Genomic DNA, 115,343 nt, shown 5'->3' with positions numbered 1-115,343 from the left:
CCGCAATATTGGGCGTGGCGTCTCTGCGGCGTCGCGGTCTCTGAAGTCACTACACTCGGCGCCCATACCGATCTCTGGACTCCGCGACAGGGACGGGTCTCCAGCCTCGCCAAAGCTCTCGGCGTTGACCACTTGCTGCCACCGCTGCGCCGCGCCTTCGATCCGCTCGGTCCGATCAAACCCGACATCGCCGCCGCCACCGGGCTAGCGCCTGAAACGCCTGTCTTTTGCGGTATTCACGACTCCAATGCTTCGCTTCTGCCCTACCTTGTCACGCGCCAGGCGCCGTTCACCGTGCTGTCGACCGGCACCTGGGTGATCCTGATGTCCGTGGGCCTTTCGCTTGATCAACTCGATCCGCGCGACGACACGCTTGCCAACGTCGACGCGCTGGGTCGACCCATCGCCTGCGGACGCTTCATGGGTGGCCGCGAATACGCCGTCGTCGCGGGCGGCGGAGGAAGTCCTGATCCTGGCGCCATCGAGCGCGTCATCGCCTCAGGCGCGATGGCCCTACCCTGCTTCACCGGCCATGGCGGACCTTATGCGACGGCCAAAGGCGTGATCCGCGGCGAAGTCGCGTCGCGCGATCGGACTGCGCTTGCGACGCTCTATTGTGCTCTGGTCAGCGATCTGATGCTAACGCGCATGGGAGCGGCCAGCGGTGATCTCATCGTGGAAGGAACCTTCGCCGGCAACCTTCCCTTCTGTCAGACACTCGGCGCATTGCGGCCGACGCAGCGCGTCTTTGCGGCGGAAGACGCCGCGGGCACGGCACGCGGCGCCGCGATGCTCGCAGAATGGCCTCCTTCTTATCATGTCGCGGAGCCAACCCCCGTCGATCCGATTTCGGTTGCCGGCCTGGACTCCTATCGGAAGGCGTGGACGGCGGCAGTCGAGATGATTGCTCGGTGAGTCAGACGTCGAACGGGAATTCAGCGCTCGCGTCGTGTACCTGCCTCTGCTCGCGAGCTACCTGTCAAATGCTCGGCGGGACTCATTTGGGTCATCCAGTCTCGCCGCACCGCGTGCGCTGCCGAATTGAAATCACCGCCCGAGCGCTTTTTTTATGCCCGCCAAACCGATGCGCAAGAACGGATCTGAATGGATGTAGAAATATTTCACGCCCCGCTCGAGCCAGAACGGCAGCTCGTCCGACGTCACAAGCGTCCCGGCGATCCTGCCCGCGGCGCGGATCTTCCTGACTGCGAATTCGACCCGTTCCATGACCGCTCGCGGCCGGGGTTGCCCGAATGCCGGCGCCGGTGGATAGCCCATGTTCTGGGAGAGGTCGCCGGGGCCGATGAAGAATACATCGATGCCTTCGACCGCAAGCAGTTCGTCGATGTTGTCGATCGCCCTTGGTGTCTCGATCATGGCGATGACGAGCCGCTTCTCATGATCAGCCGGGCAAGCATAGCGGACCGCATCGACGATCGCGCGAGCCTCGTCCGCCGTATCGACCATTGGGACCATCAGTCCATCGGCACCGGCATTCAGATAACGGATCAGGATCGGTCGCTCGTGGGAATGCGGACGGACGATCGCCGCACCACCCGCGCCGCGGATCGCTTGAGCGGTCACGCGTACGTCTTCAAAGCTCCAACTGCCATGCTCGCAGTCGACGAAGATCGCGTCCGCGCCAAGTTCGACCAGACGGACCGCCAGCCCCGATGAGGCGTGGTGCGGCGTGAGCATGGTGATCGCATCGCCCTTTGCGAGACGCTCGCGCAGTTTGGCTCCGTTCATGAAAAATTCCCTCTCAACTCTTCGGTTTGTCGGCGAGGCCTTCTGGCGCGCCGACCCAGCGGGCCGTCTCAATGTCGGCGGAGGTGTCACGCATGAAAGTCGGGCAGATGTGCAGCTCGGGAATCATGGCCCCCTTCTGCAGGCTGGCGCAGAGCAGAACGGCACGCGCGACATCATGCGGATTGAGCATCACAGCGCGCTCGCCATCAAGCGGCGGCCTCGCACGATTGTTCATGATCGGGGTATCAGTCTCACCCGGCAGGATGGCCGTCGCACGGATGCCCTGGTTGCGATAGGTGTTGTGCAGGAATGTCATGAAGTTCTTCACGCCGGCCTTGGCCGCACCGTAAGCGGCGCCGCCAAGCAGATTGGGATTGACGACCGCCAGCGACGATACGGTAATTACCGTCCCTTCCTTCTTGGCAATCATGTCTTCCAGCACGGCCTGGGTCAGGTTGAACACCGCGGTGAGATTGACGTTCACCGTGGCATTCCACTCCGCCTCGCTGAGGAAGCGGGCGTTCAGCACCTTGCTGGCGCTGCCGGCATTGTTCACAAGAATGTCGATCGCGCCGACATTGCGCTTGGCCCAGGCAACCGTCTCGAGAATCGCCTCGCGCGACGACACATCCAGCACATGGGCGACGGCCCTGCCGCCTGCCTTCTCGATTGCAGCGACAACCTCGCGTAGCGGATCGATCCGACGGCCCGTCAGAACGACCGTTGCGCCCTCCTGCGCCAACAGGATCGCGGTCTCACGCCCGATCCCCGTACCTGCGCCGGTGACGAGTGCGACCTTTCCAGCAAGCAGAGACATGGTTTTCCACCTATTCGGCGGCGGTCGCCGCCACGCTTGAGCGCTGATAGTCGTAAATTTGCCTCGCGGCCTCGGGCGTAATCAAGCCTTCGGCGAGATCGATTTCGATCGCAGCGGCCGCACGATCGGCTGTGCGTCCCCAGCCTCCACCGCCCGGCGTCTCAACTTCCAGGCGGTCACCGGTCTTCAGCACCACCTTGCCCTTGGGAAATTGCGGCTCGCCGTTTCTGTACACTTTTCCGGCGCGACCGGACTTACCGCTCACAACACCAAAACAGGGATGCCGCACGCGCTCCGACGCCAGGTAGATATTCATCGGATTGCAACCGAGGTTGCGCAGCACGACGCGCTGGCCGAGACCACCGCGGCTCTTGCCGGCTCCGCCGGAGTCCGGAATCAGTTCCTTGCATTCGGTGAGCGCAGGCACGGCGATCTCGAACATCTCGATCGCGGTGACCTTGCAATTCGACGGAAAGCTCAGCGTATCGAGGCCATCGAACTCGGCGCGCGCGCCCTGCCCACCGTGAAAATTCTGGACCGAGCCATATTGCGAACCGTCGTCGCGGCGGCCCACGCAATTGGCGGCCCAGATCGGTGCGCCTCCGCTGTCACCCATCACCTTTTCAGGCACCACGCCTTCCAACGCCTTGAAGATCAACGAGGGAATGACGTGCCCAATCAAGTTACGCGAATTGCCAGCCGTCCACTCCTCGGGATTGAGAATCGAGCCCAGCGGCGCCTCATCCGTGATCGGGGTGATGCAGCCCTCGTTGTTCGGCGTATCCGGGTCAAGCAGGCATTTCAGCGCATAGACCGAATGAGCGTAGCGATAGTTCGTCCGGCAGTTGATCGAGTGAAGAATTTGCTCTGACGTCCCGGTGTAGTCGACGTGGATGGACTCGTCGCGGACAATCACGGCCGCCTTCAGCGTCACGTCGGTGTCGTAGCCGTCGAGCAGCACCTCGGCGCTGTAGGTGCCGTTCGGCCACTGCCGGATCGCACGCCGAGTCTGCGCCTCGGAGCGAGTGTGGATCGCGTCGGCCAGTTGATCGACGCCATCTAGCCCATACTCGTCCAGGAATTTGACTAGTTCCCGGCCCATGACGTTGTTGGCTGCAACCATGGATTCGAGATCGCCCATCACCTCGGTCGGGAGGCGAACGGAAGCGGCAATGATGTCGAGCACGTCCTGGTTGGGAACGCCGGCCTTGTGCAGCTTCACGATCGGGAAACGAATACCCTCTTCGAAGATGTCGCTGGCTTCAGAGTGCAAGGGAGCGCCACCGATGTCGGGCAGATGCGCGATCGAACCGGCATAGGCCACGACCTTGCCGTTCTTGAAGATCGGTGTGATCATCGTCACGTCGGGCAGATGGCCGGTGCCGATCTCGGGGTCGTTGGTTGCGAGTACGTCGCCCTCTTGCAACGTTTCAGCCGGAAACTTCGGCAGGAAGTATTTCTGCGCAGCGACCGGCAGCGAGGTGATGAACACCGGAATCGACCAGGTGCATTGGGCCAGCGCACGGCCGCGACTGTCGAGCAGCACGGTCACATAATCATGGTTCTCACGCACGATCGGCGAGAACGCGGTGCGGCCGAGCACGATGTCGGCCTGATCGGCGATGAAGATCAACCGGTTCCACATCACCTGCAAATTGATGGGATCGTTGAAGTCGGCAGCATTCACGGACATGAGAGCGACGTCCTTAGGCGATGTTGATCACGAGGTTGCCATTGATGTCGACGTGGGCGGTGCCGCTCGGTCCGACGACTGCTGTCGACTCCCGCTGCTCAACGATGGCAGGTCCCTGGATCGCCTCGCCAACGGGCAGTTTATAGTGATCGTAGACTGGCGTTTCGACGAAGCCGCCGTGCTCGCTGAAATAGACTGAGCGTGTGCCCTTCCTAGCTTCCGCAGCGTGACGCGTGTGCGGACGGGTCACTTCATCTTTCTGGCCGCTGGAACGCAGGCGCCAGGTGATCACCTCGACCGACGAGCCTGCGACCGTGCGGCCAAACAGTTCGCGATAGAGCTTGTAGAAATTTCCGAGCAGTTGCTCAAAGAATTTCTCCCGCGGCAGGCGGCGATCGGGCAATGCCACGGTGATCTCGTGGCCCTGACCGACGTGGCGCATATCGACCGTGTAGGTGTTGGTGATCGTCTCCGGCGCAACGCCGGCGGCACGGACGACTTCGGCGCCTTGCGCAGAGAGATCGCTGAGCAGACGGTTCATCGCGTCGAAATCCCAATTTTCGACCTGCATCGGAAAACTCGCGGACAGATCAACCGCCACTGGCGCGATCAACAAGCCGATCGCCGAAGTCACGCCGGCCCCGGTCGGGCAGATAATGCGCTTGATGCCGAGCTTGCGCGCGATCCCATAGGCATGCACGGGGCCGGCCCCGCCGAACGCGACCATCGGCAGGCTGCGCGGATCGACGCCGAGGTCGGTTGCGTGCACCGCGGCCGCCTTGCTCATGGACTCATTGACGAGGTCGTGGATACCGAATGCGCAACGCGGCACGCTCACATCGAGGGAGCTTGCGAGCTTTGTCATGGCCGCAAGCGCGGCATCTTTCGACACCTTGAACGAGCCACCGACAAAGGATTCCGTCCCCATGTAACCGAGCAGAATGTCGGCGTCTGTCACGGTCGGCTCGGTGCCACCCCGCTGATACGCAGCCGGTCCCGGTTGCGCGCCCGCCGAACGCGGTCCGACATCGAGCAAGCCCAGCGGATTCTTCGCGGCGATCGAGCCGCCGCCGGCCCCGATCTCGATCATGCGGATCGACTGGATTTTTAAGGGAAAGCCAGAACCTTTGCGGAAGCGATGATAGTGTGCGACTTCAAGATCCGTACCGACCGTCGGTTCGCCGTTCGGGATCAGACAAAGCTTTGCGGTGGTGCCGCCCATGTCGAATGACAGTACGCTGCCCTCGCCGGCGATGCGGCCGAACTCGGCGGCGGCGACGGCGCCGGCGGCCGGCCCCGATTCAATCAGACGAACCGGCAACTCCGCAGCGCGGCTGCTCGGAACCAGGCCGCCCGACGAGGTCATCCAGAGCACCTGGCGATTGATACCCTTGGCAGCGAATTCGCGTTCGAGATGGGCGACATGGCCGGACATCTGCGGCCGCGTATAGGCATTGACCACAGTCGTCGAGGCGCGGTCGAACTCGCGAACCTCCGGACAGACCTCCGATGACAGCGACACGAAGATATCGGGATCCTCTTCCCGCAGCAGCGCGGCGATGCGCTGCTCATGATCCGGATATTTGTAGGCATGCAGCAGGCAGACGGCGACGGACTTGATGCCTTCCTCGCGCAACCGCTCGGCAATTTCGTGGACCGTCTCCTCCTCGAGCGCCGTAATGACCTCGCCGTCGGCCGACATGCGCTCGACGGCGCCAAAGCTGTGCGCGCGCGTCACCAGCGGGTCGGGATATTTCAAGTTCAGGTCGTAGAGGTCGTAACGCCCTTCGTTACGGATGCGCAGCATATCCTGAAAACCGGCGGTCGAGATGAATCCGGTCTTGACGCCCTTGCGCTCCAACACGGCATTGGTGACGACGGTGGTTGCTCCGAGCACCTGAAGATCGTCGAGATCGACGACGTCGCCAAATTGCGCGAGCAATTCGGAAACACCGCGAACCACTGCTTCGGCTGGATTGGCAGGTGTGCTCAGCACTTTGTGAAGATGAAGTTCGCCCTTGTCGTCGAGCAGTGCGAAATCGGTAAAGGTTCCCCCGGTATCGAATGCGAGCTTGGCCATCTGTTTCCTCGGAGCGATCGTCTTCGAGGGTAGGAAATACGGTTGCGACCGACCACCATAACTCCGGTCTGCCGCCATAGGTTTTGTTTATGGCCTGATCCGGCGCACAACAGGCGCCGGGCACGTTGTTGCTCAGACCGCGCGGATGCCCTGCGGATGGCTGCGCATGAGCTTCTCCACGACAGTGAGAAGCACCGATCGGGTCGCAAGCGCAGGCTCCGAGAGCGGGAGGTGGTCCGATACGCACAGCGAAACGGTTGCTTCGATGGCCGGGCGAACGAGCCGGCGAACCTCGACGCCGTCAAAGCTCGACGCACTCGCCGCCACGGACGCCGGTAAAATGGTCGAGCCGAGCCCCTCCGTCACGGCCGCCCCGAGCGCAGAGACCGACTCGATCTCCGACACGACATTCGGTGTCACCCGCGCCCGCGCCAGGGATTCGTCGATCAGGCGGCGCAGGAAATGGCCCTGGCTCGGCAGCAACAGCTTGACCTCGGCAAGCGCCGAGAGCGGGAGCGCTTCGTCGCTTTGCTTCTTTGCCGCCAACTCCGCGCGCGAGACCAGATACAACTCCTCCCGAAACAATGGCTGCAGTTTGACGCCCTTGATCGGACCGGAGCCGTAGATCATCGCCATATCCATCTTGCCGGTCATGATGAGCTCGCTCAGCACATGACCGAAACTATCGTTGATGTGGACGATGATCTGCGGATGCAGCGCGGACATCTCTTTCAGGATCGGCAGCGATAGCGTGCTCGACGCCGAATAGGTCGCAAGCCCGATCGACACGCGACCTGCAAGCGCCTTGGTCGACTGGTCGATATCGATCTGCGCCTGCTCGATCTGCTTCAGCAGCAGTTGCGCATGACGATAGAGAATGAGGCCCGCTTCGGTCGGAACGATACCGTGATTGCTGCGCAGGAGAAGCTTGTGTTTGAAGTGACTCTCGAGCGCGGCAATCTGCTGCGAGAGTGCCGGCTGCGCCGTTCGCAGCAGGCCAGCGGCCCGCGAAACGCTGCCGGCATCGACGACTTTGACAAAGCTTTTCAGCTTCCTGAAATCGACGCTCATAGGGGCCGAATACCAGCTCTGAGAATGTGATCCTGACCAGCAATATCCTTTATCTAGCCCATTGATTTCAATGATATTCCTCTCAAGCCGTCAGCCTTTCTCGTCCGTCCCCGAACAGCGCTCAGCGAAGCACCCGGCAGGCTTGCTCGATGCGGTCGCAGGCCTCCTTGATCGCCTCCATCGAAGTCGCGATCGACAGCCGGAAATACGGCGAGAGCCCGTAGGCAGCGCCCTGCACCGCGGCGAGGCCGACGCCATCCAGAAGATAGAGCACGAAATCAAGATCGTTTTCGATGACCTTGCCATCCGGCGTGGTCTTGCCGATGACGCCGGCACAGCCGGGATAGAGATAGAAGGCACCATCCGGCACCAGGCACGACAGGCCGAGAATCGCGTTCAGCCGGGCACAGGCATAATCGCGACGCTCCTTGTAGAGCTTGACACTGTCGTGAACGAATGACTGGTCGCTGGTCAGCGCATGGGCCGCAGCCGCCTGGCTGATCGACGACGGGCATGACGACATTTGCGACTGCAGCTTGTTGATCGCCGCGACCAGCGGCGCGGGACCTGCGGCATAGCCGATGCGCCATCCGGTCATGGCATAGGTCTTGGACACGCCGTTAGTGAGCAGGATGCGATCCTTCAAGGCAGGCACCGCCGCCGCGAGCGTGGTCGCAGGCTCGTCGCGGTACCAGATCTGGTCGTAAATGTCGTCGGAGAGCACGAGGACATCAGGATGGCGCTGCAGCACCGCGCCGAGCGCCTCGAGATCACTACGGGAATAGGCCGCGCCGGTCGGGTTCGACGGCGCATTGAGGATCAGCCAGCGCGTCTTCGACGTGATCGCGGCCTCCAGCGCCTCCGCCGTCAGCTTGAAGCCCTGATTCTCGGAGCATCGGACAATGACCGGCTTGCCATCATTGGCAATGACCATGTCGGGATAGGAGACCCAATAGGGCGCGGGAATGATGACTTCAGCCCCCTCCTCCACACTGGCCATCAGCGCAAGAAACAGGATCTGCTTGGCGCCGCCGCCGACGCAAATCTCGTTGTCGGCATATTCCAAACCAAGGCGGCGGTTGTAGTCGGCGATGATCGCCTTGCGCAGCGCCACGGTGCCGTTGACGGCGGTATATTTGGTCTCGCCGCGGTCGATCGCCGCATGTGCCGCTGCCTTGACGTCGTCAGGCGTGTCGAAATCGGGCTCGCCGATCGCCATGTCGACGATGTCGCGGCCAGCGGCCTTCAGCTCGCGCACTCGTGCGGACGCCGCGGTTGTCGGAGAAATCTTGATGCGCGAGACGCGCGCGGCCGGCACGAAGATCGTCACTGTGGTCGTCCTTTGAGTTGCAAGTCGTCTTAATGCTCGACGTCGGTCTCACCGCGCATGCGGCCGGTGAGGAAGAGTTCGCCGAGCTCATCGTGGGTGATGTCAGCGGGGCGACCGTCCCAGATCACCTTGCCGAGCCGCAGAATGACCGCGCGCTGCGCAACCTGCATCGCCTTCTTGGTGTTCTGCTCGACCAACAAGATGGTCTGGCCAGCCGCGTTGATGCGCAGCAGTTCGTCGAACACGATGCCGATCGCAGTCGGCGACAGACCGACCGAGGGTTCGTCGACCAACAGGATTTTTGGCCGCTGCAGCACGGCCATCGCGACCTCGAGCAATTGCTGCTCGCCGCCGGACATGTTGCCGGCGAGCGTGTTGCGACGCGTCTTCAGGATGGGAAAGAGGTCGTAGACATAGTCGCGCTCGGCCTTCACCTTGCTGTCGCGCAGCGTGTAGGCGGCCATCTGCAGGTTTTCGTCGACTGTCATCACTGGAAAGTTGCAGCGGCCCTGCGGCACCCAGGAGATTCCCTCAGCCAGGATCGCCCGCGATTTGAAGGCCGAGATGTCCTTGCCCCGCCAATTGATGCTGCCACCCTTGACGGTGGTCATGCCGTAGAGCGTCTTAAGCAGCGTCGATTTGCCGGCCCCATTCGGGCCCATCAACGCGACGAACTGCCCCTGCGGCACGTCGAGATCGACGCCGTTGAGGATGTCGAGCGAGCCATAACCCGCGCGCAGTCCCTTGATCAGGAGCGAAGATTCAGCCACCGAGATAGGCCTCCCGCACCGCCTGGTTCTGAACGATCTCGCCCGGCGTTCCTTCAGCGAGCTTGCGGCCCTGGTCGAGCACGACCACGCGCCTGCACAGGCTCGTGACCACGTCGATGTTGTGCTCGATGATCAGGAAGCTGACGCCGAACGAGGCATTGGCAAGACGAATACTCTCCACCACACGCTCGATCAGTTTCGGATTGATCCCGGCCATGGGCTCGTCGAGCAGGATGAGTTTTGGCTCCGGCATCAGCATCGAGGCGAACTGAATCAGCTTCTGCTGTCCGCCGGACAGTTTTCCCGCGGCCTGGAAGCGCACGTCCCACAGACCAGCGATCTTGATCAGCTCGCGCGCCCGCTCCCGCAAGGCCGCGACACGATTGCGCGCGGCGGCCCCGATCCCGAAGGTCGACCAGATCCCGGGAAAGGTGAACATCTGGCCGGCGATGACGAGGTTCTCCTCGATATCGAGCGCCGAGAACACGACCGTCTTCTGGAAGGAGCGGAGCATGCGCCCCTGCCGCGCGATATCGCTCAGCGACCAGCCCGTGATGTCCTGGCCATCGAGCTTCACCGCTCCTGCGCTGGGCCTCGCAAGCCCGGTCACGCAATCGAAGAAGGTAGACTTTCCGGATCCATTGGGCCCGATCAGCCCGCAGATTTCGCCGCGATCGACATGCAGGTCGACACCATCGACCGCGCGCACGGCGCCGTAGGACTTGCAAAGCCCGGAGATGTCGAGGATCGGCAGCCCGCTCATTTGCGCCTCTCGAGGAATGACCAGAAGCGGCCGATCAGCGGCGCGAACCCGTTCGGGAACCAGAACACCAGCCCGAGCAGGAAGAAGCCGTATGCGATCATGCGCAGCTCCGGCGCGACGCGCAGGGCTTCGGTAAGGCCGACGAACAGCAGGCTGCCGAAGATGACGCCCGAGATCGTCCCCGCTCCGCCGCCAAGCACGATGATCAGCATCGTCGTCGAATAGTACATCTGAAAGGTCAGCGGGCTGACCACGGTGAGGTAATGCGCATAGAGGCTCCCACCGAGGCCGGCAAAGACGGCGCTGATCATGAACACGATGAGCTTGTAGTGCCAGGTGGGAATCCCTACGGATTCCGCCAGCGTCTCGTTTTCGCGAATGGCGATCATGTTGCGGCCGGCCGGCGAGCGAACGATCAGATAGACCGCCAGGGTCGCGAGGGCTGCAATGGCGAGCACCAGATAGTAGAACCCGACGGTCCCGGACACCGTGAACGAGGCCGGTCCTAGCGCGAAGTAAGGCTTGGGAATGGCCGCCAGGCCCATGTCGCCGCGCGTCAGACCAATCCAGTTCTTCGCGATCGCTTGTCCGATGATCACGAAACCGAGCGTGCACATCACGAACGACGTCGAGCGCAGCCGCAGCGCAGGAATGCCGAGCGGAAGCGCGATCGCACCGGCGACGAGCCCGGCGGCGAGGAAATTCAGATAGAACGGCGTGCCGAAATGCACCGCCAGCAGCGCCGAGGCATAGGCGCCGATACCGAAGAACGCGGCCTGCGCCAGCGACAGCAGACCGGTGTATCCAAGCAGCAGGTTGAGACCATGGGCCGGGAGCAGGAAGATCAACGCGATGATGATCGCATGCAGCGGGTAGTTGCCGAGGAACAGCGGCGCCATGCATGCCAGCCCCGCAAGTGCAAGGCCGAACGGGATGCGCAGATCCGCCCCCGTCTTTGCGACTGGGCTCTCGGCCGGTGTCATGGTCTGGTCTCGGACGATCTCGGTCAATGTCACATCCCAGCGATCAGAAGCGTGCTTGCGCGGAGAACAGCCCGTGCGGACGCCACATCAGCACCAGCATCAGGGTCGCAAAGCCGACGGTGTCGCGGAACTGCAGCCCGACATAGGTCGCGACCAGGCTCTCGGCGATGCCGAGGATCATCGCCGCGACGAAAGTTCCGCGCACGTTACCGAGCCCGCCCATGATGATGATCGGCAGCGTCTTGAACGTGATGAGCTCGCCCATGCCGCCGTAGACGCTGACGTTGACGGGCGCGGTCAGCACGCCCGACAGCCCCGCAAGGCCGGCGCCGAGAATGAAGGTCCATAGCGCGATATGGCGAACGTCGATGCCGACGACCGCACAGCACTCGATATTCTGCGAGACCGCGCGCATCGCCTTGCCGATCCGGCTGTAGGTGACCATCAGCTCGAGGCCGACGAACACGATGAGGCCGACGATGATGATCAGGATGCGCTGCTCGGCCAGCGTGAAGCCGAACAGCGTCACCGGCTCGATGTAGCCGCCGGAGAAGAACTTGTAGCTTCCGCCGAACACCAGGATAACGGTGTTCTGCAGGATCAGCGCGACGCCGAGCGTCGCGAGCACTCCGGCCTCAGCTGGCGCCCCCACGATGCGTTGCATCACGAAGTTGCCGACCACGACGGCGATCAGCGCCGTCGCCACCACACCGATCACGATCGCTACCGGATAGGGCAGGTCGAAATAGTCGATCGCGAACCAAGCCCCGAAGGTCCCGAGCATGTAATATTCGCCGTGGGCGAAGTTAATAGCGCGCAGCACGCCGAAGATCATCGTCATGCCGACGGCAACGATCGCATAAACCGATCCGGATACGATGCCGTTAACGACCTGTTCGATGACCGTGTACAACATGTCAGTCCCGTTGCGCTGCCTTACTTCGGATAGTCGATCTCGGCCGAATAGGCTCCCTTGATCGCGGGCTTGCCGTGCTCGATCTCGAGCAGGATCATCGGCAATCGAGCTTGATTGTGATCGTCGAACGTCACCTCGCCAACTGCGCTTTCGTAGTGGATGGCGGAGAGCGCGGCGCGAACCTTCTCGCGGTCGATGCTCTGGGCCTGCTCGATCGCCTTGGCCAGCAGATGCACCGTCTCCCAATGCACATAGGCGTGATTGTTCGGCGCCTCGCCGTACTCGGCAATGAACTTCTCCACGAAGGCCTTGCTCTTCGGAGAATCATATGCCGGAAGCCAGGCGGCCGCCTCGATGGCCCCTTCGAGCGCCTTCGGCGCCGCCTTGATCGAGCTCGCCGTATTGAATTCGGCATTACCGATCAGCGGAATTTTGCCAGCGATCCCAACCTCGATCATCTGGCGACCGACGATCGGCGTCGAATCGGCGTTGCCGTACATGATGATGGCCTGAGCGCCGGAATCGCGGATCTTGGAGAGCACGCTGCGGAAATCTACCTCGCCCTCCTTGTAATAGTCTTCCGTCAGGATCTGGCTCTTGAAACGCGGAAGATATTTCTTGGTGAACTCGATGGCCGCGCGCCCATAATCGGTGTCGACGGAGAGAACGGCGTATTTGGTGAAGCCCTTCTTCTCGGCCGCATATTGCAGCACGATCAGCGCACGGTTCTCGTCGGTCGGATAGTTGCGGTAGGTCCATTTAAAGCCGCCGACGCCGGCCTTGTAGGTGATCATCGGGTTCGACGAGGCGGCATTGAGCAGGAGCACGCCGGCGTCCTCGGCCACCGGCTGCATCGCGAGCGTGACCGAGCTCGAGACGTCGCCGATGATGTAGTCGACCTGGCTCTGGTCGATCAGGCGTCGCGTCGCCGAAACGCCCTCGACCGGCGTCCCCTGGCTATCCGCGGGCATGACGCTGATCTTGCGGCCACCGACGCCTCCGGCTGTGTTGATCTCTTTCGCGGCCATTTCGGCGCCGCGCAGCGAGAAGGCGCCGTAGCGGGCATTCGGACCACTCATCGGGGCGACCAGGCCGAGCTTGACGGTACCGTCCTCGCTCCGTGCGAAGGCACCGGAGGAGATCGTCTGAAGCCCAATCAGAGCGGTTCCGATGCAAAATCCCCGTCGGCTCAACTCGATCGTCATGTCCCCACTCCGTTGCTGCTGCAAATCTATGCGCCTGACCACTCCGCCGCTTTTGCGATCTTGCTCTTGGAATTATTGCTGCGGCCGACGGTAAAAAATAGATTTGCGGCTGCGGGCGGGGGAAGCACGACTGCGGTCTGCCGCCATAGCGAATTCTTATGGCGGGTCCCTGCGTTTCGGCGTTTTGCATGGCCGACGCCTGCGCCCAAATATTCTGCGCTCATCTCCGGCCGGTACGCCCGCAGCGATCGTCGATGCAATGGAAACGCTGCGCGCGCCGCATCTCGCCGGCCTCCGGCCGACCGGTGCAGAGACCGATACCATCCTTGCCCCAAGGCGTGCGACGCTGACGACTATGCGGCTGCCTATGGAGCCACCATTCGCCGTCCGCCCGTCTGCCCGCTACAGTAACGAGACGCGTTCGCCTGTCGTCGTGGCGCGCCAGCCTGCTGCCGCCGATCCTGCGGCGGCAGTCCGGTTGATCGGCTGAACATGTCAATGAAGCGCCTCGAAGCCGCCCCGCGAGGTAGAGGTTTAAGAAGCGCTTCTAATTGTCCGGCCGACCTTCTGCAGGGCCTCAAAGGCTTCAAAGCGCCGATCGGCCCAGTCCGCCAAAGCCGCCTGGGGCTCATGGACTTCTCCCAAGACCGACATCGCCAGCATCGCCTCGCCGAGATTTGCATGGTCCCCCGAAGCGACTGATCCGAGCATCGCGGAGCCGAGAAGAACGGCCTCCGGAGATGCCGATGCAGCGACCGTCAAACGCGTCGTATCGGCGAGCACCTGTCGCACGAGGCGACTCTTTGCGGCGCCGCCGCTGACCACGATCGTATCAACTGCGATACCCTTCTCCTGCTGGACCCGAACGATCTGCCGAGCCCCGTAGCCGAGGCCGCACAGGCCGGCGAGATAAAGCGCCAGCAGGCTCTCCAGATCCGAGCGCATATCAAGTCCGGCAATCAGTGCACGCGCGTCAGGATCCGCGAACGGCGCGCGATTGCCGAGAAATTCCGGGATGACATGGAGTTCGCCGACCAAGTCCGGAATCATCCCGGCACCGCCGCGTGCTTCGACTTCAGCGGCGAGCCAATCGGCAAGCGTCTGCTGTGCCTCACTTGCAGCACGCGTCGCCTGCGCCGAATACGGATGCATCTGCAAAAGGCGCTCGATCGCAGCGCCGGCAGCCGACTGCCCACCTTCATTGAGCCAAAGCCCAGGCACCATGGCGGAGAAATAAGGTCCCCAAACACCGGGAACGAAGGACGGTTGCGTCGTGGTCGACATGGTGCAGGCCGACGTTCCGAAGACATAGGCCATCCGCGTAAGCACCGTGCCGGCCGCGCCGCGTGCGCCCACCGTACCAACACCGCCGGCGTGTGCATCGATGAGGCCTGCAGCGACGGGCGTCCCCGCCAGAAGACCGAGATCGGCAGCAGCGTCCACAGTCAGGCCCGCCGCCAGCCTTGTTCCGCCCGGTACGATCTCGGTGCCGATCCTGCGGAATTGCTCGTCCGCCAGTACACCGAGGCCGGCCGACCGGAAAAAATTGTCATCCCATCGGGCTTCGTGGCCCAGATAGGTCCACTTGCACGTCACGGTACAAATGGAGCGGGACAAGCTCCCAGTCGCACGCCAGGTCAGGAAGTCCGTCAAGTCCATGAACTGCCACGCACGGGAAAATGTGCCGGGCATGTTTTCGGCGAGCCACAGCAGTTTTGGCGTCTCCATCTCGGGAGAGATGCTTCCGCCGACATATTCGAGAACTTTCTCGCCCGTCTGGTTGATGCGGCGGGCCTGATCGGCCGCACGGTGATCCATCCAGACGATGACGTTGCGAGCGGGGTCGCCGGACGGACCGACGGGTAGCGGCTCGCCCCCTTCGCCCAACACCACCAGCGAGCAGGTCGCGTCAAAGCCGATGCCGGCAATGCTGTCCGGCGCGATGTCGGCCTGTCCAACCGTGCTACGCACGCTGCGGCACACGGCACGCCAGATGTCCTCGCTCGACTGCTCGACGATGTCGCCGGCCTCCTGCCAAAGTGCGACAGGAGCTTTGTCACTCGCAATCAGTCTGCCGGAGCCATCGAAGATTCCGGCTCGTGCGCTGCCCGTGCCGACATCGATGCCGAGAAAATAGCGGTCAGCGGATTCTTTGGTCATGAAGCCATCCAGGTCGCCGATCTGAAGATGCTACAGATCGTTGCTTTGCGGCAGAATGACGAGGTCGCGGATGGTGACATTTCTCGGACGCGTCAACATGAACAGCACCGCCTGCGCGACTTCCACCGGCTGCATCAGGCCGCCGGCCGCCATCTCCTCCTCGATCTTCTCCTTGGGCCAGTCTTTGATGAGTGCGGTCACGACAGGGCCTGGCGCAACGGCACCGACACGCAATCCGTATTTGGCGACCTGTCGGCGCACGGTATGCACGAACGCCTGCACGGCGTGCTTGGACGCAGTATAGATCGGCTCCCAGACGACAGGGACAAGGCCGGCTATCGAACTGGTGACAATGATGTCGCCGCTCCTGCGCTCCACCATGTGCGGCAAAACCGCATGGATCGACCTGAAGAGCGCATTGACGTTCAGGTTGAGCATGCGGTCCCAGGCATCGGGGTCGCCGCCGAGCACCTCGCCGCCGACATAGGCGCCTGCATTCGCATGAAAGATGTCCAGTTGGCCCGCCTTCTCCAGCACCTGCGGCATCATGGCTTCCATACTCACGGGATCGGTGAGATCGATACGCAACGGGATCGCCCGGTCGCCCAGCTCGACGCGCGCACTGCTCAGCGCTTCCTCTGCCCGATCGATCAGCACCACCCGCGCACCCGCCCCGATCAACGTTCTGGCGCATTCGAGACCGATGCCCGACGCGGCGCCGGTGATCGCGGCGACTTTTCCTGCAAGTTCCTGGGCCACGGCTTGTCCTTCTTGTGAGAGTTATTCAAGCTCGGCCATGGGACAGACGTGAGCGCCGTGCCAGCGAGTCGACGATGACCGCAATGGCAAGTACCGCGCCCGTGATCATGTACCGTAGCGAGGAGGAGAGATCGAGCAGCGTGAGGCCGCTCGCGATGGATTGGATGACGATGATGCCAAGGAGCGCGGAATAGGCGCTGCCGCGGCCTCCAAAAAGGCTCGTTCCGCCGATGACCGCGGCTGCGATGGCATTGAGGTTCACATCTCCGGTCCCGGCCTGCTGGCTGGAAGATGCAAGTCGCGCTGCGGCAAGAATGCCGCCAGCTGCGGCCAACGTGGAGCACAGCATGAACGCGGTCGCATAGACCCGGCGAACGTTGATGCCGGCCCGACGGGCCGCTTCGCGATTACCGCCGACCGCGGACATCGAGCGGCCCCATTTGGTTCGCGTCAACGCGTAGTTCATGACCACGCACAGGCCGACGAACAGACCGAACATCCACGGAACGCCGCGCCCGAGATTGAGATAATACACGATGAACTCGAGCACGATGGTAACCAGCAGCGCCTGCAGCACCATACGGCCAAGCGAACTGGCCGATAGCCCTGCCTGCCGCCGGCGCGCCGCCGTGCGGTAGCCGGTCACGAACATGACCAAGCTCGCAACTGCCGCCAGCATATAGGACACGATGGGCGGCATGACGAGCATCTGCCCGAAATCGACCAGCGGTGATCCGTAGGGAAGATTGATCGAGCCCGAAGAACCGAGCAGATACAGCTGCAGGCCGAGCCACCCGAGCAGACCGGCCAGCGTCGAGACGAAGCTCGGCATCCCCAGACGATTGAACAGAAAGGCGTAGAGCGCGCCAATGGCAGCGCCCAGGACCAACGCCGTCGCGATCGCGACGACCACCGGCCAATCCTGACCGACCCACAGCACGCCGACGAGCGCCGAAGCAAACCCGCTCACCGAACCGACCGAGAGGTCGATCTCGCCGACCATCAGGATACAGACGATGCCAAGCGAGATGACTCCCACCGTCGAGCAATCGAACAGCAAATTGACCAGGTTGTTCGGCGCCAGAAAGACAGGGTTGAGACTCTCGAATGCCGTACAGATGACGACGAGTCCGACGACCACCGGCAGCGAACCGAGGTCGCCCGACCGCACGCGGTCGACAAAAGCGCTGAACATGTTCCCAAATGTGTCCGTATGCTTGACGCGCTCGTCACTGCGATCGAGCGGCCGCGCCGTCAAAACCCGTTGCGTGTCACCCGTCATCGCCGCTGCTCCGGTGATTGATGGGCGCGGCGCCGGCTGGCGCGGCGGGAGACCGAATTTTCGTCTGCACCGGTAATCGCCGTAACGAGATCCTGGTTGGAGGCATCGGGTTCGAATTCACCGTTGTTGCGGCCAAGGCGCAGCACCACGATCCGGTCGGCGACCGCGCGGACGTCCTCCATGTTGTGGCTGATCATGATGACGCCGAGGCCGCGGGCGCGAACGCGCTCGACGAGGTCGAGCACCTCGGCGGTCTGGGCGACGCCAAGTGCGGCGGTCGGCTCATCGAGCAGAATGAGCTTCGGCTCGGTGAGCAGTGAACGCGCGATCGCCACGGTCTGGCGCTGTCCGCCGGAGAGCGACGCAACGGGCTCACGCACGCTCGGGATCCGTGCCGACAGTTCGTTGAGCAACGTCCAGGCGCGGAGCTCCATGGAGACCTCGTCGAGCCGCATGGGATTGAGCTCACGGCCGAGGAAGATATTTGCGACCACGTCAAGATTCTCGCAGAGCGCAAGGTCCTGGAATACAGTGGCAATACCGAGAGCGAGCGCCGCGGCCGGATCGGATAGCACGACCTGCTCACCATCAAAGGCGATCGTTCCGGAGGTGGGCTGATGCACGCCGGCGAGGATCTTCACGAGCGTGGATTTTCCCGCACCGTTATCGCCCACAAGTGCCACCACCTCGCCGGCATGCACGTCCAGATCGACATTGGTGAGGGCGGACACAGCGCCGAAATGCTTGGAAATTCCGCGAAGGCTCAGAACCGGCTTGCGCACCCCGCCCTGCGGGTGATCGACGTCCGAAATCATGGTCATTTCCAAGTCCGTGCTCTCGTGGTCATCCCGGCCGCCGGAGGCGGCCGGGACAGACGCAGATACTAGTTTATGCCAAGCTTTTTGCAGCCGGCAGCATAGCGGCCCGTGCAGAGCTGATCGGCCGTCTGGATCTTCTTGTCGATGATCTCCGCCTTCAAGTTCTCCTGGGTGACGACCGCCGGCACGAACAGCTTCGATGGCGCATTGAAGAGCGTGGTCTCAGCCTTGGGCGTCTCGCCGGAGAGGAATTTCACCGCCGCCTGAGCCGCCGCAGCGGCCACGATCTCGCTCGGTTTGGAGATCGTGTTGTACTGATCGCCGGCGATGACGAGCTGAAGCGCGGCAATCGTCGCATCGTTGCCGGTCACAGGCGGTACCGGATCGACGCCTGCGGCCTTGAAGGCGGCGATTGCGCCGCCGCCCGTGCCGTCATTGGCGGCCACGACGCCGAGGATCTTCTTGCCGAAGCGGGTGACCTGGCCGCTCGCCCATTGCTGCGCCTTCGGCGGCGCCCAGTCCGGCGTGTCGTATTCGGCAAGAATTGGATAGCCGCTCTGATCGAGACCTGCGTGGATGCCCTTCTTGATGAGCCCGGCAGCGGCATCGGTCGGCGATCCATTGATTTCAAGAACGCCCTCCCCCTCCTTTGCCGTGACCTTGGCGGCCTTCAGATGCTTGATGAGCGATTCAGAAATGGCCTTGCCGATGGCTTCGTTGTCGAAGGAGACATAGAAATCGACCTTGGCGTCGGGAACCGGCCGATCATAGGCAATGACCTTGATGCCCTGCGACTGCGCCATCTTGACCAGGGAGGCCGCGGCGGTCGAGTCGACCGGGTCGAGCACGATCACCTTGGCGCCCTGCGAAATCACCGAGTTGAATTGCTGTTGCTGCCGCGCGGCATCCGCGCTGGCGTTCTGGTAGATCACCTTGCAACTGTCGCAGAGCTTCTTCATCTCTGCCGCAAAGCCCGGATAGTCGTGTTGCTCATAGCGTGTCGAGGCCTGGTCCGGCATAAGGAAGGCCACGGTCGCGTTCTTCACTTCGGCGGCTCGCGATGACATGGCCGTTGTGCCGAGTAGCGACAGGGCCAAGGCAATTGTACCCGTATATTTCGGAGAGAACATTCTCATTTCGGATTTCCTTTCCGGGACTGGGTGTTAGAGTGTCGTCGTTGATCTTTTGAAATCAGGCCCTCGCTGCTTCCATCGCCGACGGCGCGATGAGCGCCGATGCTCCGAAGCCGCGCGGAATCTTGGACAGACGATTCCTGTCGCGGACCGCCATCGGCGTATCCGCGTCATTCTTGCGTAATGGTGCTCCTCCTTTGCTCCTCTCCGGCTAGGCCGCGCGCGCCGCGTCGATGTTGTGCGCCAACAATCGTCTGAAGCGCGAAGGCGGCATGCCTTTCTCGGCCAGAAACTGCCGGTTGAAATTGGAGAGATTGTTGAAGCCGACCTCGAAGCAGATGTCGGTGATGGAAGCCTGCTCATCGCTCATCAGGATCTGGCAGGCGAGATTGATACGCAGTCGCTTGACGTATTGTACCAGAGACATGCCGGTATGCCGGCGGAACGAGCGCGAAAATGCGCTTTGCGACTGACCGGAGATCGCTGCGAGCTCCGCTTCACCGAAAGGTTGCGTCAGATTCTTTCGAATGAAGGCGAGTGCTTTGTTCATGCCCGCAGACATGTAACCTGACGGATCAGGCAGATAGTTCGGGCTGGACAGCGGACGCGCGTTTCGGGCGCGACAGAGTATCCCCAAGCTCATCACGAACAGCTCGATCCGGCGCACGCCGTTCGCCGTCACGATCTCCTCCATCAGTGGGGCGAGCGCGTCGCTCGTGCTGCGGGTGAACAGCGCGCCGCGCCGGGAGAATTCCAGCAACGAGGCAAGACCCAAAAGCTCGGGCATGACCTTCATCAGGTCGCCGATGAATTCTTCGCTGAACTGAAGGATGCGTCCCCGCAGCGGGATGGTGCACCCCGCCGGCAGATCGCTCACCCAATTGTGCGGCAGATTGGGGCCGGTGAGCACGAGATTACCCGGCTCGAATTCGCCGATGAAGTCGCCGACGAAATAACGCCCGCTGGTAGCAACAACCTGATGGAGCTCGTACTCGGGATGGAAATGCCAACGCACCGTGTGGAAGGGATAGCCGTGCGACCACGCCTTGAACGACTCGCCGCGCCGTATCTGGACAACTTCCAGGTCCGGTTCCATATCCGCTCCCTTCAGGCCGGTGCGGTTTGCAATGATCCGCCCCTGTTCCCTTATCAGCTGAATTTTTGCTCAGCGTTTCCTCTCGCAGGGAGAGTAACGACCGCTATTTGGGCACGCCACCACGATTTCAATGTGCAACTGATACTTTTTTGATACGCAACACATCGGCTGTTTGTGCGCGCTCGCCCATCATGGCTGCGCCGGCAATTTGCGATGCAAGCCATTAATTTTGCTGGTATTTTCCGACACCTAAGCCCCAACTTTGGCCAATACGTCGGCGCGCAGGAAGCGCTCGATGAAGAGCATGAACAGCACCGAGGGCACGAGCAGGATCAGTGCGGTGATCGAGGCGACCTGATAGTTGCCGCCCATAGCGGCGTTGTAGAGCAGCAGCGGCAGGGTCGTCACCTGCGGCACGCCGACGAAGAAGGTGCCGGTGAACTCGTCGAGCGATTCCAGAAATACGAAGATGCCGCTGGCGATGATACCGGGCGCGGCCAGCGGCAGCGTCACCGAGAAGAAGGTCCTGAGCGGCGAGGCACCGATGTTGCGCGCGGCAAGCTCCAAATCCTTGTCGACCGCGCTGAAGGCGGCGGCCGCGATCCAGACCGAGTAAACCAGCCCATGCGCGGCGTGGACGAGAACCACGGCGAAGACCGTGCCGTTGATGCCGAGCTGATAGAAGACGCGAGCGACGTTGATGTAGATCGCGACCGACGGAAAGGCCTGCGGCAACAGGAACAGAACCATGAAAAAGGCGCGCGCCGGCAGCTTGAGCCGCGCCAGCGCGTAGCCGGCCGGGATCGAGAGCGCGAGCGCAACGACGACCGTCAGCACCGCGATCCAGACCGATGTACCGAGTGAGGCCATGGCATCGCCAGTCGGGCGGAACACCTGCTCCCAATAGCGCGTGCCGTAGGTCACCGGCAGCTTGTAGGGCGTGTACCAGCGCTCGGCCACGGACCAGAGCGCGAGGTTGGCGAGCGGGCCGATCAGCACGAAGGCGAAAGCTGCGAGCAGGAACGCGGCGAGCGCCGTGCGCAGCGAGGATGCCAGACGCATCATGTTGCGCCCTCCTTCGCCATGCCGCGCTTGAGATAGATGATCGCAGCCCCCGCCGAGAGCAAATAGGTGACGACGCCAAGCGCATTCGCCGTGGCGTAGTCGCCATAGGAGTTGATGCGGAAGGCCATGTCGACGGTCAGCATGGTGGGCTGCGATCCCGCCACCATCATCGGCACCGACAGCACTGAGAGCATCGTCACAAAGGAGAGCACCAGTGCCACGAGGAGCTGCGGCATCACCTGCGGCAGCGCGAGTTCGACGAGCACGCGCAAGCGAGAGGCACCAAGATTGCGGCCCGCTTCGAGCGTCGCACGATCGAGAGCGGCGAGCGCGCCAGCGAGCAGCAGGGCGACGAAGGGCGTCTGCTTCCAGACGAACGTGGCGACGATGCCGCGCCAGTCGAGGAAGCTCACCGCCTGAAGCGGCTCCATGAGCCCCATGGCCACGAAGGAATTGTTCATCAGCCCGTTCTTGGCGAGGAAGGTTCGCATGCATTGTGCTGCGACGATGAACGGGATGAACAGCGGCCAGCGGTAGAGCGCCTTTAGCGTCCCGACGATCCAGCGGTTTTCACCAAGTGTCAGCGTGCCGGCGATGATGATGGCGGCAAGCCCCGTGAACAGGCAGGAGGCGAGCACGATCACGACCGTAAAGAGCATATCGCGGGAATAGAGCTCCCAGGCCTTTCGGAAGGCGTCCAGCGAGACGCCGCCCTGTGGCCCGGTAAAAGCCGAAATCAGCGAGAAGCTTAGCGGATAGAGAAACAGCGCCGCCACCAGCGCAAGGCCGGGTGCGATGAGGAGCAGAGCGAGCTGACGTTGGGAGATGGACATCAAACCTGCCGACAGCGGCGCTTAAGGCGAAAGGCCATCATTCCCGGGCGCGCCCCCCGGAAGAATGACGGCCTTTCGAAATGAAATTCAGTTCGCAACCTTCTTTTCGTAGCCCTCGAGGATGTCGTTGAAGTAAGGCGCGATCGGGAACGGCTTGCCGTTGCTGGCGAGCTCAGCAGGCGTCACGTCGGTAAAGAGCTTGTCCCATGCGGCCTTATCGAGCTTGCCCTCGAGGTTCTTGGCGTCGATGCCCGGATACCAGTTGAACTTCTTGACGATGCCGTCGGCCTGGACCTGCGGCGACGTTGCGAGCGCAATGAAGGCTTCGGCCAGCTTCTTCTGCGCCGATTTCTCCGGGATCGAATAATACATCGGCTGTCCGGGCATGCCGGGCGAGACGAGTTTCAGCTTCATGTTCGGGGGCAATTTGCCGTCGGCCTGCCAGGAGTAGAACATGTCGACCCAGACCGGTCCGATGGCGATCTCGCCGCGGTTCAGCATGTCGAGGGTGCCAGCATTACCGGGAGTGATCGTGGCGTTGGCGTTGAACGCCTTCAGCTCCGCGAAGGCCTTGTCCCAATTGGCCTTGGTGGCGGCGTCATAAGGGCCCTTCATCAGCTTGTCGGCATCGCCGCCGAAAGCATAGACCCAGCCGGCGACGAAGGCGACCCCCGACATGCCGCCTTTGATGCCGTTGTAACCGAACTGCTTCGGATTCTTTTTGGCCCAATCGGCGAGCTCGGCAAAGGTCGCCGGCGGCGTCTTGACCATGTCGGCGTTGTAGGCGAGCGCGGTCTGCGACTGGAACATCGGGATGACGTAGCCGCTCACGTCGGTGCCGAGCGCGTTCCTGGCTGCGTCGCCGGTGGCGAGCTTGGCGGTGTCGACATCGGCCGTATACTTGCTGAGCAGTCCCTCCTTGACCATCTGGCCGGCGGCCTTCTGGTGGATCACCACCACGTCGAAATCGGTCGTGGCCGAGCCCTTCTGGGCATCGAGCTTCTCGTAAATCTTCTGCGAGCCGGCGTCGCCCGGACCGGTTCCGACCGAGACGACCTTCACGCCCGGATGAGCCTTCTCGAACATCGGGCCTAGGTAGTCCTTCACGTAGTCGACCATGTTCTGATCACCGGCGGAGGCGACGTTGAGCGTTTGCGCAGCGAGCGGCGAGGCCGCGATCAGCGCGGCGAGCGAGGTGGCTATCGTGAAAAGGCGCATGAGACTGGCTCCGTGTCGGATCGTTGGACTGGGTCAGGCAGGGGTGGAGGCCTGTGCGGCCGGGAAGATATGAAGACGCGACAGCGGAATACGCAGGCCGACGGCCGCGCCGGGTTCATGGCGAGTGGCGTGGTCGACGGTGATCTGCCGGCCGGCCGCCTCGACGCGGTAACGGTAAAGCCCGCCCGGATAGCTGCGCGCCGCGATGCGGCCCGGCACCACGAGATCCTCGCCCGCTGCTGCGTCGGGCGCATCGAGGCTCGCGACATCGTCGCGGAAATAAGCGAGTGCTTCGCCTGCTGGCAGCTCAAGGCCGGCTTGACCGGCGAGCACACCGCGCGCTTCGCCGGCCGTGATCGCAGCAGAGCCCTCGCCGGGCGCGACGTGCAGCGGCAGCACGTTCTCGGCGCCCATGAAATTGGCGACGAAGGCGCTGTTCGGCCGGTCGTAGACCTCCTCCGGCGTGCCGATCTGCGCGATATGGCCCGCATTCATGATGACGAGCCTGTCGGCCATCGTCATCGCTTCCTCGCGGTCATGCGTGACATGGATCGTGGTGACGCCGAGCCGCTGCTGGATGGCGCGGATCTCGTGGCGCATCGTCATGCGGATCTTGGCGTCGAGATTGGAGAGCGGCTCGTCGAGCAGCAGGATGCCGGGATCGATCGCAAGCGCGCGTCCCAGCGCCACACGCTGGCGCTGCCCGCCCGACATGGCGGTGACCTTGCGGTCCTCGTAACCCGCGAGCCCGAGCATCTCCAGCAGTGAGGACACTCTTGCGGCGATATCGCTCTTCGAGACTCCGCGCAGCTTCAGGCCGTAGCCGATATTCTGCAGCACCGTCATGTGCGGCCAAAGCGCGTATGACTGGAAGACCATTGCCATGCCGCGCTTCTCGGGCGGCAGACCGGCGACATCCTTGCCACCGACGGCGATCGAGCCGGACTCGATCGGCACAAAACCGGAAAGAGCGCGCAGAAGCGTGGTCTTGCCGCAGCCCGAAGAGCCGAGCAACGCCGTGAAGGTCCCCGGCGCGAAATCCAGATCGACATCTTGAAGCACCTTCGTGCCGCCATAGGCGACGTGCAGGCCGCGCACCTCAATTGCCGCGCCAGCGCGCGACATAGCTTGCGAGCCCGCCCGCACGATCCGTCCCTCCACGCCGCCCTATACGCTGATGGAATTGTTCTTCCATTCCGCGATCGGCTTGGAATAAACATAACGTTCCCTAGCGCGCTCGTGCAACAGATTTATGACCCCGATGACCACCGAAATCCGATCGCTCTGGCTGATGCCTTGCCCCAAGGACCAAGCGTTTCTCGCTTCGCTCGTCAGCGAGCTTGCGTCGCGCTTCGGCACGCCGATCTTCGCGCCGCATCTAACGCTGCGCGGCGACACGGATGCGACATTCGAGCGTCTCCACGACGACGTTCGGGCAGCCGCCTCCGCGTTGGAGCCTTTCGCCGAACCGATCACGTCGATCGAGACGACAGGAGCGTTCTTCCGGGCCTTCTACGTGCGCTTCGCCGTCTCAGTGCCGCTCGACAAGCTGAAGCGACGCCTCGATCCCGAGGGAATCGAAGACTTCATGCCGCATGTCTCGCTGCTCTATGGCAATTTACCGGAAGTGGTGAAGGCGCCGGCAGCCGCCGAATTCACGCAGCGCCTCGCCGGCCGCGCCATCACCTTCGACCGAATTTGCGTCGTCCGTTCAGGACAGGACATTCCGATCGCCGATTGGACGATCCAGGCGACGGTGCCGCTCGGACGCTGAGACGGGCGTCAGCGGCCCGCCAGCATCCATTCATGCGCCGGGTCGTTGTGAAACTTCCAGATCCGCTTCGGGCCGGCCATGACGTTGAGATAATAGAGATCATAGCCATGCGGCGCACCGACGGGATGGTAGCCCTTCGGCACCAGAACGACGTCGCCATCCTCGAAAGCGAAGGTCTCGTCCAGCGAGCGGTCGTCGGTGTAGACGCGCTGAAAGCCAAAGCCCTGCGGCGGGTTCAGGCGGTGATAATAGGTCTCTTCGAGCTGAGATTCGGCTGGCAGCCTATCCTGGTCGTGCTTGTGCGGCGGATAGCTCGACCATGAGCCGGCCGGCGTGACGACCTCGACAACCAGCAGCCCGTCGGCGGGCTCCGTCTCGGGCAGGATGTTGCGGACATGGCGGGTGTTGCTCCCCTGCCCTCGCGTCAGGCAGCCGACATCCCGAGGTGCGATCAGGCGCGGCGGACGCGCGTTCGCAACGCCGGGCGCCGAGCAGATGGCGACTTCGCAGGATCCTCGAGCCGTCACCGACCAGTCGGACCCGGCCGGCACATAGAGGGACCAGGGATCGGCCTCGAAGGGCGAGTTGCGCCCGCCGATGACGCCGAAATCCTGCCCGCCCGCCTGCGCCGCGACCTTGCCGGAGAGCAGGACGAGGCAGTGCTCGCGCGCGCCGGTCTCGCGCGCCAAACTCTGGCCGTCGCGGAGCCCGTGGACGGCGAAACCGACATGGGACCATCCGGCCGTCTGCGGTGTCACGTCATGGACGCGCCCATCAGCATCGGACGCGCTCGGCTTGATGAGAAGCTTCGACATGATGCCTCCGGGCCTAGGCAAGCCCGGCCTCCTTCAGGCTCTGCTTCAGATGTGCAACACCCTTCTTGGCGTAGGTCAGCGGATGTGCCTTCTTTGGATCCTGCTCCGCCTCGACGACAACCCAACCGGAATAGTTCGGAAGCTCGCGGAAGACAGTCGGATAGTCGACCATGCCATCGCCGGGCACGGTGTAGACGCCGAGTTCGCTGCCCTGTCCCAACACGGCATCGAGGAAGCTCCAATCCTCGCGGCGCGCCTGCTCCATCACCGTCCGACGCACGTCCTTGGCGTGGACATGGCTGATGCGGGCGCGATAGCGCCGGGCCAGCGCAGCCGGATCGGCGCCGCCCCACGTGGCGTGGCCGGTGTCGAGCAACAGATGAGCGGCATCGCCGGTCGCTGCCATGAAAGCGTCGATATCCGCCGTGCTCTCCACGATGGTGCCGATGTGATGATGGTAGACCAGCCTGACGCCCTCGGCGAGCGTACGCTCGGCTACTTCTGTAATGCGCCGGCCGAACTCCGCCCAGTCGCCCGCCTTCATGACAGGCCGCTGCGATAGCGGCTTGCTGCGATCGCCATGGATCGCATTCGAGGTCTCGGCGAAGACCAGCACGGTCGATCCCATCGCCTTCAAGAGATCGAGATGCGAGCGCAGATGCCGCATCTCTTCATCAGCATCGCGCTTCAAAAGCTCCGCCGAATACCAGCCGGAAATGCAGGCCATACCGAAAGGCGCGAGCGCGGCCTTCAGGGCCTGCGGCTCGCGCGGAAATTTGTGGCCGAGCTCCATGCCCACGAAGCCCGCCTCGCGCGCTTCGGCGAGGCACGTCTCGAGCGGTGTCTCGCCGCCGATCTCCTGCAGATCGTCGTTCGACCAGCCGATGGGGTTGGCGCCGATACGGATAGGCATGTCGTCCTCGCTTGATCAGTACTTGCGGCGCACGAGCGCCTCGACATAATGGCGCCTTGCGGCCTCGACCTCGGTGCGATCCGACACCTCGGGCACCGCCACGTCCCACCAATGACCGCCGGCATCGGTCGAGCGCAGCGGGTCGGTGTCGATCACGACGACGCTCGTCCGATCGTGACGTCGCGCCTCATCGAGCGCGGCTTCCAGTTCCGTAATACCCGCAACCTTGCGCGCGATCGCCCCCATCGCAGCGGCGTGCGCTGCGAAGTCGATCGCCGGCAGGATCTCGTGACGGGCGTCGCGCAGGAGGTTGTTGAAAGGGGCGCCGCCGGTGGCGTTCTGGAGCCGATTGATGCAGCCGAAGCCGCGGTTGTCGAGCACGACGATGATGAGTTTCGCACCTGACATCACCGACGTGGCGATCTCGGAATTCATCATCAGATAGGAACCGTCGCCGACCATCACGACGACCTCGCGCGCGGGATCGGCGAGCTTGACGCCGAGCCCGCCAGCGATCTCGTAGCCCATGCAGGAATAGCCGTATTCCATGTGGTAACCGCCGGGCGCGCCCGGCTGCCAGAGCTTGTGCAGCTCGCCGGGCAAGCCACCGGCGGCGCAAAGCACGACATCGCTTGGCAGGCTGCGGCGCTGAACGGCGCCGATGACCTCTGCGTCGCTCGGCAAGGTTTCGTTGCCGGCGGCGGTGTAGCGCGCGGCCGTTTCCAGCCACGACGTGCGGCCGTTCTTTGCCTGCTCGGTCCAGCTGGCAGGTGCCGCCCAGCCCTGGAGCGCGGCGTCGAGCTCCGCGAGCCCTGCTTTGGCATCGGCGACGAGGGGCTGCGCACGATGCTTGCCAGCATCGAAGATCTGCGTATTGAGGCCGACGACCCGGCAAGCGGGATCGGCGAACAGCGAACGTGAGCCGGTGGTGAAATCCTGCAGCCGGGTGCCGATCGCGAGCACGAGATCGGCCTGCTGCGCAGCATCGTTTGCCGCGCCAGTGCCGGTGACGCCGATCGCGCCGAGATTGAGCGGATGGTCGTGAGGCAGCGCGCTCTTGCCGGCTTGCGTTTCCGCCGCCGGCATGCCGTGCGCCGTGCAGAAGGATGCGAGATCGCCTTCCGCCTCACTGTAGAGGACGCCACCGCCGGCGACGACGAGCGGACGCCTGGCCGCCTTGAGCAGTGCGACGGCCTGAGCCAACTCCGTCTCGTCGGGGCACGCCCGGCGCGGCTGCCAGATGCGCTCGGCGAAGAACCAGTCGGGATATTCGTAGGCTTCCGTCTGCACGTCCTGGCAGAGCGCGAGCGTCACGGGTCCGCATTCGGCCGGATCCGTCAGAACCTGCATCGCGCGCTCGAAGGCGGGCATGATCTGCTCGGGCCGGGTGATGCGGTCGAAATAGCGCGAGACGGGCCGGAAGCAGTCATTGGCGGAGACGGTGCCGTCGCCGAAGTCCTCGATCTGTTGCAGCACCGGATCGGGACGGCGCCCGGCGAAGACATCACCCGGCAGCAGCAACACCGGCAGGCGATTGACGTGAGCAACCGCTGCGGCCGTCACCATATTGGTCGCACCAGGGCCGATCGAGCTCGTCACCGCCATCATGCGCCGGCGGCGCGAGGCCTTGGCGAAGGCGATCGCGGCATGTGCCATCGCCTGTTCGTTGTGGGCGCGCAAGGTCGGCAGGCGGTCGCGCGCGGCATACAGCGCCTCGCCGAGGCCCGCCACATTGCCATGGCCGAAGATCGCCCAGACACCGGCGAAGAGCGGCTGCTCCTGCCCGTCGACCACGGTCTTCTGCGCCGCCAGCGCTGCGACGAGCGCCTGCGCCATGGTGAGCCTGATCGTTGCCATCACTCGCTCCCGCTCAATCGCGCCGCCAGGCCTGGACCAGCCGGCCGAAGCGCTCCGTCATCGCGGCGACCGCGCATTCGTCGTCGAGGCGGCCGGAAAACCACTCGCGGGCAGGCTCGCCGAAGATCGAACGCCCGACAGCGAAACCCTTCACGCTCGCCGCGCCACGGGCCAGTTCGAATGCCTCTTCGAGCTTGGCGAGCGGCGCATCAAGCCCCAGCACGACAACGCCGCGGCAATAGGGATCGTTCTCGGCGACGGCGCCATCGATCTGCTGCCAGGCGGCGACGCTCGGCTGTGCTTCGAGCTTCCACCAATCCGGCTTGATACCGAGCCCATAGAGCCTGCGCATGACGCGCGCCGCGGTATCGTCCGCCAGCGTGCCATGCTTCGAGGCGACGATCTCGACGAGCAGTTCGCGCCCGGCCTGACGGCAGGCAAGCGATACGCGCTTCAGCGTCGCATCCTGCGCAGCCTTGAGCGCCTCGGCATCGTCGGGATGGTAGGTGCAAAAGCATTTCGCGACATGATCGACCGGCCATTCGGCGAGCGCGAGGCCGAGCGAGCCCTCAGCATCTGTTTCCAGCGCCAGTGGTCGTGAACCGGTTCGTTCCAGGGGGCGCGCGATCCAAAGACGATGATCGGCGGCGCGGAACAGCGCCTCGCGGCCGTAGCGCCCGTCGAGCAGCATACCGAAACCGGGTTGCCCCTGCGCCACGCGTGCCGCCGCCTCGACTGCGAGCGTCTTGAAGACGGCGATACGCTCGCGCGGAGCACCAGCCTCGTCCGCGATCGCCTCCATCTGGCTGCGATGGTCGATGGCAAGCGCCATGAGCGTCGGCGGCTGCGGGCGGCGCGTCGTCGCCCAATGGATGTGGTTGATGTCTGCATCGTGCCGCAAGGCGCGGTGCGGTGAGCCGTGCTTTAGAAAGTATTGCAACTCGTCGAAGGTCGGGCTCTCCGGCGAGCAGAGCAGGCGCGAGACCGCGAAGGCGCCGCAGGCATTCGCCCATGCGCAGCAGGTTTCGATCGCTTCGTCGCGAAGCCAGCCGCGCAGGAAGCCGGACATGAATGCGTCGCCCGCGCCGAGCACGTTGTAGACCTCGACCGGAAAGCCTGGCCCTCTGACGCCGTCGTCCAGCGACGGCGGGATCGAGCCCGGGAAGACCACGCAGCCCATGGGCCCACGTTTGCAGACGATCGTCGCCGCGCTGAGCGAGCGGATGGTGCGCAGTGCGGCGAGCGTGTCCTCACTGCCGCCGGCCGCGTGAAGCTCCTCCTCGGTGCCGACGATCAGGTCGCAATCCGGCAGGATGGCCTGGAGATGGCCGGTGACGGTGCCGGAGCGGATATAACGCTCTTCGCCCGCCGCATGCCCGGCGAGACCCCAGAGATTGGGGCGATAGTCAACATCGAAGACGACCTTGCGACCATGCTTGCGCGCGAGCGCGATCGCCTTGCGCTGGGCTGCGGCCGCATTGGGAATGGCGAAATGCGTGCCGGTGACGACGACGGCGCGGGCCGAGGCGATGAACTCCTCTTCGATCTCGTTTTCGTCGAGCGCGGCGTCGGCGCAATCGGTGCGGTAGAAGATGAGCGGGAAGGTCTTTTCGTCGCGCACGCCCAGGATGACCAACGAGGTCAGGCGCTTGGGATCGACGATGACGCCTTTCGTGTCGACGCCTTCTCGGCGCAGCTGCTCGAGGATGAAGCGGCCCATCTGCTCGTCGCCGACGCGGGTGATCACGGCCGACTTCAGCCCGAGCCGGGCCGTGCCGATCGCAATATTGGTCGGGCAGCCGCCGACAGCCTTGGAGAAGCTCGCCATATCCTCGAGCCGGCCGCCGATCTGCTGGCCGTAGAGATCGACCGAGGAGCGGCCGATCGAGATCAAATCGAGCTTCGGCTCAGCCATCGGCGCGCGCTTTCTCGGCAGTGCCCACGGCCAGCGTCATGGCGAGGGCGAAGGTGGCGGCCATTGGGCGGAAGGCGCCGTAATCGGCCTCCCGAACCTCGAGCCAAAGGGTGCAGTTCTGCACGAGCGGACTGAGCGGCCCGTCGGTCAGCGAAATGACGGGGATGCCACGCTGGTGCGCCTGCGCGGCGATGTCGATGGTGGCAGGCGTATAGGGCGCGCAGCTGACCGCCAGCACCACGTCGCCCGGCCTTGCCAGCGCTGCCTGCTCGGCGCCCAGCCCCGCGACGTGATCGACCAGAATCGCCCGGATTCCGAGCTTGCCGAAGGCATAGGCGAGATAGGACACGACCGGGAACATGCGCCGGGCGCCGACGAGGACGATGCTCTGCGCCTTGGCGAGAAGATCGGTGGCGCGGTCGATGTCGGCATGAACCGAGCTCTTTTCGAGCTGGTCGAGCGAGCTGCGGCTCGCCGCCACGAAGCCATCCAGAAGCACGCGTGCCATGTCGGGTCCTGCCGCGCCTTCGTCGCGCAGGATTTCGATGCGCTCGCGATAATCGGGGAACTGCTGGCGGAGGCGGCTGCGGAAAACGTGCTGCAACTCGCTAAAGCCGGAGAAGTCGAGCGCCTGTGCAAATCGCACCAGCGTCGAGGGCTGGACGCCGGCTTGTTCGGCCACTTGCGCCGAGGTGTGCAGCGCCATGTCGTCGGGATGGGCAAGCGCGAAATCGGCCACCTGTCGCAGCCGCTTCGGCAACGAGTCCGCGCGCTCGCATAGCCGCGTCACGAACGCGTCGTAGTCCGGTTTGACTTGATCCTGTGACGCGGCGGGGGACATCGAGAAAGGCACTCTCCGACCTTGACTTAGCCTTGACTTGGCGGCGGAGAGAATGGAATGTTTATTCCATTAGTCAAGCCGAACAAAAAAAATATGCCGTTTAGGGCGTTAGGCCATGACTGGGACGGACATGATGATGACAATGCGGTTTGGACTTCTCGGCGCCGGCAGAATCGGGCGCATTCACGGACTCAATGTCGCGGCGCGCGGCGATGCACGGCTCGTCGCAGTGGCCGACGCCTCAACCGAGGCTGCCTCCTCGCTGGCGCAGGCGACAGGCGCGAAGGTGGCCGATGCCGACGCGATCATGAGCGATTCCGGGATCGACGCCATTGTGATCTGCACGCCGACCGACACGCATGCCGACCTGATCGAAGCCTCCGTCTCGGCCGGCAAAGCGGTGTTCTGCGAGAAACCGGTCGATCTCGACTCGGGCCGTATTCGCCGCTGCCTGGCCACTGTCGAGAAGACTGGCAAGCCTCTGATGATCGGCTTCAACCGCCGCTTCGATCCGAATTTCGCGGCGCTGGAGAAGCGGCTGCGCAGCGGCGAGGCCGGCGAGATCGAGATCGTCAGCGTCATCTCGCGCGATCCCGGACCGCCGCCGGTCGACTATGTGAAACGCTCGGGCGGTCTGTTCCGCGACATGATGATCCATGATTTCGACATGGCGCGCTTCCTGCTGGCGGAGGAGCCGGTCGAGGTCTTTGCACTCGGCTCAGCGCTGGTGGACAAGGCCATCGGCGAGGCCGGCGACGTCGATACCGCCGCGGTGTTGATGAAGACGGCAAGCGGACGCATCGCGCAGATCTCGAACTCGCGCCGCGCCACTTACGGCTACGACCAGCGCGTCGAGGTGCATGGCTCGAAGGGAATGCTGAGGGCCGGCAACATCCACGAGACGACCGTCGAGATCGCGACCGGCCAGGGCTTCCGTGCCGATCCGGTGCAGAACTTCTTCCTCGAACGCTATGCCGCCGCCTATCGCGCCGAACTCGCGGCCTTCATCGATGCCTGCGCTGGCAAGGCTGCGCTCTCGCCGACCGGTCTCGACGGACAGCGCGCCCAGATGCTCGCCGACGCGGCCACCGAATCGGCCCGCACTGGCCGTCCCGTCGCCATCGCGACCGCCTGACCATGACGCCAGCTGAACTCCTGCTGCGCCGCTACGCAGCCCAGGGTCTCGCCGCTGAGGCGGGGCGCATGGCGCTCGACTATTTCGGCCGCAAGGAAAGCCTCGGCGTCACGATGAAGGGAACGCAGGATTGGCTCACCGTCGCCGACGGCGCCGTGGAGGACTTTCTGCGTGCGCGGCTGGCCGAGCTTTTCCCCGGCGATACGGTCATCGGCGAGGAAAGTGGCGGCGATGCCAGCGATGCGGTCTGGATCATCGATCCGATCGATGGCACGTCGAACTTCGCCCGTGGCGATCGCAACTGGTGCATCTCCATCGGCTTCCTGCTCAACCGCGAGCCGACGATCGGGATCGTCGCCGCCCCCTCACTGGACGAACTCTATGTCGCGCAGCGCGGCCAGGGCGCGACGCTGAACGGACAGACGATCGCCGTCTCCGGTGCCGATGACATCCGCCGCGCGTATGTCGAACTTGGCTGGTCGGCCCGTGTGCCCTCGCAGCGCTATCTGGACATCATCAGCCGCGGTTATGCCGCCGGCTGCTCGATCAAGCGCTCAGGCTCAGGCACTTTGGGCCTCTGCCATGTCGCGAACGGGCGTACCGAGGGCTACGCCGAGCTGCATATCAACGCCTGGGACGTTGCGGCCGGCATCGTGATCGTTGGCGAGGCCGGCGGCTGGGTCAATGACTTCTTCGCCGGAGACGGCATCAGCAAGGGCAACCCGATCCTGTGCTGCACGCCGGCGCTGGCATCGCAGCTGCGCGAAATCACGGGGATTGCCTAGTCGACAGAATATTTATTGCTTTGGGGCGGCCTAGGCGCCACCGTCACAGCCAATTGCGAAGAACATCAAGTTCTCGTTCCGGGGAGGTGGACCATGTTTTTGAGATCCATGACTTTCAGCGTTCTGCTCGGTGCCGGCATTTTGAGCGCCGGCGCGGCCTCTGCGCCGGCATCGGCCCAGGGCTCGCTCGTCATGTATTGCGGCGTGCAGGAGGAATGGTGCCGCGCGATGTCCACCACCTTTGAAAAGGAGACGGGCATCAAGGTTGCGATGACACGGAAATCCGCTGGCGAGGTCTATGCGCAGCTCAGAGCGGAGGCCTCGAACCCGCGCGGCGACATCTGGTGGGGCGGCACCGGCGACCCGCATCTTCAGGCTGCCGAAGAGGGGCTGACGCTCGAATACGAATCTCCCGCCAACAAGGATCTGCACGACTGGGCGCTGAACCAGTGGAAAGCGGCGAAGCAGCGCTCGATCGGCATCTATGCCGGCGCGCTCGGTTTCGGCTACAACACCGAGCAGATCAAGGCCAAGGGCATACCGGAGCCGAAATGCTGGGCCGATCTGCTCAATCCCAAGCTCAGGGATGATGTGCAGGTCGCCGACCCGAACTCGTCCGGCACCGCCTATACCCTGCTCGCCACGGTCGTGCAGTTGATGGGCGAGGACAAGGGCTTCGATTATCTCAAGGCCCTGCACAAGAACGTCAGCCAGTACACCAAGTCCGGCGCCGCGCCGGCCAAGGCGGCGAGCCTCGGCGAGACCGCTGTCGGCATCGTCTTCATCCATGACGCCGTCGTTTTCGCGGTGCAGGGCGATCCAATCAAGCCCGTCGCGCCGTGCGAGGGCACAGGCTACGAGATCGGCTCGATGTCGATCGTCAAGGGCGCTCGCAATCTGGAGAACGCCAAGAAATTCTACGATTGGGCACTGAGCCCCGCCGCACAGGCCCTTGCTGCCCCCGCGAAGTCGTATCAGGTGCCATCCAACAAGAACGCGACGGTGCCGCCGCAGGCGCCGAAGATGAGCGAGATGAAGCTGATCAACTACGACTTCGTCAAATACGGCTCGTCGGCCGAGCGAACGAGGTTGCTGACGAAGTGGGACAAGGAGGTCAAGGCGCTGCCGAAATAGCCGCCGGCTGCGGAGAGACCCGATGCGCCCTTCGACGCGGCTTGCTCTGCTGTTCGGCTGGCTGGGCTATGCGCTCATGCCCTGGTACCTGCCAGAGGGTTGGGACCTTGCCGGCTATCCGTTCGGGCGGGCCGGAACCGCGCTGGCGCTTGCGACATCAGGCGCAGCACCCTGGCTCTGGCCGATCGGCATCGCGCTGCTCGCGACGACGCTCCTCGCCGTCCGTGCCGAGACCAGCTTCAGCGGCCGGGCACTGGTCACCGCCGGGCTTTGCGGTCTCGTGGCGTTCTTCGCGCAAGGCTTTGCAGTAACTCTGCCTGACCAGGGCATTCCCTGGCTCGCTGCTCTGCTCGGCGGCGCAGGCGCCGCGCAGCCAGGCATGGGCTTCGGCGCGCTGCTGACCCTGTTCGCGCTCCTCCTGCTGCTCTGCCATGGCCTGGCTTATCGCGGCTTTTGCCGGGGCGATCTTTTCACCACATCCACCATCGGTGTCGTGGTGCTGCTGATCGGCCACTTCATCTTCCTGCCCGTCGCGACGATCCTGCGCAGTGCGCTGGTCGACGCCGATGGCAACTGGGCGCTCGGCGAATTCGCGGGCCGGCTATTCTCCTCGACAATCTGGGGACTCGGCTGCGTCGGCGGCAGTATCGCCTGCGGCGTCGCCTGGAATACGCTGATCCTCGGCGTACTGACCGGCCTCATCACCACGCTGCTCGGCCTTGCCTGCGCGCTGCTCGTGTTGCGCACGGCGATGCCGGGCAAGCGTCTGATGCGCGCGATGACCGTGCTGCCGATCATCACGCCGCCCTTCGTCATCGGCCTTGCTCTCATTCTGCTGTTCGGCCGTTCCGGTGTCGTGACCGGCTTGATGTCCGAGTGGTTCGGCATCCCCCGCTCACGCTGGATCTACGGTCTACCGGGCGTGCTGCTGGCGCAAGTGCTGGCCTTCGCGCCGATCGCCTTCCTCGTGCTGATGGGGGTGGTTCAGGGCATCGCACCGAGCCTCGAAGAGGCGGCGCAGACGCTTGGCGCCAGGCATTGGCCGACGTTCCGCTCGGTGACCTGGCCGCTGCTGCGGCCGGGGCTCGCCAACGCCTTTCTGCTCGGCTTCGTCGAGAGCCTGGCCGATTTCGGCAATCCGCTCGTGCTCGGCGGCAATTTCGAAGTGCTCTCGACCAAGATCTTCTTTGCCGTGGTCGGCGCCGCGCATAATCAGGGCATGGCGGCCGTGCTGGCGATCGTGCTGCTCGTCTTCACGCTCGGCGCGTTCTGGCTGCAGCAGAGCTGGCTCGGCGGAAAGAGTTACACCACTGTCTCCGGCAAAGGCGATGCCGGCATTCCGGCGAAGCTCCCCACCTCTGTCACCGTGCTCTCGGCCGCAGTGATCATACCCTGGGTCGTGCTGACGGCGGTGATCTATGCGGTGATCCTGATCGGTGGCTTCGTCAAGACGATGGGCCGCGACCACACGCCGACGCTGGAGCATTACCGCACCGGCTTCGCCGTCGATTTCAGCCACGGCTTGTTCTTCGAGGGCGCAGCCTGGCCCTCCTTGTTCACGACGCTGAAGGTCGCTGCGATCTCGGCGCCACTGACAGCGCTGATCGGCCTGCTCACCGCCTATCTGCTCACGCGGCAACGCTTCGTCGGCCGGCAGTTGCTCGAATTTACGACCATGCTGAGCTTCGCCATTCCCGGCACCGTGCTCGGCGTCGCCTATATCCTCGCCTTCAACGTACCGCCGGTCGAGATCACCGGAACGGGTCTCATCCTCGTGCTCGCCTTCGTCTTCCGCAACATGCCCGTCGGCATACGCTCGGGCATTGCGGGATTGGCACAGATCGACAAGAGCCTTGACGAGGCCTCGACGACCCTGCGGGCGCGCAGCTTCACGACGCTGCGCCGTGTGGTGCTGCCGTTGCTCAAGCCGGCGCTCGTTGCGGCGCTGATCTACAGCTTCGTGCGCAGCATCACCTCGGTCAGCGCCGTGATCTTTCTCGTGTCGGCCGAGTACAACCTCTCCACCGCCTACATCGTCGGACGGGTGGAGGCCGGCGAGTTCGGCCTCGCCATCGCCTATTCCTCGGTACTGATCGTCGTCATGGCAGCGGGCATCGCGCTCATCCAGTTCGGTGTCGGCGAGCGTAAGCTCGGCCGCAGGCCCGTCGCGCTCGCGACCTCGGCCGCCGAGCCCGCCAGATAGGATCCTCCATGCCCAAATCCGGCCCCGCTTCCGTCGAGTTCAGACATGTCAGCATGCGCTACGGCGCGGTAATCGCCGTGGAAAATGTCAGTTTCACGATCCGCGCAGGCGAACTCGTGACACTCCTCGGCCCTTCCGGCTGCGGCAAGACGACGACCTTGCGCATGATCGCCGGCCTCGAGATCGCGAGCGAGGGGCAGATCCTGATCGGCGGCAAGGATGTGACACGGCTCTCGGCGGCGGACCGCGACGTCAGCATGGTCTTCCAGTCCTATGCGCTGTTCCCGCATATGACCGTGCTGGAGAACGCAGCCTATGGGCCGACGGTGAAAGGCCTGCGAAAGGCGCAGGCCGAGGCGATGGCGCTCGAGAAGCTCGCTTTGGTCGGACTCAAAGGCTTCGAGAAGCGCTACCCGGCCGAGTTGTCCGGCGGTCAGCAGCAGCGCGTCGCCGTAGCGCGCGCTCTCGTGCTGGAGCCGCAGGTCCTGCTCTTCGACGAACCGCTGTCCAACCTCGACGCCAAGCTCAGGCGCAAGGTGCGGCAGGAGATCCGCGAGCTCCAGCAGTCGCTGAACCTTACCGTCGCCTATGTCACGCATGACCAGGAGGAGGCGCTAGCCGTCTCCGACCGCATCATCGTGATGTCGAATGCGAAGATCGCGCAACAAGGTTCTCCGCGTGAGCTTTATGAAGCGCCCGCGAACAGCTTCGTCGCTGATTTCATCGGCGATGCCAATCTCGTCGAGGTGACGATCGACGCGGTCGAGGGCGGGCAGGCACAAGTCAGGTTGGGGCCGCTGCACCTGACGCTTCCCGCGCGCGGCCTCACTCCTGGGCCGGCAAAGGCTGCCATTCGACCACACGGCATCGTGCTCGGCGACGGCCTTGCAGGAACAGTCAGAAAATCCTCTTACCTCGGCGATCACGTCGAGATGATCGTCTCGACACCGATCGGCGAGCTTTTTGTCATCAGCCGGCAAACCAATGAGCTTCCGGCTGAAGGTGCAGCGATCAGCCTGTCACTAGCCCAACAAAATATTGCTCTCGTTCGGTGACGGACCCGCGTTCGAGCGACAATGCCATCCACGACCGCGCCCGCATCCGCAGGATGAAGGAACGACAGCAGGCGCACACACCACCTCGCGATTCTCTCGGCACAATAGTATCATCCGCGCATGAAGGAAACCGGCGCCGTGGAAGGCAGCGTGACGCGTGTTCGCAAGATCATCCATATCGACATGGATGCCTTCTACGCGTCCGTAGAACAGCGCGACAACCCGGAGCTGCGCGGCAAGCCCGTCGCTGTGGGTGGTTCGGCCGAGCGCGGCGTCGTCGCAGCAGCGAGCTATGAAGCGCGCAAATTCGGCGTTCGATCCGCGATGCCCTCGGTTACCGCGAAGCGGCAATGTCCCGACTTGGCTTTTGTCAAGCCGCGCTTCGAGGTCTACAAGGCAGTCAGCCGGCAGATCCGCGAGATTTTTGCCGAGCACACGGAGATCATCGAGCCCCTCTCCCTCGACGAGGCCTATCTCGACGTGACCGAAAACCTGCAAGGGATTCCGCTGGCCCGCGATATCGCGCTGCGGATCCGCGAGAAGATCAAGGCCGAGACCGGCCTCAACGCTTCAGCGGGCATCTCCTACAACAAGTTCCTGGCAAAGCTCGCCTCCGATCACCGCAAGCCCAACGGCCAGTTCGTGATTTCTCCGGAGATGGGACCCGCCTTCGTGGAGACGCTGCCCGTCGGCAAGTTCCACGGGATCGGGCCGGCAACAGGTGCGAAGATGAATGCGCTCGGGCTGTTTACCGGTCTCGACATCCGCAACCAGACGCTCGAGTTCATGAACGCGAACTTCGGCAAATCGGCCGCCTACTATTACTGGATCTCGCGCGGTGTCGACGAGCGGCCGGTGCGCGCCAACCGGATCCGCAAGTCTATCGGCGCGGAGACCACGTTCTCGAACGACCTCGCCGAATTCGACGCGCTGGTCGTCGAGTTGCGCCCTCTCGTCGACAAGGTCTGGCGCCATTGCGAGACGACCGGCAGCCGGGGTCGCACCGTCACTTTGAAGATCAAATTTGCTGACTTCGAGATCGTCACGCGCAGCAGGTCTGTGCCTGCGCCGGTCGCTGGCCGGGACGAGCTGGAGCGCCTCGCCTGCGGCCTGCTCGAAGTCGAGATGCCGCTGCCGAAACGGGTCAGGCTCCTCGGTGTCTCGCTGTCGTCCCTCCACGCCGGAGACGATCCGGAACCACAACTGACCTTCGGCATCTGATCCGACTGAAATACGCCGAACCGGCCCAGGGGTGGCAAATCACCGCGTGGTTCAGGATCAGGCCGCAATCTCTTTCGTCCTGCTCCCGCCCTCATCGCGTTTGGCATTGATCAGGTTGAGGAGGTGGGCCGCAGCGCGTGCGTCAGATAGAGCGCGATGATGGTTCTTCAGCTCGATGTTGTAGGCTCGGGTGAGCTTGCCCAGCCCGTACGACTTGTGACCGGGGTAGTGCCGGCGCATGCCGGCACAAGTGCAGAGCTTTGGAAAGCGGAAACGGCGTTCGAGGCGTTCATACTCTGCGGCAATGAAACCATAGTCGAAGTTGACGTTATGGGCGACGAACACGCCGTCAGCCATAAATTGCATGAGGCTGTCCGCGACTTCCGCGAACAATGGCGCGTGCCGCACCATCTCGTTGGTGATGCCGGTCAATGAGACGATCTTCGCCGGGATCGATCGCTGGGGATTGAGCAGCGAATGCCACTCCGCTACGACCTCATGATTGCGGATCTTGACGGCGCCGATCTCGGTGATGCGATCCCCGCCGGTCCAGCCGCCGGTGGTCTCGATGTCCACGACGACATAGTCCTGGTCCGGATCGAAACGGAAATCGGCCCGGCCGATTTCCGAAGGGATGCCGGCGTTGCCGAGCTGGCGAAGCCGCGTCAGCTGGTTGCGCCTGATGACGTCGCCCTCTGCCTTCACCTCCATGAACGAGACGGCGCCGTTGGCCACGAGCATGAGATCGGGAAAACCATCGCGCATCGCGCGATAGTCCTCGCACATCAGGCGAAGGATACTGGCAAGGCCAGTCGCACGCGCGCCTGCGAGCAGCGCGCGGATTGCATCCATATCGACGTGATCCCAGGCGAACACGCCGTTCGCCTTCCCCGATTTTGCGGCGACGGTCCGCAGCATCCGGGGTAGCGCGGCGTTCGACGCGACGGCATCCAGCTTCACCTCGATCTGGGGAGAGAACAACCGTGCGAAGGTTCTGTCCTTGAGGCAATGCGGCATCCAGTCGAAGCCGCTGTGCAGCTGTCCGGATTCGAACAGCTCGTCCCAGAACAGCAACCCGAACAGGCAATGCCAAAGCGTGTTTTCGGCGTGGAAGACCTCGAGGCCCTGCCGGCGCAGGACGCCGGCGATTCCTGCTTCCGGGCTGCCGCGCCAAGTATCGTCGACCCGGAGCGTTCGCCCTGCCCGAAGCAGCTCCGTGCAAAGTCCCGTCCGGCGTCCATCGAACTTCCGGGCATAGAAATCGCTCGCGAAGACGAATTCATCATCACTGGCAGGATCGTCGATCATACGACGCAACAGTTCCTCAGCCGCGCCCTTGTCGCCTTCCGCGTAGAGCAGACGGGCGAGCCGCTCGTGGCACTCGGCCGAGGAGCCAGCGCGGTAGAGCTGGATCGCCAGCGCGGCCTCGCCCTTCTTCTCGAAGTGCAGACCTGCTTTGTGCGCCGCGCGGCTCCTGAGATCTGTCGCGTAATCCGTGGGGCAGACAGGCCCCCCGAGAACCTCGGCAACGGAGTTGCGATATACCTCGTCCGATTTGGCCTCGAGCTGACGCAGCAGGCGGGCGTAATGAAAGCAGGCCCTCGCTTCATCCGCGTCGGCAAATCGGGCGCTGAAATCCACCTGGTCGTTCGTGCGCAAGATACCGAGATCGCGCAGCGCGAAATTCTTGAGGTTGTCCTCTGTCTTGCCGAAGTAGAGATAGAGCAGAAACTCCAGCGGCTCGGTGTCACCGAGCGCGATGAACGCCTCGCCCCCGCAATGCCTCAACGCAGTACCGAACGACAGATTGGCGAGACAATACTCCGTCAGCTTGGCCTTGGGCCACGAGGCCCGGACATCGCTCATGCCGGCCGCCTTGGTGCCATCGAACAGGATCGGCTTTGCAAGACATGCCAAGAACGCGGCGTAATCCTTTTCAGTCAGCTCTCGGACATGGCCGGCGAGACCAAGCTCCCCCAGCGCGCCGACGGGATCGGCAATCTCGGCATACCTGAACGTAGAGGGATTGAAGACCGTGCCGCTCCGGTTGACCATCCGGATGAACAAGCACTGGGCGTCCTTCGACAGCGACGAGAAGCGAGCGACAAACGCGCGATGCCTTTCGGTCAGCACCGGACCATAGGTGTCGCAAACGAAGCTCAGCATCTCCGTGAAGTGGTCGTGGTAGTAGTAGACCGGCAGGACAGGCAGCGTCATCCGCGCTTCGCCCTCGGCGCGGCGCCGCACGATCCCGCTCTCGTCGACGATACGTGGCCGGCGGAGATGCCGGCTGCTCCTGATTCATGGGCGCCCATGTTCGACATTTGTTCTTTTTAAAAGGCTGTGTCAAGCTCAGAACTTCAGACATCGACAGGCAAGCATCGTGAAGTTTCGCCGGTTGAACTGACATCCTTCGCCGCGCATCGAAAACGGAACCAACGCGCTGATTCGTGCCTTGAAGATCGAGGAGGATCAACATGGCACGTACAGCATGGAAACGTCCCGGCTCGCCAATCGGCAAGAAGGGACCGCGCAAGGCAAACCCCTCGTACAAGCGTCGGTCACGTCAGCCGTGGTCGGCGGCGGACGTCAGGATGTTGCGGCAGCTTGCGAAGGGCAACACTCCAACAGGCGTCATGAGCATCAAGCTTCAGCGTCCCATCGCGGCGATCCGCAGCAAGGCGCAACGCGAGGGCATCTCACTGAAGCCAGTCAATCGCTCGCCCTACGACCGGCGAGCGACCAAGTCGCGCACAGCGAAGCGGCGACGCTGATCGAGCAAGCCCGGCTTTCCTCGCGAGGCCGGGCCCCCCGCGTTGACGACGACGGCTTTGGCGCCGGGGAACTCCTCGTCAGTGAGGGAGAACAGCAGATGATCCATCATGTTTCGGTCGGCACGAACGACGTTCGCCGCGCGCAGGCATTTTACGACCCGCTGATGCGGCTGATCGGCTTTCGCCTCATCAAGGCCTCCCCGACCGCGATTCACTATGGCGCTTCCGACATCGCTTTCAGCCTGGAAACGCCGGTCGACGGTCGCCCGGCGTCCGCGGGCAATGGAGTGCACATCGCCTTCCAGGCGCCCGACCGAGACACCGTCAGGCGTTTCCACCGGATCGCGCTCGATCATGGCGGAGCCGACGAAGGCGCGCCGGGGATACGGGCGAACTACAACGCGAACTATTTCGGCGCGTTTGTCCGTGACCTCGATGGCAACAAGATCGAGGCGGTCACTTACACCGCGAGGGAGAGCTTCGACTTATTAGCTACATCGAAGGAGGCGCCCAAAAAGGATGCCGACCTCTAACAAACGATGAGGCCGCGCCTGGTCGCACGAGCTCTCGAGGATTTAGGAACCGTCGCGCAGCGCAGTCTCTTACCAGACAGTCCCATGGAGAGAGCGTCGGAAGATGGCGCGCGTTCTGGTTGGCACGTCCGGCTGGCACTACGACTCCTGGCGGGGTCCGTTCTTCCCGGGCGGGCTGCCGCTGAAGCAACAGCTGCGCTACTACGCCGGTCAGTTCGAGACCACCGAGCTGAACGGTGTATTCTATCGGACGCCAACGCCGGAAGCGGTCGAGGCATGGCGAGAACAGACCGGCGGCGACTTCATCTTCGCCTGGAAGGCCTCACGCATTGGAAGCGCCTGACTGATCGCTCCCAAAACAGCCTTGACCTGCTGGAAGACCGCATTTCCTTCCTGCGAGGCAAAGTGGGGCCCATCCTCTTCCAGCTGCCGCCGCAATTCGAGGCAAATGCCGACAGGCTCGCCTCATTCTTCAAGCTGCTGTCGAAGAAGCGCCGCTACAGTTTCGAATTTCGTCATCCGAGCTGGTATCAGCCGCGCATCCTGCGAATGCTGGCAGATGAGAACATCTCACTCTGCCTGTCGGACCATCACGATGCACCGGCGCCCTGGAAGCGGACGGCGGATTTCGTCTATGTGCGCGGCCACGGCCCGAGCGGACGCTATCACGGCCACTATACCCGGCAGACGCTGGCGCAATGGGCGCGCCGCATCAAATCCTGGAAGCGGCAAGGCTGCGATGTCTATGTCTATTTCGACAATGACCAGAAGAGCGCGGCTCCGGCCGACGCACTCAAGTTGAAGACGCTGCTTCCGGACTAGGGCCCGCCCGCGACTGAACCTGCGATCACCATGACAAGCTCGGCAAGGTCGATCTTGCCGTTGACGACCAGCTCCTCGGAAGAGCCTTCGACCTTCAGCGCTTGCGGCCGGTTGGCTGCCTGGCGCTTGAGTTCGCCGACAATGGATTCCTTGAGCTTTTCTTCGAGCATCGATCCTCTCCATCCGTCATTTGGGGTTGGGGTCCTCGAGACCGGCGGCCGGCTCCTGCATCTGGCCACTCCGCGCAAGCCAGACAGCGTTGCCGAGCGCGCGCGCCGTGTTCAGCACCTGCTGCTGGAATTCCGCGTCTTCATCGAACGCGCGGTGAGAGGTCGCGTAGGGCTCCATGTGGCCGACGTAACCGTCGAGCTCACCGAAGCGGCCGGCCGAAATCAGGTGCATGTCGGTTAGCCAGTCGGACAGGGTCCGGCGCACGCCCTCGGCGCCGACGCTGTCGCCGTGAACGATCAGTCCGAAATGCCGGCCGGCGAGATGGCGAGGATACGACCAGCCCTTCAACTCAATGGCCTTGGCTTCAGCGGCCTTCTTGCCATGGGTCGATGTCGGATCCGGATTGCCGCCGTCCGCGCAGACCAGGCGATCCATCATCGCTTTGAGGCCGCCCGGCACGTGATACCAGTTCACCGGCGTCACGATCAGGATGCCGTGGGCTGCGACCCAGAGCGGATAGATCTCGTTCATCCAGTCGCTGGCCTGGCCGAGCGAATAGTTCGGATAGCAGCTGCATGGCCAGTGGCAGAGCGGCATGGCCGTCGACACGCAGAACTTGCAGGGATGAATGGTCTTGCCGAACTCGGAGGTGAGCCGCGAAAGATCGAGGATGTCGACGACGAATCCCATCTCGGCAAACGCAGGCTCGGCCAGCTTGACCATGCGCCAGGTCTTGGACATCTCGCCGGGACAGGTGTGCTCGCTGCGGGCCGCGCCGTTGACGATCAGAATGCGCGGCGTCGCCCCGGCATCGTCATGCTGCCGTTGCGCCTTCAATATCGCAGCCCGGGTGTTGAGCCAGCCGATCGGCAGATCGTAATCCGGATCAGAAAAACCAGCTCCCGCCTTCTGCGTCAACGGAGCTTTGCGCGAATGGCTGTAGGCATCCCAGGCGGCGCCGACGATCGCGTCGAGCTCGCGCGCCAGCGGTGCAAAGGCGGGGTCGACGAACTGGCTTCTGTACCGGCGTTCAAACTCATCCCGCGACAGCTTGACCGGCGGCATCCCTTTCCGAACATCCGGTTCCGTCATGCTGGCTCCTCGATCCGTAGGCGCGATCACATCAACCCGAGGCTCACGGTGCGGTTCCTGATGGCTACGCGTCACTGGCCTCAACGCGACCGGCGAGCCATAGCGGTCGTGTCGCTATTCGCGCCAACACTCCGCCAGCGCCTCCGACGTCACCAGATCCACCTGGCCGTGGAAGCGCGTGCGATACATCGTCATGAGCGCATCATGGCCGACATCCGACGAGCTGCACAGCGCGTCCTCCACGATCACGACCCTGAAGCCGAGATCAACGGCGCTCAGCACCGTCGAGAGGACGCAAACGTCCGTCTCTGCGCCTGAAATCACCACCGTTCCGATCCCAAGCTCGACCAGCAGGCTCGCCAGGGCCGGATTGCTGAAGGCCGAGTAAGCCGGCTTGTCGACGATGCGTAATGGCGGCACGTATCGGGCGAGAGCCGGTACGAGCTCCAGCGCGGACGGTGGAAGCTGATCGCGGGTCGCCTGATGCCAGCGTCGAAAATAGCTCTGCCACTGACCGGGGCGTTCTTCCGGCATCTTCGGCGTGATGAAGCGCGTAAAGATCGTCCGCGGCTGATGGCGCGAAACGATCTCGACGATCGTCGGCAGAACGGGCTCCATCCAGGGCGTTTCCCAAAGACCGCCCGGCGCGAAAATATTCTGCATGTCGATGCAGAGATGGACCGCGTCCCGGATTTCGACGACGTCCGACTTGCTGCTTCTCATCGTCCTCCACCGCCGGCGGGCCGCGACATTCTGCGCGCGTGAGTGCGTCCAGCATTACAAACCTGCCCAATGACGAGCCGTTCCAAACCGCCATTGCAGGCAAGATCGAGGAGTTGTCGGTCGTCCTCGCGGTCGACGGCGTTGAGGTTCGAATCTGGCTGCAGCCACGCGTTGCCTGACGACTGCTATTGCACCGCGGAACGCTTTGCGACGCACCATTCAAAATGAGACTGCCTGTTAAGCGGCACATGCCTGCGACGCGTGCGCTGCGTCTGACTTCGGTTAGCCTCCAGCTCAAGAACAGTTGGCCTTGCCCGGACGCCGCATTCGTACGGCCGACGCGCGAGGGTGCGGTGAAAAACAGCGACAAAAACGCCCCAGGGAGGAGAGCAATGTTGAAAGGCAGTCTAGGACTGATTGCGTTGAGCAGCCTGCTATTGTCAGGCACCGCATTCGCACAAGAAAAGATCAAGGTCGGCGTCACTGCGACGCTCGAAGGCACCTACACCGTACTGGGCGAGGACGGCATCCGCGGCTTCCAGACTGCACTCAACGTGCTCGGCAAGAAGATCGGCGACAAGGAGCTCGAATTCGTCATCGCCTCGACTGACGCGACGCCCGATTCCGCGGTGCGCGCCGTGCGAAAGCTGATTGAGCAGGACAAGGTGCAGATTTTGCTGTCGCCGCTGTCGGGAGACGAGGGCATCGCGGTCAAGAATTTTGCAAAGACCCATCCGGAGCTGACGTTCATCAACGCGGCCTCCGGCGCCCAGGAAACGACTTATGTCGATCCGGCTCCGAACTTCTTCCGCTACAACATGGATGGCGCGCAGTGGCAGGTCGGCCTCGGCAAATACGCCTATGAAGAGAAGAAGTATCGCAAGATCGCGACCGTCGGCGAGGACTATTCCTTCATCTACACCCAGGTGTTCGGCCTCGTGCTCGAATTCTGCGGCATGGGTGGACAAGTCACGAACCGGCAATGGGTGCCGCTCGGCACCAAGGACTTTGCTTCGGTCATCGCCGCCCTGCCCGACGACGTCGACGCGATTTATCTCGGTCTCGGCGGCGCCGACGCCGTCAACTTCCTCAACCAGTATCAGCAGGCCGGCGGCAAGGCGCATCTGATGGGCGGTTCGATCATGATCGACCAGACCATCCTGTCTTCCAAGGGCAACGCCAAGAACGCGCTGGTCGGCACGCTGGCCGCGAGCGGCCAGGCCGACACCTGGGAGGATCCGGGTTGGCAAAAATTCGTGAAGGACTATCAGGACGCCTTCCCGCCCAACAAGCGCTTCCCGAGCCCGTCTCTGCTCGCGACCAACTATTACGGCTCGACCATGGCGTTGATCCTGGCGCTGCGCCAGGTCAACGGCGATCTCAGCGACAACCAGTCCAAGTACAAAGCTGCGCTGGCGAAGATCGAGCTCGATGCGCCCAACGGCAAGATCAAGCTCGACGCCAATCGCCAGGCGATCGGCACCAACTTCGTCACCGAGGTTGTCGACGACGGCAAGGGCGCGCTGTTCTCGAAGGTCGTGAAGGTGATCCCGAACGTCAACCAGACGCTGGGCTACGACCCCGCAGTATTCGCCAAGATCGGTCTGCCAAGCCGTACAGTACCGGAATGTAAGAAGTACTGACGCAGTCGCATCAGCGACGCCATGACTGACCGGGGAGAGATTTTCAAGACGCGGACATCGTGCGCCCTTGCATTCTCTCCCCGGTTGTTGAACGCTATCAAGAAAAGAGAAGGGCGATTGGGAGGGAAGGCATGAGCCGTGCGCTCGCCGTCTTCCACGGCCGCTTCGGCCGGGCGACGGTCTATCAGTTGAACCGCCCCTTCAACATCCACGCACATCGCGAAGGTCATTTGATCTTCCATGTCGGGGGACGTCCCGCATGTATCGATGTCAACGACGGACGTTACCAGCTCGCCGAAGGTTCAGTCGTCGCGGTCAATCCATGGGAGCCGCACAATTTCCTGCCATCCGATCTCGAGGGCGGCGCGGTTTTCTTCGTGCTCTATGTCAATGCGGAGTGGTTCGCGCCCGATGCACCCGGCGCCGACCGCCTTCGCTTCGGGCGGACGCAGTTCACCCGGTCGCCCGCGCTGGACAAGCATATTAGGCACGCAGCCGCCCTTGTGTGCGGCGCACCTTCGCTAAATAGCCTCGATGGCGAGCTGAGGCGTCTGATCGACGTCTGCTACGACGAAAGCTGGCAGCAGGCCGAGCTCGCGCGGGATCCGCGCACGAACGGCGCTGTTACCGATTTTCGCGTGCGCAAGTGCATCAAAATGATGTCGGAGAGCCCCGGCGCCGAGATCGAGCTCGACACCATCGCGCGCGAATCCGGGTTGTCACGCCCCCATTTCTACCGACTGTTCCGCACCCAGACCGGTGTGACCCCTCACCTCTATCTCAACACGCTGATGATGGAGCAGGCGCTGGAGGCGCTGGTGGCGAGCGAAGCGCCGATCGCCGATATCGGCTTCGATCTAGGCTTCTCCTCGCAGAGCGGCTTCACTCGATTCTTCGCCGCCAATGTCGGGATGGCGCCGACCGATTATCGCCGTGCGGCCAAGGTTTTGCGCGGCTGACCAGCGCGCGAAAAGATACTCACGATCAAGTGCCTTCCTCGCCGCCCCACTAGGATGGGCGGAACGCGATCCCGGCAAGAGGATCGCGCACAGTAGGGAGCGCATGTTCATGGCAGGGCTTGCGGCCGGCAACGGTCTGCGTGCCACTTCGCCCCGCTTGCGGGGAAAGGGGGAGTCTCCACGAGGTCGGTGGCAGTTCGACCCGCGGAGACTCCCCTTCACCCGCTCCGGAGCCTATCATCGGGCGCGCCTTCGGCGCGACCCGTTGGGCGCGACCTCTCCCCGCAAGCGGGGCGAGGTGAAGACGGAGCGGCGACCATGACCCGCTTTGTCGAACGCCATCCCGCATGGGCGCTGATTGTCATCATCGCGGTGGCAGTGGCGCTGTGGCTGATCTTCGCTGTATGGCCTCCCGGCCTTGAAGAGGCGATCGGCCGCAAGCGGGTTTTCCTCAACGCGCTCTTCAACGGCATCACGCTCGGCGGCCTCTATTTCCTCGTCGCCAGCGGCTTCACGCTGATCTTCGGCCTGATGCGCAACGTCAATCTCGCGCACGGCTCGCTCTATCTGTTCGGCGGCTATGTCGGCTACGCCATCAGCGCCTCGACCGGCTCCTGGATCCTGTCCTTCATCGTCGCCTTCATCCTGACGGCGCTGGTCGGCGTCCTGCTTCAGGTCCTCGTGTTCCGCCGCATGGAGGGCCAGGATCTGCGTCAGACCATGGTGACGATCGGGCTGTCGATCGTGTTCGCCGATCTGATGCTGTGGGCCTGTGGCGGTGACTTCTACCAGATCGAGACCCCAAGCTGGCTGATCGGTCCGATCGAGCTGCCGCTGATCACCGCATTGAAATCCTCGGGCGAGCCGGTCCATCTGCGCTATCCGCTAGTGCGACTCGTGATCTTCCTGGCCTCGGTGATCATTGGCATCGCGATGTGGCTCGCGCTCAACCGCACCCGGATCGGGATGATCATCCGCGCCGGCGTTGACGATCGCGACATTCTTGCCGCCACCGGCGTGCGGATCCAGATCGTCTTCGTGCTGGTCTTCGCGCTCGGTGCCGGTCTTGCCGGTATCGCAGGCGTCGTGGGCGGCACTTTCCAATCGCTCTCGCCCGGCGAGGACATCCGCTTCCTGCTCGCATCCCTCGTGGTCGTGATCGTCGGCGGCATGGGCTCGATCCCGGGTGCTGCGCTCGGTGCGCTGATCATCGGCCTCGCCGAGCAGCTCGGCTCGGTCTACATCCCGACCTACGCCATCGTCGTGACCTTCCTGATCATGGTGCTGGTGCTGGCGCTTCGGCCGCAGGGCCTGCTTGCGAGGCGCTGAGATGTCGGTCACCCATGATGCTCACATTCAGGTGCGCAACCCCGCCTCAACAGCGCAGCGCCCGGCCGCGCGCGCCTGGCCCGACATCAACAATCCCGCGGCCTGGATTGTCGCGGCCATCCTGCTGATCATGCCGCTGATCGCCAACGGCTTCTTCCTGATCGAGATCTTTGCGACGACGCTGATCCTCGGCACCATCGCGCTCAGCCTGATGTTCCTGGCCGGCTACGGCGGCATGGTCAGTCTGATGCAGCTCACCATCGCGGGCTTTGCCGCCTACATGGTCGCGGTGTTCGGCGTCAGCGGCAACGCCAATATCAGCCTTGGCTGGCCGTGGTGGCTGGCAGTGCCGATGGCGCTGATGCTGGCGACGATCTTCGGCACACTGGGCGGCGCGCTCGCGGTGCGCACCGAGGGCATCTACACCATCATGATCACGCTCGCGATCGGCGCGGCGTTCTATTATTTCACCAACCAGAACTGGGCGATCTTCAACGGCCATACTGGCATCAACAATGTCGGAACGCCGCATTTCTGGGGCGTCGACTGGCGCTGGGATATTCCCTTCTACTATGTCGTACTCGCGGTTGCCGCGATCTGCTATTTCGCTGTCGACTACATTTCGCGGGCTCCGTTCGGCCTGGCGCTTCAGGGCGTGCGTGACAACCCGCGCCGCATGGCCGCGCTCGGGTTCAACGTCAATGCGCACCGTGTCGCGGCCTATGCGGTGGCGTCCTTCATCGCGGGCCTCGCCGGCGTGCTGCAGGTCTGGAACTATCGCCAGATCTCGCCGGGCTCGGTCAGTGTCGGTGCCTGCATTGACGTCCTCATCATCGCCGTCGTCGGCGGCATCACGCGGCCGGTGGGCCCCTATATCGGCGCGCTGGTCTTCGTTCTCTTGCGCACCTTCGCGCTCGACTTCCTGGTCAAGATCGGGCTCGACGGCAACCGGTTCCGGCTGCTGATCGGGCTCGGCTTCCTCGCCATCGTGTTCTGGTCGTCGGACGGCGTGATCGGCCTGTGGCAGCGCTGGCGCCAGAGCTATTACTCCCAGTCGGATCGTCCGGCCGGAGGGCGTGGCCATGGATAGTGTCGCCCGGCGCCTCTCCGCTGTCGGTGCCGGTGCGGCACTGGAGCTGCGCGGCGTGACACGGCTGTTCGGCGCGCTCGCGGCCTTGACCGACGTCACCATCACGGTACGTCCCGGCGAGCGGCGCGCGGTGCTCGGCTCCAACGGCGCCGGCAAGACCACGCTGTTCAACTGCATCACCGGGGACTTCCCGCCGACCTCGGGCACAATCCGCTTCTTCGGCGAGGACGTCACGCACTTTCCGCCCTATGAGCGCATCCGCCGTGGGCTCCGACGGACCTATCAGATCTCCGCGCTGTTTCCCGGCCTCACCGTCCAGGACAATGTCTATCTCGCCTGCCGCGGCGTCTCGCGCGGACGCTTCTCGTTCCTGCGACCGGGCCAGAACGACGCGCTGATGCATGCAGCCGACGGTCTGGTGCAAGCCGTGCATCTCTCCGCGGTCAAGGATCAGCGCGTCGCCGAGCTTGCCCACGGGCAACAGCGCCAGCTCGAAATTGCATTGGCGCTTGCCGGTGCGCCGCGCTTCGTGCTGTTCGACGAACCCGCCGCCGGCCTTTCGCCGACCGAGCGGGTCGAGCTGGTCGAGATTCTGACATCGCTGCCGGCGCACATCGGTTACATCATCATCGAGCACGACATGGACGTGGCGCTGCGCGTCGTCGAGAGCGTGACGATGATGCACAACGGCCGCATCTTCAAGGAAGGCCTGCCGGAGGAGATCCAGTCCGACCCTGAGGTGCAGGAGCTTTATCTCGGAGGCGGCCATGAATGAGACCCGCCGCTCCCCCGCAGCGCTCGAGGTCCGCGGCCTCGACGTCTATTACGGCCATTCGCATGCCCTCCAGGGTGTCGACCTCTCGCTCGATGCCGGCGTGTTCTCCGTCGTCGGCCGCAACGGCATGGGCAAGACGACGCTGTGCAAGGCGATCATGGGCCTCGTGCCGGTGAGTGGCGGCTCGATCCGCGTCCGCGGTGAGGACATCACGCGGCGGCCGCCCGCCCGTATCGCCCGCCTTGGCGTCGGCTATGTCCCGCAAGGCCGGCGGCTCTGGCGCTCGCTCAGCGTTGACGAGCATCTGCGGCTCGCCGGCGGGATGCGCTCCGGCGCCTGGACCGTCGAGCGGATCTACGACACCTTTCCGCGGCTCGCCGAGCGCAAGGACCATGGCGGCGGCCAGCTCTCCGGCGGCGAGCAGCAGATGCTCGCAATCTCGCGCGCGCTTCTCACAAATCCGCAGTTGCTCATCATGGATGAGCCGACCGAAGGGCTCGCGCCCGTCATCGTCTCCCAGGTCGAGGACATGCTGCTGCAGCTCGGCGAGGACGGCGACATGTCCGTGCTCGTGATCGAGCAGAACATCGGCGTCGCCACCGCGATCTCGCGCAATGTCGCGATCATGGTCAACGGCCGTATCAACCGCATCATCGATTCGGTGCGGCTCGCTGCCGATCGCGAGCTTCAGCAGCGCCTGCTCGGCGTCGGGCTGCACGCCGAGCTCGAACCCGACGTCGATGTGCCGGCGGCCGGCGGCGAAGCAAAGCCGGCTCCGCCACCCGCGCGCGCAAGCGGGCCGATCCGGATCTATATCTCCAACCCGATCCCCCCGACGCGCTGGTCGCAGCCAGTCCCGATCGGACGGATCGAAGCGGCAGCGCGAACGTTGTCGACGCAGGTCTCGCGTCTCGACGAGACCGCGCGGCGCAAACGTGAGCCGATGACGGCGCCGACTTCGGGGCCACCGGTGGTGCTCGTCGTCGGCACGCTCGACACCAAGGGAACCGAACTCCGCTTCATCCGCGACATCATTGCCGAAAGCGGGCTACGCACCCGGCTGGTCGATGTCTCCACCAGCGGCAAACACGCAACATCCGATGTCTCCGCGCAGGAGATCGCCCTGAACCACGGCCGCGGCGGATCGGCGGTGTTCGGTCCGGACCGCGGTGTCGCGGTGGCGGCGATGGCGGATGCGTTCGCCAATTGGATCAAGCGCCAGGGCAATATCGCCGGCGTGATCTCCGCCGGCGGCTCTGGCGCAGCGTCGCTGGTTGCGCCTGCCATGCGCACCCTCCCCGTCGGCGTGCCCAAGTTGATCATATCCTCGGTCGCCTCGGGCGACGTCGCGCCATACGTCGGGCGGGCCGATATCACCATGATGTACTCGGTCACCGACGTGCAGGGCCTCAACTCGATCTCACGCGCGGTGCTGTCGAATGGCGCCAATGCTATCGCCGGCATGGTCAAGGCGCGGCTCGATCAACGCGAGGCAAGGGAACGTGGCCCCGGTTTGCCGTCGGTTGGCATCACCATGTTCGGCGTCACCACGCCTGCGGTGCAGAAGATCGCGGCCGATCTGCGCGATGACTTCGAGTGTCTCGTCTTCCACGCCACAGGCGTCGGCGGCCGCTCGATGGAGAAGCTTGTCGACTCCGGTCAGCTATCAGGCGTCATCGACCTCACCACCACCGAGATCTGCGACCTCCTCATGGGCGGCGTATTTCCGGCGACAGAGGATCGCTTCGGCGCGATCATCCGCACCCGCGTACCCTATATCGGATCGGTCGGCGCGCTCGACATGGTCAATTTCGGTGCGCCCGACACCATCCCGGAGCGCTATCGCGGCCGCAAATTCCACGTTCACAATCCGCAGGTGACGTTGATGCGGACGACGGCAGAGGAAAACGAGCGCATGGGCCGCTGGATCGGCGAGCGGCTCAACCAGATGGACGGGCCGGTGCGCTTCTTCCTGCCCGAGGGCGGCGTCTCGGCGCTCGATGCCCGCGGCCAGCCGTTCTGGGACCCCGATGCCGATGCCGCCCTGTTCCGCGCGCTGGAGCGCACGGTGCGCGCGACCGGCAACCGGCAACTGATCCGCGTCAAGCAGAACATCAACGATCCCGAGTTCGCCTCGACCATTGTCAGCGCGCTCCGAACGCTGTTCGGCCGCGGCGGGGCGCGCCGGAGACTAGCGAGGTGACCGATGGCCCGGTTTGAACGCGCGCCCCTCCTGAAGCGGTTTCGCGAGATGGCGAAGCGCGGCGAGCCCATTGTGGGCGGCGGTGCCGGCACCGGCTTGTCGGCCAAGTGCGAGGAAGCCGGCGGCGTCGACCTTATTGTGATCTACAATTCCGGTCGCTATCGGATGGCTGGCCGCGGCTCGCTCGCGGGGCTGATGCCCTACGGAGACGCCAACGCCATCGTATTGGAGATGGCTGGCGAAGTCCTGCCCGTGGTCAGCAAAACGCCCGTGCTCGCCGGCGTCAACGGCACCGATCCATTCCGCGACATGGACGTGTTTCTCGACCAGCTTAAGGCGCTCGGCTTCGCCGGGGTGCAGAACTTTCCGACCGTCGGCCTGATCGACGGCGTCTTCCGGGCCAATCTCGAAGAGACCGGCATGTCCTACGCGCTGGAGATCGACATGATCGCCAAGGCACGCGAGAAAGACTTGCTGACGACGCCCTACGTCTTCAGCGAAAAGGAAGCCGCGGCCATGGCGATCGCCGGCGCGGACATCATCGTCTGTCACCTCGGGCTCACCACCGGCGGCACGATCGGTGCGCAGACGGCGCCAAAGCTGAAAGACTGTCCGGCGCGCATCGACACCTGGGCCTCCGCCGCGCTCAGCGTCAATCCGGAGATCCTGGTGCTCGCCCATGGCGGCCCGATCGCGGATCCCGCAGACGCCGATTTCATCATGAAGAATACCCGCTACTGCCACGGCTTCTACGGGGCGTCCTCGATGGAGCGGCTGCCGGTGGAGCGGGCTTTGACGGAACAGGTACGCAAATTCAAGGCGATCGGCGCGCGATAACGCTTGCAAGATTGAGGGAGGGAAACATGTCAGGGATCCTGGTCGGCGAGCTCATGCTCTGGCTGATCGTCGCGATCATCGTGATCGTGGTCGGCGTCTACATCGTCAACTGGCTCTACCACCGTTCCTCCAAGGAGGTGTCGTTCGTCCGGACCGGCTTCCTCGGCGAACGCGTCGTGATCAACGGTGGCGCCTTCGTGCTGCCGTTTATCCACGCCTACACCCCCGTCAACATGAACGTGCTGCCGATGGGCATCGTGCGTTCGCGGCAGGACGCCGTGATCACCCGCGACCGCATGCGCGTCGATATCGAGGCCGACTTCTATGTCCGTGTGCAGCAGACCCGCGAGGCCGTCTCCATCGCGGCCGCCACCTTGGGACGCCGCACCCTGGAGCCGGAACAGCTTCACGCCCTGCTCGCCGGCAAGTTCATCTCCGCAATCCGCTCCGTCGCCTCCGAAATGACCATGGAGGAGATGCATGAGCGTCGCGGCGATTATGTCGCGCGCGTCAAGACAAATGCGGCCGAGGCCCTCGCCCAGAACGGCCTTGAACTCGAATCCGTCGCCATCACCGACCTCGACCAGACCGACCTCGAATTCTTCAACCCCTCGAACCGCTTCGACGCCGAGGGCTTGACCCAGCTGATGCAGGACATCGAAGCGCGGCGCAAGCTGCGCAACGACATCGAGCAGGACTCGATGATCAAGATCCGCACGCGCAATCTCGAAGCCGAACGGCAGGCGCTCGAAATCGAGCGCGAGAGCGAGACCGCGCGGCTGGAGCAGGAACGCGACATCGAGATGCGCCGTGCGCTTCAGCGCACCGAAGTCGCCCGCGAACGTGCGCTGCGCGAGACCGAGGCTGAGCAGGCCCAGATCTCTGCGCGTGAAGCCATCGAACGCTCGCGGATCGCCAACGAGCAGGCGATTGCCGAGGCCCGTATCGCTTCCGAGCGCGAGACGCGCCAGAAGGAGATCGAGCGCACCCGCACTATCGAGGAGAAGGAGCTGCTGGCACGCGAGGAGATCGAGAAGACCCGCATCGCCAATCAGCGCTCGATCGACACGACGCGGATCGCCTCCGAGCGCGAGGTCCGCCAGCGCGAGATCGAGCGGATGCGCACCGTCGAGGAAGCCGAGATCGCCGCGCGCGAGGCGATTGAGAAGGCCCGGATCCAGCAGGACCGCGTCGTCACCGACGCCCGCATCGCCAACGAGGAGGAGACGCGCCGCCGCGAGATCGAGCGCACCCGCGCCGTCGATGAGGCCGAGATCGCCGCCCGCGAAGCCACCGAGAAGGCCCGCATCGCGCAGACGCGGATTGTCAATGTCGAACGCATCTCCTCCGACGAACGCACCCGCGCGCTGGAGATCCAGCAGGTCCGCACCATCCAGGAGGCCGAGATCGAGGCGCAGCGCGCCGTCGAGGCCGCCCGGATCGCCCGCGAACGGACGCTCGCCGCCGAACGCATCGCCGCCGAGCAGAACACGCGGCAGCTCGAAATCGAGCGCAACCAGACGCTCGAGGTCGCCGGCATCGCCGCGCGCGAGACCACAGAGGCCTCGCGCATCGCCCAGGAGGAGCGCGTCCGCTCGCTGGAGATCGCCCGCAACCGCGCCGTCGAGGAGGCCGATATCGCCTCCCGCGAAGCGATCGAGGCGGCCCGCATCGCTCAGGAGAAGGCGGTCGCGGCCGAGCGCATCCAGGCCGAACGCGACACGCGCTCGCTCGAAATCGAACGCACCGGCGTGCTGGAGGCGGTTGAGCTGAAGCGGCGCGACGCCATCGAGCGCCAGCGCATCGTGGTCGATCTCGCGCTGGAGGCCGAACGGATCAATTCGTCCAAGAAGCGCGAGGTGCTCAATATTGAGCAGAAAAAGGCGATCGAGATTGCCGACGAGGACCGCATCATCGCCCTCTCCGCCAAGAAGTCCGAGCGGATCGACGCCGACCGCCAGGTTCGCCAGGCCGAGATCGTCGCTCGCAAGGAGGTCGAGACTACCGATGTCTCGCGCGAGCAGGCCCTCGAAGCCGCCCGCCTCGAGCGCCGCCGCTCGATCGAGCAGCTCGAGGTCGCCCGCGTCCAGTCACTGCAGGAGGCCGAGATTGCCTCCCGCGAAGAGGTCGAGCGCGCGCGCATCGCCTCCGACCGCGGCCTGGACGAGGCCCGCATCGGTCGCGAGCGCGAGCTGCGCAAGCTCGAGGTTATCAGAGAGAAGGAGGTCGAGACGGTCCTGATGGAGAAGGCGATCGCCATTCACCAGAAATCGCTGGAGGAGTCCGCCGCCAAGGCGATGGCGGAAGAAGCACGGATGCGGGCCACCGAAGCGACCGAGCGCGTGATCACTGCGCGCGAGAGCGAGATTGCCAAGCGCCGCAAGACCGTCGAGGTGCTGCTCGCCGAGAAGCAGGCCGAGGAGACCCGGATTGCCGCCGAAGCCGAGCGCGTGCGCGCAGCCGTCGAGGCCGAAGCGCAGCGGATGCTCAATGAGGCCGAGAACGTGCTCACCGACCAGGCGCGCTACTCTCTGTTCCGCCGAAAACTGCTAGACCGCATCGAGGGTATCGTGCGCGAGAGCGTCAAGCCGATGGAGAAGATCGAGGGCATCCGCATCCTCCAGGTCGACGGCCTCAACGGCAATGGCCACGGCGACAATGGTGGACGCAGCGCCACCGACGAGGTGATCGACTCGGCGCTGCGCTACCGCGTCCAGGCGCCGCTGATCGACTCCATCCTCTCCGACATCGGCGTCGAGGGCGGCAGCCTCGCGAAGATGCCGGGCCTGATCCGCGAAGCCCGCGACATGCAGGGCATCAAGGATTCCGCGCGCAAGGGTGGTGGCGACAAGCCGGCCGCTTCCCCGCCTGCGGCCGAGAGCGGTGGCGAGCCGCCGGCCGAGCGCGGTCCGCGGAAGAAGAGCTGAGGTCTGCCCCATGCCCCGCGTCTACGTCTCCACCGTCGTCAACGCGCGCAATGATCGCGTCTGGGCGCGCGTGCGCGATTTCAACGGCCTGCCGAACTGGCATCCCGCGATCGCCGAAAGCCGGATCGAGGGCGGAGAGCCCTCGGACAAGATCGGCTGCGTCAGGGATTTCCGTTTGCGCAACGGCGACCGCATTCGCGAGAAGCTGCTTGGCCTCTCCGACTACGACATGTTCTGCACCTATTCGATCCTGGAATCCCCAATGGGCGTCGAGAACTACGTTGCGACCTTGCGGCTCACGCCAGTCACTGACGGTGACCAAACCTTTGTCGAATGGACCGCCGAGTTCGATTGCGCGCCGGAACGCGAGGCCGAGCTCGTCGGCAATATCGGCGGCGGCGTGTTCCAGGGCGGCTTTGACGCATTGAAGCGCGTGTTCGGAGGCTGATCCGTGCCGCATATCGTCAAGAGCACGATTTTGGATGCGCCGACCGATGCGGCGTGGGCCATGCTGCGCGATTTCAACGGGCATGATCGCTGGCATCCGGCGGTCGCGAGCTCGTCGATCGAGCGCGCGCATCCCGCGGACAAAATCGGCTGCGTCAGGCGTTTCAAACTAAAGGATGGCGCCGAGCTGCGCGAGCAATTGCTGGCGCTGTCGGACCTCGAGCAAAGCTTCAGCTACTGCCTGCTCGATACCCCGATCCCGATGTTCAACTACGTCGCCCACGTCCGCCTGCTGCCGGTCACCGACGGGGACCGCACCTTCTGGCACTGGGAGTCGCGCTTCACGACCAGGCCAGAAGACCGGGATCGCATCACCCACATGGTCGCCGAAGACATTTACCAAGCCGGGTTCGAAGCGATCCGCCGGCATCTGAAGGAGGCCGCCTAGATGGCCGTGACAGTGAAAACTTTTGCCAGCGCCAGCGAGGCGGCCGGGGCGCTGTCCTCGGACCGCAGTGCGCGCTATCTCGGCGGCGGCACGCTGGTGATGCGGGCGCTGAACGAGGGCGACGTCTCGATCTCGACCGTGGTCCGCGCCCAAGACCAGGCCCTGGCACGAATCGACGCATCCGGCCCGCGCGTCACGCTGGGTGCAGGCGTCACCTTCGCGCGCGTCCTCGCCGAACGCGACCTTGCCTTCCTGCATGCCCCTGCTCGTTCGATCGGCGGCCCGGCGGTGCGCAACATGGGGACAGTCGGCGGCAATCTCTTCGCCCCGAACCCTTATGGCGATTTCACCGTCGCGCTGCTGGCTCTCGACACCACCGTCGCCGTGCAAGGCGGATTTGGCTCACGCGACATCGGAATCGAAGAGTTTTTGCAGGCACGCGACCGGCAGGCAGGCACATTGGTCCTGTCCGTGTCCTGCACCCGGCCGGCGAGCACCGAAGCGTTCCGGTATCGCAAGATCGCGCGCATCAAGCCGAAGGGCGGCTCGGTCGTCACTCTGGCGGCGCATTTGCCAATCTCCGGCGGCCGGATCGCAGGTGCGCGGATCGCATTGGGGTCGATGGCCCCGACACAGATCCGCGCCCGTGCCGCCGAGCGGGCACTGGAAGGACGCTCGCTGGATGCCACGACTATCGCAGCCGCCGCATCCGCCGCCACGGAAGGAACATCGCCATCCGACAACGCGCTCGGCAGCGCCTGGTATCGCCGCGAGATCATCGGCGTGCATCTGCGCCGCCTGCTGTCGGGACAGGAATAGAGCCCATGTCCAAGATCCCCTTGCAATTTCGTCACAACGGCCGCGAGGTCGCGATCTTCGTCGACGGAGGCACCAATCTCCTGGTCGCGCTGCGCGAGCTTATCGGCGACATGACGCCGAAATTCGGCTGCGGTCAGGGCGGCTGCGGCACTTGCAGCGTGCTGATCGACGGCGAGCTTCACCTCTCCTGCCTGACGCTGGCGGAGACCGTCGCGGGCCGCTCCATCGAGACGCTAGACGGCATGAAGCAGGGCCCGAACCTGCATCCGCTGCAGCGCGCCTTCGCCGACAACTTTGCTGCTCAGTGCGGCTACTGCACGCCGGGGATGCTGATGGCCGCCAAGGCCCTGCTCGACCGCAATCCGTCGCCAAGCCGTGACGAGGTTATCGAAGCCATCTCCGGCAACATCTGCCGCTGCACCGGCTACGAGCCGATCATCAATGCCATCCTCGCCGCCGCCGGCGGCCGGATCAGCGCGTGAGGGAACGCGACCATGCTGGAACTGCGCAAGGACATCTTCGCCGACGAGCGCGACGACAATTTGAAGGAGATCGGCAAGGGCACCCAGCGCCAGGACATGCTCGGTCATGTCACGGGCACATCGAGCTACTTTAACGACCACAAGCTGCAGGGCATGCTGCATCTGAAGGTGGTGCGCTCGACGCAGGCCCATGCACGGATTCGCCGCATCGACACCACCGAGGCCGAGCGCTCGGCCGGCGTGCGCCGGATCATCCGCGGGACGGATGTACCGGTGAATCTCAACACGCTCCTCAGCCTGATCAATTTCGGCAAAGACGACGAACCGTCGCTGGCTGTCGACAAAGTCCGCTATAAGGGCGAGCCGATCGTCGCGATCGTTGCCGACAGCGAGCGCGAGGCGTTTGAAGCGATCGCAAGGGTCAAGGTCGACTATGAGCCGCTACCGGCGGTATTCGACGTCGAGGAGGCGTTGAGCCCCGGCGCGCCCGTGGTCAACGAGACCTATCCCAAAAACACTTTCACGTATCACGAGGTCTACGACCACCAGAAGCTGCGCTTCGGCGACGCCGACGCGGCGCTCGCGACCGCCGACCATGTGCTCGAACAGCGCTACCAGATGTCGCCGATCGAGCACGCGCCGACCGAGACCAACGGTGCGATTGCAGCCCCCGACACCAACGGCCGCTATGTCGTCTACACCTCGACGCAGGCGCTGTTCTTCTCGGTCGACACCTGCGCCAAGATCCTGGATGTGCCATCCAACACCTTCCATTTCATCGGGGGCACCGTCGGCGGCGGTTTTGGTGGCAAGGTAGATACGCTGACCGAGCCGCTCGCCATCCTCGGCGCGATGCTGACGGGGCGCCCGGTGCGCTACGTCTTCGGCCGCGAGGAGGAGATGCAATTCGGCCCACCGCGCGGCGCTGAACGCATCTACATCAAAGACGGCGTGATGCGCGACGGCCGCATCGTCGCGCGCAAGATCCGCGCCTATTTCGACAGCGGCGCCTATACGCGGCTGTCCAGCTACGCGGCGGTGAAATGCGCTGCGCATCTGCCGGGGCCCTACACCATCCCCAACGTCTATGGCGACGTCTATTGCGTCTTCACCAACCGTACGCCGGCCACCGCCATGCGCGGCTTCGGCGTCACCGCGATGGATTTTGCCATCGAGTGCCAGATGGACAAGCTGGCGCACCTCGTGAACATGGATCCGATGGAGTTCCGGATTCTCAACGCCTATCGCGACGGCGATATGAAGGCGCACCGGCGCGAAGCCAAGAACACGGCGCTGATCGAATGCGTTCAGGTCGCAGCTGAAAAAGCCAAGTGGCCGCTCCGCGAGGAGTACAAGCGCGCCTCCTCACGCAAGGACGGCGGCGGCAGCCGCGCCGTGATCCCGCCGACGCCGACAGATCCTTCGCGCGCAAGGCCCGCGGCTGCCGGCCAGCAGCGCACCAGCTACGACCGTCTTCCGCCCACTGTCACGCGCGAACCGCCGCGCGAGCCGCCACCACCTGCTCCCCCGCCGCCCTCGCCGCGGCCGGCCGCGCCCTCGCATGGCGCCACCCGTTTCTCCTCCGTCTTCGGCACCAGGAGGCGCTAGATGACCCGGCATCGCGGACGCGGTATCGCGTCGATCAACTACCCCATCGGCATGAATCTCGGCGGCGACCCCAGCCAGGCGCTGGTGCATTCGAACCCGAGCGGCAAGTTCACCGTGGCGCTGTCGTCCATCGACCTCGGCCAGGGCATGAAGTCGGTGACTCGGCAGATCTGCGCGGAGACGCTCGGCGTGCCGGTCGAGGACGTCTATGTCGACACTGCGGATTCCGATACCGGCCCCCACTGCATGGGCTCGTTCGCATCGCGCGGCACGCATCGCGTCGGCAATGCCGTGATGGCGGCGGCGCGAGAAGCCCGCGGCGTCATGATGGAAGCGGCCGCCGAAGAGCTGGAGGTCAACGCCGCCGATCTCGACACCGACGGGCGCGGCAACATCCACGTCAAGGGCGCCCCGCACCGCTCGATCTCGACCAAGGACGTCGCCATCGCCGCGCAGTTCAAGCAGGGCAAGACCATCTCTGGCCGCGGCATCTTTTTGGTGCCTCTATCCGAGGTCAATCCAGAGACCGGCGAGATGTCGCCTGCAACCTGCTACGCCCATGCCTGCCTCGTCGCCGAAGTCGATGTTGACGACGAGACCGGCGAGGTCGCGATGGTGCGAATGGATTCCGCCTATGAGCTAGGCCGCGCGCTCAATCCGCGCCTGGTCGAGCAGCAGCTCGTCGGCGGAGCCTGGATGGGCGTCAGCCACGCGCTCTACGAGACGCCGGAGCCGTACTATCCCGAGCCCGTGCACTGCCCGCGCGACTTCGTCGAATATCTCATGCCCGGCCCCGGTGATGTCTGTCCGCACGATATCGCCGTGCTGGAGCGCCCTGCCCCTGATGGCCCGTTCGGAGCAAAAGGCCCTGGCGAGATGTGCGCAAATCCGGTGCTGCCCGCCGTAGCTAACGCGATCTTCAATGCGGTTGGCGTGCGTATCGACGATCTGCCGATCACCCCGGAAAAGGTCCTGCGCGCAATAAAGGCGCAGGGTGGCGCGCGACCGCAGGCGCGGCGCTAGGGGTCTGGTCCATGGCTGTCCGCAGCAACATCGTCGGCATCGATAGTCCTGAGGCGCTGGAGAAGGCGCTGCGCGCGGCCTATTACCTCGCCGACGAGGGCCTTGCGACGGCCGCCTATCTCGGCCTTGCGCTCGGCAAGCCGCTGTTGCTGGAGGGCGCGCCGGGCGTCGGCAAGACCGAGGCCGCGAAAGCAATCGCCGCCGTGCTCGGCCGGCGCCTGATCCGGCTGCAATGCTACGAGGGCATCGATGCTTCCGCTGCACTCTATGAATGGAACTATCCACGCCAGATGCTCGCGATCCGTCAGGCTGGCGACGAGACCATCGACATCTATGGCGAGACGTTTCTGATCCAGCGTCCCATGCTGGCGGCGCTGCGCGCGCCTGATTCCACCGTCCTGTTGATTGACGAAATCGACCGCGCCGACCAGGAGTTCGAGGCGTTTCTGCTCGAATTCCTATCAGACTTCCAGATCTCGATCCCCGAGCGCGGCACAGTGCGCGCCGCGGAGCGCCCCGTCGTCGTGCTGACCTCGAACCGCACGCGTGACCTGCACGAGGCCTTGCGTCGCCGCTGCGTCTATCACTGGATCGACTATCCCAGCGAAGAGCGCGAGGCGCGGATCGTGATGCTGCGGGCCTCCAGCGTTGCGGAAGCGACTGCACGTGCCGTCGTCGCCGCCGTCGGCAAGCTCCGGCGCGAACCCCTCAGCAAAGCGCCCGGCATCGCCGAAGCCGTCGACTGGGCGGAGGCCGCAACTCTTCTCAACAAGGGCGGCGCGCGCTGGCCTGATGCCTTTAAACGCTCGATCGGCGTGGCACTGAAGGACGAGGAGGATCTGCACTTCATCTCACCTCGGCTGGACGCCATGCTCGCGGAGGCGACCGCATGAGCAAAGAGCCCCAGCTTCCGCGCGCCGCGCGCGTCTTCGTCTCCTTCGTCGCACTGCTGCGCGCCAATGGCTTTGCTGTCGCTCCGGAGCAGACCACCGCATTCCTCACTGCGATCGAGCTGCTCGGCCCGCGCGACCTCAGGGATATCAGGCAGGCGGCCCTCGCCACCCTCGCCCCGCCGCCCGAGCGCCGGGGCACTTTCGACCGCCTGTTCGATCTTCATTTCCGCGGCAACGAGGCTATCGAGCACACCGACGACGGTGAGGACGACGAGACCGTCCGGCTCCAGGAGGAGGGCCGCGGTGACGAGGAGCCGCTGCTCTCCGACGAGGCCAATGAGTCCGGCTTGACCGCGACTCGTAACGAGGCGCTGGTCGAGCGACGCTTCGCTCAGCTCTCCACCACCGAGGCACTGCGCCGGCTGAGACGCGAGGCGCCCCGGCGCCTGCCGCGGCGACGTGGTCATCGCCTTATGCGTGCCCGTCGCGGCTCCTTCGCTGATCTTCGCCGCACGCTGCGCGACAGCGTCCGTAGCGACGGCGAGATCCTTCGGCTCGGTCACATGAAGCGGCGTCAGCGCCCGCGAAAGTTCCTGCTGCTGATCGACGTCTCCGGCTCCATGAAGAGCCGCACCGACGACAACATGAGGCTCGCGCACGCGCTGGTGCAAGCCGCGCCCAATGTCGAGGTCTTCACCTTCGGCACCCGGCTGACCCGCGTCACCCGCGCGCTGCGGCTGAAGCGCCGCGAGCAGGCGCTGAGAGCGGCAGCTCATCTCGTCAGCGACTGGGACGGCGGCACCCGAATCGGCGATGCGCTGCAGGCTTTCCTCGCTGTCCCCCGCTTCGGCGGCTATGCGCGCGGGGCGGCTGTTGTCGTCGTCTCCGACGGGCTGGAACGGGGCGAGCCCGATACGCTACGCGATGCCGTGGCCAAATTGTCGCGGCGGGCCTGGCGTGTGAGCTGGCTGACGCCGCTGGCTACAGGCCCGGGTTTCCGTCCGCAGACCGAAGCGCTCGTCGCGATCGAGCGCTTCGTCGACGATCTCGTCGATGGCGGATCGAGCGCATCGGTCGTCACGCACCTGCTGGCATTGGGACGAAGGAGAGTTGCGTGAGCGAGATTGTCGACGGCCATCATCATATCTGGCGGCAGGCCGACCTGCCCTGGCTGGTCGGCCCGATGCAGCCCCGCATCTTCGGCCTCTACGAGGCCATCCGGCGCGACTATCCGATTCAAGAATATCTCGACGACCTCAAAGGCACCGGCGTCACCCGCTCGGTTTACGTCCAGACCAATTGGGCCAACGATCGTTTCGAGGACGAGACCGCCTGGGTGCAGCAGACAGCCGACCAGCACGGCTGGCCGCATGCCATCGTCGCCTATGTCAATTTCGCCGTGGACGACGCGCGCCCGCAGCTCGACCGCCTGAAGCGCTATTCCCTCGTCCGCGGCGTCCGCATGCAACTGCACTGGCATGAGAACCCGCTCTATCGTCTCGCCGCAAAACCCGATCTCTGCCTCGCCCCCATGGTCAACCGCAACATTGCGCACCTCGCCGATTACGGCTGGAGCTTTGATCTTCAGGTCTTCACGCCGCAGATGTCGGACGCCGCACAGCTTGCGGAGAACTGCCCCAAGGTCACCTTCATCCTTCAGCACGCCGGCATGCTGGAAGACCTTTCGCCGGCAGGACGTGCGGCCTGGCGAGCAGGCATGGCCCGACTTGCAGTCTGCCCGAACGTTGTCTCAAAGCTCTCGGGCCTCGGCACATTTATCCATCGCAACGACCCCGCGCATATCGCGGCGGTCGTCATGGACACCGTCGCGATCTTCGGCGCCGAGCGTTGCCTGTTCGGCTCGAACTTTCCAATCGAGAAATTATGGACCAGCTACCGCGAGCTCGTCGATGCATTTCGCGCGGCGGCCGCGCCGCTGAGTACTGGGCAACGAGATGCGATCTTCAGAGGCACCGCAACGCGTGTCTATCGGCTTTGACGGATAGAAAAGGAACAGGGAGGGCAACGCATGGCGCTGGAGATCAAGATCCTGGACTACGGCGATATCGAGCTGGAATCGAGCTTTCTGGTGCTCGGCCGCGATTGCGGCCGCACCCGCCGCGTCCTCACGCTGGGCTTTTTGATCCTCGGCGGCAAATATCCTGTCGTGGTCGATACCGGCTACCGCTCCAACCAGATCATGGAAACGCTGGGCATGCGCGGCTTGCAATACCACGAGAACATGATCGAGAACCAGCTCGCGCGCCATGGCGTGCGCATGGGCGATGTCCGCTTCGTCTGCCACACCCATCTGCACATCGACCACGCCGGCAAGGATGATCTGTTCCCGATGAACACGACTGTCGTCCTCAACCGCAAGGAGCTCGAATATTCCGTCTCCGGCCTGATGCATCCGCAATACCCGGCGCCCGACATCAAGCATTTGATCGATCGCCTGCACACCAAGAGCGCGCTGCGCTTCCTTGACCTCGAGATTACCGGCCCAATCGAGCTGATGCCCGGCGTCTACTGCGACGCCGCCGGCGCCCACACCGAAGGTTCCATGAACATCATCGTCGAAACTGCGGACGGCATCGCCACCATCTGCGGCGACGTCATCTACGATTTCAACGACCAGATCGTCACCCCCTTCAACGAGATCCACGACTGGGAGCCGCGCACCACCGGCAACCACGGCACCAGCAAGCGCGCCGAGAAGGCCGCGATCAAGAAGCTGCTCAGCAACTCGCGCTACCTGCTGCCGGTGCACGATCGCCCCGCCAAGATCGAAGGCGGCAACGTCGTGGGCCGGCTGCACGACCAGGTCCCCGGCCCTATCGTGCAGTCTTTGCCCGCGCGGAACTGGTTCCCAGCCTGACGTGCCCCTAAAGGATGTCGACCGATGACACATGTCACCTTGCGTTCCGAATTCGAGACCCTGATCGACCCTTACGCGCCCGTCGCGCAAGTCGGCACCGGTTTTGACTTTACGGAAGGACCGATCTGGCATCCGCTCGACAACTACCTTCTGTTTTCGGACATGCCTGGGGACGTTCGTCGGCGCTGGGATGCGCGGCGTGGCGTCGCCGAGGTTAAGCGTCCGTCGAACAAATGCAACGGCATGACCTATGACGCCGAGCTCAACCTGATCGTTTGCGAGCACGCGACCTCGTCGCTGATCCGCGAGCGACCGGATGGACGGCGGGAGGTGCTGGCCTCGCACTTTGGCGAACAGGAGCTCAATAGCCCCAACGATGTTTGCGTGCACTCGTCAGGCGCGATCTATTTCTCGGATCCCTGGTATGGCCGCATGCCGGTCTACGGCGTCGAACGACCACGCCAGCTCGGCTTCCAGGGCGTCTATCGCGTGATGCCCGGCAGCGAGCCCAAGCTGGTGGTCGACAGAACCCTGTTCGACCAGCCGAACGGACTCTGCTTTTCGCCTGACGAAACGCTGCTCTATGTCAACGATACCGTGCAGGCGCTAGTCCGTGCGTTCGACGTCAATGCTGACGGCACGCTGTCGAACGCGCGGGTGTTCGCAAGCGGCATCCGCTCCGAGCTGGAGCCGGGCCTGCCCGACGGCATGAAGTGCGACCAGCATGGCAATGTCTGGGTCACAGCACCCGGCGGCGTCTGGGTCTATTCACCGCACGGGGACCTGCTCGGAAAGGTTCGTGTGCCCGAACTCGTGGCCAACCTCGCCTGGGGCGGAGCGGATTTTCGCACCTTGTACCTGACCTCGACGCATTCGGTCTATGCGATCCCGACCAAGACCGGACCCCGCCACGAGCCCTATATGACCGGCCGGCGCAGCGGCGGAGCCGCGAGCACGGGCCCTGCGGCAAAAGCACCGATCCTCGCCGGTGGCGAGATGCGGCTCGATCCGAGCCGCTGCGCCATGATTATCCAGGATCTTCAGAATGACGTCATCATGGACGGCGGCGCGTTCGCTGAGTCCGGTGCGCCCGCTCACGCGAAACAGCAGCATGTCGTCGAGAATGTCCGGCGCCTCGCCGAGGCCGCCCGCGCCAGAGGCATTGCCATCATCCACGTCTGGTTCGTGGTCGAGCCCGGCGCACCCGGCGTGACGCTGAACGCGCCGCTGTTCGAAGGCCTGGTCGACAGCAAAGCCATGGTGCGCGGCAGTTGGGGTGCGGCACCAGTGTCGGGCCTCGAACCACGGCCCGGCGATTTCGTCGTCGAGAAAATGCGGATGAGCGCCTGGGAAGGCACCCGGCTAGAGACCATCCTCAAGGCCACCGGCCGCGATATGATCATCAACACCGGCGCCTGGACCAACATGTCGGTCGAGCACACCGCGCGCACCGGCGCCGACAAGGGCTATTTCATGATCGTGCCCGAAGACTGCTGCTCGACCATGAATGCCGACTGGCACGCGGCCTCGATAAATTTCGCGATGCAGAACGTCGCGGTCGTCACGCGCGCGGATGCCGTCATCAGCGCGCTGGGATGAGCGGTGGCGAAGCTAATGCACCTCTCCTGCTCGCCGCGCCCCGACTCCGAGTCGAGCGCGGGCGCGCGCGTGTTTCTTGACGGCTTTCGCCAGGCCCGTCCCGAATGGGACATCGACGTCGTCGATCTCTGGCGCGAGCGGATGCCGGAATTTGCCGGCCCCATCGTCGAGGCCAAATATGCGCGCATGAAAGCGCAAGCCTTCAACGACGCACAGCGTGACAGCTTTGCCGAAGCCGAGCGGATGGCGCTGCGCTTCTCGCTCGCAGATCGCGTGCTGATCTCGACCCCGATGTGGAACTTCGGTATCCCCTACAAGCTGAAGCAGTGGTTCGACATCATCATCCAGCCCGGCCTGACGTTCCGCTTCGATCCGGCGCAGGGCTATCTTCCGCTGCTGAAAGACCGGCCGACCATCGTCGTCCTCGCCTCCGGCAGCGACTTCGCCACCGGCATGAACCGCGGCCGCATCGACATGGCGACGCCCTATTTGCGGGAGGCGCTCCGCTTCATCGGCGTCAACGACGTTCGCTTCGTACCGATCGGCCCAACGGCGGGCCCGGCTGAACCGATCCGCGCCGCGCGCGAGAGCGCGCACCGCCGCCTCGCCGAGATGGCGAAACGTTTCTGAGCCGTGTTCTTCTGTTTGCCGGGCCTGTCTCTAGCGCGGAACTTCCGCCACGCGCTCCAGCTTCTGCAAGCATCTGCTGGTGCGGACTACGGCCGGCATGTCGTCGTCGGGGAAATTCGTCTTCCAGTCGGTCACACCGACCTCGCCGACATACATGTCGCCCCTGGAATCCAGAGCAATGCCATGCGGTGCGAGAAACTTGCCGCTCGCAAGCCCGGGACCATCCTCGCCGCCGAGCCGCGCAATGCGCTTGCCTTTGGCATCCACAATCGATAGCCGCGGGCCGAGATTGGGCACCTTGCGGTTGACGGGCATGGCGGGGCCGAGCTCGCCAATCACGAAGATCGGGTTCTTGGCCCCGCCGCAACGGCACAGCGCGCACGGCCGGTGCAAATTATTCCACTGAGTCTCGTATTTGCCATTGCCGTCGAACACCTGCACGCGGTGGTTCTCGCGGTCGGCGACGTAGACCCAACCGTCGGCATCGGTGACGATGTTGTGCACGATGTTGAACTGACCGGGGTCGGTGCCCGGCGCACCCCAGCTCCTGATCAGCCGGCCGTCCGGCGTGAACTTGTGAATGCGGGCATTGCCGTAGCCGTCGGAGACATAGATTTCTCCCTTCGGCGACAAGGCGGTGTGGGTACAGCGATGGAAAGGATCGCCGCTCATGAACGCCGCGGGCTTCTCGGGGACGCCGATCGTCAGCAGCACTTTGCCGTCGGTCGTGCATTTACGGACGGTGTGGTCGCCGTCGTCGGTGCAGTACAGATTATCGTCGGCATCGATATGCAGGCCGTGAGCGCGGGAGAACAGCCCCTCGCCCCAGCTGCGCAGGAAATTTCCGTCACGGTCGAACACCACCATCGGATGGGCGCCGCGATTGAAAACGTAGATGCGGTCCTTGCTGTCGACTGCGACCGAAGCGACATCGGTAAGCTGCCAGCCATCAGGCAGCTTCGCCCAATTGTCGACGACGCGGTAGCGATGCTCGCCGGAGCCGAGAATGGCCGCCACTGGTTATCCTGCTATTGCGCGCGTGCGGCACGTACCGCTCAGGCGAAGGTGCAGCCCTTGGATTCCAACACTTTGCCAATGCCGGACAGATCGAGGATATTCTCACCGGCTTTGAGCGCCTTCATGACGCCAGCCTCCTTCTCCTCGCGTGCGGCTGACTTGACGCAGACGTCGGCAATGTTCTCCTTGGGCACGATCACGACACCGTCGTCGTCGGCGCTGACGATATCGCCGGGACGAACAGCGATTCCGCCAATGACGATTGGCTGATTGATGGTGCCGAGCGTCTCCTTGACGGTGCCCTTCATGCACAGGCCGTAAGAGAAGACGTTGAAGCCGGTGTCGCGCACCGCCAGTCCGTCACGCACGCCGGCATCCGTGACCAAGCCAACGATGCCCCTGGCAACGCAGGCCGTCGCCAGCACCTCGCCGAAGCCACCCTGTTCAGGATGATCGCCTGCGCTCACCACGAGCACATCGCCCGGCTTCGCCAGCGAAATCGCTGTGATCAGCATCATGTTGTCGCCCGGATGGCAGCTCACCGTGAATGCCGGCCCGCAGGCGCGCATCCCGGAATAGATCGGCTTGATGCGGGAGGTCAGCGCACCTGATCGTCCCTGCGCCTCATGCAGCGTGGAAGGAGGAAACTGCTTGATACGTTCGACGAGGTCTGCGGCAGGTCGGTCGAATGTTCTGATAACGTGAACCATGGTCCCTCCCAAGGATCCGCAGCAGGGGCAAAATTGCGCTACACCTCCAAATAATCCACCGTCTCATCTTCGAGAATTTCAGATTTTAGGATTGCCGCATCGCATTTCGTTATGGCTCGCCGTCCAAAACGTCCCGTTCCGCCGGCGAGACCGCTGCTGCAACGGGATTCGGACCCGTCGCGCAATCGAACGGTCCCCAGTCCTTTGCGATGATTTCCAGCAATATCTTGTAGACCGCGAATGCGGCGTCGGACAAAGCAATGTTGTCCGAGATGCACAACGACATCTGTTGCGACGCCGACGGCGCGTTGATCCGCCGAACGCAGAGCTCGTCGAGATTGGGCAGCTCTTTTGCAATCGACATGGGCAACACCGCGGCCCCCATTCCGGCCGCAATCGCCGAAGACAGCGTCGACTGCGAATGGATCTCGGCGACGATGCGCGGGCGAAGTCCCACCTCGGCGCAGACCCGCTCGACCGCCTGTCGCAGGAAAGATTCCCGATAGGGCAGCAACAGGTCGAATTGCGCGACTTCCTCGGCCGACGCCTCCTCGGGAGGAAGCTCCGCCCCATACATATTGCGGGGCGCCACAAGATAAAAGGGTTCGCGCATCAGCGGCTTGTAATCGAGGCCGGTCACCGGACGATCGCCGTACAGGACAGCCATGTCCATGCTGCCCTTCAGCATCATTTCGCTGAGCATGATTCCGGAACTGTCGTAGATGTGCAGCACGATGCCGGGATAGCGCTCACGGACCTGCAACAGCAGAGGGGTCGCGAGCAACGCCGCCGAGCTGAGCGGCGCAAGACCGATCGTGACGTTACCGGTCAACTCCGGCTTGTTGTCCAGGATGCTCCGCCTCGCCTCCTCGATCTGGCGCTGGATCGACTTGGCATAGCGATAGAGGATTTGTCCCGCCTCGGTGGGCTTGACACCGCGGGCGCTGCGATGGAGCAGCTTGCTCTTGAAATCCGCCTCCAGGCTCGCAATGTGCTGGCTCAGCGCCGGCTGCGCGACATTCAGCACCTTCGCCGCGCTCGTCATGCTGCCGAGATCGACGACCTTGATGAAGGCCTCCAAACGTTTCGTATCCAATACAGCGTCTCCGGATATCCAGCGAGGGAGCCATGCAGCAGCAATAGGCTGAAGCTATGGGATCAGAAGGAATTGTTCTTACCATCTGGAACCCCGGGGGCCTATAGGTAGTGCTCCACTCGTCCGCCGCTTACCTTGCAGCCGACGCCGCTCGCGCGGGGCAGGACGGTAGCAGAGGAGCCCTTTGGATGGGATTTTCGGATTATCGGACGGCCCTGGTGACGGGCGCGTCGTCGGGGATCGGGGCTGCGACGGTTCGCCGCCTGAGCGCGGAAGGGCTCCAGGTTCACGCCGTCGCACGTGACGCCGCCCGCCTGAGCGCTCTGGCCGCGGAGACCGGTTGCCGTCCCTGCGCCGTTGACATCAGTGACCTCGATGCACTTGCGGCCTTGGCGAAATCAGCCGAGTTCGACATCCTGATCAACAATGCCGGCCAGTCCCGGCGCGGCAATATCCTGGACACCACGCCAGAGGATGTCGACGCACTCATCGATGTCAATCTGCGTGCGGTCCTGCATCTGACGCGCCTCGTCGTGCCCGGCATGGCGCGTCGCGACCGCGGTCATGTCGTCAACATCTCCTCGATCGCGGGCCATTACGCGTTCGGCGGTGGAAACACCGTCTATCACGCCACGAAAGCCGGCATTCACTCCCTGTCGCAACAATTGCGCGTCGACCTCTACGGAACCAGGGTCCGCGTCACCGAGATATCGCCGGCGCGGGTCGAGACCGAGGTTTTCGGACGGCTGCTCGGCGATCTGGCCGAAGCCAAGCGCCGCTTCTTCGACGACTATGATGCACTCCAACCCGAGGACATCGCCAATTCAATCGCATTCGCGGTCGGATCGCCAGCGCGCATGAACGTCGCCTTCATGGAAGTCCTGCCGACGCAGCAGGTCGTCGGCGGCCTCAATTTCGCGCAGAAGAGCCGCCCCGCCGAGTGATCCATGAACGCCCCGAACGTGATAGGCCGTCAACGCAGAGCCTGACCGTGGACTTTCCAAAAATCGAACAACTTGTGGATCTGGTCGCCCGCTCCTCCATCTCGGAGCTGGATCTGACACAGGACGGAACCCGCATTCGCATCCGCAAGCGCCCGTCCACGGAAGCGGAGCCGGTCCCGGTACGCCCTGCAAGCGAAAGCGGCCCGCAAGTCCCTGCCCCCGATCACCCGGACAGCCCTCCCGACGCGATCGCCGACCTCATCGTGCCTGCGCCGATGCACGGCGTCTTCTACCGGTCTGCGGCGCCGGACGAGCCGCCGCTGGTCGAGGTCGGTGCGATGATCGAGGCCGGGCAGAAGATATGCATTATCGAGGCGATGAAGACCTTCATCGACATCGCCGCCGAGGGGCCCGGCGTCGTGCTTGCGGTCCTCGCCGAGAATGGTGAGGAGATCGCTGCGGGCCAAGCGTTGTTCCGGATTGGTCCTGTGGGTTCATCCTGATGTTCGACAAGGTCCTGATCGCCAATCGCGGCGAGATCGCGCTCCGTATCCAGCGCGCTTGTCGGGCCATGGGTCTCAAGACGGTCGTCATTCACTCGGAAGCGGACAGCGACGCGCGCTACGTCGCGCTCGCCGATCAGGCGCTCTGCATCGGACCGGCGCCGGCGAACAGCACCTATCTCAACGTCGCTGCGATCCTGCTCGCGGCGGAGGTCAGCGGCGCCCAGGCGATCCACCCGGGTTACGGGTTTCTCTCGGAGAACGCGGAGTTCGCCGAGCGGGTTACACGCGCCGGTCTCGCCTTCATCGGCCCTCCCGCGGACTGTATCCGGACCATGGGAGACAAGGTTACCGCCAAGCGCGCGATGCGGCTGGCGGGCGTGCCTTGCGTACCCGGGCCGGACAGCGCGCTGCCGGACGATCCGGCCGAGGTCCGCGCGATCGCACGGGACATCGGGTATCCCGTCATCATCAAGGCCGCCGGCGGCGGCGGCGGACGCGGCATGCGGATCGTGCGCAACGAAGGCGCACTGGACGATGCACTTGCGCTGACGCGCGCGGAAGCCAGCAAGGCTTTCGGGAACGCTGCGGTCTATATCGAGAAATTCCTCGAAAAGCCCCGCCATATCGAGATTCAGGTGCTGTGCGATCAGCACGACAACCATCTCTGGCTCGGCGACCGCGACTGCTCGCTCCAGCGCAGGAACCAAAAAGTGGTCGAGGAAGCTCCCGCGCCCGGCATCGACCGCGCGCTGATCGAGCGGGTGGGCGCAAGCTGCGTTGAAGCCTGCCGGCGGATCGGCTATCGCGGCGCCGGCACTTTCGAATTCCTCTACGAGGACGGACAGTTCTTCTTCATCGAGATGAACACGCGCGTCCAGGTCGAGCATCCGGTCACTGAGATGACGACGGGGATCGACATCGTCAAGGAACAGATTCGCATCGCGCGCGGCGAGCCACTCGGAATCACGCAAAATGGTATCGTGCGTGTCGGCCATGCCGTCGAGTTCCGCATCAATGCCGAAGACCCCGGCACCTTTGCTCCCTCTCCCGGCACGGTGACGCGCTGGGACGTGCCGGGCGGCATCGGCATCCGCGTCGATTCCCATATCACGGCAGGCGCCACCGTTCCGCGCCACTATGACTCACTGGTCGGCAAGCTGATCGCTCACGGCGGCACCCGCGACGAGGCACTGGCCCGCGCGCGCGTCGCCCTGTCCGAACTGCGCGCCGAGGGCATCCGGACCAATGTGCCGTTGCATCAGGCGATCCTCGTCGATCCGACCTTCTGCCGTGGCGGCTACGACATCCACCATCTCGAGCACTGGATGAACGCGAAGGTGGCCGCGCAATGACGGCCCCCGACCGGCCTCGGATCAGCCTGCTCGGTACATCGGCTCTCCTGTTCGAGGCCCCCGGAACATTCGACCTGCCGCACCAACGAAGGATCTGGGCACTTGCCGCAACGGCGTCGAAATGGCCTGACATCCGCGAGGCCATTCCCGGCATCACCAACCTGATGCTGACCTTCGAAACGCCTCCTCGCGAGCTCGACGCCCTGATCACCGCACTCAACGAGAGCTGGGACGCGGCAGAGAGCCTTGCGATCGGTGGTCGCGAGATCAGGCTGCCTGTCACCTATGGCGGCGAAGTCGGATCCTCGCTCCAGTCCGTCGCTGATCACTGCAGCCTGTCCATCGACGATGTGGTGGCGATCCATGCCGCGCCGCTCTACACGGTGTTCGCGTTGGGCAGCCATCCCGGCTATTGCTATCTCGGCGGCATGGATCCGCGCATCACCATGCCGCGGCGACAGACGCCGCTGCAACGTTCGGCGGGCGGCTCAGTATCGATCGGCGGATCGCAGACCGGCGTCTCCGCCTCGCCCGGCCCCAGCGGCTGGCACGCCATCGGGCATACAAGCTGGACGTTCTTCGACCCGTCCTGGCCGACGCCGGCCGCGCTCGCGCCGGGCGATACGATCCGCTTCGAAATCAAGCGGGTGATCCGTTGATCGAGATCCTTTCAGTCACAGGTCCCGCTAGTGTCCAGGATCTCGGGCGCTTCGACCAATATCGCTTCGGGGTCGGCACCTCTGGCGCGATGGATGATATCGCGCTGCGCGCCGGTAACATCCTGCTGGGCAATGACGAGAACGACGCCGCCGTCGAAATCCCGATGATCCCGTTCAAGCTCCGCTTCGGCCGGGACATGGCATTTGCGCTCACCGGCGCCAGCGTTGAGGCCGAGATCGCAGGACGGGCCATCCCGCCCTGGTGGCGCTCGCACGCGCGCGCAGGAGACGTTCTGACCATCAAGGCGATATCCCGGGGCGCGCGAAGCTATCTGGCCGTCGGCGGCGGCATCGATGTGCCTGTCGTGCTGGGCTCGCGCAGCACCCAGCTTCGCGGCGAATTCGGCGGCTTGCACGGACGGCCGCTCCAGCCCGGCGACATCCTGCCCTGCGCCGCATCCACAGCTGCTGTCGGCGAGCTCGGGGTCGAGCCAGCCGACATCTCGCTGGCGCGGCCGAACGCTGCCGCGGACGAGACCATCGTCAGGGTCGTTGTCGCCGGCGAATATGACGCGTTCGACGCCGCCACGCAGGCGTTGTTCTGGTCCAGCCATTGGAAGATCACGCCCCAAAGCAACCGCTACGGCTACCGTCTGCAAGGTCCGGCTGTGAAGCCCAAGGCGCCAGTCGAGAAGCGCTCGCACGGTATCGTCCCCGGCGTCATCCAGATTCCGCCCAACGGACAGCCCATCATCCAGATGCGCGACGCACAGACATCGGGTGGCTATCCGAAGATCGCCACCGTGATCCGGGCCGACCTGTGGCGCGTCGGGCAAGCGCGGCTCGGCAGCAAGCTGCGGTTCGAGCAAACCACCTACCCCGACGCGCTTGCAGCCGAGGCCGAGATGTCGGCTTATCTCGACCGGCTGAGGACCAATGTGCGTCTTGTCGAGGAGACCCGTACATGCCGATAGAGATCACCGACATCGCGCGTCTGGCGCGGGTCCTCGCAAAGTCCGGTGTCGACACGATCGAGATTGAGGAGCCGGGACTGACACTGAAGCTCGTCGTCGACACAGGTGCCAGGATCGCGGCGTCTGCAAAGCCTGCCGGCACGGCCACCCCCGCCGCAGATCATTCCGTCGTAGCGAAGGCCGACGTGGCGGGACATTTCCTTGCGGCCCATCCGTGGCAGGACAAGCCGTTCGTTGCGCCCGGACAACGCGTCGAGGCGGGAGCGATCGTTGGCCTTGTCAGGATCGGGCTCTTGTACGCACCGGTCGTTGCGCCAGCCGCCGGCACCATCGATGCCGTGATCGCGGAGACCGGCACCATGGTCGGCTACGGCACTCCGATTGTGCGTATCCGACCACATGCGGCGAATCGTCCGCTCAATTGAGCAACACGGTTGCGGGCGTGACTTCGCCGCCGCCCTCTTCGATCACGCGGCGCACGGTGCCGGCGAGATTGACCGATCCGGGCGTGTCGCTGTGGATCAGGATCGAGCGGGCCTCGACCTTGATCGACTTGCCTTCGATGGTCTTCACCGTTCCGCTGTCAAGGAACCGCTTGACCCGCTCGGCGACGGCTTCGGTCGAGGTGATGACCGAGTTGGGAAGCTTGCGCGACACCAGATGAGCGTTCTCGTCATAGGCCCGGTCGGCCAGGAACAGCGTCAGGACACGCAAACCGACCTTGCGCGCCGCGCGCACGATCTCGGCGTCGGGCTGTGAAAACACGATAAAGTCGCGATTGATGGTCGCAATCGCGCGGGCGACGACGTCGGCCATGTCGGGGTCCGCATTGACCATGTTGCCCATCGCGGCGTGGAAACTGACATGGGTCACGCGGTGGCCGGCATTGGCCGCGATCGCCTGCAAGGCGCCGATCTGATAGACCATGTGCTTCTCGAGCTCGGCGGCATCCATCTGGATCACGCGGCGGCCAAATCCGAGCAGATCGGGCAAGCCCGGATGGGCACCGACCTCGACTCCCTTCTGCTTTGCCAGTCGGACCATGCGGTCCATGATGATGGGATCGCCGGCGTGGAAGCCGCACGCCACATTGGCGGACGAGACGATGCCCATCAGCGCCTCGTCGTCGCAGATCCGGTAGTTGCCGAAGCCTTCGCCCATATCCGAATTGATGCCGATTTTCATGTTCGCACCCTGCTCTTGCTTTTGCCGACGTCCACTCAAAGCGCTCGATATAGGTTCGCGGTCGCACGCAACTTCGCGAGATAGTCGTTGACGGGAACCATGGCCGCGACCGCATCCTGGTAACTCACCTCGCTGAAGGCGATGATCGATCCTGGCGCCGCCTGGCCGAGGCGCCAGAGATCGGCCTGGATCACGGCCGCCATCTTCGGATAGCCGCCTGCCGTGTTGGCGTCGCTCATCTGGATGATCGGCTCGCCGGCGGGTGGCACCTGCACAACTCCGGCCACCACACCATGCGAACGCATCTCGACCGGCGCATCCAGGATCAACTGATTGCCGCTGAGGCGGTATCCGCCGCGATCGCTCCGGGCACTGATCTTCCATTTGGTCGACCAGAACCGCGCCTGCATGGTCTGCGAAAACAGGTCATACTCGCCGGCGCGCATGACGCGTATCCGCAGCACACCGTCTTCAACCGGTGGGGCGCCGGCGATGGCGACATCTGGCGGCGCGACGCCGAAATCGAAGCGGCGGTCGCTATTGCCTTTCGTGCTTCCGATCAGCGCGACATCGCCCGCCTGCAAGGTACGTCCCTCGATTCCTCCGAAGCCGGCGCGCAGATGCGTGCTGCGCGAGCCTAGCACGCAAGGCACGTCGATGCCGCCACCGAACGTCGCGTAAACGCGGGCTCCACGGCGAGGCAGTCCGACCACGAGAATGTCGCCGGCGCGGGCCCGCGTGCACCACCAGGGACGAACCGTTGATCCGCCCAGCGTCGAGACGTGATCAGCCCCCGTGAGGGCGAAGGCGGCATCGGCCTGGAAACGCAGGCGGAACGGAAACGTCTGGATCTCGATGCCGGCGGCATTCTCGTCGTTGCCGAGCAGCGCATTTCCGGCAGCGAGCGCCACGGGATCCATGGCGCCGGACGTGCTCACGCCGAACCGACGCGCTCCATGGCGACCGAGATCCTGGATCGTGTTGAAGGCGGCGCTGGTCAGAATCTCGATCACAGCTCGATCCGATCGATCCTGAATTTGACCCGGTCTCCTGGAAGCATGAGCGACGGCTGTTCGCGTTGCGGATCGAACATGGCGACCGAGGCCCAGCCGATCGCGTTCCATCCATTCGGGCTCGTCAGCGCCGCGACACCGGTCTGCATTCCGCCGATCGTAACCGAGCCTGCCTGCATGTTGAGCGAGGGCACGGATTTGCGAGGCATATGGATGCGCGGGTCGAGGCCGTGGAGATATCCGAATCCCGGCGAGCTCGCGATGGCGCAGACGGTGTATTCGCCCTCGCTGTGAATCCTGATGACATCACGTGCGGGTAATCCGGTGTGCTTCGCGACTGCCGCCAGGTCCAAGCCGAGCTCGCCGCCATAGACCACGGGAATTTCGATGACCTTGCCATCGGCCTTCCGGCCGGGCAAGCGATGCCACAGTTCGACGATCGAAGCGCCGAGCATGTCGATATCCGCCGGCGGCTGCTCGAACACAAGCATCACATTGGTGACACCAATGACGGCTTCCTGGACGATGGGCCAGGATGACACCACGTCTGCGAGCGCCCAGATACGTCCCTGCTGAATGAGGTCAAATTCGCCCGGCGCCTCGATCAACATCGCAAGCGTGCCAATCAGGCTGATCTTCGGGCTTTTCTCGATCGCACCTACAAGGGGAGCGCTTGGCTGAATAATCGACAAAAGGGCCTCGCTGGTCCAACGCCGGTGGCGCCTCCGCCTCGCGTTCTAGCCAAGCAATCCAACCCGATCCAAGACGATGTTCGTCTGCGGGTATAAGGCATGTCGATTGCCCGCCCCACGTCGCTCGTCCTAAACGTCAGTGTCGGGCAATGATGTGATTGCTGGGCGCTTCCCACCGCGCGACAACCTCCTCGCCTACGGCGTATCGAAGTCCCGCTTGTTGCGATTGATTCTGCTCGAACACGATGATCTGTCCGCCGCTTGGCGTCTTGAGATAGTAGTGACTGACGAAGCCGCGATAGACCGCCTGGTCCACCCGCGCCGTCACGCTGTTTGCGCGTTGCGCGGCCGGGGTCTGACCAGCCCTCTCGACCACGATCGCCTCGGGTCTGATCGAGACCATCACGTCGCTCGTCGTCGGCGGCAGCTGATCGACCTGGAGGCTCAATTCGGGCGACACACGAATGACGGCGCCATTGCCGTTGCGCTGCTCGATGGGACCCTCGAACAGATTTGACGCGCCGATGAACTGCGCGACGAATTTCGAGGTCGGGCGCTGGTAGATCTCGGTCGCCGAGCCGACCTGTTCGAGCTTGCCGTCGCGCATCACCACGATCTTGTCGGCCATCGTCAGGGCTTCGTCCTGGTCGTGGGTCACCATGACGGTGGTCAGGCCGAGCCTGCGCTGAAGGGCGCGCAGCTCGACCTGCATGCTCTCGCGAAGCCCCTTGTCGAGCGCTCCGAGCGGCTCGTCGAGCAGCAACATCGCCGGCTCGATCACCAGAGCGCGTCCCAATGCGACGCGCTGTTGCTGACCGCCGGAAAGTTGTGCCGGATAACGCTTTCCGAACTTCGACAGCTGGACGAGGTTGAGAGCTTCGCTCACCTTCCGTGCGGCATCGGCCTTGGATATCCCGCGCATCTCCAGGCCGAACGCGATGTTCTCCTCCACGGTCAGATGGGGGAACAGCGCATAGTTCTGGAACAGCATCCCGACGTTGCGGCGATGCACCGGAACGTCCGTCATTCTCTTGTCGTTGACGAAGACGTCACCGGATGTCGGCCGGATCAGCCCCGCGATCATGCGAAGGCAAGTGGTCTTTCCGCAGCCGCTCGGACCGAGCAGCGCCACCATGTGGCCCGGCTCGATCGCGAGCGAGACCTCGTCGACCGCGACCATGCGGCCATATTCCTTGCTGAGGCGGTCAAGCCTGACTTCGGAAGACTTCATGGCGCCCCGCTCAGCTCGTGAAGACCTGATTATAACGCTCCAGCCACGGTCCGCGGCGCGGTACGATGAAGTTCCAGTCCGGTGTGAACAGCCCGAGATCGGTCGCCTTTGTGTCTGGATAGGCGAGGAACTTGGCGGTCTCCGGCTTGAAGTCGATGCCCCCTACCGAGGGTGCGCTGAGGGTCTGCTCGGAGAGCATCTTGGCCACCGACGGGTCCAGAATGCGATTGATCAGCGCGCAGGCAAGCTCAGGTTCGGGCGCATTCTTGACCAGGGTCATGCTGTTGATGCCGGTGAACGCGCCTTCCTTGGGGAAGGTCATGTCGAGCGGCAGGCCCTTGGCCGTGTGGGGATAGATCGCCTTCGAATATTCGATACCGCCGATCATCGCCTGGCCCTGCGCCACCTGCAGCACCTGGGCCTCGCTGTCGTAGATCGTCAGGACGTTCGGCTTGAGCGATGCGAGCTTGTCCCAGCCGCTGTCGACCAGATATTGCGCCTCCTTCAGCGGCTTACCAGTCGTCAGCGCTGTCGCGACGATAAGCATCAGCACGCTCTGAGTGTTCTTGGGCGTGTTCAGCAGGATCTGCTTGCGATATTTCGCATCGAAGATCTGCTCGTAGCTCTCGAGCGGCTTCGTCACCTGCGGATTGATGAACATGGCCGCGCTGGAGATCGAGAAGCCGACGCCGTATCCGTCCTCGAAGAGATAGCGCTTATAGACCTTCTCCAGGTTGGGAATCTTGGCCGCATCGAGCTTGTCGATCAGCCCCTCCTGCTTGGCCTGGGGAATGCCGACATCGTCCATCATCATCATGCTGAAGCGCGGCGTGTCGCGGGTCGCGCGGAGAGCGGCGATGTTGGAGAGCGTGGCGCCTTCGATCGTGAAGACGCGGCACTTGAACTCGGCCTCGAACTTCGGAATGACCTCCTTCTGGATCAGCTTGCCCAGCGCCGAATTGTAGACGCCGACATGCAGCTGCTTGGCGTCCTGCGCCCACGACCGGCTGATGATGGTCGGGAAGGCAATTGCGGATGCGCCGGCTTTAATGAGAGTCCTACGTGACAGCTTCATGGTCCAATCTCCATCTACCAATGCAAATCAGGCGGCCAGCGCGCGGCGAAGGCCGACCAGTTTCTCGAGCAGCAGCACACCGACCATCGCCATCAGGATGATGATCGTCGACATCGCGGGCACGGACGGGTCAAAGACGTTGACCAATTGCCGCATCAAAATGAGCGGCACGGGCGAGTATTCGGAGTTCGCCAGCCACATCGTGACCGGATAATTGTCGAAGGACACCATGAAGGCGAACAGCCCACCGGCCGCGACGCCGGAGGCGATCTGCGGCAGCGTCACGCGCCAGAAAGTTCGCAGACGGTTGGCGCCGAGCGTGCGTGCGGCGTCCTCCAGATTCTCGTCCACCAGCTGAAGGCTGGTAACGACCGTGCGGATCACATAGGGCGACGTCACGACCACGTGCCCGATCAGCAGGTTGAGCCGCGCATCCTGCGAGCCAAGCTTGGTCAGGACCTGGAGCAGCGCCAGGCCCGTGACCAGCGCCGGGAAAATCAGCGGCGACAGCAGGAACCCCTTGATCGCCGCAAGGCCGAAGAACCTGCCCCGCACCAGCGCAAAAGCCGCCGGCACGCCCAGCAGGAGCGATCCCGCCGTCGTGCCGAGCGCAAGTAGGATGCTCAGCCTCATCGCCTCGAGGAAGTCGCGGTCCTGGAGAACCTTGGCATACCATTTCAGCGTGAAGCCTTGCGGAGGAAAGGTCACGAAATAGGAATCGGAGACCGACGCCGCCATGACGAGAAGCAGCGGCGCCAGGATGAACAGCATCATGCCGGCGGTGATGGTGTAGAGGATGAAAGCGCCGAAGCCGGAGAACCGCTCGTCCATCACTCGGGCCTCCTGAGACGCCGGCCTTCCAGAAGCCACATCGAGAAGCCGTTCACCGCCAGAACCAGCCCGACCAGAACGACGGCGATGGCCGCGCCGAACGGCCAGTCGTACACGACGAAAATCTGCTGCTCGATCAAATTGCCGAGCATGACTGCCGAGGCGCCACCGAGGATCGCAGGAATGACGAACGAGCCGGCGGTGAGCGAGAACACCAGCGTGAAGCCGGCCACGAAGCCCGGCATGCTCAGCGGCAGCGTCACCCGGAGGAACACCTTCCACCAGGGCGCGCCGAGCATGCGGGCCGCATCTTCGAGATTGGGATCGATCTTGCCGAGCGCGGAGGCCAGCGGCAGCACCATCATCGGGAAGAACACGTGCAGCGATCCGATGACGACGGCCACTTCGGTGTAGAGCACCGAGATCGGTGCATCGACAATATGCAGTGTCATCAGGATCCAGTTCAGCATGCCCTTCGGGCCGTTCTGGAGCACGAGCTGCCAGCCGTATCCGCGAACGACGACGCTGACGATCAGGGGCGCAATGACGATCAAGGTGATGATGCGCGTGACCATCGGGCGGCTCCTGACCATGACCAGCGCGACCGGATAGGCGAGCACCGTCGCCAGCGCGGAGGTGATGATGCTGATCCGGAGCGTCGTCCAGAGCACGCGCGCATAGAGCTCGACGTTGATCAGACGCGCGTAGTGCGCAAGCGTGAACGGGCGGCCGATGATGCCCCGGCTGTCCTGCGTCTGGATGCTCGAGAACAGCAGTATGAAGGCTGGGTAGAAGAAGAAATAGGTCAGGAATGCAAGCATCGGGACGGCCAGGAGCCCGACGGGCAGCGCCATGCGCCAGCGCGCTCGCCGTTGGGCGACCGCAGGCGCCTCAACAGTCAAGACTGTCACCGCATCGTCGCTGGTGGTCATCGCTGGCCGTCCTCGACTGCGCAATACCAAGGCAATCCCCTCTTTGCACAAAGCTTATGCGTCGCCATCCTACAGGACCAAGAACATCTTCGTTTAGGGGCATCAGGAACGATTATGACAATCGGTTCGGCATATTGCTCCGATCTTGGTCGACAAATGCCGCTGGACGCATCTTTCATTCTCCGTCGGGTCAGTCCTCCTGTCGTCTCGACGCCGGTCAGCGCAGCCCCTCGCAGAAGCTAGCGATGCGCCGGCAGCCTTCCTTCAGCGATTCGGTATCGGTTGCGTAGGAAATGCGGAAATATGGGCTCATGCCGTAGGCGCCCCCGGGTACGGCGGCGACATGCTGCTCTTCCAGCAGGGCTGAGATGAAATCGGCATCGGTTTCCAGCCGCCGCCCGCCTTTCGTGGTCTTGCCGATGCAGCCGGCGATGTTTGGAAACACGTAGAAGGCGCCCTGGGGCTTGTGGCAGGTGATACCGGGAATTTGGTTGAGGAGCCCGACCACCAGATCGCGCCGGTTGCGATAGATGTCCGCGCGCTCCTTCAGGAAGTCTTGCGGACCATCCAGCACCGCGACCGCCGCCGCCTGGCTCAGGGTGCAGATTCCGCCGGTCGCCTGGCCGTGGACGTTGTTCATCGCCGCGATCAGATCCTTGGGGCCGCCGCAATAGCCGACCCGCCAGCCCGTCATGGCGTAGGCCTTGGACGCGCCATTCACGGTCACGACGCGGTTCTTCAGCTTCGGCTCGACCTCCGCGATGGTGCAGAACTCGAAACCGTCATAGGTCAGGTGTTCGTAGATGTCGTCGGTCAGGATCCAGACATCTGGATGCTTCAGCATGACGTCAGCGATTGCCCGCATCTCCCCGCGCGTGCATGCTGCGCCGGTCGGATTGTTGGGAAAGTTCAGGATCAACCATTTCGTCTTCGGCGTGATCGCCGCTTCAAGGTCCGCCGGGCGGAGCTTGAACTGGTTGTTCTCCGGACAGGGCACGGCGACAGGCGTCGCCTCCGCGAGGAGAACGATATCGGCATAGGTGATCCAGCCCGGCGCCGGAATGACGACTTCGTCGCCGGGATTGCAGGTCGCAAACAACGCATTGAAGATGATCTGCTTGCCGCCGTTGGCGATCAGGATCTCGTCGAGCGCATAATCGAGATTGTTCTCCCGCTTGAACTTGCGCTGCACCGCGGTCCTCAGCGCGACGGTTCCAGGCTGTGCAGGGTATTTGGTATCGCCGGCAAGGGCCGCTCGGTGCGCGGCCTCGATCGCGTGCGGCGGCGTCGGAAAGTCCGGTTCCCCGGACGACAGACCGACAATCTTGACGCCTGCGTCACGGAGTTCGCGCGCCTTATCCGTCATCGCCGCCGAGGCCGACACCTTCACGGTTTTGAGGCGGTTTGCGAGTTCAGGCATTGTCAGCTCCACTTCTCATGTCTTTCAATCGCGCAGCCTCGGATCGGCTCGCGAAACGTAATTCTCCGACGACCTGGAACGTGGGAACGACCTCGATCATCGCGACGTTCATGCGCGCCGGCGCCCCGACCGCGAATGCAATGGCATCCGCAATGTCGTCGGACTGGAGCGTCTCGAACGCCCCGACGAAGCGGGCATCCGGATTGTCGGCAGCGTTCTGGTTCTGGAAGATGCTGGTGGCGACGCGTCCGGGCGAAATTTCGGTGACGCGAACGCGGGTCCCGTAGAGATCGACACGCAGCTGCTGCGACAGCGAATGAATACCCGCCTTGGTCGCGTGATAGGCCACGGACGAATTGAATGTCGTCGCATTCTCGCCAAAGGCGTAGTGGCCGGCGATCGAGGAGACGTTGACGACGTGGCCGCGGTCGCGCTTTGCCATGCCCGGCACGACGAGCCGCGTCAGGTGCAGGACCGCGCGCAGGTTGACGTCGACCAGCGTATCGACATCTTCGGGCGCCGTACCCAGGATATTGCTGCGCCGCGACTGACCGGCATTGTTGACGAGAACATCGAATTCGGCCGAGCCCGCAAGCTGCGTCAGGGCCGCAAGATCGTTGACGTCGACTTCGCATATGCGACATCCGGTCTCGGCCGACAGGCTCGCCAACCGCCGATGATCGCGTGCCAGCTCGTGGACTTCGAGGCCCTCAGCACGCAGGCGCCGAACCGTCGCAGCCCCAATACCGGAGGATGCGCCCGTCACCAACGCCGTTCGATAGTCCGAAAATCCCATCCGCAGGGCTCTTTTGCAGGCAGCCAGGGCGACGGAAAACTACGTGGATGGGCCGACACCGGCATACAGCAGATTTGTTCTGCCCTCATAAGGACATCCAATATCCGAACCGGACATCCGGGCCATAAGCACGCCCGATGCCGGCAGAGCGAATTTCTCTTACTCGCCATCGGTCGCGTCCCCTTACATTTCGCTTGTGCCCACATAGGAGACGGACCCGGATGTTGGAGGTCGGCAATCGAATTGTCATGGTGTCGGGGGCCTCGCGCGGCATCGGACGCGCGGTCGTCGACCGGCTGCTGTCGTCGGGCTTTCGCGTATCGGCGGGCCTCCGTGATCCGAACCGGCTCGCGGAGAGCGAGCGACTGATGACGCACCGCTATGACGCCGAAGACGCCAAGAGCCCGCTCGCCTGGGCCAACGCAACGGTTGCGCGGTGGGGCGGTGTCGACGCCATCGTCAACGCAGCCGGGATCAATCCCAAGGTTCGCGTCTCCGACGAGGGCGAGAGCGAACTCGATGAAATGTGGCGCGTGAACGTCAAGGGCCCCTTGCGCCTCGTCAGAGCCGTTCTGCCCCATCTGTCTGTTTGCGGTCATGGACGGGTCGTCAATCTGGGATCCCTCTCCGGAAAGCGCGTGGGCAGCAATGTCGGCTACGCCATGACCAAGTTCGCAGTGGTCGCGCTCACCCACGGCATCCGCCGGGAGGGGCGCGCGGCCGGCATTCGGGCGACGGTGGTCTGCCCGGGTTACGTGGCCACCGACATGACGCTGAACGACGACGAGATTCCCCGTCACGAGATGAGCCAGCCGAACGACGTCGCCCGCCTGGTCGAGACCGCGCTCATGCTGCCGAACAACGCCTCGGTGTCTGAGTTGCTCGTCCACTGCCAGTTCGAGCCGATGCTCTGAGGCTGGGGCAGGACCGCTATCGCGCGGCTCCTCGTTCTCGCGGCCTATTTCGCCCGAGTTTTGCTGCGTCATTCCGCCCTCTTGTCGAGGAGGGCGCAGGGAAGACCGGGTGCTGACCTCGCACCCGCGGTCTGCTGCGCGAAAGTGTAGCGCAAAGAGACCGCACGGCAGCATACAGGTGGTGCCAATCACTCGGCCTTCCCTGCGCAGTGGTTTGACGGCTTATGCCGTGCTCTCCCGGGAGCCGAATTCCTTCTGGCCTCCCTCGCCCCGCAGATTGGCGATGCACTTCACCCGGTTGGGCTCCCCGCACCTCCGCGACAGGCTTAACCGTAGCGACGACGGCCAGGACCACACGGTTTTGCCGTACGCATGTTCGCCCGATGCCACAGGGTCTTTCGGCAGTGTGCACACGCGCCGAAAGAATGTTGGCGAGACGAACTTAGCAGCGCCGTTCATCCACACGCAGTTTCGGGCTCACAGGGACTACCCGCCCTGCCCGCACCTCTCGTGCCGACGCTGCCGCGTCCACCGCAAGCCCGGCTCGCAAACGTGACGACGTACGATCGCCCCTCCAGGTCGAGCCGGGATGAGCGATACATACGCCGTTTCCGAATTTCGGTAAAGTAGAATATATTTAGCAAGAGGGGTTGACGGGCGGCGACACAGGCCGGGCTGCCCCCGCGGACCTAGGCGATGGCCATCCCCGAAACCCTGTCGAAGAGATGTGTTCGCTCCAGATCGAGTGCGACGTCGATGACATGATCCGGCGCGGCAGCCACACCCACCGGCATCTGCGCCGTGAACGGAAATGCACCGACGGTTCCGATCACGAGCGTATGCGGCCCGAGCGGCTCCACGTCTTTCACCATCAAGCGGATGGAAGAGCCCGCCGGCGCGTCCTGCCGCAGCACGTGATCGGGCCGGACGCCGAGCACGACCGGCTTGCCGATGCTTCCTGCATAGGCGGCCTCGCGCGACTTCGGCAATTCCAACATCGTTCCCGAAGGTTCGGTGAAGACCAGCGCGCCATCGCGCGCGACGATTTCGCCATGGATGAAGTTCATGCTGGGTGCGCCCATGAACCCCGCGACGAAGAGATTGCTGGGCTTCTCGTAGATCGTGATCGGGTCCGCCGCCTGCTCGATCCGGCCGCGATTCATCACCACGACGCGATCAGCCATGGTCATGGCCTCGACCTGGTCGTGGGTGACATAAACGATCGTCTTGGCGAGACGGCGGTGCAGCGCCTTGATCTCGGTCCGCATCTCGATGCGGAGCTTGGCGTCGAGGTTCGACAATGGCTCGTCGAACAGAAACACGTCCGGGCTGCGCACGATGGCACGGCCGATCGCCACGCGCTGGCGCTGTCCGCCGGAGAGCTGCTTCGGCCGGCGGTCCAGATATTGCTCGAGGTCGAGAACCCGTGCGACGTCCTGGACTGCCTTCGCGACGCTGGCGCGCTGCTCGCCCCTGACCTTCATGCCGTAGCCGATATTCTCTCCAACCGTCATATGCGGATAGAGCGCGTAGTTCTGGAACACCATCGCACAATTGCGCAAGCCGGGGCGCAACTGCGTCACATCCCGGTCGCCAATGTGAATGGTTCCGCTCGTGACCGTCTCCAGTCCCGCGATCATGCGCAACGTCGTGGTCTTGCCGCAGCCGGACGGGCCGACAAGCACGACGAACTCCTCGTCGGCCACGCTCAGATCGAGCCCCTCGATGATCTTGTAGGGCCCGTATGCCTTGCTGACGTTCTCGATCTCAACGCGCGCCATGGAATCCTTTTTCCGTCCCTTATGTCGACGGCGAACAAAGCCCGGACGATGCTCACGCATCATCCGGGGAAGTCTCCGCGAGAAGCTAGTTCTTGGGCGGAAGGCCCATCGCCGCACGATAAGCGGCAAGTTGCTTCGCGCGGCCGAACTCGTCGGTCAGGCGATTCCATTCCTTTGCGACCGTATCCAGTGCGGCCTGCGGCGTGGTCTGACCAGCCAGCGCCTTGCCAAGCTCGATCTCCACGACCTCGGTGTAGGAGAAATAACCGGGCAGACGCATGTCGAGCGCAACGTTCTTGCCGTTGATGGAGTCAGCCTGCGCGCCGAGATATTCCTTGGCCTCCTGCGGCGAGAAGATCTTGTTCCACAACTCCAGATTCGCGGTATGCGACTTGCGGTAAGGATTGACACCCGTGCCGCCGGTAATCGCGGCCTGACCAGAGACTTCAGGGCTTGTCAGCGTCTTGACGAAGTCCCATGCCGCCTGCTGGTTCTTGCCCACCTTGGGCACGGCGACCTGCCACCCACCGAACGCCATGAAGGGCGCCGGCAGCACTGCCGGGAACTTGTCCCATTTCTTGGTTTTCGCGTTCCAGATCTCGTCAGAGCCGGGCAGCACGGCCGAGCCGACCTTGCCGGAAATCTTCGATTGCTTGGGATCGGCCGCGATCACACCGGTGTCGCCCCAGCCAATCGATTCCGCCACCTGGCCGCCGGCGACCGCCGCGTTGACCTCGCCGAACGAGAAGTTCAGCGCATTGGGCGGGCCAAGCTTCGAGGCACGGATGTACTCTTCCAGTCCCTTCACCCAGCCCGGATTGTTGATCTGGGCATCCATGGTTTCGGGGTCGAAGAACATCGCACCCGGATAGTTCGGGTTGTTGGTGTAAGCGGCGGCGTGGCTGAAGAAGAACCAGAACTGCTGGCCGCCGCGACGGAACGCTTCCGCGGTGCCCCAAAGGCCCTTGTCGGGGCGCTGGAAGAACTCCGCAATATCGAGATATTGCTTCCAGGTCTTGGGCGGCGCGAGATCATAGCCGTACTTGGCCTTGAAGGCGTCCTTCTCCTTGGGATCGCTGAACAGGTCGCTGCGATAGGTGTAGGTGTGGACGTCGCCGTCCATCGATTGCGAATAGATCTTGCCTTCCCACACCATCAGCCGTTCGCGATAGGCCGGCTCGACATCGTCCCAATCCTTGCCGGACTGCATCGCCTTCGGCATCTCGCTGAGATAGGGAACGAAGTCCGGCAGCCAGGCCGGCGCGAAGCTGACCAGATCGAACGTCGCGTCCGAGGCGGTGAGCGACGTGACGATCTTCGGGTAGAGCTCCGACCACGGAAACTCGACGACATTGACCTTGCCGCAAGTCTTCTTGGTCCATTCATCCGCGCCGAGCTTGAGCGCGGAAGCGATATACGGTCCGGTCTGCGACGCCACCGTCAGGGTGACGCCGGAGTAATCCGGGCTACAGGCCGCGTTCGCTAGGCTTGCACTGCAAGCCACCGCGAGCGAAGTGGTCAGCATCAGAAACGTTCGTCGTAACATCGTCCAGTCCTCCCTACTGAGTTTTTGCTATTTGATTGCCCCGAGCAGCAGACCCGACCGCATCATGCGACTGAGCAGGCCCGCCATGATCATCATCGGAATGATGGCGACGAGCGCCGCGGCCGAGATCGCCCACCATTCGTCGCCGCGCTGGCTGTTCTGTCCCGCCACCAGGATCGGCAGCGTCTGCCATTTGGAATTGGTCAGGAACAGCGCAAACAGGAACTCGTTCCAGACAAAGGCCAGCGTGATCATGAACGTCGCCAGCAGCCCGTTCATCGACATCGGCACCACGATGCCGAGGAAGATGCGCCAGCTCGGCACGTTGTCGACCATCGCGGCTTCCTCCACCTCGATCGGGATCGCCTCGAAGAAATCGCGCATCAGCCAGACGACGATCGGCAGCGAGAACGCGACGTAGCACAGCGTCAGACCGACATAGCTGTCGATGAGCTGGAAGCCGAGCCTGCCGATCTCGCTGTACAGCAGATAGAGCGCAAAGGCCGTGACGATCGGTGGGAACATGCGCTGACTGACGAACCAGAACAGGATGTCCTCGTTGCCGAGGATCGGGCCCGGCAGCGGCAGGCGGTTGGCAGCGATGGCGACGACCAGCGCGATCGGAAACGCGAGCAGCAGCGCCTGCGCCCGGGTGAATCCAAGATTGTTGTTGAACAGCAGATAGCCGCCGAGCGCGAGCAGGAAGAAGATCAGGCCGGCACCAAAGCGCACCTTGAACTCGAACCGCACCAGCGCATAAGCCGCCATCGCGCCGATTGCGGTCGCGATCGCCGCCGCCGATAGACCGACGATGGTCGAATTCAGGAATGTCCGGAAGAATTCACCCCGGATTCCCTGATAGAGATCGATGAAGGGCTGCAGCGTCGGCGTGAAATCGACGAACGGAATATAGGTCGGGCCGCCGACCACGCCCGGCGGGGTCTTGAACGCGGTCACCACCACCCAATAGAGCGGAAACGCCGTGATCAGGCACCAGGCGAGCACGCCGAGCGCGACCAGGCGCCGGCTCCAGTTCGACAGTCCGGTGAGGCCCTGCCCGCTCATCGGCGCTTCTCCAGATGCGGACGCAGCAACGCCAGATAAGTCACCCCGATGATCGTGATGGCAATCAGGAACAGGAAGCTCAGCGCGGAGGTGTAGCCGAGATTGAACTTCTTGAAGCCCTCCTGATAGGCGAACAAGGTCAGCGTCTCTGTGTCCACGCCCGGTCCGCCGCCCGTCATCACGAAGACGGTATCCATGATCTTGTAACTCTCGATCAGGCGGATGAAGACCACCGCGGCCGAAATCGGCAGCATCATCGGAAACGTGATGCCCCAGAATTGCTGCCAGGCGCTGGCGTTCTCGAGCTCGGCCGCCTCATAGACATCCTCAGGAAGCGTTTGCAGGCCGGCCAGCATCATCAGGATGACGAACGGCGTCCACTGCCAGATTTCTACCGCGATGATGCAGCCGAGCGCCCAATGCCCGTTGGTGAGGAACGGCAGGTTTGCGAGACCGAACATGGAGAGGAACTGGTTGAGCGGCCCCATCGTCGGATTGAAGATCATGCGGGCAACAAGCGCGACAGCAACCGGGGCCAGCAGCATCGGCAGCAGCAAGGCAACGCGAAACAGCCGCTCGCCCGGCACGCGCGCGTTCAGCGCGAGCGCGACACCGAATCCGATCACATATTGCAAGCCGACCGCGATGAAGGCGATCAGCGTCGTCGTGAGGATCGCATTCCAGAAGCGCGGTTCCTGCAACAGCGTCGCATAATTGCCGAGCCACACCACGCGCGGCGGGATCGGCGGAATCAGGCGATAGCTGAGGAAGCTCGTGGTAAACGAGTAGATCAACGGAAAGATCGAGATCGCCAGCACGACGAGCACCGCCGGCCAGATGAAGACATGCTTGATCGGATCGTTCCGCATCATCAGCAGGTCATCCCTTCAACAGGGCTTCGATCTCCGCCCGCCGCGGCATGGCGGGCGCAGTGCCGGCGCGCGTCACAGAAATCCCGGCCGTCGCCGAGCCGAAGCGCGCCGCTTCCAACGGATCGGCACCGCCCGCGAGCGCTGCCGCGAAACCGCCGACGAAGGCATCGCCCGCGCCCGCAGTCTCGACCACCTTGCCGGCAGCGAACGGCGGCACATGCAGCGAGCGATCGCGCCCATGAAACAGCGCGCCGCGTTCGCCGAGCGTGATCAGCGCAGTCCCCGCCCCCTTGGCGAGCAGCGCATCTCCGGCGCGGCGGGCGCCGGCAAGATCGCTGACTGCGATCCCGGTCAGCGCTTCCGCCTCGGTCTCGTTGGGAACGACGTAGTCGCACAAGGCGAACAGGCTGTCATCGAATGCGCCCGCCGGTGCGGGATTGAACACCGTAACGCTGCCCGCCGCGCGCGCGATCTCGAGGCCGCGCTGCGCGGCGGAGACCGGCTGTTCGAGCTGGGTCACGAAGACGCGGCTGTTGCGGATCGCCTCTGCAGCAGCGTCGACGTCGGTAGGGCTAAGACCATCGGCCGCCCCGCTCACCACGATGATGGCGTTGTCGCCGCGCGTCTCGTGGACGTAGATGAAGGCGGCACCGGTCGGCGCCTCCTTGGCTCTGGCCACGCGCGGACGAATTCCTTCGGCTTCCCAGGTCTTGATGGCAAGGTCACCGAAGGCATCGCTGCCGATCCGGGAGATGAAGGTCACATCCGCGCCGGCGCGCGCCGCGGCGACAGCCTGGTTCGATCCCTTGCCGCCCGGACCCATGGCAAATCCCGAACCGGCGATGGTTTCGCCGATCGCAGGCATATTGCCAGCCCGGAAGGCCAGATCGACGACGAAGATGCCGAGGACAGCGACGCCACTCTTGCTCATGGTCGTCACTCTCCGTCCGGCGCGATGACGCCTTTGGAGAACAGGAAGCAGCCATAGAAGCGCCGCTCGCCGGTGGCGATCACGCAATAGGCCGACTTGGCTCTTTCATAGAAGGCATGGCGCTCGACCCCGACCAGCGGCCAGGAGCGTCCCTCGGCGCGGTCGATCGCGGCCTGCACCTCGCGCTGCACCGGCGGCACCTCCTGCGGCTGGCCGACGATCTCCATGCGGATCGCGGCATCGTCGACGAAGGTGTCGAGCGGCATCACCGAGAGAATGGCTTCGATCGCCTTGGCCGTGCTGACATTGTCGATGCGAAGCAGCTCGCCGAACACGGTCTGGCGCGCGATCGAGTCAGCCGGGAAATTGGTATCGCACACCACGAGGCGATCGCCGTGCCCCATTGCGCGCAGGGCATAGAGCACGTCGGCATTGAGCAGTGGATTGATGCCCTTGAGCATGTTGTGTCCTTCCCTTGTCTTCAAAGATCGCCCGAACTCTGATGGTCCGGGTGCTCATTCATATCACGGCAAGGTGACGTCTCTAGTCGCCATAGGGAATCCAGATGTTTTTCACCTGCACCGCATGACGGAGCAGGATCGGACCCTCGCTCGCCGCCCTGTCGTACCAATCGAGCGCCAGCCCGTGGTCGACCAGCGTCCGCTTGAGATTGCCGACCGACAGCTGCTCCGCCGCTGTTGAGGCCTCCTGCGAACCGAACACCCAGAGCGCGTCGACGTCGTCATGCTCGGCAAGGACCTTTACAAGCGCATCGCGCTCGCCGGTGACAATGTTGACGACCCCTGCCGGCACGTCCGACGTCTCCAGCACCTGGTAGAAATCGGTTGCGGCCAGCGGATGCCGCTCGCTCGGGACCGCGACGACGCGGTTGCCCATCGCGATCAACGGAGCCACCAGGCTGATGAAGCCCAGCAGCGGCGCCTCGTCCGGACAGGCCACCCCGACGACGCCGATCGGCTCGTGCATGGCAAGCGCAACGCCACGCAGCGGCGGTGCATGGATCGTCCCCTCATATTTGTCCGCCCAGGCGCCATAGCTGAACAGCCGCTCGATACTCGCCTCGACCTCCGCGCGCGCCTTTGCGGACGAAACGCCGGTCATGTCACCGATGCGCCGGGCGAACTCGTCGCCGCGCGCGGATAGATTCTCGGCAAGGTAATAGAGGATTTGGGCGCGATTATGCGCCGTCGCCCGCGCCCACCCCTCGGCCGAACGAGCGGCGGCCACGGCGTTACGAATATCCTTGCGATTGCCCTCACCGACTTCGCCCAGGTGCTTCCCCTTCGGCGACAGCACCGCACGCGAATAATTTCCGTCGGGCCGGACCTGCTTGCCACCGACGAACAGCTTTGCGGTCCGGTCGATCGACGGCGTGCCAAACCCGGCGCCATCGGTAGGAGCCGCCGGGAATGGCGGCAGCTTGGCGCGCGCCTTCCGCCCGCTCCATGCCTTCGGCTTGAGATATTCGGTGAGGCCTTCCCGGCCGCCTTCCCGGCCGAAACCGGACTCGCGGTAGCCGCCGAAGCCGACGCTGGCATCAAACAAATTGGTCGCGTTGACCCAGACCACGCCGGCCTGAAGTTTTGGCGCGATATCGAGCGCCAGGCCGATGGTCTCGCTCCAGACGCTGGCGGCAAGCCCATAGCGCGTGTTGTTAGCGAGCATCACCGCCTCGTCAGGCGTGCGGAAGGTCATCGCGACCAGCACGGGCCCAAAGATCTCCTCGATCGCCACCGTCGAGGACGGATGCACGTTCCAGAGCAAGGTCGGGGGATAGAAGCATCCCTCCGCAGGGATTGCGCCAGAGGCCTGATACTTCTCGGCGCCCTCCTTCACTCCCGTTTCAACCAGCGCCTTGATCCGCTCGAGCTGCACTGGTGCCACCACCGCGCCCATGTCGATCGCCTTGTCGAGCGGCGGGCCGACACGCAGCGTCTCCATGCGGCGGATCAGGCGCTTGCGGAATGTCTCTGCGATCCCTTCCTGCAACAGCAGCCGCGATCCGGCGCAGCAGACCTGGCCCTGGTTGAACCAGATCGCATCCACCACGCCTTCGACGGCGCCATCGATATCGGCATCGTCGAACACGATGAACGGCGACTTGCCGCCGAGCTCGAGCGTCAGCGACTTGCCGCTGCCTGCGGTCGACTGGCGGATCGACCGACCGACCTCGGTCGATCCGGTGAAAGCGATCTTGTCGACGCCGGGATTTTCGACGAGCAGCGCGCCGGTGGCGCCATCACCTGTCACTACATTCAAAACGCCGGGCGGCAGGCCCGCTTCTACCGCAAGCTCCGCGAACAGCAGCGCAGTGAGCGAAGTGAATTCTGCCGGCTTCAGCACCACGGTGTTGCCGGCCGCCAGCGCAGGCGCGATCTTCCAGGCCAGCATCAGCAGTGGGAAATTCCAGGGGATGATCTGGCCGACCACACCGACCGGCACGTGATCGGCGAACTCGCGCTCCTGCAATTGCGCCCAGCCGGCGTGATACAGGAAGTGGCGCGCGGCGAGCGGCACGTCGAGATCGCGGGTTTCCCTGATCGGCTTGCCGTTGTCGATCGCTTCTAGAACCGCGAACAGCCGCGCATGACGCTGCAGCATGCGTGCCAGCGCATAGAGATGACGGGCACGACCGTGACCGCCGAGCTTCGCCCACGGTGATTGCGCGGATCGCGCGGCGCCAACAGCAGCCTCGACGTCGGCTGCGGCGCCTTGCGCGATCTTGGCCAATGCCTTGCCGGTGGCCGGCTCGATCGTCGTCAGATGCCGACCCGAAGCGGGAGCTGCGTATTTGCCGGCGATGAAATGCCCGAAGGTTGCGTCGTGACGCTTCAGCCAGGCCCGCGCCTCGCCATCCGCCTCGGGAGCGGGACCATACTCCATGGTCTCGTAATAATGTGCGACACTCATGCTCAGCCCACGGGGTGACGGTTGAAGGCCGAGTAGCGGCCGGTGACGTGATGCTCGAGCTGGCGCTCGATGTCGGCGAGCAGGCTCGAGGCGCCGACGCGAAACAGCTCCGGTTCGAGCCAATCGCGCCCCAACTCCTCCTTCATCAGGAACTGGTAGTTGAGCACGTCCTTCGCTGTCGAAATGCCTCCGGCCGGCTTGAAGCCGATCTTGAAGCCGGTGCGCTCCTCATAGACCCTGATCATGCGCAGCATTGCGAGCGTCACCGGCAGCGTGGCATTGACGCCTTCCTTGCCGGTCGAGGTCTTGATGAAGTCAGCGCCGGCCATCATGCAAACCATCGAGGCCTTGGCGACATTGCGCAACGTCTTGAGGTCGCCGGTTGCCAGGATGGTCTTCAGATGCGCATCGCCGCAGGCGGCGCGGAAATCCCGCACCTCGGCGTAGAGCGCCCGCCAATCTCCCGTCAACACATGCTCACGCGTGATGACGATGTCGATCTCCTGCGCGCCGTCCCTGACCGACGCCTCGATCTCCTTGAGCTTCAGATCGTGGGGGATGAGGCCCGCAGGAAATCCGGTCGAGACCGCAGCCACCGGAATGTCAGATCCATCGAGCGCCTCGACCGCGGTCGCGACGAAGCGATGATAGACGCAGATCGCACCCGTGTGCAGACCGCGCCCGGCAAAGCCGAGGGCCTCGAGGAGGTCGCTTCGCAGCGGCGACCGCGCCTTGGCGCAGAGGCGCTTCACGCGTTCGGTCGTATCGTCGCCGTTGAGCGTCGTCAGGTCGATGCAGGTGATCGCCTTGAGCAACCACGCCGCCTGCGCGTCCTTCTTGACGGTGCGCCGGCCGGGCAGGCTCGCAACTCGGCGCTCAGCGGCTGAGAGATTGATCCTGATCTCATCGACCCAGTCCATCTCGAGCGCGCGGCCGCTGTTGCGCGCGATGGCATGCGGATGATTGTGATCCCGTGCATGTGGTTGCACCGGCACCGCGGATGGATTTGATATCAAGACGCCCTGCGCCATCGGTACGCCGCGCGATGCTAGCGAATCGGCTGACGCGACAGATAGACTGAATTTGCCGATTGCAACATGCGATCCTCCATCCCTTGCCCGCTGGAGCTTCTTCTGCCCGCCATCGCCGACAGCGAAACGCCTCTTCAGGTCAGATGTTATTATTGTAACAAATTGACGTTGCTAAACTCACATCATTGTAAGATCATTGTCAACCGGATAAGCAAGCTCGGTGACGAAAATGGCTGAAACACCGACCGCACGCTCAAGCGAGTCCCGCGTCCAGCGGCTGCAACGGCTGCGCCGCGCCGTCGAGACGAGCGGCGCACTGCATCTGAAGGACGCCGCAGACTTGCTGAAGGTGTCGGAGATGACGGTGAGGCGCGACCTTGCCGGCCCGGAGGGTACGCTCGCCCTGCTCGGCGGCTACGTCGTCAACGCGGCGTCGCCAACCGGGATCAAGTACACGTTCGAGCAGGAAATCGACCAGCACACGCAGGACAAGCGCCTCGCCTGCCGGTCCGCAGCCGCCTCGATCAGGGAAGGCGACACCATCTTCATCGATTGCGGCACCACGATGCAATCGCTGGCGGATTGCCTGCCCGAGGACATGCCGCTCTCGGTGATCTGCTATTCGCTGAACGTCGCCACGATCGTCACCCACCGGCCGGCGACGCAGGTGATGCTGATGGGCGGGCTTTACCATCCATCGTCGCAGTCGTTCTCCTCGGATGACGCGCTGTCCTATCTGCGGCGGCTCGGGGTCAACAAGGCTTTCATCTCGGCCGGTGGCCTGCACTGGACCCGCGGCGCGAGCTGCTCGAATTTTCACGAAGTCGCCATCAAGCAGGCCGTCATCGCCACTGCGATGGAGAGCATCCTGGTGGTCGATGCCAGCAAGCTCGGCAGCCTCAAGCCGGCGTTCTTCTCCGACATCGGCTCATTCTCGCGGATCATCGTCGGAGGTTCCGTGCCGGCGGACACGCGCAAGCACTTCCGCGGCCTTACCGTCGAATACGTCACCAGCGCAGCCTGATCCGGACGGGGCTGGTTCACCCGGACCAGGCCTGCTGAACGATGCGCGACTCCAAAGAGCCGCGCATCGCTTCTGCGCCCTCAGTTGCAGGCCGGCTTCGCCTTGTTGCAGGCATCCGTCAGCTCGGCCGGCGGGTCCTTCTTGAAGACGGTCTTGAAGGACTCCAACACGTTCGACTGCGTCACCGGCAGCGACTGCACACCGACCCAGCCGGGCGTTTCCTTCCCCAGCAGTGCATTCATCATCGCCATCGCCTCGGCAACGCCCTGATCATAGGGACGCTGCGAGCCGGTGGCCTTCAGCGGACCGCCCTTGGCAATCTCGATGGCCGATTGCAGGCCGAGATCGACCGTCGTCATGGGAATATCGATGCCCTGAGCCCGCATCGAGCTCAGCGTGTCGAGCGCCGGCTGATCCCATACCGCGTACAGTCCCTTGACGTCGGGATTGCCGGTCAGAAAGTCGCCCGCGATCTGTGAGACCTTCGGCGGATCGGTGAAATCGACCTGCTTCATCTTGATGTCGGGCCGGTTCGCCTTCATCCACTCCCGCACGCCCTTGGTGCGCTCGTTGGTGCTGAAATAGTCGACGCCGAAATTGACGAGACCGATGGTGCCGCCCTGCGGCATGCAGGACGCCAGGATCTGCGCCGCGATCTGGCCGTTGCCCTGGCTGTCCGCCGAAACCATCGTCGCATATTCCTCGGGATGCTTCAGGCCGGTCGGGATGCTGTCCATCAGCACGAGCTTGATGCCGGCCTTGGCGATCTTCTTGTAGGTCGGCGCGGTCGCGGTGAAATCGACCGGAATCGAAATGATGCCGTCTGGATGTTGCTGGATGGTGTTCTCGATATCGGCGATCTGCTTGTCCACCTGATATTCGGCGGATGCGACGCCCGTCACCGTCACGCCGTACTTCTTCAGCGTATCGGTGATGCCCTGGATCTGGAGCTGCGACCAGTCGAGATTGACCGTCTGCATGGAGATGCCGACCTTGAAGTGCTTCTCCTTGATCTTCGCAGCATCGGCCTCCGACAGCGCGAGCACCTCGGGCGAAGCCGCCTTCTCGCCGTGGGGGCCCTGGCCGACGATCGATTTCGGCCCGAGCTTTGCAAGATCGACACCCTTGACGCAGGTCGCGGGCACTTCGGCGTGGGCCGAGGGGACAATCGAAACGGCCGCAGCAGCAGCCATCAACACAGTCAAAGGCAAGGTTTGTCGCAAGATTGGTTTCATTGTTTCCTCCATTTTGGTCGCCGATTCACCGGAGGGCCAGCGACCTTGCCCCTACCCACGCAGCGCGATGAACGTGTGGCTCACGCGCGGCGCCTGACGTCGACTAGCGTTTCGTAAAGGCAACTGCGGCAACGATGATCGCGCCCTTGATCACGAGCTGCATCGGCGAGCTCACGCCGAGCAGGACAAGACCGTTATTCAGCGTGCCGATGATCAGGCTTCCGAACAGCGTTCCCAGGATGTAGCCGCGCCCGCCGAACAGGCTGCAGCCGCCGAGGATCACAGCGGCGATGACGTCGAGCTCCATCCCCTGCACGACGTCGGGCCGCGCGGCATGTGACCGCGCGGACAGCACCAGCGCTGCCAGACCAGCCAGCGTGCCGGTCAGGACAAAGGCTGCCGTCGTGATGCGCTTGGTGTTGATGCCGGAATAGAGCGCCGCGGTCGGATTACCGCCGACCGCGTAGATGCGGCGGCCGAACACGTTGTAGTGCAGCAGCAGGATGCCGACGATCATCGCCGCCAACGTCCAGGCGATAGGGACCGGTATGCCGAGGAATGTGCCTTCGCCAAAGATCGCGAAATAGGTCTCGTTGGTGATGATGACAGGCTTGGTATTGGTCACCATCATCGCCAGTCCGCGCGCCATGCTCAGCGAGCCCAGCGTCACCAGGAAGGACGGGATCGACAGCTGTGTGGTCAGGATGCCGTTGATCAGCCCGACCAGCGCGCCGGTTCCGAGCCCGGCCACGGCGCCCACGATCCAGCTGTTGTTGATCTGGCTCATCGCGAGAGCGGCCGCCATGCCCGACAGCGCCAACGTCGAGGCAACCGACAGATCGATCTGACGCGCGATGATGATGAAGGTCATGCCGACCGCGATGATCGACACCAGCGTGGTCTGGCGCCCGATGTTCAGGAAATTGTCGACCGACAGGAACCAGGGCGAGGACAGGCTGAACACGACCAGCAGGATCACGAAGGCGATGTACAGCATGTAGGGCCGCTCACCCCGCAGCAGATTCTGGAGAATCTTGCGGCGGCGATCGGACCGGGTCGACGCGGCGACCACGTTGGGAGCAGTCAGTTCGGTCATGCGGAAAGCTCTTGCAAGGGACCGGGCGTGGAGGCCTGGTACATCTGGAGGAGATGATGCAGCTCTTCGGCATCAAAGATCTCGCCGCGCGAAAGCGTACGAGCCACACGGCCGTTGACGATGACGGAGATGCGGTCGCAAAGCTCGATCAACTCGACGAGATCGGACGAGACGACCAGAACCCCGCTGCCATCGCGGGCGGCGTTCCGGATCACGGCATAGATTTCCTCGCGGGCGCCGACGTCGACGCCGACCGTCGGCTCGTCCAGCAGCAGCACGCGCGGCCGCGGATCATTCCATTTCCCGAACACGACCTTTTGCTGGTTGCCGCCCGAGAGCGTCCTGACCAAGCTCGAAGCGCCTTGTGCTTTCACCGCGAGCCTGGCGATCGCACTTTCCGCGCGCCTGGCGGCGGCGCGTTGCTGCATCCAGCCCCAGCGCGAGAAATGGGGAATCCGCGGCAAGGTGACGTTGCGTTCGATCGAATGGTCCAGGACCAGGCCCTGCACGTGCCGATCTTCCGGCACCAGCGCGATGCCCTGCTCGATCGCATCGGATGGGCCTGCCGGCAGCCATCGGCGGCCTTCGATTTCGATTGCGCCGCTCTCGAGCGGCCGGAGGCCGAACACCGTCTCCAGAATCTCCGTGCGCCCGCTACCTATCAACCCGGCGAGGCCGTGGATCTCGCCCTTCAACACGGCAAGATCGACGGCGCGAAGCCGGTCGTTGGAGACATCCAACAGCGACAGAACTGGCGATGGATTCAAATCACGCTTGGGGGCAGGCTCGTTGCGCGAGACGATTGATGGCGATCGATCGGCTCCGACGATGGCGTTTACCAGCCGCTTCATGTCCGTATCGGCGGTAACAAACGTGCCGGCATTGGCGCCATCGCGCAGCACGGTGACACGCTGCGAGATCTCGAAAACCTCGTTAAGCCGATGCGTCACATAGATCACGCCGACTCCGCGGCGCGTCGCCTTTCCGATCGCATCGAACAGGATCCGGACTTCATCCGATGTCAGCGAGGAGGTCGGCTCGTCGAGGATCAGAAGCCGGACCTCGCCCATCAGGGCCTTTGCGATCTCCGTCATCTGGCGATAGGCGAACGGCAGCGAGCCGACTGTCGCTCTCGTATCGAGGGGAATGCCGAGCTCTTTCAGGAACGCTTCGGCCCTGGCCATCAGCGCGCGTTTCCGGACAAAACCGAATGCTGCGCGTGGCTCGCGGCCGAGCAACAAATTGTCCGCGACACTCAGAGATTCGACGAGGCTGAGATCCTGATAGACGACGGCGATCCCCGCCTCGCGCGACTTTGCCGGGCTGTCAAACTCCACCGGCCTGCCGGCGATCTCGATCGTGCCGCTGTCGAGAGCATGAACACCACTGAGGATCTTGATCAGCGTGGATTTTCCGGCGCCGTTCTCCCCCAGCAGCGCGTGCACCTCGCCGGCCCGGACCTCGAGGTTGACGTCGCGCAGCGCGCGCACGCCGCCGAAGCGCTTGTTGATGGCACTGACCATCACAAGCGAGGTCGACGGCCGAGGTTCTGCTGCAACCGAACCGGACAATTCCAAACTTTCCTCCCGTCGGCCCTGCGAGACGCTGGTACGATGGTGACATATTGTTATTTTTGCAACTTATGTTGTTATAATTCTATCACCCCGGGCGACCTGTCAATGGCAGATCACGCCTCCGCCGCAAATGGCGACCGGCTTTCGCGACGCGTGCGGGTGCGAACGTCGGTCCGGAGAGCCGGCGTTACCCGCCTCGAAGCGGATGAATTCGCAGGGATAAGGACCGACGCCGGAAGGCTTAGAGCGACTGCAGGCCGATCGACTTGATCACGGGAGCAAGACTAGCCGAGGTGGCGTCGACAATTCGCTGGAATTTGCCCGGGCTGGAATCGCCATCAGGCTCCATGCCCTGCGCGCGATAGTTCGCCTGGAGCGCGGCACCAGCCATCGCCGCGCGTGTGGCCTGCGCGATGCGGTCGATGATCACATCTTCCGTCTGTTTCGGTGCGAACAGGCCGAACCATCCCTCATAGCTGAGATCCGGCATGCCCGATTCAATGGCGGTCGGTATGTCCGGAGCGCCGCTCAGGCGCTTGTCGGTCGTGACCGCGAGCAGCCTTATTTTGCCGGTCCGGCTGAGTTGCAACAGTTGAACGGACATGACGGCCACAACGAGAGATATCTGGCCGCTGACGAGATCGTTGGTGGCCTGCGAGATTCCTCGATAAGGAATGTGGACGATATCCAAAGCGCCTGCCTGCCGCTTGAACATCTCGCCAACGAGATGATTGCCGGTGCCGATGCCGGGCGTCCCATAGGACAGCTTGCCGGGATTGCTCCTCGCATGAGCGATCAGGCCTTGCAGATCTGCGGCCGGCACCGACGGATGGATGGCGAAAACCAGTGCACTGCTGATCAGGCGATAGATCGCCCGGAAATCGCCGATGGCATAAGTGGGATTTGGCGTCGTCAGCGGAATGATGACCTGCGTGCTGCCGTTTCCGAGCAGCAGTGAATAGCCATCGGGCTTCTCGCGCGCGACAGCGGTCGTGCCGATCGCACCGCCCGCGCCTCCAATGTTGTCGACAAACGTCGGGCCGAGCTGAGATGACATCTTCTCAACCCAGGGGCGCCCGATCTGATCCCCTGAGCCACCGGCGGCATATGGAATCACCAGCCGAATGGGACGCGAGGGATAATCGGCGGCGCTGCCACAATTTGGAACTCCCGCGAGCGCCGCTGCAAACGTGGCCGCATTGACGAAGTCTCGCCGCGAGAGGGAAGGCATGTCCTGTTCCAAATGTCGTGAGCTCCCGTCGGAGGCGAGACCGACTCCAAAAACCCATTCGCAGCAGCATGCGGCGATCGTCAATGGCGGCATGCCTCGTGAGATGAGCTATCGCTGAACACGGAGCGACCACCTCCACCTCGCTTCAGGCATGCCCGCTACGCGGAACCGGAAGTGGCCGGAACGGCACCAGACCGGCATCGCCATAACCCATTCGTTCGAAAGAGATATTTCGTCGCACGCGGTCGACCGACGCGGCGAGGTGCACATCCGCCGCGGTCCCTCGCTCCTTTCGTCCAGTTTACTCACCTCCTCGATCTGCTAGACCGGTTCAAACACTTTTGACTCCCGGCCGAGGGGGCGATGGCGCGTGCCAGACGATAACAACCAAGACTCGGCCATTTCTTTTGGGCCATTTCGACTGCTTCCGAAGTCCCGCCTCCTGGAGAAGGACGGCGCGCATCTTCACGTCGGAGGCCGCGCGCTCGACATCCTGATCTTCCTGGCCGAGCGGCCCGGCGAAGTCGTCGACAAGCGCGAGCTGGTCAAACGCGTCTGGGCCGACGTGAATGTCGACGACGGCAGCCTTCGCTTTCACATCGCAGCGCTGCGAAAAGCACTCGGCGACACCGGCAAGTCCGCCCGCTATGTCGTCAACGTCCCCGGCCGTGGCTATTGCTTCGTCGCGACTCTCGCCCAGACCCCCGCCGAGATCCAGCCTTCCCCGGTTGACGTCCCTCTCCCTCGCTCGCTTCCCGCTCCGCTCGCCCGGGTGATCGGACGAGACGATATCATCGAAAAGATTTCGAGCGGGCTTACGCAGCACCGTTTCGTCACCGTGGTCGGCCCCGGCGGCATCGGCAAGACCGCGGTGGCGGTGGCCGTGGGCCATCGCCAGCTCACGCGTTTCGACGGACACGTCTTTTTCGTTGACTTTGGACCGGTCAGGAAGCCCGAACTCGCCGCGATCACCATCGCCTCGACGCTCGGACTGTCCATCGATGCGGAGGATCCGCTGCCGGCCCTGCTGACGCATCTCCAGGCAAAGCCAGTGCTACTGATCTTCGACAGTTGCGAGCACGTGCTGGAGATCCTCGCGCCGCTCGTCGAGCACCTCGTCCGCGACGCGCCGCGATTGCATGTGCTGGCAACCAGCCGCGAATCCTTTCGCAGCGAAGGCGAACGGATATTTCGACTGTTTCCGCTGGATTGCCCGCCCCAACGTAACGATCTCACCGTGGCCGACGTCCTCACCTATCCCGCAGCCCAGCTCTTTCTCGAGCGTATCGCGCAGAGTTCCGGACCATTCCAGCTCAGCGAGGAAGAAGCCCCCCTGGTGGCGGACATCTGCCGCCGCCTCGACGGCATCGCACTCGCAATCGAGCTCGCGGCGGGGCGCGTCAATGCCTATGGAATCGCCGGCACGGCATCCCTGCTTGACAGCCGCTTCTCGCTGCAATGGCGTGGGCGACGCACGGCCATCCCGCGACACCAGACGCTCGGCGCCGCGCTAGACTGGAGCTACGACCTCCTTCCCGCAACCGAGAGCGCGATCTTGCGGAGATTGTCGGTCTTCGTCGGCCGGTTCACGCCGGAGGCGGCCGCCTCCGTCGCCGCAGGCGACGGGCTTAGTGCAGCCGCGACCATGGAGGCGATCGACAATCTCGTCACCAAATCCCTGATCGCACCATCGGGCGCAAGAACGCTGCGTTATCGGCTGCTGGATACCACGCGCACCTATGCACTCGGCAAGCTGAACGAGGCCGGCGAAGCGAAACGGATTGCGCGGCGGCATGCCGACTATTTTCGCGACCTGTTCGAGCGCGCTGAAGCCGAGACCTCTTCTCCATTGCCAGACTGGCTCGGCACCTACGGCGCCGAACTGGACAATCTGCGCGCTGCACTGGATTGGGCCTTTTCCGCAGATGGTGATGCACAGCTTGGCATCGCGTTGACGGCGGCGGCGGTGACGCTCTGGGTGCGCCTGTCGATGTTCGCCGAGTGCCGCGAACGCGTCAGGACCGCGCTGGCCGCGCTCGGCGACCACGGCGACAACAGGGTGCGCATGCAGCTCCTGGCCGCGCTCGGCTGGTCGCTGATGTACGGCGAAGGACGCGCGCGCGAGGCCCGCCCGATCCTCGAAGCCACGCTCGAACTGGCCGACAGGCTGGACGACAAGGATTTCCGGCTGCGGGCGCTCTGGGGCTTGTGCATCGACCAGTTCAACAACGGTGCATTCGGCAAGGCGCGCGCGCTCGCCGATCGCTTCGCCGAAGCCGCGTCGAGCTCATCTGACAAGACCGACCTCATGCTGGCGGACCGGCTCATGGCCGTTGCCCTGCATTATCTCGGTGATCAGAGCGAGGCGCGCGTTCGTATCGACCGGGTGAATGCGTCCCTGCATGTGCTGGCCGAGAAGCCCAAGATATTCCCGCTCGACTTACGGATATCGACACAGTATTTCCGCGCCCGCATTCTGTGGCTTCAAGGTCACGCGGATCAGGCTCTCGCGCTCGCCGAGCGCAACATCCATGAAGGCCGCGCCAACGGCCACGCGTTGACCTTCTGCAGCGTGCTCGGACAGGCCGCGTGCCCGATCGCTTTTCTGGCCGGGGACTACGATGCCGCCGAGCGCTACGGGACCGAGTTGCTCGAGCACACCGATCGCCACGCGATCCGGCTCTGGGGGCTGTGGGCCCGTGCATTCAACGCCCTGGTCGTTGCAAAGCGCACGGACGTCGAGGCAGGCTTGCCGCTGCTGCGCGACGAGCTCAACCGTGCCGGCGACGCGCGCTTCCTGCCGCGCTTTCTTCCCCTGCTCGGCGAGCTCGCGGCATGTTTCGGACAGGCCAATCAGATCCATCAGGGCTTTGACACGATCGAGAACGCGTTGGAGCGTTGCAACGACCGGCAGGAACGCTGGTACCTGCCGGAGCTGCTCCGTATCAAGGGCGATCTCATGCTGAGAGAAACGCCCCGATCGGAAGCTGCCGACGCCTGTTTTCACCAGGCCATGGACCTTGCAACACAGCAGGGCGCAAACTTCTGGCAGCTGCGATGCGCCGTCAGCATCGCAAAGCTCAGGATTGAACGAGACCAGCGCGCAGACGCACTCGCCATTCTAGAGACGGTCTGTGGCGCGCTGACCGAAGGACCCGACATCGCCGATATGCGGATCGCGCGCAGCCTGATCGCGCAATTGCGGGCGTAGCCTGAAATCCCCCGTCCGGATCTAGCCTCCCGCAGCAACTGCGCGCCGCGGCAGCTTCCAGTTCGGCCGGATGAAGTGGCAGGTGTAGCCGTCGGGATAGCGCTCGAGGTAATCCTGATGCTCGGGCTCAGCCTCCCAGAATTCGCCGACGGGTGCCGTTTCCGTCACCACCTTGCCGGGCCACAGACCCGATGCTTCGACATCGGCAATGGTGTCTTCGGCAACGCGCTTCTGTTCGTCCGACGTGTAGAAAATCGCCGAGCGATAGCTCGTCCCCAGATCATTGCCCTGACGGTTGAGCGTGGTGGGATCGTGGATCTGGAAGAAGAACTCCAGCATCGTTCGATAACTGGTCTTTGCCGGATCGAAGATGATCTCGATCGCTTCGGCATGACCTTCGTGATTGCGATAGGTGGCGTTCTTCACAGCACCGCCGGTGTACCCGACGCGCGTGGAGACAATTCCGGGCTGCTTGCGGATGAGGTCCTGCATGCCCCAGAAGCAGCCTCCAGCCAAAACTGCGCGCTCTGTCGTCATCTGTCAGCTCCCAATCGGCCAGGGACGTCCATCCGGTTCCGACATTCTGCCGGGGAGCCGGATGGACAACTTAATTGAAGCACCGCAACTAGACCAGCTTGGCGTCGAGGCTGATTTCGGCGTTGAGAACCTTGGACACCGGACAATTCTTTTCGGCCTCTCCTGCAATGCGGGCGAAACCGGCGTCATCCAGATTGGGCACCTTGGCGCGCAGGGTCAGCGCCGACTTGCTGATCTTGAACCCCTTGCCGTCGGGCTCGAGCGAGACTGCAGCCTCCGTCGACAACTCGGTCGGCGCGAAGCCGGCAAGCTGAAGGCCGAACGCCAGCGCCATGGTGAAGCAGCCAGCATGCGCGGCTGCGATCAATTCCTCGGGGTTGGTCCCTTTCTCGTTCTCGAAACGCGTCTTGAAGGAATAGGGCGTCTCGGCCAGCACGCCGGACTCGCTGGTCAAATGGCCGGTGCCGTCGCGACCGGTGCCTTGCCAAACAGCTTTTGCCTTGCGGATCATGTCACGTCTCCTCGGTTGCTCGCGTATCGCAGCGATCCTATCCGCTGCTGATTTGTCCTGTATGAAGCCAACACCGATCCAGCCGATGCGGGTATCCCGGAACACGCGCATCACCAATGCTTCCTCGGAACGGCCGTGCACGCTCAACTTGGCCTCATGCGGCTTGGCGGACAAATTGGCAATATCTTCAACGAGCTACCGTCCGATCGAGCTCTTGCAACTCCTAACAACTTCTAACACGCCAAGCCGCCCACGCCCCGCCATGGTGGAGGCAATTCATGGTGGATGCAGTGGGACATGGCACTTCTTGACGATGCGATCGACGCCTGCGGGGGGCTGACCCGCTGGAACAATCTGAGCCGGTTCACGCTGCATCTTTCCGTTGGCGGGGTACTGTTCTCCGACGCCGGACATGCGCGGGAATTCAAGGACGTCACCGCGGAGGGATCGACGCGGACACAATCCGTCCGCTTCACCGGAATCACGGGCGGCGAACGATCCGGCGCGTTTCAGCCTGATGCGATCACGATCGAAAGCCTGGATGGTCACGTGCTGCGGACATGGCGCAACCCGAGCCTTGCCTTCCCCACCCATGGCGCACATGCGCTGGCGGACGAGCTGCATCTGGTCTTCTTCTGCGGCGTCCAGATCTGGAACTATCTCACCACCCCATTCCTCCTCGCCCGTCCCGACGTCGCGGTCGAGGAGCTACCGCCGTGGCAGGAAAATCGTGAGACGTGGCGGCGCCTGCGCGCGCAATTCCCGCCGGACCTGATCAGCCTGGCGTCCGAGCACGTGTTCTATTTCGACGACAGCGCCCTGCAGCGACGGACCGACCACGACCTCCTGGGCGCACGTGTCGCGCACTACTCGTGGGCCCACGAGACCTTCGGCGGCATCGTGGTTCCAACTCTTCGGCGTACCCTGGCGCTGCAGCCCGACGCAGCGGTGATCGCCAAGCCCGTGCTGATCGACGTCGAGATTTTCGACGCCGTCTTCGAATGACGGCCAAGCCCTTGAATACCAACCAAAGCTCAAGCGACTGCGGCCGGCTGCCGCACCCGCCCGCCCCACATAATCTAACAGATCCTAATCACCCCTAACGGGCTTCCAGGCCTTCGCGCGCCTATCCTGCCACCAATACCGAAGATGCGAGTTCACCGATCTCGGCGAACGACCGCGCGGATCAGAAAGAATAAGCGATGCTGACCGAATTGCAGAGAGCACACACCCGGATCGACCTTCCGGCCGGCCCAGGAGATCACGAAGCCCGCCCCGAATTGCCGCGTGCCAAGATCAATGCCCTACCGAAATGGCGGCTGCGTCGCGTCGAGCACCATATCGCCGCTCATTTCGAACGCAGCATCAGCCTGTCCGAGCTCGCCAATGTCGCGGGTCTCTCGAGAATGCATTTCGCCGCACAATTTCGCGCGGCGACCGGATACCGTCCGCGAGAATACCTCCTCATTCACCGGATCGCGCACGCGAAGTCGCAGCTGACGACGACCCAGCGGCCTCTGGCCGAGATTGCACTCGCAGTCGGCTTCAGCACCCAGGCTCACTTTTCGACCGTGTTCAAGCGCATCAGCGGCCAGACGCCGGCGCGATGGCGCACGGCCGCCAAGACCGAACGGCCTAACTGTGAAAGTCCACTACGGCGCCGGCTTACGCCAGACACGAACTGGAGGGTCAACATGCATTACGCGGATGCGCGCTGAGGCGTTCAACAGCGGCGCTCAGCGTTCTATCCCGCAGGCAGTTCATCGAGGTGGCAGGCCACCCATTGCTCGCCATCAGTCGAACGAAGCTCCGGTTCTTCCGTGCGGCAGCGGTCGAACACGAACGGGCAGCGAGTGTGAAAGCGGCATCCGCGCGGCGGATTGATCGGGCTCGGTACGTCGCCGCCGAGGATGATGGGATTGCGCTTGGCCCCTGGCTCCGGCAGCGGCACCGCCGAGAGCAGCGCCTTGGTGTAGGGATGTCTTGGCGCGGCAAAGATCTCCCGGCGCGGCGCCACCTCGACGATCTTCCCGAGATACATCACCGCGACGCGATGGGTCATATGCTCGACGATTGCGAGATCATGGCTGATGAACAGCAAGGCCAGGCCAAACTCGCGTTGGAGATCCTGCAACAAATTGACGATCTGCGCCTTGACCGAGACGTCGAGCGCCGAAACCGCCTCGTCGCAGACGATCAGCTCCGGTTCGGCCGCGAGCGCCCGTGCGATGCCGATGCGCTGACGCTGGCCTCCCGAGAATTCGTGCGGCCGGCGGTTCAGCGCCTCGCGCGGCAGGCGCACGGTGTCCATCAGCGCCGTGACGCGCGTCTCGAGATCGGTCGCCGACTTGGCCAGACCGAAATTCCGGATCGGCTCGGCCAGGATGTCGCGCACGCGCATGCGTGGATTGAGGCTCGAGAACGGGTCCTGGAACACCACCTGCATGCGTTGCCGCAGCTGGCGCATCGTGCTCGGATGCGCATCGTCGATGCGCTGGCCGTCGAGGATCACCTGGCCTGATGTCACGTCGAACAGCCGCAGGATCGCACGGCCGACCGTCGACTTGCCGCAGCCGGACTCGCCGACCAGCGACAGCGTCTCGCCCCGTGCAATCTCGAACGACACGCCGTCGACCGCATAGACCCACTCGGACTTGCGCCCGAACAGGCCGGCCTTGACCGGAAAGTGCTTCTTGAGGTCATTGACCTGGAGCAGCGGGATGCTCATGCCGCAACGGCTCCCTTGGCGGCGTGGTGGCAGGCTGCGATGTGGCGCGGCCCCTTTTCTTCGAGGCCGGGCGCATGTTGCCGGCAGAGATCAGTCGCGAGCGCACAGCGGCCGGCAAAGACGCAGCCGGTGATTGGCTTGCGCAGGTCGGGCACCTGCCCGGGAATCTCGGCGAGCCGCGTCGCGGTGCCGGCGAGCGACGAGCCGAGCCGCGGCACGGCGCCGAGCAGGCCCTGCGTATAGGGGTGACGCGGCGAGCGGAACAGCTCCGCCACCGGCGCCTCCTCGACCTTGCGGCCGGCATACATCACCATGACGCGCTCGGCGATCTCGGCGACCACGCCGAGATCGTGGGTGATCAGGATGATCGCGGCACCGACGCGGCGCTTGAGGTCCAGCATCAGCTTCAGGATCTGCGCCTGGATGGTGACGTCGAGCGCCGTGGTCGGCTCATCCGCGATCAGGAGCTTCGGATTGCAGGCCAGCGCCATCGCGATCATCACGCGCTGGCGCATGCCGCCGGAAAGCTGATGCGGATATTCGCGTACGCGCCGCTTCGGCTCGGGAATGCCGACCAAAGTCAGCATCTCGATCGCGCGCCCCTCGGCCGCCGCCTTGTCGAGGCCCTGATGCAGCATCAGCGTTTCGCGGATCTGGCGGCCGACGGTCAGCACCGGATTGAGGCTCGTCATCGGCTCCTGAAAGATCATCGAGATGTCGTTGCCGCGAATGGCGCGCATCTCGCGGTCGGGCAATTGCAGCAGGTCCTTGCCCGCAAAGCGGATGGCGCCGGCGATCCTGCCCGGCGGTTCCGGAATCAGCCGCATCAGGGACATCGATGTCACCGACTTGCCGCAGCCGGATTCGCCGACAATGGCGAGCGTCTCGCCCTCGTTGACATGGAAGGACACCCCGTCCACCGCGCGATTGATTCCGCTTGGGGTGCGGAAGTGGGTCTGGAGATTTTCAACTTCAAGCAACGCCATCGCGATCAGCCTCGGCGCATCAGAGACGCTTGGCCATGCGCGGGTCGAGCGCATCGCGAAGGCCGTCGCCGAGCAGGTTCACGGCGAGCACGGTGACGGAGAGGAACGCCGCCGGGAAGAACACGATGTAAGGCTTGACCTGCCACAACGCGCGACCCTCGGCCATGATGTTGCCCCAGGACGGAATGGTGGGCGGCGTGCCGGCGCCAATGAAGGACAGGATCGCCTCCGTGATCATGGCGCTGGCGCAAATGTAAGTCGCTTGCACCAGCATCGGCGCGAGCGTGTTGGGCAGGATGTGGCGCAGGATGATCATCGGCGTGCGCGTTCCGCAGGCCACCGCGGCGTCCACATAGGGCTGCTCGCGCAGCGACAGCACCACGCTGCGGACGAGGCGCGACACGCGCGGAATTTCGGCGACGGTGATGGCCAGGATGACGTTGCCGACGCTGCCGCGCGTCAGCGCCATCAGCGCAATTGCGAGCAGGATCGGTGGGATCGACATCAGCCCGTCCATGAAACGCATCAGGATGCCGTCGGCCCAGCGGATGAATCCCGAAACCAGGCCGATGGCGAGACCGGCTGCGGATGCGAGCACGGCAACCGATAGCCCGACCGTGAGCGAGACCCGCGCGCCGAACAGCACGCGTGAGTAGATATCGCGGCCGAGCACGTCGGTGCCGAACCAGAATGCCGCCGATGGCGCCCGGGTGCGCCTGGCAGGCGCCAGCGCGGTCGGGTCCACCGTCCAGAGATATGGCGCAAAGATCGCGATCAGGACCAGCGCCAGCAGCAGCGCCCCGCCGATCGCAACGGTGGGGTGGCCGCGCAAGAACCCGATGAACCCACGTCGGATCGTGACGGGCCGGAGGATTTCAGGCAGTTGCGGCGCGAGCACGAGGCCGGCCGGCAGCACCTGCGGATTGACGGTCGCGTCGGTCAATAGCGGATCCTCGGGTCAACGAGTGTATAGGTGACGTCGATCATCAGATTGACGAGGACGTAGACGAAGCTGAACAGCAGCACGATGCCCTGGATGACGGGATAATCGCGGCGCAGGATCGCATCGATCGTGAGACGGCCAAGACCAGGGATCGCAAACACGCTTTCCGTCACGACCGCGCCGCCGATCAGCAGCGCGATGCCGATGCCAATTACGGTGACGATCGGCACAGCCGCGTTCTTGAGCGCGTGAATGAACAGGATGCCGCCCTGCCCGAGGCCCTTGGCGCGCGCTGTGCGGATATAGTCCTGCTGCAACACTTCGAGCATGGCCGCGCGGGTGATACGCGCGACCAGCGCGATATAGACGCAGCCGAGCGCGATCGCCGGCAAGATCAGATTCTCCAGCCAGGGCCAGAAGCCCTGGTTCAGCGGCGTATAGCCCTGCACCGGAAGCCATTCGAGCTCGAGCGCGAAGATGTAGGCAAGCATGTAGCCGACGACGAAGACCGGCAGCGAGAAGCCGAACACCGCAAAGCCCATGATGGCCCGATCGATGAAGCTGCCGGCCTTCCATGCCGCCACGACGCCGAGCGGCACCGCGACCACGATCGTCAGCAGCAGCGTGACCACCATCAGCGACAGCGTCGGCCCAAGACGCTGCCCGATCATCGTCGAGACCGGCAGGTTGGTGAAGATCGAGGTGCCGAGATCGCCGTGCAGGATGCGCCAGACCCAGCTTCCGAACTGGACCAGGAACGGACGGTCGAGGCCGAGGCTCTGGCGGATGCGCTCCACATCCTCCGGGCTTGCCTGGTCGCCCGCGATCACCACGGCGGGGTCACCCGGCGCAATGTAAAGCAGGCTGAACACGAACAGTGCAACAATCGCCATCACCGGCAAGGTGGCGACGATGCGCCGGAGGATATAGGAAAGCATCTGGCCTCAGCGCGGCATCATGCGGTCTTCGATACACCCCAGAAGAACGGCAGCGGTCCCTTGGTAATGCCCGAAACGTTCTTGCGCCACGCCGTGTAGCTCAGGAAGAATCCGGTCGGCGCGTAGACGACATCATCGAGCGCCGCCTTGTTGAGACGGCCGACAGCCGCCTTCTCCTCGTCGAGGTTCTTGGCGTCGAACCAGGCCGTGACCTCCTTCTCTGCGTTGGGGCTGTTGGGCCAGCCGAACCAGGCCTTGTCGCCATTGGCGCGAATAGCGGTGTACGGCGCGGGATTGATGCAGTCCGCGCCCGCGTGCCAAGTGTGGAACATGTTCCAGCCGCCTTGTCCGGGCGGCGTCTTCTGCGCGCGGCGGGAGCCGACCGTGCCCCAATCGGTTGCGACGAAGTCAACATTCATCCCGAGCTTCTTGAGGAGGTCGGCGGTCACATCGCCCATCGCCTTGGTGATCGGCTGGTCCTGCGCTACGAGGCAGGTCACCGGCTGGCCGGAATAGCCGCTCTCGGCGAGCAGTTTCTTGGCCGCATCGAAATCCCGTTTGCCCTTGAGGATCTCGCCCCCCATCTCGCTATAGAGCGGCGTATCGGGCGTGAAGAAGCCCGGCAGGGACTTCCACAGCGCATCGTCGTCGCCGACGATCGCGCGCATGTAGTCCTCCTGGCTCAGCGCCATCAGCACCGCGCGGCGTGCCCGCACGTCGTTGAACGGTGCGAACAGATGATTCATGCGGAACGAGCCGATATTGCCGAGGGGATCGCCGATATCGACGCTGATGTTCTTGTTCTTCTTCAGCACGGGCACGAGATCGGCAATCGGGTTCTCCCACCAGTCGACCTCGCCGTTCTGCAAGGCCGCGGCAGCCGTTGCGGGATCCGGCATCACCAGCCACTCGACACGATCGACCAGAATTTGCTTGCCGCCGGCAAGCCACGAGGCCTTCTCCTGCCGCGGCACGTAATCGGCGAACTTCTCAAACACCGATTTGGCGCCGGGGACCCATTCGCTCTTGGCGAACTTCATCGGCCCCGAGCCGACATACTCGGTGATCTGCTTGAACGGATCGGTCTTCGCGATACGTTCTGGCATGATGAAGGAGCACGGCGCGTTGTTCTTGGCCAGCGCATAGAGCATTTTCGGGAAGGGCTGCTTCAACACCCACTTGAAGGTGCGGTCATCGACAGGGGTCAACTCCTGCTGGATCGCCAGGATCATCAGGCCCATCGGATCGCGCGCGGCCCAGCGCGCCAGGCTCGCGACGACGTCCTTGCTCAGCACCGGCTCGCCGTCATGGAATTTGAGCCCCGGGCGCAGCTTGAACGTCCAGATCCTGCCGTCGTCCGAGGTTTCCTCGGACTCGACCATCTGGCGCTGCGGCTGCAGCTTCGCATCGACGCCGTACAGCGTATCCCAGACCAGGGCCGCCGCATTGCGCACGACATATTGGGTACCCCAGATCGGATCGAAATTGGCGAGATTGGCCTGCGGCACGAAACGCAGGGTGCGCGCCGCTGCGCCTTGGGCGATCGCCGGGGCCGATAGGCCGGTCAATGCCAGGCCGCCTGCGCCGGCCAGTCCCTTCAATACGGTCCTGCGATCCATAAAGTCCTCCCAGTCATGCCGTGATGCCGGCCGTTCATTGGCCAAGGGCAGGTGAAATCGAGCCCATTAGCGTGCAAATGGTATGCCAGTAACCGGCCGTCCGCCAGCGGGTTCTCATCGACTTTTGGCCATCGTTGCACAGCAGCACGGACGCAGTGACGCCGCTGGAGATGACCGGTTCTGGTCCGGTGGAGGAGCGCTCACTGCGGCAATGATCGTCAGCGCGCGCGAGCCATGATCACAGCAATTTTGCTCCAAAATTCCGCTCCGGATCCATGTCGGCCACGAGCCGGCCGGTCGGCTTCGCCGCCTCGCCGCCGCTGCGCGCCAGGAATTTTCCGCTTCCGGCGCTGGCCAGACATCTGTCACCGTCGATAATCACACGACCGCGCGACAGCACCGACACCGGCCAGCCCTTCAGCTTGCGGCCTGCGAACGGCGTGTAGCCGGCGAGGTCATGCATCATCTCGTCGGCGATCACGGTCTCGCGGTTGGGATCCCAGATTGCGATGTCAGCATCGGCGCCGACCGCGATCGAGCCCTTGCGCGGATGCAGATTGTAGATCTTGGCCGGTGCCGTCGCGGTCAGCTCGACGAACTTTTCAAGACCCAGTCGTCCCTTCGACACCATCGCATCGAACAGCAGCGGCAGCCGCAGCTCCAGTCCCGGCAGGCCGTTCGCGACTTGCTTGAAGTTCGGGTTCGGTCCGGCTCGCAGCTTGCCGGTCTCGTCATAGCGATATGGCGCGTGGTCCGACGAGATGGTCTGGAGATCGCCGAGCGACAGCGCCTGCCACAGCGCCTCCTGGTCCTGATACGTTCGCGGCGGCGGGCTGCACATCCACTTGGCGCCTTCGGCGCCGGGCTTGTCGAGATCATCAGCCGTGAGGAACAGATATTGCGGACAGGTCTCGGCAAAGACCTTGAGCCCCTGCCCGCGCGAGTCGCGGATCACCTTGGCGCCATCGGCGGTCGAGACATGGAAGATCATGATCGGCTGATCGATCAAGGCCGCCATGCCGATCAACCGTGTGAAGGCTTCCGCCTCCGAGACGCGGGCGTGGCTGACGGCATGGTATTTCGGCATCGTGTAGCCACGCGCAAGCAGACGCTTCACCATCCAGGCGATGATGCCGTGATTTTCGGCATGAGCGCACAACATCGCGCCGGACTGGCGCGCGGCCAGCAGAATGTCGAGCAGCGGCTCGTCATCGATCTTGAGCCGGTCATAGGTCATGAAGATCTTGATCGAGGCATGCCCCTTCTTCACCAGCGCCGGAATGTGCTCCTCGACCGTCTCCCTGGTCGCATCCGCGATGATCATGTGAAAGGCGTAGTCGATCACGGCGCCCTTTTTCGCCAGCGCGTGATAATCCTCCACCACCTGCGGCAGCTTCATGCCGACATGCTGGGCTGCGAACGGGATCACCGTTGTCGTGCCGCCGAAAGCTGCAGAGACCGTCGCGCTCTCGAACGTGTCGGCGTTCATGATGCCGGCGGCGGACAGTTGCTCGATATGCGCGTGGCTATCGACGCCACCCGGCAGCACCAGCTTGCCGCGCGCATCGATCTCGCGCTTGGCCGGCGAAAGCCCGCGACCGATAGCCGCGATGGTCTCACCGGAGATGGCGACATCGGCCTCGAACACATCAGTGGTGGTGGCGACGCGTCCGCCGCGGATGATCAGATCGTAGTTGGGTTCAGTCATGAGGCACTCCGTGACAGGCCCGAGCGAAAGGACTGCCAGTTGGCAGGAAAACCATCGGCATCATTCCTCCGGCGGCAGCACCGCGCCGGTGCGGCTGGTGATCAGGCCATAATGCTCGATACGGCGGTGCTGCGCGAAATTGAAGATTGTGGTCTTGCCAAAGGTAGTGGCGTCGAGATCGCAAGGGTGGAGTAGAAGCTCGTCCTCTTCTGTCCTGGCTTCAGCGACGATCTCGCCGTTGGGATCGACGATCAGGCTGCCGCCGAATAGCGGATGGCCGTCCTCGACGCCCGCCTTGGCGACGGCAATCACCCAGGTCGCGTTCTGGTAGGCGCCGGCCTGCACCGAGAGGCGGTTGTGAAACAGGCGCTTCTCGATGCCCTCCTCGCTTCGCTCCGCATTTA

The 115,343-nt window shown here is 63.8% G+C and carries 103 protein-coding genes and 2 pseudogenes (2 of these 105 cut by a window edge); 42 read left to right on the top strand and 63 right to left on the bottom strand.

All coding sequences use genetic code 11. The features are described 5' to 3' along the window. On the top strand, positions 1–915 hold the 3' portion of the coding sequence (locus JQ587_RS22745) for an FGGY-family carbohydrate kinase (protein ID WP_212426765.1). Its footprint begins 450 nt before the window's first position; 915 of the gene's 1,365 nt are visible here — the last part of the coding sequence; the start codon falls outside the window, past its left edge; the stop codon is at positions 913–915. A 132-nt stretch (positions 916–1,047) separates the two neighbouring features. Here the strand turns inward: JQ587_RS22745 and JQ587_RS22740 are convergent, their stop codons facing one another. The 11 genes from JQ587_RS22740 to JQ587_RS22690 all read right to left on the bottom strand — a co-directional run bounded on the left by JQ587_RS22740 (position 1,048) and on the right by JQ587_RS22690 (position 13,377). Next, the gene (locus tag JQ587_RS22740; RefSeq protein WP_212300655.1) at positions 1,048–1,749 is read right to left on the bottom strand and encodes an HpcH/HpaI aldolase family protein; all 702 of its coding nucleotides are present in this window, start codon (positions 1,747–1,749) and stop codon (positions 1,048–1,050) included. 13 nt (positions 1,750–1,762) lie between these two features. Beyond that, positions 1,763–2,566, bottom strand: coding sequence for an SDR family NAD(P)-dependent oxidoreductase (locus JQ587_RS22735; protein ID WP_212426764.1), 804 nt, complete (start codon positions 2,564–2,566; stop codon positions 1,763–1,765). Positions 2,567–2,576: 10 nt separating this feature from the next. Further along, positions 2,577–4,259: a hydantoinase B/oxoprolinase family protein gene (locus tag JQ587_RS22730; RefSeq protein ID WP_212300653.1), complete on the bottom strand. Its 1,683-nt coding sequence runs from the start codon at positions 4,257–4,259 to the stop codon at positions 2,577–2,579. A 13-nt stretch (positions 4,260–4,272) separates the two neighbouring features. Further along, positions 4,273–6,339 carry a hydantoinase/oxoprolinase family protein gene (locus JQ587_RS22725; RefSeq protein ID WP_212426763.1) on the bottom strand — a complete coding sequence of 689 codons (2,067 nt, stop codon included), beginning with the start codon at positions 6,337–6,339 and terminating at the stop codon, positions 4,273–4,275. 132 nt (positions 6,340–6,471) lie between these two features. Further along, on the bottom strand, positions 6,472–7,410 hold the full coding sequence (nac, locus tag JQ587_RS22720; protein ID WP_212300651.1) for a nitrogen assimilation transcriptional regulator NAC: 939 nt from the start codon (positions 7,408–7,410) through the stop codon (positions 6,472–6,474). Between the two features lie 121 nt (positions 7,411–7,531). Next, positions 7,532–8,740: an aspartate transaminase gene (locus JQ587_RS22715; RefSeq protein WP_212426762.1), complete on the bottom strand. Its 1,209-nt coding sequence runs from the start codon at positions 8,738–8,740 to the stop codon at positions 7,532–7,534. Between the two features lie 29 nt (positions 8,741–8,769). Further along, positions 8,770–9,510, bottom strand: a complete 741-nt coding sequence (locus tag JQ587_RS22710) for a branched-chain amino acid ABC transporter ATP-binding protein (protein ID WP_212426761.1) — start codon at positions 9,508–9,510, stop codon at positions 8,770–8,772. Further along, positions 9,503–10,273, bottom strand: coding sequence for an ABC transporter ATP-binding protein (locus JQ587_RS22705; protein ID WP_212426760.1), 771 nt, complete (start codon positions 10,271–10,273; stop codon positions 9,503–9,505). Before JQ587_RS22705 ends, JQ587_RS22710 begins: the two co-directional genes overlap by 8 nt. Then, positions 10,270–11,256, bottom strand: a complete 987-nt coding sequence (locus JQ587_RS22700; protein ID WP_212426795.1) for a branched-chain amino acid ABC transporter permease — start codon at positions 11,254–11,256, stop codon at positions 10,270–10,272. Before JQ587_RS22700 ends, JQ587_RS22705 begins: the two co-directional genes overlap by 4 nt. A gap of 43 nt (positions 11,257–11,299) precedes the next feature. Continuing rightward, positions 11,300–12,172 (bottom strand): branched-chain amino acid ABC transporter permease, encoded by an 873-nt coding sequence (locus JQ587_RS22695; RefSeq protein WP_212426759.1) that lies wholly within the window; start codon positions 12,170–12,172, stop codon positions 11,300–11,302. Positions 12,173–12,192: 20 nt separating this feature from the next. Next, positions 12,193–13,377 (bottom strand): ABC transporter substrate-binding protein, encoded by a 1,185-nt coding sequence (locus JQ587_RS22690; RefSeq protein ID WP_212426758.1) that lies wholly within the window; start codon positions 13,375–13,377, stop codon positions 12,193–12,195. Between the two features lie 259 nt (positions 13,378–13,636). Between JQ587_RS22690 and JQ587_RS22685 the strand changes: the two genes are divergently transcribed. Further along, the gene (locus tag JQ587_RS22685; RefSeq protein ID WP_212300645.1) at positions 13,637–13,867 is read left to right on the top strand and encodes a hypothetical protein; all 231 of its coding nucleotides are present in this window, start codon (positions 13,637–13,639) and stop codon (positions 13,865–13,867) included. Positions 13,868–13,911: 44 nt separating this feature from the next. Here the strand turns inward: JQ587_RS22685 and JQ587_RS22680 are convergent, their stop codons facing one another. From JQ587_RS22680 to JQ587_RS22635, 10 genes are all read right to left on the bottom strand, one after another. Next, positions 13,912–15,537 (bottom strand): FGGY-family carbohydrate kinase, encoded by a 1,626-nt coding sequence (locus tag JQ587_RS22680; RefSeq protein ID WP_212426757.1) that lies wholly within the window; start codon positions 15,535–15,537, stop codon positions 13,912–13,914. A gap of 30 nt (positions 15,538–15,567) precedes the next feature. After that, the gene (locus JQ587_RS22675; RefSeq protein WP_212300643.1) at positions 15,568–16,296 is read right to left on the bottom strand and encodes an SDR family oxidoreductase; all 729 of its coding nucleotides are present in this window, start codon (positions 16,294–16,296) and stop codon (positions 15,568–15,570) included. A 25-nt stretch (positions 16,297–16,321) separates the two neighbouring features. Beyond that, complete coding sequence (locus tag JQ587_RS22670) at positions 16,322–17,578, bottom strand: sugar ABC transporter permease (protein WP_212300642.1); 1,257 nt, start codon at positions 17,576–17,578, stop codon at positions 16,322–16,324. Then, a complete protein-coding gene (locus JQ587_RS22665; protein ID WP_212300641.1) occupies positions 17,575–18,399 on the bottom strand; it encodes an ATP-binding cassette domain-containing protein in 825 nt (274 codons plus the stop codon). The genes JQ587_RS22670 and JQ587_RS22665 overlap by 4 nt, the downstream gene beginning before the upstream one ends. Before the next feature lie 62 nt (positions 18,400–18,461). Further along, entirely contained in the window at positions 18,462–19,532 is a 1,071-nt protein-coding gene (locus JQ587_RS22660) for an ABC transporter substrate-binding protein (protein ID WP_212300640.1), read from the bottom strand. A 208-nt stretch (positions 19,533–19,740) separates the two neighbouring features. Further along, positions 19,741–20,625, bottom strand: coding sequence for an AraC family transcriptional regulator (locus tag JQ587_RS22655; protein ID WP_212426756.1), 885 nt, complete (start codon positions 20,623–20,625; stop codon positions 19,741–19,743). Positions 20,626–20,874: 249 nt separating this feature from the next. Beyond that, a complete protein-coding gene (locus JQ587_RS22650) occupies positions 20,875–21,687 on the bottom strand; it encodes an ABC transporter permease (protein WP_212426794.1) in 813 nt (270 codons plus the stop codon). After that, positions 21,687–22,523 carry an ABC transporter permease gene (locus JQ587_RS22645; protein WP_212300638.1) on the bottom strand — a complete coding sequence of 279 codons (837 nt, stop codon included), beginning with the start codon at positions 22,521–22,523 and terminating at the stop codon, positions 21,687–21,689. Before JQ587_RS22645 ends, JQ587_RS22650 begins: the two co-directional genes overlap by 1 nt. Positions 22,524–22,610: 87 nt before the next feature. Then, positions 22,611–23,741, bottom strand: a complete 1,131-nt coding sequence (locus tag JQ587_RS22640; protein WP_212300637.1) for an ABC transporter substrate-binding protein — start codon at positions 23,739–23,741, stop codon at positions 22,611–22,613. Positions 23,742–23,774: 33 nt separating this feature from the next. After that, positions 23,775–24,866: an ABC transporter ATP-binding protein gene (locus JQ587_RS22635; protein WP_212426755.1), complete on the bottom strand. Its 1,092-nt coding sequence runs from the start codon at positions 24,864–24,866 to the stop codon at positions 23,775–23,777. A 136-nt stretch (positions 24,867–25,002) separates the two neighbouring features. Here JQ587_RS22635 and JQ587_RS22630 point away from each other — a divergent pair, with 136 nt between their 5' ends. Beyond that, a complete protein-coding gene (locus tag JQ587_RS22630; protein WP_212426754.1) occupies positions 25,003–25,515 on the top strand; it encodes a 2'-5' RNA ligase family protein in 513 nt (170 codons plus the stop codon). Between the two features lie 8 nt (positions 25,516–25,523). Here JQ587_RS22630 and iolB read toward each other — a convergent pair whose 3' ends face one another. From iolB to JQ587_RS22605, 5 genes are read right to left on the bottom strand one after another with little or no spacing between them, the layout of a single operon-like run. After that, complete coding sequence (gene iolB / locus JQ587_RS22625) at positions 25,524–26,330, bottom strand: 5-deoxy-glucuronate isomerase (protein WP_212300634.1); 807 nt, start codon at positions 26,328–26,330, stop codon at positions 25,524–25,526. A 13-nt stretch (positions 26,331–26,343) separates the two neighbouring features. Next, positions 26,344–27,243 carry a myo-inosose-2 dehydratase gene (iolE, locus tag JQ587_RS22620; RefSeq protein ID WP_212426753.1) on the bottom strand — a complete coding sequence of 300 codons (900 nt, stop codon included), beginning with the start codon at positions 27,241–27,243 and terminating at the stop codon, positions 26,344–26,346. Between the two features lie 15 nt (positions 27,244–27,258). Beyond that, positions 27,259–29,100 (bottom strand): 3D-(3,5/4)-trihydroxycyclohexane-1,2-dione acylhydrolase (decyclizing), encoded by a 1,842-nt coding sequence (gene iolD, locus JQ587_RS22615; RefSeq protein ID WP_212426752.1) that lies wholly within the window; start codon positions 29,098–29,100, stop codon positions 27,259–27,261. Positions 29,101–29,113: 13 nt separating this feature from the next. Then, positions 29,114–31,015, bottom strand: a complete 1,902-nt coding sequence (locus JQ587_RS22610) for a bifunctional 5-dehydro-2-deoxygluconokinase/5-dehydro-2-deoxyphosphogluconate aldolase (protein WP_212426751.1) — start codon at positions 31,013–31,015, stop codon at positions 29,114–29,116. Further along, the gene (locus JQ587_RS22605; protein ID WP_212300630.1) at positions 31,008–31,856 is read right to left on the bottom strand and encodes a MurR/RpiR family transcriptional regulator; all 849 of its coding nucleotides are present in this window, start codon (positions 31,854–31,856) and stop codon (positions 31,008–31,010) included. The genes JQ587_RS22610 and JQ587_RS22605 overlap by 8 nt, the downstream gene beginning before the upstream one ends. Positions 31,857–31,998: 142 nt before the next feature. Between JQ587_RS22605 and iolG the strand changes: the two genes are divergently transcribed. From iolG to dinB, 6 genes are all read left to right on the top strand, one after another. After that, positions 31,999–32,991: an inositol 2-dehydrogenase gene (gene iolG, locus JQ587_RS22600; RefSeq protein ID WP_212426750.1), complete on the top strand. Its 993-nt coding sequence runs from the start codon at positions 31,999–32,001 to the stop codon at positions 32,989–32,991. 2 nt (positions 32,992–32,993) lie between these two features. After that, the gene (locus JQ587_RS22595) at positions 32,994–33,776 is read left to right on the top strand and encodes an inositol monophosphatase family protein (protein ID WP_212300628.1); all 783 of its coding nucleotides are present in this window, start codon (positions 32,994–32,996) and stop codon (positions 33,774–33,776) included. A 108-nt stretch (positions 33,777–33,884) separates the two neighbouring features. Then, positions 33,885–34,910: an ABC transporter substrate-binding protein gene (locus tag JQ587_RS22590; protein WP_212426793.1), complete on the top strand. Its 1,026-nt coding sequence runs from the start codon at positions 33,885–33,887 to the stop codon at positions 34,908–34,910. Positions 34,911–34,932: 22 nt separating this feature from the next. Continuing rightward, the gene (locus JQ587_RS22585) at positions 34,933–37,113 is read left to right on the top strand and encodes an ABC transporter permease (RefSeq protein WP_212426749.1); all 2,181 of its coding nucleotides are present in this window, start codon (positions 34,933–34,935) and stop codon (positions 37,111–37,113) included. 8 nt (positions 37,114–37,121) lie between these two features. After that, entirely contained in the window at positions 37,122–38,168 is a 1,047-nt protein-coding gene (locus JQ587_RS22580) for an ABC transporter ATP-binding protein (RefSeq protein ID WP_212426748.1), read from the top strand. A 120-nt stretch (positions 38,169–38,288) separates the two neighbouring features. Beyond that, positions 38,289–39,389: a DNA polymerase IV gene (gene dinB / locus JQ587_RS22575; RefSeq protein WP_212426747.1), complete on the top strand. Its 1,101-nt coding sequence runs from the start codon at positions 38,289–38,291 to the stop codon at positions 39,387–39,389. A 57-nt stretch (positions 39,390–39,446) separates the two neighbouring features. On the opposite strand, the gene JQ587_RS22570 is transcribed toward dinB, so the two are convergent. Then, positions 39,447–41,606 (bottom strand): exonuclease domain-containing protein, encoded by a 2,160-nt coding sequence (locus tag JQ587_RS22570; RefSeq protein WP_212300624.1) that lies wholly within the window; start codon positions 41,604–41,606, stop codon positions 39,447–39,449. 238 nt (positions 41,607–41,844) lie between these two features. Between JQ587_RS22570 and JQ587_RS36755 the strand changes: the two genes are divergently transcribed. Both JQ587_RS36755 and JQ587_RS22560 read left to right on the top strand, forming a co-directional pair. After that, positions 41,845–42,696, top strand: a complete 852-nt coding sequence (locus tag JQ587_RS36755) for a VOC family protein (RefSeq protein ID WP_249154457.1) — start codon at positions 41,845–41,847, stop codon at positions 42,694–42,696. 103 nt (positions 42,697–42,799) lie between these two features. Next, positions 42,800–43,518: pseudogene (locus JQ587_RS22560) on the top strand (DUF72 domain-containing protein). Here JQ587_RS22560 and JQ587_RS22555 read toward each other — a convergent pair. The 3 genes from JQ587_RS22555 to JQ587_RS22545 form a co-directional block, all read right to left on the bottom strand. Next, positions 43,515–43,688 (bottom strand): hypothetical protein, encoded by a 174-nt coding sequence (locus JQ587_RS22555; protein WP_167354020.1) that lies wholly within the window; start codon positions 43,686–43,688, stop codon positions 43,515–43,517. The pseudogene JQ587_RS22560 and the gene JQ587_RS22555 overlap by 4 nt on opposite strands. A 16-nt stretch (positions 43,689–43,704) precedes the next feature. Then, complete coding sequence (locus JQ587_RS22550) at positions 43,705–44,781, bottom strand: flavodoxin family protein (protein ID WP_212300623.1); 1,077 nt, start codon at positions 44,779–44,781, stop codon at positions 43,705–43,707. 114 nt (positions 44,782–44,895) lie between these two features. Next, positions 44,896–45,504: a cysteine hydrolase family protein gene (locus JQ587_RS22545; RefSeq protein ID WP_212300622.1), complete on the bottom strand. Its 609-nt coding sequence runs from the start codon at positions 45,502–45,504 to the stop codon at positions 44,896–44,898. A gap of 392 nt (positions 45,505–45,896) precedes the next feature. On the opposite strand from JQ587_RS22545, the gene JQ587_RS22540 reads away from it, so the two are divergent. The 20 genes from JQ587_RS22540 to JQ587_RS22445 all read left to right on the top strand — a co-directional run bounded on the left by JQ587_RS22540 (position 45,897) and on the right by JQ587_RS22445 (position 68,094). Then, the gene (locus JQ587_RS22540) at positions 45,897–47,147 is read left to right on the top strand and encodes an ABC transporter substrate-binding protein (protein ID WP_212300621.1); all 1,251 of its coding nucleotides are present in this window, start codon (positions 45,897–45,899) and stop codon (positions 47,145–47,147) included. A gap of 131 nt (positions 47,148–47,278) precedes the next feature. Beyond that, positions 47,279–48,106 (top strand): helix-turn-helix transcriptional regulator, encoded by an 828-nt coding sequence (locus tag JQ587_RS22535; RefSeq protein WP_212300620.1) that lies wholly within the window; start codon positions 47,279–47,281, stop codon positions 48,104–48,106. Positions 48,107–48,424: 318 nt separating this feature from the next. After that, entirely contained in the window at positions 48,425–49,435 is a 1,011-nt protein-coding gene (locus tag JQ587_RS22530) for a branched-chain amino acid ABC transporter permease (protein WP_212300619.1), read from the top strand. Between the two features lies 1 nt (position 49,436). Continuing rightward, positions 49,437–50,525: a branched-chain amino acid ABC transporter permease gene (locus tag JQ587_RS22525; RefSeq protein ID WP_212300618.1), complete on the top strand. Its 1,089-nt coding sequence runs from the start codon at positions 49,437–49,439 to the stop codon at positions 50,523–50,525. Then, positions 50,518–51,300, top strand: a complete 783-nt coding sequence (locus JQ587_RS22520; RefSeq protein WP_212300617.1) for an ABC transporter ATP-binding protein — start codon at positions 50,518–50,520, stop codon at positions 51,298–51,300. Before JQ587_RS22525 ends, JQ587_RS22520 begins: the two co-directional genes overlap by 8 nt. Next, a complete protein-coding gene (locus tag JQ587_RS22515) occupies positions 51,293–53,503 on the top strand; it encodes an ABC transporter permease (RefSeq protein WP_212426746.1) in 2,211 nt (736 codons plus the stop codon). Before JQ587_RS22520 ends, JQ587_RS22515 begins: the two co-directional genes overlap by 8 nt. A gap of 3 nt (positions 53,504–53,506) precedes the next feature. Beyond that, positions 53,507–54,340: a phosphoenolpyruvate hydrolase family protein gene (locus JQ587_RS22510; protein WP_212426745.1), complete on the top strand. Its 834-nt coding sequence runs from the start codon at positions 53,507–53,509 to the stop codon at positions 54,338–54,340. A gap of 26 nt (positions 54,341–54,366) precedes the next feature. Next, positions 54,367–57,267 carry a flotillin family protein gene (locus JQ587_RS22505; RefSeq protein WP_212426744.1) on the top strand — a complete coding sequence of 967 codons (2,901 nt, stop codon included), beginning with the start codon at positions 54,367–54,369 and terminating at the stop codon, positions 57,265–57,267. Positions 57,268–57,277: 10 nt separating this feature from the next. Further along, the gene (locus JQ587_RS22500) at positions 57,278–57,715 is read left to right on the top strand and encodes an SRPBCC family protein (protein ID WP_212426743.1); all 438 of its coding nucleotides are present in this window, start codon (positions 57,278–57,280) and stop codon (positions 57,713–57,715) included. Positions 57,716–57,718: 3 nt separating this feature from the next. After that, the gene (locus JQ587_RS22495; protein ID WP_212300612.1) at positions 57,719–58,162 is read left to right on the top strand and encodes an SRPBCC family protein; all 444 of its coding nucleotides are present in this window, start codon (positions 57,719–57,721) and stop codon (positions 58,160–58,162) included. Next, positions 58,163–58,981: an FAD binding domain-containing protein gene (locus JQ587_RS22490; protein WP_212300611.1), complete on the top strand. Its 819-nt coding sequence runs from the start codon at positions 58,163–58,165 to the stop codon at positions 58,979–58,981. A gap of 5 nt (positions 58,982–58,986) precedes the next feature. Continuing rightward, positions 58,987–59,463 (top strand): (2Fe-2S)-binding protein, encoded by a 477-nt coding sequence (locus tag JQ587_RS22485; RefSeq protein ID WP_212300610.1) that lies wholly within the window; start codon positions 58,987–58,989, stop codon positions 59,461–59,463. Positions 59,464–59,475: 12 nt separating this feature from the next. Next, entirely contained in the window at positions 59,476–61,071 is a 1,596-nt protein-coding gene (locus JQ587_RS22480; protein WP_212426742.1) for a xanthine dehydrogenase family protein molybdopterin-binding subunit, read from the top strand. Beyond that, positions 61,072–62,094 (top strand): xanthine dehydrogenase family protein molybdopterin-binding subunit, encoded by a 1,023-nt coding sequence (locus JQ587_RS22475; RefSeq protein WP_212426741.1) that lies wholly within the window; start codon positions 61,072–61,074, stop codon positions 62,092–62,094. An 11-nt stretch (positions 62,095–62,105) separates the two neighbouring features. Next, positions 62,106–62,987, top strand: a complete 882-nt coding sequence (locus JQ587_RS22470) for an AAA family ATPase (RefSeq protein WP_212426740.1) — start codon at positions 62,106–62,108, stop codon at positions 62,985–62,987. Beyond that, positions 62,984–64,105, top strand: a complete 1,122-nt coding sequence (locus JQ587_RS22465; protein ID WP_212426739.1) for a vWA domain-containing protein — start codon at positions 62,984–62,986, stop codon at positions 64,103–64,105. Before JQ587_RS22470 ends, JQ587_RS22465 begins: the two co-directional genes overlap by 4 nt. Beyond that, complete coding sequence (locus JQ587_RS22460) at positions 64,102–64,986, top strand: amidohydrolase family protein (protein ID WP_212426738.1); 885 nt, start codon at positions 64,102–64,104, stop codon at positions 64,984–64,986. The genes JQ587_RS22465 and JQ587_RS22460 overlap by 4 nt, the downstream gene beginning before the upstream one ends. 30 nt (positions 64,987–65,016) lie before the next feature. Beyond that, positions 65,017–65,865 carry an MBL fold metallo-hydrolase gene (locus tag JQ587_RS22455; protein ID WP_212300604.1) on the top strand — a complete coding sequence of 283 codons (849 nt, stop codon included), beginning with the start codon at positions 65,017–65,019 and terminating at the stop codon, positions 65,863–65,865. A gap of 24 nt (positions 65,866–65,889) precedes the next feature. Next, positions 65,890–67,464 (top strand): isochorismatase family protein, encoded by a 1,575-nt coding sequence (locus JQ587_RS22450; protein WP_212426737.1) that lies wholly within the window; start codon positions 65,890–65,892, stop codon positions 67,462–67,464. Between the two features lie 3 nt (positions 67,465–67,467). Continuing rightward, entirely contained in the window at positions 67,468–68,094 is a 627-nt protein-coding gene (locus JQ587_RS22445; protein WP_212426736.1) for an FMN-dependent NADH-azoreductase, read from the top strand. 30 nt (positions 68,095–68,124) lie between these two features. On the opposite strand, the gene JQ587_RS22440 is transcribed toward JQ587_RS22445, so the two are convergent. The 3 genes from JQ587_RS22440 to JQ587_RS22430 all read right to left on the bottom strand — a co-directional run bounded on the left by JQ587_RS22440 (position 68,125) and on the right by JQ587_RS22430 (position 70,917). After that, positions 68,125–69,111 carry a peptidyl-alpha-hydroxyglycine alpha-amidating lyase family protein gene (locus JQ587_RS22440; RefSeq protein WP_212426735.1) on the bottom strand — a complete coding sequence of 329 codons (987 nt, stop codon included), beginning with the start codon at positions 69,109–69,111 and terminating at the stop codon, positions 68,125–68,127. A gap of 38 nt (positions 69,112–69,149) precedes the next feature. Continuing rightward, entirely contained in the window at positions 69,150–69,821 is a 672-nt protein-coding gene (locus tag JQ587_RS22435) for a 4-carboxy-4-hydroxy-2-oxoadipate aldolase/oxaloacetate decarboxylase (protein WP_212300600.1), read from the bottom strand. Positions 69,822–69,930: 109 nt separating this feature from the next. Further along, a complete protein-coding gene (locus JQ587_RS22430; RefSeq protein ID WP_212426734.1) occupies positions 69,931–70,917 on the bottom strand; it encodes a LysR substrate-binding domain-containing protein in 987 nt (328 codons plus the stop codon). Between the two features lie 188 nt (positions 70,918–71,105). On the opposite strand from JQ587_RS22430, the gene JQ587_RS22425 reads away from it, so the two are divergent. Genes JQ587_RS22425 through JQ587_RS22400 form a run of 6 tightly spaced genes read left to right on the top strand, consistent with a single transcriptional unit; the run spans position 71,106 to position 75,777 of the window. After that, complete coding sequence (locus JQ587_RS22425) at positions 71,106–71,861, top strand: SDR family oxidoreductase (RefSeq protein WP_212426733.1); 756 nt, start codon at positions 71,106–71,108, stop codon at positions 71,859–71,861. Between the two features lie 47 nt (positions 71,862–71,908). After that, positions 71,909–72,364, top strand: coding sequence for an acetyl-CoA carboxylase biotin carboxyl carrier protein (locus tag JQ587_RS37070; protein WP_212426732.1), 456 nt, complete (start codon positions 71,909–71,911; stop codon positions 72,362–72,364). Then, on the top strand, positions 72,364–73,719 hold the full coding sequence (accC, locus tag JQ587_RS22415; RefSeq protein ID WP_212426731.1) for an acetyl-CoA carboxylase biotin carboxylase subunit: 1,356 nt from the start codon (positions 72,364–72,366) through the stop codon (positions 73,717–73,719). Before JQ587_RS37070 ends, accC begins: the two co-directional genes overlap by 1 nt. Then, positions 73,716–74,378, top strand: a complete 663-nt coding sequence (pxpB, locus tag JQ587_RS22410; protein WP_212300595.1) for a 5-oxoprolinase subunit PxpB — start codon at positions 73,716–73,718, stop codon at positions 74,376–74,378. Before accC ends, pxpB (JQ587_RS22410) begins: the two co-directional genes overlap by 4 nt. Continuing rightward, positions 74,375–75,352 carry a 5-oxoprolinase subunit C family protein gene (locus tag JQ587_RS22405; RefSeq protein ID WP_212426730.1) on the top strand — a complete coding sequence of 326 codons (978 nt, stop codon included), beginning with the start codon at positions 74,375–74,377 and terminating at the stop codon, positions 75,350–75,352. The genes pxpB (JQ587_RS22410) and JQ587_RS22405 overlap by 4 nt, the downstream gene beginning before the upstream one ends. Next, positions 75,343–75,777 carry an acetyl-CoA carboxylase biotin carboxyl carrier protein gene (locus tag JQ587_RS22400; protein ID WP_212426729.1) on the top strand — a complete coding sequence of 145 codons (435 nt, stop codon included), beginning with the start codon at positions 75,343–75,345 and terminating at the stop codon, positions 75,775–75,777. Before JQ587_RS22405 ends, JQ587_RS22400 begins: the two co-directional genes overlap by 10 nt. Here JQ587_RS22400 and JQ587_RS22395 read toward each other — a convergent pair. The 9 genes from JQ587_RS22395 to JQ587_RS22355 all read right to left on the bottom strand — a co-directional run bounded on the left by JQ587_RS22395 (position 75,770) and on the right by JQ587_RS22355 (position 84,527). Then, positions 75,770–76,537 (bottom strand): LamB/YcsF family protein, encoded by a 768-nt coding sequence (locus JQ587_RS22395; RefSeq protein WP_212426728.1) that lies wholly within the window; start codon positions 76,535–76,537, stop codon positions 75,770–75,772. The genes JQ587_RS22400 and JQ587_RS22395 overlap by 8 nt on opposite strands. A 35-nt stretch (positions 76,538–76,572) precedes the next feature. Continuing rightward, on the bottom strand, positions 76,573–77,550 hold the full coding sequence (locus JQ587_RS22390) for a 5-oxoprolinase subunit C family protein (protein ID WP_212426727.1): 978 nt from the start codon (positions 77,548–77,550) through the stop codon (positions 76,573–76,575). Then, positions 77,547–78,242 (bottom strand): 5-oxoprolinase subunit PxpB, encoded by a 696-nt coding sequence (gene pxpB, locus JQ587_RS22385; protein ID WP_212426726.1) that lies wholly within the window; start codon positions 78,240–78,242, stop codon positions 77,547–77,549. The genes JQ587_RS22390 and pxpB (JQ587_RS22385) overlap by 4 nt, the downstream gene beginning before the upstream one ends. Positions 78,243–78,378: 136 nt before the next feature. Next, on the bottom strand, positions 78,379–79,473 hold the full coding sequence (locus JQ587_RS22380; protein WP_212300589.1) for an ABC transporter ATP-binding protein: 1,095 nt from the start codon (positions 79,471–79,473) through the stop codon (positions 78,379–78,381). 10 nt (positions 79,474–79,483) lie between these two features. Beyond that, positions 79,484–80,548: an extracellular solute-binding protein gene (locus JQ587_RS22375; protein WP_212426725.1), complete on the bottom strand. Its 1,065-nt coding sequence runs from the start codon at positions 80,546–80,548 to the stop codon at positions 79,484–79,486. Between the two features lie 27 nt (positions 80,549–80,575). Then, the gene (locus JQ587_RS22370; protein WP_212300587.1) at positions 80,576–81,379 is read right to left on the bottom strand and encodes an ABC transporter permease; all 804 of its coding nucleotides are present in this window, start codon (positions 81,377–81,379) and stop codon (positions 80,576–80,578) included. Beyond that, positions 81,379–82,311: an ABC transporter permease gene (locus JQ587_RS22365; protein ID WP_249148781.1), complete on the bottom strand. Its 933-nt coding sequence runs from the start codon at positions 82,309–82,311 to the stop codon at positions 81,379–81,381. Before JQ587_RS22365 ends, JQ587_RS22370 begins: the two co-directional genes overlap by 1 nt. 217 nt (positions 82,312–82,528) lie before the next feature. Beyond that, the gene (locus JQ587_RS22360) at positions 82,529–83,731 is read right to left on the bottom strand and encodes a pyridoxal phosphate-dependent aminotransferase (protein WP_212300586.1); all 1,203 of its coding nucleotides are present in this window, start codon (positions 83,729–83,731) and stop codon (positions 82,529–82,531) included. Then, positions 83,724–84,527, bottom strand: coding sequence for an SDR family oxidoreductase (locus JQ587_RS22355; RefSeq protein WP_212426724.1), 804 nt, complete (start codon positions 84,525–84,527; stop codon positions 83,724–83,726). The genes JQ587_RS22360 and JQ587_RS22355 overlap by 8 nt, the downstream gene beginning before the upstream one ends. A 221-nt stretch (positions 84,528–84,748) precedes the next feature. Here JQ587_RS22355 and JQ587_RS22350 point away from each other — a divergent pair, with 221 nt between their 5' ends. Then, entirely contained in the window at positions 84,749–85,441 is a 693-nt protein-coding gene (locus JQ587_RS22350; protein WP_212426723.1) for an SDR family NAD(P)-dependent oxidoreductase, read from the top strand. A gap of 689 nt (positions 85,442–86,130) precedes the next feature. Here JQ587_RS22350 and JQ587_RS22345 read toward each other — a convergent pair. The 8 genes from JQ587_RS22345 to deoC form a co-directional block, all read right to left on the bottom strand. Next, complete coding sequence (locus JQ587_RS22345) at positions 86,131–87,222, bottom strand: ABC transporter ATP-binding protein (protein ID WP_212426722.1); 1,092 nt, start codon at positions 87,220–87,222, stop codon at positions 86,131–86,133. Positions 87,223–87,307: 85 nt separating this feature from the next. Then, positions 87,308–88,747: an extracellular solute-binding protein gene (locus JQ587_RS22340; protein WP_249148863.1), complete on the bottom strand. Its 1,440-nt coding sequence runs from the start codon at positions 88,745–88,747 to the stop codon at positions 87,308–87,310. 48 nt (positions 88,748–88,795) lie between these two features. Beyond that, positions 88,796–89,833: a carbohydrate ABC transporter permease gene (locus JQ587_RS22335; RefSeq protein ID WP_212426721.1), complete on the bottom strand. Its 1,038-nt coding sequence runs from the start codon at positions 89,831–89,833 to the stop codon at positions 88,796–88,798. After that, positions 89,830–90,705, bottom strand: a complete 876-nt coding sequence (locus JQ587_RS22330; protein ID WP_212300580.1) for a carbohydrate ABC transporter permease — start codon at positions 90,703–90,705, stop codon at positions 89,830–89,832. The genes JQ587_RS22335 and JQ587_RS22330 overlap by 4 nt, the downstream gene beginning before the upstream one ends. Before the next feature lie 7 nt (positions 90,706–90,712). Further along, positions 90,713–91,636 (bottom strand): ribokinase, encoded by a 924-nt coding sequence (gene rbsK / locus JQ587_RS22325; RefSeq protein ID WP_212426720.1) that lies wholly within the window; start codon positions 91,634–91,636, stop codon positions 90,713–90,715. A 5-nt stretch (positions 91,637–91,641) separates the two neighbouring features. Further along, the gene (locus tag JQ587_RS22320; protein WP_212300578.1) at positions 91,642–92,097 is read right to left on the bottom strand and encodes an RbsD/FucU family protein; all 456 of its coding nucleotides are present in this window, start codon (positions 92,095–92,097) and stop codon (positions 91,642–91,644) included. 82 nt (positions 92,098–92,179) lie between these two features. After that, entirely contained in the window at positions 92,180–94,567 is a 2,388-nt protein-coding gene (locus tag JQ587_RS22315) for an aldehyde dehydrogenase family protein (protein WP_212426719.1), read from the bottom strand. Between the two features lie 2 nt (positions 94,568–94,569). Next, a complete protein-coding gene (gene deoC, locus JQ587_RS22310; RefSeq protein WP_433995256.1) occupies positions 94,570–95,598 on the bottom strand; it encodes a deoxyribose-phosphate aldolase in 1,029 nt (342 codons plus the stop codon). Positions 95,599–95,827: 229 nt separating this feature from the next. Here deoC and JQ587_RS22305 point away from each other — a divergent pair, with 229 nt between their 5' ends. Further along, complete coding sequence (locus JQ587_RS22305; protein ID WP_212426718.1) at positions 95,828–96,622, top strand: DeoR/GlpR family DNA-binding transcription regulator; 795 nt, start codon at positions 95,828–95,830, stop codon at positions 96,620–96,622. An 80-nt stretch (positions 96,623–96,702) separates the two neighbouring features. Here the strand turns inward: JQ587_RS22305 and JQ587_RS22300 are convergent, their stop codons facing one another. The 4 genes from JQ587_RS22300 to JQ587_RS22285 all read right to left on the bottom strand — a co-directional run bounded on the left by JQ587_RS22300 (position 96,703) and on the right by JQ587_RS22285 (position 101,758). After that, positions 96,703–97,815 (bottom strand): substrate-binding domain-containing protein, encoded by a 1,113-nt coding sequence (locus JQ587_RS22300; protein ID WP_249154456.1) that lies wholly within the window; start codon positions 97,813–97,815, stop codon positions 96,703–96,705. A 145-nt stretch (positions 97,816–97,960) separates the two neighbouring features. Then, positions 97,961–98,953 (bottom strand): ABC transporter permease, encoded by a 993-nt coding sequence (locus tag JQ587_RS22295; RefSeq protein ID WP_212300573.1) that lies wholly within the window; start codon positions 98,951–98,953, stop codon positions 97,961–97,963. Next, on the bottom strand, positions 98,950–100,530 hold the full coding sequence (locus tag JQ587_RS22290; protein ID WP_212426717.1) for a sugar ABC transporter ATP-binding protein: 1,581 nt from the start codon (positions 100,528–100,530) through the stop codon (positions 98,950–98,952). Before JQ587_RS22290 ends, JQ587_RS22295 begins: the two co-directional genes overlap by 4 nt. A 238-nt stretch (positions 100,531–100,768) precedes the next feature. After that, complete coding sequence (locus JQ587_RS22285; RefSeq protein WP_212426716.1) at positions 100,769–101,758, bottom strand: Bug family tripartite tricarboxylate transporter substrate binding protein; 990 nt, start codon at positions 101,756–101,758, stop codon at positions 100,769–100,771. A 370-nt stretch (positions 101,759–102,128) separates the two neighbouring features. On the opposite strand from JQ587_RS22285, the gene JQ587_RS22280 reads away from it, so the two are divergent. Next, the gene (locus tag JQ587_RS22280) at positions 102,129–104,969 is read left to right on the top strand and encodes an ATP-binding protein (RefSeq protein ID WP_212426715.1); all 2,841 of its coding nucleotides are present in this window, start codon (positions 102,129–102,131) and stop codon (positions 104,967–104,969) included. Between the two features lie 21 nt (positions 104,970–104,990). Here JQ587_RS22280 and msrA read toward each other — a convergent pair whose 3' ends face one another. Both msrA and JQ587_RS22270 read right to left on the bottom strand, forming a co-directional pair. Continuing rightward, positions 104,991–105,506, bottom strand: a complete 516-nt coding sequence (gene msrA, locus JQ587_RS22275; RefSeq protein ID WP_212300569.1) for a peptide-methionine (S)-S-oxide reductase MsrA — start codon at positions 105,504–105,506, stop codon at positions 104,991–104,993. A gap of 88 nt (positions 105,507–105,594) precedes the next feature. Continuing rightward, positions 105,595–106,017 carry an OsmC family protein gene (locus tag JQ587_RS22270; RefSeq protein WP_212426714.1) on the bottom strand — a complete coding sequence of 141 codons (423 nt, stop codon included), beginning with the start codon at positions 106,015–106,017 and terminating at the stop codon, positions 105,595–105,597. Between the two features lie 297 nt (positions 106,018–106,314). Here JQ587_RS22270 and JQ587_RS22265 point away from each other — a divergent pair, with 297 nt between their 5' ends. Then, positions 106,315–107,022 carry a hypothetical protein gene (locus JQ587_RS22265; protein WP_212426791.1) on the top strand — a complete coding sequence of 236 codons (708 nt, stop codon included), beginning with the start codon at positions 106,315–106,317 and terminating at the stop codon, positions 107,020–107,022. 257 nt (positions 107,023–107,279) lie between these two features. Further along, positions 107,280–107,735, top strand: a pseudogene (locus tag JQ587_RS22260) (helix-turn-helix domain-containing protein); the annotation flags it as partial. A 26-nt stretch (positions 107,736–107,761) separates the two neighbouring features. Here the strand turns inward: JQ587_RS22260 and JQ587_RS22255 are convergent. The 7 genes from JQ587_RS22255 to JQ587_RS22225 all read right to left on the bottom strand — a co-directional run. Next, on the bottom strand, positions 107,762–108,745 hold the full coding sequence (locus tag JQ587_RS22255) for an ABC transporter ATP-binding protein (RefSeq protein WP_212426713.1): 984 nt from the start codon (positions 108,743–108,745) through the stop codon (positions 107,762–107,764). After that, positions 108,742–109,731 (bottom strand): ABC transporter ATP-binding protein, encoded by a 990-nt coding sequence (locus JQ587_RS22250; protein WP_212426712.1) that lies wholly within the window; start codon positions 109,729–109,731, stop codon positions 108,742–108,744. Before JQ587_RS22250 ends, JQ587_RS22255 begins: the two co-directional genes overlap by 4 nt. Before the next feature lie 19 nt (positions 109,732–109,750). Next, on the bottom strand, positions 109,751–110,674 hold the full coding sequence (locus tag JQ587_RS22245; RefSeq protein WP_212300564.1) for an ABC transporter permease: 924 nt from the start codon (positions 110,672–110,674) through the stop codon (positions 109,751–109,753). Next, positions 110,671–111,612, bottom strand: a complete 942-nt coding sequence (locus JQ587_RS22240) for an ABC transporter permease (protein WP_212426711.1) — start codon at positions 111,610–111,612, stop codon at positions 110,671–110,673. Before JQ587_RS22240 ends, JQ587_RS22245 begins: the two co-directional genes overlap by 4 nt. A gap of 17 nt (positions 111,613–111,629) precedes the next feature. Beyond that, on the bottom strand, positions 111,630–113,231 hold the full coding sequence (locus tag JQ587_RS22235) for an ABC transporter substrate-binding protein (RefSeq protein WP_212426710.1): 1,602 nt from the start codon (positions 113,229–113,231) through the stop codon (positions 111,630–111,632). A 238-nt stretch (positions 113,232–113,469) separates the two neighbouring features. Continuing rightward, positions 113,470–114,939 (bottom strand): dihydropyrimidinase, encoded by a 1,470-nt coding sequence (hydA, locus tag JQ587_RS22230; RefSeq protein ID WP_212426709.1) that lies wholly within the window; start codon positions 114,937–114,939, stop codon positions 113,470–113,472. 60 nt (positions 114,940–114,999) lie between these two features. Then, positions 115,000–115,343 carry the 3' portion of an N-carbamoyl-D-amino-acid hydrolase gene (locus JQ587_RS22225; RefSeq protein ID WP_212300560.1) on the bottom strand. Its footprint extends 589 nt past the window's final position, so 344 of the gene's 933 nt are visible here — the last part of the coding sequence; its start codon lies off the right edge, out of view; its stop codon occupies positions 115,000–115,002.

This window comes from Bradyrhizobium manausense, from assembly GCF_018130615.1.
GTDB classification, from domain to species: domain Bacteria; phylum Pseudomonadota; class Alphaproteobacteria; order Rhizobiales; family Xanthobacteraceae; genus Bradyrhizobium; species Bradyrhizobium manausense_A.
This window is presented reverse-complemented; position numbering and strand designations above follow the sequence as displayed.

What these genes read in the sequence shown, in the direction of transcription:
- JQ587_RS22740 (WP_212300655.1), bottom strand. Translation starts at nt 1,749, where the DNA reads ATGAACGGAGCCAAACTGCGCGAGCGTCTCGCAAAGGGCGATGCGATC.
- JQ587_RS22735 (WP_212426764.1), bottom strand. Translation starts at nt 2,566, where the DNA reads ATGTCTCTGCTTGCTGGAAAGGTCGCACTCGTCACCGGCGCAGGTACG.
- JQ587_RS22730 (WP_212300653.1), bottom strand. Translation starts at nt 4,259, where the DNA reads ATGTCCGTGAATGCTGCCGACTTCAACGATCCCATCAATTTGCAGGTG.
- JQ587_RS22725 (WP_212426763.1), bottom strand. Translation starts at nt 6,339, where the DNA reads ATGGCCAAGCTCGCATTCGATACCGGGGGAACCTTTACCGATTTCGCA.
- nac (WP_212300651.1), bottom strand. Translation starts at nt 7,410, where the DNA reads ATGAGCGTCGATTTCAGGAAGCTGAAAAGCTTTGTCAAAGTCGTCGAT.
- JQ587_RS22705 (WP_212426760.1), bottom strand. Translation starts at nt 10,273, where the DNA reads ATGAGCGGGCTGCCGATCCTCGACATCTCCGGGCTTTGCAAGTCCTAC.
- JQ587_RS22700 (WP_212426795.1), bottom strand. Translation starts at nt 11,256, where the DNA reads ATGACACCGGCCGAGAGCCCAGTCGCAAAGACGGGGGCGGATCTGCGC.
- JQ587_RS22695 (WP_212426759.1), bottom strand. Translation starts at nt 12,172, where the DNA reads ATGTTGTACACGGTCATCGAACAGGTCGTTAACGGCATCGTATCCGGA.
- JQ587_RS22690 (WP_212426758.1), bottom strand. Translation starts at nt 13,377, where the DNA reads ATGACGATCGAGTTGAGCCGACGGGGATTTTGCATCGGAACCGCTCTG.
- JQ587_RS22685 (WP_212300645.1), top strand. Translation starts at nt 13,637, where the DNA reads ATGGAAACGCTGCGCGCGCCGCATCTCGCCGGCCTCCGGCCGACCGGT.
- JQ587_RS22680 (WP_212426757.1), bottom strand. Translation starts at nt 15,537, where the DNA reads ATGACCAAAGAATCCGCTGACCGCTATTTTCTCGGCATCGATGTCGGC.
- JQ587_RS22670 (WP_212300642.1), bottom strand. Translation starts at nt 17,578, where the DNA reads ATGACGGGTGACACGCAACGGGTTTTGACGGCGCGGCCGCTCGATCGC.
- JQ587_RS22665 (WP_212300641.1), bottom strand. Translation starts at nt 18,399, where the DNA reads ATGACCATGATTTCGGACGTCGATCACCCGCAGGGCGGGGTGCGCAAG.
- JQ587_RS22660 (WP_212300640.1), bottom strand. Translation starts at nt 19,532, where the DNA reads ATGAGAATGTTCTCTCCGAAATATACGGGTACAATTGCCTTGGCCCTG.
- JQ587_RS22655 (WP_212426756.1), bottom strand. Translation starts at nt 20,625, where the DNA reads ATGGAACCGGACCTGGAAGTTGTCCAGATACGGCGCGGCGAGTCGTTC.
- JQ587_RS22650 (WP_212426794.1), bottom strand. Translation starts at nt 21,687, where the DNA reads ATGCGTCTGGCATCCTCGCTGCGCACGGCGCTCGCCGCGTTCCTGCTC.
- JQ587_RS22645 (WP_212300638.1), bottom strand. Translation starts at nt 22,523, where the DNA reads ATGTCCATCTCCCAACGTCAGCTCGCTCTGCTCCTCATCGCACCCGGC.
- JQ587_RS22640 (WP_212300637.1), bottom strand. Translation starts at nt 23,741, where the DNA reads ATGCGCCTTTTCACGATAGCCACCTCGCTCGCCGCGCTGATCGCGGCC.
- JQ587_RS22635 (WP_212426755.1), bottom strand. Translation starts at nt 24,866, where the DNA reads ATGTCGCGCGCTGGCGCGGCAATTGAGGTGCGCGGCCTGCACGTCGCC.
- JQ587_RS22630 (WP_212426754.1), top strand. Translation starts at nt 25,003, where the DNA reads ATGACCACCGAAATCCGATCGCTCTGGCTGATGCCTTGCCCCAAGGAC.
- iolB (WP_212300634.1), bottom strand. Translation starts at nt 26,330, where the DNA reads ATGTCGAAGCTTCTCATCAAGCCGAGCGCGTCCGATGCTGATGGGCGC.
- iolE (WP_212426753.1), bottom strand. Translation starts at nt 27,243, where the DNA reads ATGCCTATCCGTATCGGCGCCAACCCCATCGGCTGGTCGAACGACGAT.
- iolD (WP_212426752.1), bottom strand. Translation starts at nt 29,100, where the DNA reads ATGGCAACGATCAGGCTCACCATGGCGCAGGCGCTCGTCGCAGCGCTG.
- JQ587_RS22610 (WP_212426751.1), bottom strand. Translation starts at nt 31,015, where the DNA reads ATGGCTGAGCCGAAGCTCGATTTGATCTCGATCGGCCGCTCCTCGGTC.
- JQ587_RS22605 (WP_212300630.1), bottom strand. Translation starts at nt 31,856, where the DNA reads ATGTCCCCCGCCGCGTCACAGGATCAAGTCAAACCGGACTACGACGCG.
- iolG (WP_212426750.1), top strand. Translation starts at nt 31,999, where the DNA reads ATGCGGTTTGGACTTCTCGGCGCCGGCAGAATCGGGCGCATTCACGGA.
- JQ587_RS22595 (WP_212300628.1), top strand. Translation starts at nt 32,994, where the DNA reads ATGACGCCAGCTGAACTCCTGCTGCGCCGCTACGCAGCCCAGGGTCTC.
- JQ587_RS22590 (WP_212426793.1), top strand. Translation starts at nt 33,885, where the DNA reads ATGACTTTCAGCGTTCTGCTCGGTGCCGGCATTTTGAGCGCCGGCGCG.
- JQ587_RS22585 (WP_212426749.1), top strand. Translation starts at nt 34,933, where the DNA reads ATGCGCCCTTCGACGCGGCTTGCTCTGCTGTTCGGCTGGCTGGGCTAT.
- JQ587_RS22580 (WP_212426748.1), top strand. Translation starts at nt 37,122, where the DNA reads ATGCCCAAATCCGGCCCCGCTTCCGTCGAGTTCAGACATGTCAGCATG.
- dinB (WP_212426747.1), top strand. Translation starts at nt 38,289, where the DNA reads ATGAAGGAAACCGGCGCCGTGGAAGGCAGCGTGACGCGTGTTCGCAAG.
- JQ587_RS22570 (WP_212300624.1), bottom strand. Translation starts at nt 41,606, where the DNA reads ATGACGCTGCCTGTCCTGCCGGTCTACTACTACCACGACCACTTCACG.
- JQ587_RS22555 (WP_167354020.1), bottom strand. Translation starts at nt 43,688, where the DNA reads ATGCTCGAAGAAAAGCTCAAGGAATCCATTGTCGGCGAACTCAAGCGC.
- JQ587_RS22550 (WP_212300623.1), bottom strand. Translation starts at nt 44,781, where the DNA reads ATGACGGAACCGGATGTTCGGAAAGGGATGCCGCCGGTCAAGCTGTCG.
- JQ587_RS22545 (WP_212300622.1), bottom strand. Translation starts at nt 45,504, where the DNA reads ATGAGAAGCAGCAAGTCGGACGTCGTCGAAATCCGGGACGCGGTCCAT.
- JQ587_RS22540 (WP_212300621.1), top strand. Translation starts at nt 45,897, where the DNA reads ATGTTGAAAGGCAGTCTAGGACTGATTGCGTTGAGCAGCCTGCTATTG.
- JQ587_RS22535 (WP_212300620.1), top strand. Translation starts at nt 47,279, where the DNA reads ATGAGCCGTGCGCTCGCCGTCTTCCACGGCCGCTTCGGCCGGGCGACG.
- JQ587_RS22530 (WP_212300619.1), top strand. Translation starts at nt 48,425, where the DNA reads ATGACCCGCTTTGTCGAACGCCATCCCGCATGGGCGCTGATTGTCATC.
- JQ587_RS22525 (WP_212300618.1), top strand. Translation starts at nt 49,437, where the DNA reads ATGTCGGTCACCCATGATGCTCACATTCAGGTGCGCAACCCCGCCTCA.
- JQ587_RS22520 (WP_212300617.1), top strand. Translation starts at nt 50,518, where the DNA reads ATGGATAGTGTCGCCCGGCGCCTCTCCGCTGTCGGTGCCGGTGCGGCA.
- JQ587_RS22515 (WP_212426746.1), top strand. Translation starts at nt 51,293, where the DNA reads ATGAATGAGACCCGCCGCTCCCCCGCAGCGCTCGAGGTCCGCGGCCTC.
- JQ587_RS22510 (WP_212426745.1), top strand. Translation starts at nt 53,507, where the DNA reads ATGGCCCGGTTTGAACGCGCGCCCCTCCTGAAGCGGTTTCGCGAGATG.
- JQ587_RS22505 (WP_212426744.1), top strand. Translation starts at nt 54,367, where the DNA reads ATGTCAGGGATCCTGGTCGGCGAGCTCATGCTCTGGCTGATCGTCGCG.
- JQ587_RS22500 (WP_212426743.1), top strand. Translation starts at nt 57,278, where the DNA reads ATGCCCCGCGTCTACGTCTCCACCGTCGTCAACGCGCGCAATGATCGC.
- JQ587_RS22490 (WP_212300611.1), top strand. Translation starts at nt 58,163, where the DNA reads ATGGCCGTGACAGTGAAAACTTTTGCCAGCGCCAGCGAGGCGGCCGGG.
- JQ587_RS22485 (WP_212300610.1), top strand. Translation starts at nt 58,987, where the DNA reads ATGTCCAAGATCCCCTTGCAATTTCGTCACAACGGCCGCGAGGTCGCG.
- JQ587_RS22480 (WP_212426742.1), top strand. Translation starts at nt 59,476, where the DNA reads ATGCTGGAACTGCGCAAGGACATCTTCGCCGACGAGCGCGACGACAAT.
- JQ587_RS22475 (WP_212426741.1), top strand. Translation starts at nt 61,072, where the DNA reads ATGACCCGGCATCGCGGACGCGGTATCGCGTCGATCAACTACCCCATC.
- JQ587_RS22470 (WP_212426740.1), top strand. Translation starts at nt 62,106, where the DNA reads ATGGCTGTCCGCAGCAACATCGTCGGCATCGATAGTCCTGAGGCGCTG.
- JQ587_RS22465 (WP_212426739.1), top strand. Translation starts at nt 62,984, where the DNA reads ATGAGCAAAGAGCCCCAGCTTCCGCGCGCCGCGCGCGTCTTCGTCTCC.
- JQ587_RS22455 (WP_212300604.1), top strand. Translation starts at nt 65,017, where the DNA reads ATGGCGCTGGAGATCAAGATCCTGGACTACGGCGATATCGAGCTGGAA.
- JQ587_RS22450 (WP_212426737.1), top strand. Translation starts at nt 65,890, where the DNA reads ATGACACATGTCACCTTGCGTTCCGAATTCGAGACCCTGATCGACCCT.
- JQ587_RS22435 (WP_212300600.1), bottom strand. Translation starts at nt 69,821, where the DNA reads ATGGTTCACGTTATCAGAACATTCGACCGACCTGCCGCAGACCTCGTC.
- JQ587_RS22425 (WP_212426733.1), top strand. Translation starts at nt 71,106, where the DNA reads ATGGGATTTTCGGATTATCGGACGGCCCTGGTGACGGGCGCGTCGTCG.
- accC (WP_212426731.1), top strand. Translation starts at nt 72,364, where the DNA reads ATGTTCGACAAGGTCCTGATCGCCAATCGCGGCGAGATCGCGCTCCGT.
- pxpB (WP_212300595.1), top strand. Translation starts at nt 73,716, where the DNA reads ATGACGGCCCCCGACCGGCCTCGGATCAGCCTGCTCGGTACATCGGCT.
- JQ587_RS22400 (WP_212426729.1), top strand. Translation starts at nt 75,343, where the DNA reads ATGCCGATAGAGATCACCGACATCGCGCGTCTGGCGCGGGTCCTCGCA.
- JQ587_RS22395 (WP_212426728.1), bottom strand. Translation starts at nt 76,537, where the DNA reads ATGAAAATCGGCATCAATTCGGATATGGGCGAAGGCTTCGGCAACTAC.
- JQ587_RS22380 (WP_212300589.1), bottom strand. Translation starts at nt 79,473, where the DNA reads ATGAAGTCTTCCGAAGTCAGGCTTGACCGCCTCAGCAAGGAATATGGC.
- JQ587_RS22375 (WP_212426725.1), bottom strand. Translation starts at nt 80,548, where the DNA reads ATGAAGCTGTCACGTAGGACTCTCATTAAAGCCGGCGCATCCGCAATT.
- JQ587_RS22370 (WP_212300587.1), bottom strand. Translation starts at nt 81,379, where the DNA reads ATGGACGAGCGGTTCTCCGGCTTCGGCGCTTTCATCCTCTACACCATC.
- JQ587_RS22365 (WP_249148781.1), bottom strand. Translation starts at nt 82,311, where the DNA reads ATGACCACCAGCGACGATGCGGTGACAGTCTTGACTGTTGAGGCGCCT.
- JQ587_RS22360 (WP_212300586.1), bottom strand. Translation starts at nt 83,731, where the DNA reads ATGCCTGAACTCGCAAACCGCCTCAAAACCGTGAAGGTGTCGGCCTCG.
- JQ587_RS22355 (WP_212426724.1), bottom strand. Translation starts at nt 84,527, where the DNA reads ATGGGATTTTCGGACTATCGAACGGCGTTGGTGACGGGCGCATCCTCC.
- JQ587_RS22350 (WP_212426723.1), top strand. Translation starts at nt 84,749, where the DNA reads ATGTTGGAGGTCGGCAATCGAATTGTCATGGTGTCGGGGGCCTCGCGC.
- JQ587_RS22345 (WP_212426722.1), bottom strand. Translation starts at nt 87,222, where the DNA reads ATGGCGCGCGTTGAGATCGAGAACGTCAGCAAGGCATACGGGCCCTAC.
- JQ587_RS22340 (WP_249148863.1), bottom strand. Translation starts at nt 88,747, where the DNA reads ATGCTGACCACTTCGCTCGCGGTGGCTTGCAGTGCAAGCCTAGCGAAC.
- JQ587_RS22335 (WP_212426721.1), bottom strand. Translation starts at nt 89,833, where the DNA reads ATGAGCGGGCAGGGCCTCACCGGACTGTCGAACTGGAGCCGGCGCCTG.
- JQ587_RS22330 (WP_212300580.1), bottom strand. Translation starts at nt 90,705, where the DNA reads ATGATGCGGAACGATCCGATCAAGCATGTCTTCATCTGGCCGGCGGTG.
- rbsK (WP_212426720.1), bottom strand. Translation starts at nt 91,636, where the DNA reads ATGAGCAAGAGTGGCGTCGCTGTCCTCGGCATCTTCGTCGTCGATCTG.
- JQ587_RS22320 (WP_212300578.1), bottom strand. Translation starts at nt 92,097, where the DNA reads ATGCTCAAGGGCATCAATCCACTGCTCAATGCCGACGTGCTCTATGCC.
- JQ587_RS22315 (WP_212426719.1), bottom strand. Translation starts at nt 94,567, where the DNA reads ATGAGTGTCGCACATTATTACGAGACCATGGAGTATGGTCCCGCTCCC.
- deoC (WP_433995256.1), bottom strand. Translation starts at nt 95,598, where the DNA reads ATGGCGCAGGGCGTCTTGATATCAAATCCATCCGCGGTGCCGGTGCAA.
- JQ587_RS22305 (WP_212426718.1), top strand. Translation starts at nt 95,828, where the DNA reads ATGGCTGAAACACCGACCGCACGCTCAAGCGAGTCCCGCGTCCAGCGG.
- JQ587_RS22300 (WP_249154456.1), bottom strand. Translation starts at nt 97,815, where the DNA reads ATGGCTGCTGCTGCGGCCGTTTCGATTGTCCCCTCGGCCCACGCCGAA.
- JQ587_RS22295 (WP_212300573.1), bottom strand. Translation starts at nt 98,953, where the DNA reads ATGACCGAACTGACTGCTCCCAACGTGGTCGCCGCGTCGACCCGGTCC.
- JQ587_RS22285 (WP_212426716.1), bottom strand. Translation starts at nt 101,758, where the DNA reads ATGCCTTCCCTCTCGCGGCGAGACTTCGTCAATGCGGCCACGTTTGCA.
- msrA (WP_212300569.1), bottom strand. Translation starts at nt 105,506, where the DNA reads ATGACGACAGAGCGCGCAGTTTTGGCTGGAGGCTGCTTCTGGGGCATG.
- JQ587_RS22270 (WP_212426714.1), bottom strand. Translation starts at nt 106,017, where the DNA reads ATGATCCGCAAGGCAAAAGCTGTTTGGCAAGGCACCGGTCGCGACGGC.
- JQ587_RS22265 (WP_212426791.1), top strand. Translation starts at nt 106,315, where the DNA reads ATGGCACTTCTTGACGATGCGATCGACGCCTGCGGGGGGCTGACCCGC.
- JQ587_RS22255 (WP_212426713.1), bottom strand. Translation starts at nt 108,745, where the DNA reads ATGAGCATCCCGCTGCTCCAGGTCAATGACCTCAAGAAGCACTTTCCG.
- JQ587_RS22250 (WP_212426712.1), bottom strand. Translation starts at nt 109,731, where the DNA reads ATGGCGTTGCTTGAAGTTGAAAATCTCCAGACCCACTTCCGCACCCCA.
- JQ587_RS22240 (WP_212426711.1), bottom strand. Translation starts at nt 111,612, where the DNA reads ATGCTTTCCTATATCCTCCGGCGCATCGTCGCCACCTTGCCGGTGATG.
- JQ587_RS22235 (WP_212426710.1), bottom strand. Translation starts at nt 113,231, where the DNA reads ATGGATCGCAGGACCGTATTGAAGGGACTGGCCGGCGCAGGCGGCCTG.
- hydA (WP_212426709.1), bottom strand. Translation starts at nt 114,939, where the DNA reads ATGACTGAACCCAACTACGATCTGATCATCCGCGGCGGACGCGTCGCC.